Below are 115343 nucleotides of genomic sequence, written 5' to 3'. Positions count from 1 at the left end.
TTTCAAACTGCGCGAGGACGGATTGGGGCAGGCTGAAGGATTTGTGCACGGCAAGGCGCACTTCGGTCTGGGCGGATAAGTTTGCCGAAGCCAGCAAGAAGGCGAGGGCGGATAATTTCAGTTTCATTCTCTAACCTTTGTACGGGTAAAATACGAAACATCATAACAAAATCCGCACCAACACACGACATGAACCTTTCCCCCGTTTGGCTCTTTGACCTCGACAACACGCTGCACAACGCCGATGCCGGCATTTTTTACATCATCAACCGCGCCATGACCGACTACATGGCACAACGCCTCAAACTCTCTGAAGAAGCGGCATCCGACCTGCGTCAGGACTATTGGCACCGGTACGGCGCGACGCTTGCCGGCCTGCAAATCCACCATCCCGAAATCGACATCTGCGAATTTCTGCGCGAAAGCCATCCCATCGCGCAAATCTTGGCAAAATTGCAAGGCATGGAGGGAACCGAAAGCGTTTTAGGTCGTCTGAAAGGACGCAAAGCCGTTTTTTCCAACGGCCCTTCGTTTTACGTCCGCGCCATTATCGGGGCATTGGGTTTGGCAAACCGTTTTGACGCACTTCTCGGCACGGACGACTTCGGACTGCGCTACAAGCCCGACCCGCAAGCCTACCTGACCGTCTGCCGCCTGCTCGACGCTGCGCCCGAACAGTGCATCATGATCGACGACAGCGCGGACAACCTGCACCAAGCCAAAGAGCTGGGCATGAAAACCATATGGTTCGGCAGCAAAGCCCATCCCCTGCCCTTTACCGACGCCGTTGCAAAAGATATGCAGGCGCTCGCCGAATGCGCCGAAAAACTGTCGGTACTCGTCTGAAACCTTTACAATATCGGGTTTGAACAACGGCACAAATCCGCCCGACCACAAGGACAACCATCATGCGATACACCGCCCTCATCCTCGCCACCGCAGCCACCCTGACCGGCTGTACTTGGGAAACCTACCAAAACGAATCCGGCCACACCTCCCTGCGCCCCAAATACGAAAAAGGCACGCGCATCTATTACGAAGACGGCACCTACTCCCGCGATATGCGTTACAACCAATACCGCCCCGAACGCCGCACCCTCAAACCGCTGCACGGCGACCAAGAAAACGTACGCGGCACAACATGGAACAAACCCCAAGGCGCCGGACACGCCGCGCCCGAAACGCAAACTGAGGAATAATCCGCCCGCATAGGTCGTCTGAAACCGTCTTTTCCGTTTCAGACGACCTCAAACATAACCGCAATCGCATTCGTTCCCTATCTGCCGTCCTTCACAAGGAGAAAACCATGCGCCCCCTCGCCCTGATTTTCGTTACCGCCGCCATCCTGAGCGGCTGCACCACAGACCGCTACGACTTCGACAGCCGTCCCGCCGACACATCCGCGCGTACGCCCCTGAAGCCGACCACACTCGACCGCTTGGAACACGGCAGCCATGCCGACTCGTACCGCTGGAACCCCAAACCCAATAAACCATAATCCCCACGTCCGCACACCGAACCCAAATAAAAAGGTCGTCTGAAACCTCAAAACCCCGTTCAGACGACCCCCAAATACCCCCTTCATCAACATTGCATTCGAGAAAGCCCATCATGTCCGCCACACCCCTCAACATCGTCATCCTCGCCGCCGGCAAAGGCACGCGCATGTATTCCAAAATGCCCAAAGTGCTGCACCGAATCGGCGGCAAGCCCATGGTAGAGCGCGTTATCGACACCGCCGCCGCGCTTCATCCGCAAAACATCTGCGTCGTCATCGGACACGGCAAAGACCAAGTTTTGGACACCGTCAAACGCGACGTCGTCTGGGTCGAACAAACCGAACAGCTCGGCACCGGCCACGCCGTCAAAACCGCCCTGCCGCACCTTGCCGCCGAAGGCCGCACGCTGGTGCTGTACGGCGACGTCCCCCTGATTGACACCGCCACCCTCGAAACCCTGCTCGAAGCCGCCGGCAGCGAAGTCGGCCTGTTGACCGACGTTCCCGCCGACCCGACAGGCTTGGGCCGCATCATCCGCGACAGCCAAGGCAGCGTAACCGCCATCGTCGAAGAAAAAGACGCCGACGCCGCCCAAAAAGCCGTCCGCGAAATCAACACAGGCATCCTCGTCCTGCCCAACGCCAAACTCAAAAACTGGCTGGACAGCCTCTCCAGCAACAACGCCCAAGGCGAATACTACCTGACCGACCTCATCGCCAAAGCCGTTGCCGACGGCATCAAAGTCCATCCCGTCCAAGTGCGCGCCTCCCACCTCGCCGCCGGCGTGAACAACAAACTCCAGCTCGCCGAACTCGAACGCATCTTCCAAACCGAACAGGCGCAAGCCTTGCTCAAAGCAGGCGTAACCCTGCGCGACCCCGCCCGCTTTGATTTAAGGGGTCGTCTGAAACACGGACAAGACATCGTGATTGACGTCAACGTCGTCCTCGAAGGCGACATCGAAATCGGCGACAACGTCGAAATCGGCGCAAACTGCGTCATCAAAAACGCCAAAATCGGCGCAAACAGCAAAATCGCCCCCTTCTCCCACCTCGAAGACTGCGAAGTCGGACAAAACAACCAAATCGGCCCCTACGCCCGCCTGCGTCCGCAAGCCCGCCTTTCAGACGACGTACACGTCGGCAACTTCGTCGAAATCAAAAACGCCGCCATCGGCAAAGGCACCAAAGCCAACCACCTCACCTACATCGGCGACGCCGAAGTCGGCAGCAAAACCAACTTCGGCGCAGGCACAATCATCGCCAACTACGACGGCGTAAACAAATACAAAACCGTTATCGGCGACGAAGTCCGCATCGGCTCCAACTGCGTCTTAGTCGCCCCTGTCAAACTCGGCAACAAAGTTACAACCGGCGCAGGCAGCACGATTACCAAAAACGTCGAAGACAACAAACTCACCCTCGCCCGCGCCCGCCAAACCGTCATCGAAGGCTGGGTGCGTCCGGAAAAAGGCGATAAGAAATAAAGCGGTAAACCGCCCAGCGCAACTCGTTGCAGCAACAGCAACTTGTCCCTTCCCCCTTCCGGCGGGGGAAGGTTAGGATGGGGGTGGCTTTGTGACTTTAGGTCAAATAAATTCGTACAACCCGTAGAGCCACCCTCTCCCCGGCCCTCTCCCGCCGGACGGGAGAGGGGGCAGGTTGCAGATAAAAACGAGGTCGTCTGAAAACTTTGAGATTCGAGTTTTGGATAAACTCGTTCACGCTCGTTTTCAGACGACCCTTTACTCAATCAAAACAGACTTGTGATAACCCAAGTAGCGTGGGCTGCGCCCACGAAATCTTCTATTTAACAATCTAAATCAGCCAACAGCCGAATGGGCATCCATTTCGGCATTCGTTTCGCGGGCAAAGCCCATGCTACTCGTTGCTGCAACAGCAATCTGTCCCTTCCCCCGTCTAGCGGGGGAAGGTTAGGATGGGGGTGGCTTCTGAGGTTTAGGTAAAATCAAATTCGTGCAATCCGCAGAACCACCCTCTCCCCAGCCCTCTCCCGCCGGATGGGAGAGGGGGCAGGTTGCAAGTTAAAACAAGGTCGTCTGAAAACTTTGAGATTTGAGTTTGGGAGAAACAAACTCACTCCCCCCGTTTTCAGACGACCTTGTTTGCCATGTCCGCCTTGCCCGTATTCAAACCGTCCTAACGCTCGATGCCGCCACACAGCCGTTCGACGATTTCCGCCGCGCTGCCGGGGCGGCACAGTCCTGCGTTTTGTCCTGCCCAAAATGGGGAAAAGTCATAGCAGCCTTGTTTTTCGGCAGTGGCTTTCAAGGCGCCGGCGGCTGCGCCTGCCAAGGGGAACGGGAGCGCTGCGTCATTCATCGGACCGGCTTCGCGTATGAAACGGTTGTAAAGTCCGCGTGCCGCGCCGCCGCTGAACAAGTTGGTCACTACGGTATCTTCGGGACGGGCGGTTTGGATGGCGGCGCGGTGGGCGGGTTTGGTCAGGGCTTCGTCCGCGAGCAGGAAAGCGGTTCCGACCTGCACGGCGGATGCGCCCAATTCCAGCGCGGCGCGGATGGCGGCGGCATCGGAAACGCCGCCTGCGGCTATGACGGGCAGGCGCACGGCCTTGCGGACGGCGGGCAACAGGGCGAACAAGCCGCTTTGGCTGTCGGGATTGCGGTTTAAAAACCATCCCCGATGACCGCCCGCCTCCCACGCTTGGGCTATCACGACATCCGCGCCGTTTTGTTCCAGCCAGACGGCTTCTTCGACCGTCGTCGCGCTGCTCCACACTTCCGCGCCCGTCGCTTTGACGCGCTGCAAGTATTCGGGCGCGGGCAAGCCGAAGTGGAAGCTGACCACAGGCGGGCGGTAACGTTCCACACATGCCAACACATCGGCATCAAACGGCTGCCGCCCGCCGCCGCTGGGAATGTCGTTTTCCGTCAACCCGTAAGCCTCGAAATACGGACGCAGCACGGCAAACCAGGCATCGTATTGCGCGCGTTCGGCAGACGGCGTGCGGTGGGCGAAAAAGTTGAGGTTGTACGGACAGCCACCTCCCTCCTGCTTCATCCGTGCCAACGCTTTTTCCAAACCCGCCGCGTCGTACATCGCTCCCGCCAACGAACCCAAAGCGCCGGTTTTGCCGACAGCCAAAGGCAGCTCTGTGTCATGCGCAAACGCCATCGGTGCTTGAATCAGCGGATAGCGCAGTGAGGATAAAATGCGGCTCATGTCTGTTTCTCCTTGTTATTTGTTTCGTCTGTTTTGTCAGCCGGTTTGAATGTTTTTAAATGTTGAATAGCAGGCTAACGATGTGGCACAAACCCGATTTTGCCACAAAAAATAGTCGGATATTCTGCGGGGTCGTCTGAAAACAAACCGCCGCGTTTGGTTTTATAGTGGATTAAATTTAAACCAGTACGGCGTTGCCTCGCCTTGCCGTACTATTTGTAATGTCTGCGGCTTCGTCTCCTTGTCCTGATTTAAATTTAATCCACTATAATGTTTTGTTTGAATCGTGTGTTTGCGAAACTGAGCATGTTCGGAAAGCAAACCCCGTCCCATTCAATCCGATATAGAAAAAGGTCGTCTGAAAACCCTGTTTCGGGTTTTCAGACGACCTTTGCTTTGCCTTCAAACAGGCTTTACAACGGAATTACCATTGGTAACCGACACCTGCGGTCGCGCCGTAGTGGCCGCGTGAGTTGCTGGTAGCGGTACCTTTGATGACCCAGTTGCCGCCGTCGGAGATGCTGGAGAAGCCGACTGCGTAACCGCTTTCACCGCGGTATACGCCGCCTGCAACCGCCATCATGCTCTTACCCGGCAGGTAGGCTTGCGGCAGACCAGCCACCGCCATGGCTGCTGCGGTACCGGCTTTGGAGTCGCTTTCCACATTGTCGATACGTTGGTTGATTTGGTTGCCCATGTTCACCACGTAATTGCCAAGGTTGGTCACCCTTTGGTTAATCGCCTGATTAGCTTGATACAACTGGCTGCCGTTAACCGCATCGGTGCTGTCTGCGGCGACGGTGCCTGCGGCGACGCCGGTCACTTTCTTACCGCCTGCGTTGATACCGTCGGCAGTGATGCTCACATCGCCTGCTTTCAGACCGTCTTTACCCAACGCCACTTTGTCGCCGACGTTGACGCCGTTGTTGTTCACAACGGTATCGCCTGCTTTGACGCTGTCTACTTTCAGGTCTTTGTTGAGGCCGACCTGAATGCCGTTCGCGCCTGCGGTGGTGGTGATGTTGGCATCGCCTTTAACCGCCACGGTATCGCCCAGTTTGTTGGCAACGGTCGTACCGCTGTCGCCTGCGAAGCTGATGCCTTTGTTGTCTACCGCGTCTTTCGCCGCGACGCCTTTGGCGATGTCGGCTTTGACGGCTTTAGACAGGTCGACGGCGTAGTCGGTTACGTTGTTAGCATCTTTGTTGCCTTTGGTTACGACGATGTTGTCAGAACCTGCGGAGACGCTCGCGCCGTCTGCGTTCACGGTGTAAACGGTTTGACCGTTCGCACCTTGTTTGCTGCTCACGCTGGCGATGTTGGTACCGGCTTCGACTTCTGTCTTAGCAGCAGCGGTCAGACGGTTCAACTGTCCAACATTTACTGCATCAGTATCTTTCTTGCCTTCAGCAACGTTACTGATGGCTTTGTTGCCTGCATTGATACCGTCGGCAGTGATGTTGACATCGCCTGCTTTCAGACCGTCTTTGCCCAGAGCCACTTTATCGCCGACTTTAACGCCATCGTTGTTCACAACGGTATCGCCTGCGGTGAAGCTGTCGGCTTTGAGGTTAGGTGCGGTCGCCACTTTGTAAGTGATGCTACCGTCGGCATTTTGCTCAGGCGTGACAACGATGTTGTCGTTGCCGCTTTCCACTTTGGATGTGGCTTTCGCTGCAGCTGCTTTGAGCTGTGCAACGTTCACTGCGTCGGTGTCTTTCTTACCTTCGGCAACGTTACTGATGGCTTTGTTGCCTGCGTTGATGCCATCGGTAGTGATGTTGACATCGCCTGCTTTCAGACCGTCTTTGCCCAGCGCCACTTTGTCGCCGACTTTAACGCCGTCGTTGTTCACAACGGTATCGCCTGCGGTGAAGCTGTCGGCTTTGAGGTTGGGTGCGGTCGCCACTTTGTAAGTGGTGCTGCCGTCGGCATTTTGCTCAGGTGTAACGACGATGTTGTCGTTGCCGCTGTCCACTTTGGATGTGGCTTTCGCTGCGGCTGCTTTGAGCTGTGCAACGTTCACTGCGTCGGTGTCGGCTTCGCCTGCGGCGATGTCGGACACTTTGTTGCCGCCGTTGTTCAGACCGTCTTTGGTCAGGCTGACAGGTTTGCCTGCTTTGCCGTTGCCCACAGTCAGTCCGTTGTCGGTCAGGACGTTGCCGCCTACGGTCACTTTGTCGAAGGAGACGTCGTCTGAAGTCGCTACGGTGATGTTCTTACCGTTGCGGCTGACTTTGACGTTTTTACCTTCTTTGAAGGTTACGGTGTCGCCTGCGCCGATTTTTTCAGACGAGGTTTCGTCGTTGGCGTTCAGGTTCCAGCCTTTGTCGGCAGTTTCTTTGACTGCGGCAATGGCGTCATGGACGTTGTCTTTGCCTGTACCGCCGATGTCGGTGGTGGTCACGTTGCCTTTGTTGTTGGCCGCGTTACCGCCGAGGATTTTCGCCAGGTTGGCTTGGGCTGCGTTCAACTGCTCTTCGCTTGCGGCTTGGCCTTTAGTGGCAAAGTCCGCACCGCCCAGGGTGGTGTTGCTCAGACCGGAAATCAGACCGGCGGTACCGTCGATTACGAGCGGTTTGTTGCCGTTGCCTGCTTTGCCGACGGTAATCTTGTCGGCCAGCGAGAAGCCGATGCCGTTTTCGTCGGCGCGGGTCAGGATGTTGCCGTCGCCTTTGACGCTCAGGCTGTCACCCAGTTTCTTCGCACCGGTCGTGCCGTTGTCGGCGGCAAAGGTCAGACCTTTGTTGTCCACCGCGTCTTTCGCCGCTACGCCTTTGGCGATGTCGGCTTTGGCTTCGTCGGTCAGGTCGAGAGCATAATCGGTAACGCCGTCGGCGTCTTTCGCACCTTCGCTGACTTTAACCGCACCGCCCGCCACTTGGCTGAGGGTGGTCTTGTCGGCGTTAACCGTGTACTCGGTGTTGTTGCCGTCCACTTTTTCGCTGACGGTCACGTTCTTACCGGCAACGACGGTGGTGGTTTTTTCAGTGGCGGCGAGTTGTTCGTTCAGCTGCGCGACGTTGACGGCGTCGGTGTCTTTCACACCGGCGGCAACATTACTGATGGCTTTGTTGCCTGCGTTGATGCCGTCAGCAGTAATGTTCACATCGCCTGCTTTCAGACCGTCTTTGCCCAGTGCCACTTTGTCGCCGACTTTGACGCCGTCGTTGTTCACAACGGTATCGCCTGCGGTGAAGCTGTCGGCTTTCAGGTTAGGTGCAGTCGCCACTTTGTAAGTGGTGCTGCCGTCGGCATTTTGCTCGGGGGTGACGACGATGTTGTCGTTGCCGCTGTCCACTTTGGACGTGGCTTTCGCTGCGGCTGCTTTGAGCTGTGCAACGTTCACTGCGTCGGTGTCGGCTTCGCCTGCGGCGATGTCGGTGACTTTGTTGCCGCCGTTGTTCAGACCGTCTTTGGTCAGGCTGACGGGCTTGCCTGCCTTGCCGTTGCCCACAGTCAGTCCGTTGTCGGTCAGAACGCTGCCGCCTACGGTCACTTTGTCGAAGGAGACGTCGTCTGAAGTCGCTACGGTGATGTGTTTACCGTTGCGGCTGACTTTGACGTTTTTGCCTTCTTTGAAGGTTACGGTGTCGCCTGCGCCGATTTTTTCAGACGAGGTTTCGTCGTTGGCATTCAGGTTCCAGCCTTTGTCGGCAGTTTCTTTGACTGCGGCAATGGCGTCATGGACGTTGTCTTTGCCTGTACCGCCGATGTCGGTAGTGGTGACGTTGCCTTTGTCGTTGGCTGCGTTACCGCCGAGCAGGTTCGCCAGGTTGATTTGGGCTGCGTTCAACTGCTCTTCGCTTGCGGCTTGGCCTTTAGTGGCAAAGTCCGCACCGCCCAGAGTGGTGTTGCTCAGACCGGAAATCAGACCGGCGGTACCGTCGATTACGAGCGGTTTGTTGCCGTTGCCTGCTTTGCCGACGGTAATCTTGTCGGCCAGCGAGAAGCCGATGCCGTTTTCGTCGGCGCGGGTCAGGATGTTGCCGTCGCCTTTGACGCTCAGGCTGTCACCCAGTTTCTTCGCACCGGTCGTGCCGTTGTCGGCGGCAAAGGTCAGACCTTTGTTGTCCACCGCATCTTTCGCCGCTACGCCTTTGGCGATGTCGGCTTTGGTTTCATCGGTCAGGTCGAGGGCGTAATCGGTGACACCGTCGGCGTCTTTCGCACCTTCGCTGACTTTAACCGCACCGCCCGCCGCTTGGCTGAGGGTGGTCTTGTCGGCGTTGACGGTGTACTCGGTGTTGTTGCCGTCCACTTTTTCGCTGACGGTCACGTTCTTACCGGCAACGACGGTGGTGGTTTTTTCAGTGGCGGCGAGTTGTTCGTTCAGCTGGGCGACGTTGACGGCGTCAGTGTCTTTTACGCCTTTGGCTACGTTGGCAATCTTGTTGCCGCCGTTGTTCAGACCGGCATTGGTCAGAGACACTTGGCTTGGCGAACCGTCCGCACCGATCTTCAGACCTTCTCCGCTCAGTACGCTGTTGCCGGAGATGAAGCTGTCGGCAAGTACGGTAGTAGCAGAAACAGTGCCGAATTCGACATCGTCTTCAGTCTCAACCGTCAGCTCTTTACCGCTGCGTTTCACTCGGATGTTCTTACCTTGTTTCACGGTCACGGTGTCGCCTGCGGCGATTTTTTCAGACGAGGTTTCGTCGTTGGCTTTCAGGTTCCAGCCTTTCTCGGCAGTCTCTTTCACTGACTTGATTGCGTCGTGAACGTTGTCTTTGCCGGTATCGCCGATGTTAGTCATCTTAATAGTGCCGTCATTCGCAATGGCTGCATTGCCACCCAATAAGCCGACTGCGGTCGTACCGATGTTGTTCATGACGTTTTGAGTCGCATAAAGCTGGCTGCCGTTCACTGCGTCGGTGCTGCTGTCGCTGATGCGGCCTGCGGCGACGTTGGTAATCGTACGCTCTTTGCCTGCCGTGCCGATGCTGAGTGTGGACTCAGGGGCGTTGCCTGCAAAGTTGCCGAAAGTCAGACCACCAACGGTAGCAGAGGTCGTCTGAACGGCTGCTTCAGTCGCGGAATTGGCACCCAATGCGATGGAGTCTGCATGAGCGGCATTGGCGTTTTTACCGAAGGCAATGGCGTTGCTTTCAGAGGCTTTTGCCGCGTCGCCCAAGGCAAAGGAATCACCTGCGGTGGCTTTGGCGTTTTTGCCGAAGGCCACGGCACGGTTTTGCGTGGCTTGGGCGTTGTAGCCGATGGCGATGGTGTCTTCTTTTTGCGCGTCAGCTTCGTTACCCATTGCTACGGCATTATTGGCAACGGCTTTGCTGTTCCGTCCTGCTGCGACGGTACCGAAAGCAGTCGCGCGGGTATTGAAACCCAACGCGGTCGCACCTGCCGCCGTGGACTGGCTATATGGACCGAGTGCTGTGGCGGAGTCTTGGGTGGCATTTGCACCGTCACCAAGCGCTACGCTGGATTTACCCACTGCATTGGATGATTGACCGGCTGCTAAAGAGTTTTGACCGTAAGCATTGGATGATTGGCCGACGGCTGTGGCGTTGGTGCCGCTGGCCTTGGTGTTTGAGCCGATGGCGACGGAGCCTTCGCCTTTAGTCAAACCGTTGACAGCCATATCGGATGCAGTGTCTTCGTTGACAGTGGCGTTTTTACCGATGGCGATAGAGTTAGAAATTGCCGCCTGCGCGCCTGTACCGACCGCTACGGCAAATGCGCCCGCTGCCTGCGCGTCCGCGCCTGCCGCCAGAGCATCCAGTCCGGTTGCGCCATTATTGTTGTAGTTACCACGGTCATTTGAAGGCGTCTGAACACTGTAAAAATGGCTGGAGCCGCCGCCACCCAAGCCGCCGCCCAATTGGTTGATTTTGTTGTTCATCGCTTCCAAAGCGTCGTGAACATTGGCTTTGCCTGTGCCGCCCAAATCGTTCAGGGTTAGGTTGCCCTCACCGTCGATTGCAGTTTTACCGCCCAAGGCGTTTTTGACGTTGTTACCCAAGTTGAGCAGGTAAGAATTGTCTGTAGCCATAGCTTGACCGCTGGCAAGCAGCAGACTGGACATGATGGCGGTAAACGCGAAGCGCACGCCTGCGGAGGCAACAATACCGCCTATGCTTGATGAAGCTGTTTTCCCATGCGCTTTGGCAAATTCTGCCACCGCGTTCCACGCCTGTGTGGTTTCGTTCCATACGACACGATAGATTTTATTCATGCTTACTCTCTAACTTAAAATGTTAAACAAATAAATTTAATATGTTATCGGATTGTCGGAATGACTTGCTTTTCAAACATCCGATCCAACGACCAAAAATGAAAGCATCTTATTCGATGCCGATATTTCGACTACAGAAATTATTCAACAGATATGACGCATATTGTCACTTTCAAACAAATTTCAGAATTTATCTATGCCTCAGATAACAATCTCTCAAATCTGATTTCATGACCTTTTAGCTATTTATATATCCGATTATCTTTAATAACTTCTATTTTTTTAACCTTACTTTGCAATAAAAGCGAAACTTTATCTTTTTATTTGAAAGCAATTTATATGCCAAAACCCTTTTACCCGGATTCATCCGTACTAAAAAAATGATATTTTCAAGTATCCGACATCCAAAAATAAGCAAAGAGGCCGTCTGAAAATCTTTCAGACGCCCCCTGTAAATCTCATGTTGATTTAATATTAATGAATAATGTTTCAGATACATCCTCAGCAAGTTGGCGATGTTTGACGGCATTATTCTGTATAATGCAGCAATGTTTTTGAAACAAGGAATACAAATGCTTACCCCAGAACAAGTCAAATCGCTGATTGAAGGTGTTGCCGCTTGCGAACACGTCGAAGTCGAAGGCGACGGGCATCACTTTTTCGCCGTCATCGTCTCTTCCGAGTTTGAAGGCAAAGCCCGCCTCGCCCGCCACCGCCTGATCAAAGACGGTCTGAAGGCGCAACTGGCCAGCAACGAATTACACGCGCTGTCGATTTCCGTTGCCGCCACACCTGCGGAATGGGCGGCGAAGCAGCAATAAGCCGTACAGCAGACAAGAAAAAGGTCGTCTGAAACCGAAATTAGGTTTGAACTGCACCCCAAAAGTTGGACATCCCCTCCAACTCACAAGGTGCAGTTTTTTTATGAGCAAATATACATTACACTTCAAATACCAAGCCGTACTCCACTACCTGCATATACGCAGCCAACAGCGTACCGCAGACCACTACGGCATTTCCCGAACCCACCTGAGACGATGGATACGCGCCTATCAAGAAGGCGGTATCGGCGCACTCGAACATCCCCAATCCAAAACCATGCCCCAACATCGAAAAAACCCCTTCATCGCAGATAAACCCGACCAAGAAAAAACACAGGCAGAGCTTATTGAAGAGTTGTGCTATATGCGCGCAGAGGTCGCCTACCTAAAGGAGTTAAAAGCCCTCAGCCAAAAGCAGACCGAAAAGGACAAAGCCAAACCGTCCAAGCACTGAGGGTGCAACACCCGCTCAAATACCTGCTGCACATCGCAAACCTGCCCAAAAGCAGCTTTTACTACCACCACCAAGACCGACCCGACCCCGACGCAGCCGACAAAGCCCTCCTCGTCGAAACCTACCGGCGGCATAAAGGACGCTACGGACAAAGGCGCATTGCCGCCGCATTGGGTTGGAACCGCAAAAAAGCGGCGCGGTTGATGAGGCAGTTGGAACTGAAAGCCCTCATACGGGCGAAAAAAGCCTACCGCCATCCCGCTATGGGCGAGATATCGGAACACCTCCTCAAACGCCGGTTCAAAGCCCGAAAGCCCAACGAAAAATGGCTGACCGACGTTACCGAACTCAAAGGGAAGGACGGCAAACTGTACCTCTCGCCGATATTGGACCTGTTCAACCGGGAAATCGTCGCCTACGCCATGAGCCGCAATGCCAACAGCGAAATGGTGAAGGAAATGCTCGAAAAAGCCGCCCCCCGTCTGACTGCTAAAGGAACGATGCTTCATTCGGACCAAGGTGTGCTGTACCGTACGGCGGGGTATAGGGAATTGCTTGCGGAGCATTCCATGGTTCAAAGCATGTCGCGAAAGGCGAACTGTTGGGACAATGCGCCGATGGAAAGCTTCTTTGCGGTGTTGAAGACGGAGTGTTTCTATAACGCAGGTGAATTGACGGTAGATGAATTGATGAAGCAGATAGATGACTATATGGATTACTACAACCGGGAGCGTTGCAGTTTGAAATTGAAAAAGCTGAGTCCTGTCGCATACAGAACCCAGCTTGCACAGAGCGCCTGAATAGGCTTTTATGAGTGTCCAAGATTTGGGGGGCAGTTCAGTTTTCAGACGACCTTTTTGCTTTGCCCTATCCGTTACCAGCCGCTCGTAGCGTGGGTTCTACCCACGAATAAACAGAGATGATTGGATTCGGATGTTCGGACGGCAGGTCGTGGACAAAGCCCACGCTACGGGTTGGCTTATTCTGAATTTGTGTCCACTTGACGAATGGTCGTCTGAAAACTGGAATTCCCAATTTTTCAGACGACCTTTTGATTCTTTATCCCATCCTTCCAACCGTTTCCCATACTGAATTCAAAAATTCAGCCTCCCGTAGCGTGGGTTCTACCCACGGAATGAAAAGAGAGGATTAGATTCGGATGTTCGGATGGAAGGTCGTGGGCGAAGCCCACGCTACGGGTTAGCTTATTCTGAATTTGTGCCCATTTGACGGAAAGGTCGTCTGAAAACCGGAATACTTGGTTTTCAGACGACCTTTTTCAGGGAGAGTTTGACGCATAAAACCTATGCACCGTCAGGTTTCAGACGACCTGTGTTCACGCGCTGAGCAGGCTTTGGGCGAGGAAACCGCCTTTTTCTACACCGGGGAGGATGAAGAAATAGCCGCCGCCGAAGGGGCTGATGTATTCTTCCAGCGGTTCGCCGTTGAGCAGGTTTTGGACGAAGATGAAGCCGTCGGCGAGGTTGGCTTGGTAGCAGATGAAAATCAGGCCGACGTCGAGCTGGCCGTTGGCGGCGAGGCCGCGGGAGTAGTTGAAGGCGCGGCGGTAGAGCAGGTGTTTTTTCATGAACTCGGGGTCGCGCGGGTTGGCGAGCCTCATGTGGCTGTCTTTGGGGGTGGTTTTACCGTCGGGGTCTTTGGCGAAGTCGGCGGTGTCGCTCTCTTTTTTGCCGTCCATGGGGGCGCCGCTGTATTTGCGGCGGCCGAAGATTTCGGTTTGTTCCTGCAATGGGGTTCTGTCCCAGAATTCGACGAAGTGGCGGATGAGGCGGACGGCTTGGTAGCTGCCGTTTTTCGTCCAGGCGGGTTCGTCTTGGCTGTTGGCGGCGATACCTGTCCAGAGGACTTGGTCGGCAATTTTGGGGTCGGATACGTCGGGATTGCCGGAGCCGTCGCGGAAGCCTAAGAGGTTGCGGGCGGCGATGGCGCCGGGTTCGGCTTTGGGCAGCCAGCCGTCTATGCTCCAGCGGATGACGGCGGTTTGGGCGGTGTTTTTGATGATGTCGCGCAGGGCGGCTTGGCAGGTTTCGGGGGTGAAGGCGCAGATTTGGAGGCTGAGGTCGCCGTCGCACCATGATTTTTGGAGGCGGTCGTTGGGGAAGTCGCGCATTTCTTGGAGGTGGCGGGGTTTTTTGTCTTTGAGTCCGAAGCGGTCGTCAAAGAGGCTGCTGCCGACGCCGACGGTGATGGTGAGGCCGTCGGGGCGGAATGTTTTGCCGAGCAGGCCGCTGCCTGCGGGGGGGAGTTTTTCGTCGCCGTCTTGGTATTCGCCGCCTTGGGTGAGGAATTCGATGCGGGCGGTGAGGGTGCGGAAGAGGTTTTCGAGTTGTTTGGGGTCTTTGGCGGTTACGTCGAAGGCGCACATGATGCCGAAGAGTTGGTGCGGGGTGGTGATGCCGGCTTGGTGCGTGCCGTAGCAGGGGTAGGCTTGCGGGGAGTGTTCGTTGAGACGGGTCTCGGCGGCGGTTTCGCCTTGTTGTTTGCCGGCGAACCAGCCTGCCGCGCCGGCTGCGCCTGCGGCTAGGACGGTTTTGAACAGGGTGCGTTTGGTCGGTTGGGTGGGTTGTGAGTTGTCTTGGCTCATGGCGGAGTCCTTTGCGGGGATTCGGGCTGCGGTATGTACGCGGTTGTTTTGTTTAAGTTTGCTATTTTGAATTTTCAGACGACGTTTAAGGTCGTCTGAAAACTTTGAATCATCGATCAATCCAATAAACGGTAAGGGATGCGCGATTTCCGCGTGCGTGGCTGCGCCACACACCCTACCTGTTTTTCTACCGGAGGATTAGCGGACCTCCGAAATGCCTGCATTTGGGGCAAACCAAGCTTCGCAGGAAGCTGAATCTTGGAACAGCGATACAGCTAACCCGTTTAATTTTTGATACGGCTGTCAACAGGGGCAGGTTGGGTTGGCAAACCCGACCCAGCCTACGATTTCTGTATTCGGGTTTTTCGCGAGCAAAGCCCACGCTACGGCCTTTCCCTTTCCGTGGGAGAGGACATCAGCGATAAGTTTTCAGACGACCCCTTGTATTTCTTCAAAAGGTCGTCTGAAACGGGCGGGTCAAGTTTATTTGAGACCCAGTGTGCCGCGTAGTTGGCTCAGGTCTTCGGCAAGGGCGTTAATCGGTGCCTGAAGGGTTTTGCGGTCTTCGTCGCTGAGTTTGTCGTAGGTTTCAAAGCCGTCTTTGGTTTTGTATTTGGCGAGGATGTCGGTGACTTGTTTGAAGTTGGCGTCGACTTTCTCGAGCAGGGCTTTGTTTTTCTCGGCAATCATCGGACGGAAGAGTTCGACGATTTTTTGCGCGCCTTCGATGTTGGCTTGGAAGTCGCTCAAGTCGGTGTGGCTGTAACGGTCTTCTTCGCCGCTGATTTTGCTGCCGGCAACTTCTTCAATCAACACTGCCGCGCCGCCGACGACTTTGTTCGGCGGGAAGGAGAGGGCGTCGATTTCTTTTTGCAGGGCTTCAACGTCTTTCATGAGTTTGTCGGCAATGTCTTTCACGCCGGATACGTCTTTTTTGACCCACAGGGCGTGTTCGATGCGGTGGAAGCCGGTGAAGGCCGCATCTTCGGTTTTATCTTTGAAGTCGTCTTCACGCGCGTCGATGGCGGGGTCGAGTTCGTTGAAGAGTTCGGCAATCGGCTCGATGCGTTCGTAGTGGGTGCGGGCGTCGGCAAACTGGGATTTGGCTTTTTCGATGTCGCCCGCTTTGACGGCGTCGGTGAAGGCTTTGGTTTTGGCAACCAGCTCTTTGGCTTCGCCTTGGACGTAAACTTTATAGTCGGCAAGCGGTTTGGCAAGTTTTTCCAAATCGGCTTCGTTGCCGGTGTCTTTAAAGCCGCTGTCGGTTACCACCAGCTTGCCGCGCGGGTTGGTCAAGAGGCCGCAGGTCATTTCGTATTCGCCCGGCAGCAGGGTAACGGTCATTTTGTCGGAAAGTCCGGGGGCGATGTTTTCGCGCTCGTCGACCACCATCACGCCTTTGAGGATTTCCCATTCGAGCTTGCGGCCGCTGTTGTTTTTGATGTTGAACACGACTTGTCCGCTCGGTACGGTCAGTTCCATCGGTTCGCAGGCGGTGTCGTTCACGCCGATGTTGACGGTGCCGTCGGCATTCGCGCTTGATGCACCTGATGCGGCAGGCGCGGATTTTTCCGCTTCGGGCGGCTGACACGCGGTCAGACCCAAAGCCAACATCACGGATAAAGCAGTTATATTGAGTTTTTTCATTTCAAACCTCTTTGGTATGTTGATAAGAATGAGATAGGGAATTTTTAAGCGCCACTAATGGCTTTCAGACGACCTCTGCACCGCGGCGGGCCTGCTGCCGTGCAGAAACCAAATCATGACCGGAACCAAATACAGCAGCCACGCCAGCACCTCGCCCTGCGTCGGGTGGTCGGTATAGCCGAAGAAGCCGCCGAGCAGCACGCCCAGCGGGCTGTCTTCATGCAGGTATTTGGAAGAATCAAACACCACTTCTTGCAGGTGGTTCCACACGCCCGCCTCATGCAGCGCGCGCAGCGAACCGGCCACCAAACCGGCGGCCACCACAATCAAAAACGCACCCGTCCAGCGGAAAAACTTCGCCAGATTCAGACGCATACCGCCCTGATAAATCAGCGCGCCGATGACCACTGCGGCCAGCAGCCCCAATACCGCGCCGACGGGCATAGACCAAGTCGGACTCTGCTGAAACACCGCCAAGAGGAAAAACACACTCTCCAGCCCCTCGCGCGCCACAGCCAGAAAAGCCATGCCGACCAAAGCCCAGCCTTGGCCGTCGCCGCGGTTTAAGGCCATCTGAACCGAATCCTGAAGCTGCTGCTTCATCGAACGGGCAGCTTTTTTCATCCATAAAATCATATAAGTCAGCATCGCCACCGCCACCAAACCGATAACGCCGACCACAAATTCCTGCTCCTTCTGCGGAATCTCGCCCGTTGCCGAATGGATGCCGTATCCGACGCCCAAACACATCAACGCAGCCAAAGCCACGCCCAGCCACACCTTAGGCATCAGCCGCGAATGTCCCGACTGTTTCAAAAAACCGGCGACGATGCCCACAATCAGGGCGGCCTCGATGCCCTCGCGCAGCATAATCAAAAAAGCAATCAACATATATAAAACAAACCTTAAAACTAAATATCCAAAACTAAACCATTTATTCTTTTACCCAATCCGTTTTACCCGCCGCCTTATCTATCCTATTCAGCTGCAATAAACCTTCTCCAAGAAAATTCAGACGACCTTATGCCTAAATATTTATAAACCGATAATTAAACAAATGCAAATAATTTTTATTTTTAAGTAATAAACACCGTTACGAATGTTAACAAGGAAATGACGAAAGTATCGGACAAACGTACTTTTCCAGCCCGTCTCCCAACAGCCGATACGGCAGTCAAAATATATTCCCGCCCTTAAACAATATCCGCCACAACATACAAAGTCGTCTGAAAACCCGCCCCATCCGCTTTAAGACGACCTCACGCCTTGAGCCGAAGCAGGCGGAAAAACTGTGTTAGAATCCCAAGCTCTTGAATAAACGAACCAATATCCCGTCTGCAAACCACGTTCCCATCCACCCGATTTCAGACGACCTTTAAGACAGCATTATGAAAAAACACCTATACCGCATCACACTCCTCACCATCGCCGCAGCCGTCCTCTCCGCCTGCCCGAGCAAACGCATCAAAAACCTCCCCGAAGTCGACACCACCACCGTCAAAGGCCCCGACCGCCCCACCGGCACGCCCGACCCCGCCGGCACCACTGTCAGCGGCGGCGGCGCGACCTACACCGTCGTGTCCCACCAAGAACTGCCGCACTGGAACACCCAACACTTCGCCAAAAGCCTCCAATCCTTCCGCTTAGGCTGCGAGAAACTCAAAAACCGCGCAGGCTGGCAAGATGTCTGCGCCCAAGCCATGCAGACGCCCCTCCACCATTTCCAAGCCAAACATTTCTTCGAACGCTATTTCACCCCTTGGCAGGTCAGCAACAACGGCAACCCCGCAGGCACCATCACCGGCTACTACGAGCCCGTCCTGCTCGGCGATGACAAAGCCACAAGCAAAGCCCGCTTCCCCATCTACGGCATCCCCAACGACTTCGTTTCCATCCCACTTTCCGCCAATTTGAGAGGCAGCAAAGCCACCGTCCGCATCCGACAAACCGGTGCCAACAGCGGCGTCATCGACAACAGCGGCACACACACCGCCGACCTGTCCCAGTTCCCCATTACCGCCCGCAGCACCGCCCTCAAAGGCAGATTTGAAGGCAGCCGCTTCGTTCCTTATTACACCCGCAACCAAATCAACGGAGGCGCGCTCAACGGCAAAGCTCCCATCCTCGGTTACGCAGAAGACCCCGTCGAACTTTTCTTCATGCACATCCAAGGTTCAGGTCGTCTGAAAACCCCGTCCGGCAAATACATCCGCGTCGGATTTGCCGACAAAAACGAACACCCCTACATCTCCATCGGACGCTACATGGCGGACAAAGGCTACCTCCCCCTCGCACAAACCAGCATGCAGGGCATCAAAGCCTACATGAAGCAAAACCCCGGCCGCCTCGCCGAAGTCTTGGGACAAAACCCCAGCTACGTCTTCTTCCGCGAACTGACCGGCAGCAGCGAAGCCGGCCCGGTCGGCGCATTGGGCACACCGCTCTTGGGTGAATACGCAGGCGCCATCGACCGCCACTACATCACCTTAGGCGCGCCGCTGTTTGTCGCCACCGCCCATCCGACCACCAAAAAAGCCCTCAACCGCCTCATCATGGCGCAAGACACAGGCAGCGCCATCAAAGGCGCCGTCCGCGTGGACTACTTCTGGGGCTACGGCGACGAAGCAGGCGAAGTTGCCGGTAAAATGAAAACCACAGGCTACGTCTGGCAACTCCTGCCCAACGGCATGAAACCCGGCTATCAGCCTTAACATCGGCTAAAAAGTCAAAAGGTCGTCTGAAAACTGGTTTTCAGACGACCTTTTGCTTCTTAAACAAGCCGATATAGCGGATTAAATTAAGCCAGCCGTAGCGCGGGTTTTGCCCGCGAATCCGCCAATCTAATCCCGAACCGGACACTCTTCCAAACCGTTTTCCGTGAGCAAAGCCCACGCTACAACCTAAAAATCACAAAGGTTGTCTGAAAATGTGCCTTCAGACGACCTTTTGATTCCCAAACAAGCCGATATAGCAAATTAAATTAAGCCAACCGTAGCGTGGGCTTCGCCCGCGAATCTGCCGATCAAATCCCGAACCGGACAATCGTCCAAGCCGTTTTCCGCGGGCAAAGCCCACGCTACAATCTGCTACCTGTATCGGCGGCGTACCGTTATTCCCCAACCCGCCTACCAAGTCGAATAAGGATGCTTGCTCAAATACGCATTGGTAAATTTTCCTTCCGACGTAATCTCCGCGCCCAGCCAGTCCGGTTTTTCAAACGGTGCATCTTCCGCAGGCAGCTCGACCTCCGCCACCACCAAAGGTGCGTTGTCGCCGAAATACTCGTCGATTTCAAACACAAAGCCCTTAAATTCCACCCGATAGCGGTGTTTTTCCATCTTAAACGGACACATCGTCTCCATCATCTGCCGCGCGTGCGCCAAAGGAATTTCGTATTCAAACTCGCTGCGGCTGACATCCGAAATATAGCCTTTCAAAGTCAGCCAAGCCTTGTCGTCAATAATGCGCACGCGGATGGTGCGCTCTTTTTCCACGCTCAAATAGCCCTGCCGCAACACCTGCGGCGCAGAGGCTTCGCGCTTCCAGTCATCGTTTTTCAACAGGAAGCGGCGTTCGATTTCAATAGTCATCTGTTTGATTCCAATATAAAAGAAGGTCGTCTGAAAACAGGTTTTGCACACACCTTAAAACGGCTTGAACACCACCATATACAAAGCCACGACCATCATCAATACAGGCACTTCGTTAAACACCCTGTACCACTTGTGCGAATGCGTATTGCGTTTTTCCTCAAAGCCGCGAAGCAGCGCGCCGCAATAAAATTGATAAGCCAAAAGCAGCAGGCCCATCAACAGCTTCACATGCAGCCAGCCCTGCCCCCACCAGCCCGTCACAAACGGAATCACAATGCCGCACACCAGTGTCCCAAAGCCCAACGGCGACATAAACTTATACAGCCGCCGCGCCATCGCCGAGAGCCGCTCATATTCCACCGGCTGCTCCGCCGCTTCGACCTGCGCCAGATTCACAAAAATCCGCGGCAGGTAAAACAGTCCGGCGAACCACGAAATCACAAAAAACACATGCAAGAGCTTAAACCACAAATACATTTTCAGACGACCTCACGCTCGAAAACGCGTATTTTACCCGCCAAACCGCAGCGGCTGTTTTCTTTATGTCAACGACTGTCTGTTTTATGCCCGAAAAATGGTAAATCACATCATAATTCCAGACTGTTTATATGCAATAAGATTAGATTTTGTTAGAATGCATATGTAATTAAACTAATATACCCACTCCCCGCGGGAAAAACACAAAACGGAAAGAAAACATGATTAAGCAATTTGAAATCAGCACCAGCGTTCAAAAACAACTCGGCGACTACCTTGCCGCCAACCAGACCGACCTCAAAACCGCCATGGCGGACGAAACCCGCAACGGCGAAGTCGCCGCCATCATCCATGCCGGCCTGCCCATGATGGTGCGCAAAATCTATTCTCTGGAAAAAATGAAAAACTTCTTCTGGACGAAAAAAGAACTGATGGTCGAATTCGTCGCCATGCGCCTTGCCGCCGCCGAAAAGAAAAACGCCAAGAAAAAACGTTAAGCCGTTGCGGCATATTGAGAAAAAAGATTGAAGGTCGTCTGAAAGTTTTCAGACGACCTTTTACAATACAGCATAGCCGGCCCGTTTACATCGATACCGCTTATTTGTCGGCGCGCCATTTCCGCCCCACCTGCGCGAGGACAGAGAATGTATCAAAAATAAACGAACCGGTCATAACGCCTTCCCGCAGCAACCAACCTGTTTGCCGTTTTACCGAAATGGCGGGCAACAAAAAACCCTCGGAAAACCGAGGGTTTTTAAAATTGGTTGCGGGAGCAGGATTCGAACCTACGACCTTCGGGTTATGAGCCCGACGAGCTACCATGCTGCTCCATCCCGCGTCAGAAGATAGAACTATACTTTCATTCCGGGAAGGTGTCAAGGATTTTCTTGATTAAATTGTTTGTAACAAAAAATTCCTATAACTTCAAGTAATTACTTTTAAGCCGAAAAGCCTGCCTATGGGTACGGCTTTTGTCATTCGCGGTGGTAGGGATGGTTGTGGAGGATGGAGACGGCGCGGTAGAGCTGTTCGGTCAGCAGAACACGCACCATGCCGTGCGGTAGGGTGAGGCTGGAGAGGCGCATCATCATGCGGGCTTGTTGTTTGAGGCGGTCGGTCATGCCGTCGGCGCCGCCGATGACGAAGCAGACGTGTTCGCCGTTTTGCTGCCAGCTTTTGAGGTGTTCCGCCAGCTCGACGGAGGTCGGGGCTTTGCCGCGTTCGTCGAGGACGACGAGGAATGCGCCTTGGGGGATGGCTTCGAGGATGCGTTTTTCTTCCGCCGCCATGCCTTGTGCGGCGTTGACGCCTGCGCCGCGTTTTTCGGGTTTGATTTCTTTGAGGGTGTAGGCGACGTCGCGTCCGAAGCGTTTGGCGTATTCGCCGACGGCTTCGTCCACCCAGCGGGGCATTTTGGTGCCGACGGCGAGGACGGTGATGTTCATGGGTTTCCTTGGTCGGATGGGGTCGTCTGAAAGTTTTCAGACGACCTTTTGGTTTGAATGATGGTGAAACGGGATTTTTGAATCCGATATTTTGGTTGTTCGGTCAAGGGGTCGTCTGAAAACTTCGGTTTGGGCAAAGGGGGTTCAGGTGTGCGCAATAAAGCCGTCTGTATGCACAGACGGCTTGGGATGATGGTTTAGTCGGCGGCGTGCCAGGGTTTTTGCGCGCCGGCGTGGAAGCTGGGTTTTTCGCCGCCCCAGAGGGTGTCGATGTCGTAGAAATCGCGGACGGCGGGCAGCATGACGTGGACGACGAGGTCGCCTGCGTCAACGAGCGTCCATTCGCCGCTGTCGCCTTCGGTGCTGAGGATTTCGAAGCCGGCTTCTTTGAGGCTGACGGCGACGTTGTTGGCGAGGGCTTTGACTTGGCGGGTGCTGTCGCCGCTGGCGATGATCATGCGGGCGAACAGTGAGGTTTTTTCTTGGGTTTGGAGGACGGAGATGTCTTTGGCTTTGATGTCTTCGAGGGCTTCGACGGCGGTTTCGACCATTTTTTGCAGGTCTTGCAGTTCTTGTTCGTTCATTGTTTTCCTAATGGTGGGAATGAAATGGGGTTTGGACGGTATTATAACTTATCTGTATGAATTTACGCTATTTTCCGCTTTGGTACAGTTTGTGTTCGCGGATGTAGCGGGCGACTTGGGGCGGGAGGTCGTCTGAAAGTCTGCCGCTTTGGAGGGTTTGGCGGATTTGGGTGGAGGAGGTGTTGTGCAGGGGGGCGTTGAGGATGCGGACGCTGCCGTTTTGGAGGGCTTCGCCCAGCCAGGCGTGGAGTTCGCGCGGGGTTTGGTTGAGGTTGTCGCCTTGGCGCATGGCGACGGCGATGTGGGTTTGGCGCACGAGGGTCTGCCATTTTTTCCAAGTGTGCAGTTTCATGAGGCTGTCGCTGCCCATGAGCCACCAAAGTTGGGCGGCGGGGAATTGCTGGCGGAAGATTTGGACGGTGTCGAAGGTGTACGTTGCGCCGTCGCGGACGATGTCGCAGTCGCTGGCGGCGAAGCGGGGGTCGTCGGCGATAGCCAGTTCGGTCATGATGAGGCGGTCTTGGGCAGAGGCGCGGGACGGGTCTTTGTGGTAGGGGTCGCCTGCGGGCAGGAAGACGACGGTGTCGAGTCCGATTTCGTCGGCGAAGGCGCGGGCGATGTGGAGGTGTCCGTTGTGGATGGGGTCGAAGGTGCCGCCGAAAAGTCCGATGTTTTTCATGGGTGTCCTTGGGTGTGGGGTGTGCGCTCTGTTTGGGTTTCAGACGACCTGTCGGGTTTATGGGTTGTCGGGGTCGTCTGAAAGGCTTTTTGCCTCGGGGCTGCCGTCGACAACCAGGGTAAGCTTGCCGGTCGTCGGATGGATGACGAGTCCGTGGACGGCGATGTCGGCGGGCATAAGCGGGTGGTTGCGGATAACTTTGACGGTGTGGCGGACGCTGTCTTCTACATTGTCGAAACCGGTCAGCCAGTTGTCGAGGTCTATGCCGGCGTTGCGCAGGGTTTCGATGCGGTCGTCGGGAATGTCGCCTTCGTGTACTTTTTCAAGGAAACCGGCGGCGTTCAGCCCCTTCATGCCGCAATCGTAGTGGGCAATGACCATGATTTCTTTGACTTTGAGTTCGAACACGGCGACCAAAAGGCTGCGCATGACGGAACCCCAAGGATGGGTAACGACTGCGCCGGCGTTTTTGATGAGCTTGGCGTCGCCGTTTTTCAGTCCGAGCGCGTCGGGCAGCAGTTCGATGATGCGCGCGTCCATGCAGGACAGGATGGCCAGTTCGCGGCCGGGATATTTGTCGGTGAAATATTTTTCGTATTCGCCCGATTCGACAAAATTTTGATTATAGGCGAGAATTTCGCTCAATTCGCTCATGGTGTTGGACCTCCGACAGAATGGGACGATTATAGCGGTTTTCAGGCGGTTTGGCTTTGCATTGTGTACCGTCCGGCTATGGATAGAGTTGATTGCAAATTGAAACAAAGCAGATACAATCCGCTTTATGTTTATGATTGGACTGAGGAACGGCCATGTCTTCGCACCCTTGTTTTTCCGAAACGATCGACCGCCGCACCCACGACGCGCTCTACGATTGGGCGCGGGCAAGTTACGGCGCGTCGGACGACTGGAACACGCTCTATCTGAACGGACTGGCTTTGGGTCGTCTGAATCCGTTTTGGCGCGAACGGATCAAACAAGACTGGCAGGAAGGGCTTTCTGAAATTTCAGACGACCTCTGCCTGCAAACGGACAACTGGCTGGCGATGGGCGACAGTTTGCAGCACTTGGCGCACGAATGGAAAAGCCTCGGACTGCTGTACGGCTGGCGCGACGAAAAGTTTGACGTGTGCGGCGACGCAGGCAAGGTGCTTTTTGCGTTGGAACGCGCCGCCTTCCGCCCGTTCGGACTCATGAGCCAAGCCGTCCACCTCAACGGACTGGTGCAAACCGACGGCGGCTGGCATTTTTGGATAGGCCGCCGCAGCCCGCACAAAGCCATCGATCCCAACAAACTCGACAACCTCGTCGGTGGCGGCATTGCCAGCGGCGAAACCCCGTTTGAAGCCGTCTGCCGCGAAAGCGAAGAAGAAGCCGGACTGATGCCGCCCGCCCTCGACACCCTCCGACCCGCCGCCCGAATCCACAGCCTGCGTCCCGTCTCGCGCGGCATCCACAACGAAATCCTGCACATCTTCGACATCGTCCTGCCCGAAACCGTCCGCCCCGAAAACCAAGACGGCGAAGTCGCAGGGTTTGAATTGATGAACGTTTCGCAACTTGTCGAAACCATGTTGTCCCAAACCATGATGCACGATGCCCAGCTCGTTACCCTCGAAGCCCTCAAACGCTACGGCGCGCTCGACAGGCAGCATCCGCTAAGCCTTTGGCTGGACAGCCTTTGCCGCTAAACGAAACCAATAAACAAAACCCCGCCGTTTCCCTTTCACGATTCCCCAAAAGGTCGTCTGAAACCCATGCTCCGACTTACCGACATCTGCAAACGCTTCGACAGCAAAACCGTCGCCGACCGCATCAGCCTGACCGTCTCCGCAGGCGAAACCCTCGCCGTCCTCGGACGCTCCGGCTGCGGCAAATCCACCCTGCTCAAAATCATCGCCGGCATTGTCAAGCCCGACAGCGGCGAAGTTTGGCTGGATGGGCAGGACATCACCGCCGTCCCGCCCGAAAAGCGCAACGTCTCGCTGATGTTTCAAGACTACGCCCTGTTCCCGCACCTGACCGCCCAAGAAAACGTCGGCTTCGGACTCAAAATGCGCCACCTGCCCAAAGCCGAAATCGAAGCACAAACCATGCAGGCGCTGCGCGACATCGGTTTGGAAAACGAAGCCCGCCGCAAACCCGGCAGCCTCTCCGGAGGCGAACAGCAACGCCTCGCCCTCGCCCGCGCCCTGATTATCAAACCGTCCCTGCTCCTCTTGGACGAAGCCTTCTCCAGCCTCGACACCCACCTGCGCCACAACCTCTACCGCCTGACTGACGAGAGCATCCGCCGTCAAAACATCCCCGCCGTCCTCGTAACCCATTCCCCCGAAGAAGCCGCCGCGCTGGCAGACCATATCGCCCTCATGCACGAAGGGCGCATCCTCCAATACGGCACGCCCGCCGAACTCTTCCGCCGCCCCGCCGACGCCCAAGCCGCCCGCCTGCTCGGGCTGCCCAACACCGACGATGCGCGCCACATCCCGACACACGCCATCCGTCCCGACCCGCAAGGTACACCCTGCCGCATCCTGTCCCTCACCCCCTTGCCCGACAGCCTGCGCCTGACCTTCGCCCACCCCGAATACGGCGAACTGACTACCCTTCTGCCCGCCGGACAGCTACCCGCCGGCGATACCGTGCCGATACATATCGATAAAAGACAAATCGTCTGGTTTGAACCGTCGCGATGATGTTTTGTGTCCCGCCGTCGTTTGACCCGTCGGGCAAATCAAAAAAGGTCGTCTGAAACTTTTCAGACGACCTTTGCTTTGACTTCCGACAGCTTGGGGAGTTAAAACAGCCAGAGCTTATTTTTTAATCGCGGTACGCATATTGTCGGCGATGTGGGTAGCGCCGACGGTCAGACCGGACATACCGATCAGCGATGCAGCGGCGAGTTTGATCAATTCTTTCATTTTGAGTCTCTTTCTTGTGTTTGTGTTGCGGATATTATAGTGGATTAACTTTAAACCGGTACGGCGTTGCCTCGCCTTAGCTCAAAGAGAACGATTCTCTAAGGTGCTGAAGCACCAAGTGAATCGGTTCCGTACTATCTGTACTGTCTGCGGCTTCGTCGCCTTGTCCTGATTTTTGTTAATCCAATATATCGTCGGGTCGGCTGATTATTTGCCGGCTTCGGCGATGTTTTTGGCGGCGGTCATCGCGCTGGCGGTCAGACCGGACATGCCAATCAGGGAGGCGGCTGCCAATTTAATTAAGTTTTTCATGGTCATCTCTCTTTCTTTTGTTCCCGCCGCCGAACTGGGCGGTCTGCGGTTCGCGCTTGTGTCGGCATCTGATGCCGGAATCGGTTGAAAGCCGAAAGCTGCTCCGCCGCGGGCAGGAAGGTTGTTTGTGGGGGTTTGGGAAGCGTTTAAAATATTTCGTTTGTTTTCAAATTATTTTTTTGCAGCGGTTTCGATATTGCGGGCAACCATAGAGGCTGAAGCGGTAACACCGGCCATACCGATTAAAGAGGCTGCGGCCAAGGTCAATAAATTTTTCATTTCGGGTAATCCTTTTACATATTAATCAAATGTTATTTAACAACATCTGTATTCGTCGTCGGCGTGTCTGCCATATCGACAGGTGTCATGATACCGCCTTAATTGATAAATTATACAGTTTTTTTGTAAAGAAAATAGCGGTATTAATGCTTTAATGTAATTATTTTGATAAATTATTTTTATTTTTGAAAATGACACCGATGTCTTGAAGAATGACACCGATGTCTTAGTTACAAGCCGATTACAAATTGTTTATTTTAGAATAGATACTCTCGGATTTTTTGTTGCCAAATTACATCATTTTAGAAAATTTTTAAATTTTCCTTTTATTTTTCAATCAGATAAAAAACAACACTTTTCCGCTTGGATTTTGGATTTTTAGTCTAAGGCTATAATTGCCATTGCCATTTTTTAAATAACCCATCTATTTTTGGCAAAAACAGGTCGTCTGAAACCAAAATCCCTGCCCGACAAACCTGAATCCGCTGTTTTCTTGTGAAATTGCTCATCAAATCTCTAGTCCGGCGCTGCCGTTTACGCGCCCATCAAATTGATTCGCTACCACTGCTGCACCCTGCGTTCTGCGAACCGCTGTTCGGCATCGGTTTATCAGTCATTCCACCTCATCCTATAGTGGATTAAATTTAAATCAGGACAAGGCGACGAAGCCGCAGACAGTACAGATAGTACGGAACCGATTCACTTGGTGCTTCAGCACCTTAGAGAATCGTTCTCTTTGAGCTAAGGCGAGGCAACGCCGTACTGGTTTAAAGTTAATCCACTATACTCAAGCGCGCAGCAAGCTTGCCCTGCAAACATGCTATATTGCCGTTTTTGCTTTTTCCGTTTTCAGACGACCTATGAATGCCCCGCTCCTCCTGACCGCCGCGCTTTCCTTTTTGTCCGGCGCGCTCATCACTTGGCTGCTCGCCCGAAATAAGGCGCAGACGCAGCAGTTTGCCCTGATGCAATCGCTTGCCGAGTGCCGCCAGCATCTTGAATTTTCCGAACAAAATCAGGCGCAAACCGCATCCGAGCTTGCCGATGCGCGCTATCATGTCCAAGATTTGCAGGGCGAGTTGCAGGAATTGGGCAACCGCTTTGCCGCCGCCGAACGCCAAATCGGCTATCTTCAAGAGCGCGAACAGGAAGCAGGTCGTCTGAAACAAGATTACGCCGAGCTTCAGGAAAACGCGCACAACCTGCACGTCCGCAACGAACGCCTCCACATCCAGCTCGAACAGGAACGCCTTGCCGCCGACGAAAAGCTCAAGCTCCTTGCCGAAGCCCGCCAAAGCTTGGACGACCAGTTCCAAAACCTTGCCAACACCATTTTGGAAGAGAAAAGCCGCCGTTTCACCGAGCAAAACCGCGACCACCTCAGCCAACTGCTGACCCCGCTCAACGAACGCATCCACGGCTTCAGCGAGCTGGTTCAGCAAACCTATGAAAAAGAAGCGCGCGAACGGCTGACCCTCGAAAACGAACTCAAACGCCTGCAAACCCTCAACACCCAACTGCACAGCGACGCCAAAGCCCTCACCGACGCGCTCACCGGCACGCAAAACAAAACCCAAGGCAACTGGGGCGAGATGATTTTGGAAAGCGTTTTGGAACATTCCGGCCTGCAAAAAGGACGCGAATACACCGTCCAAGCCGCTGCCGTCCGCCAAGAAGAAGACGGCGCGCGCCGCCTCCAGCCCGACGTCCTCGTCAACCTACCCGAAGGCAAGCAAATCGTCATCGATTCCAAAGTCTCGCTGACCGCCTACGTCCGCTATACCCAAGCCGCCGACGCCGCAACCGCCGAGCGCGAACTCGCCGCCCACGTCGCCAGTATCCGCGCCCACATCCGCAGCCTGTCGCAAAAAGACTATACCGACCTCGAAGGCGTGCGCACGTTGGACTTCGTGTTTATGTTCATCCCCGTCGAACCCGCCTACCTGCTCGCCCTGCAACACGATGCCGCCCTGTTCCAAGAATGTTTCGACAAACGCATCATGCCGGTCGGCCCGAGTACGCTGCTCGCCACCCTGCGCACCGTCGCCCACATCTGGCGCAACGAACAACAAAACCAAAACGCCCTCGCCATCGCGGCAGAAGGCGGCAGGCTTTACGACAAATTCACCGGCTTCATCCAAACGCTCGAGGCCGTCGGCAAGAACATCGACCAAGCGCAAAGCCAGTTCCAACAAGCCTACAAACAGCTCTCGCAAGGACGCGGCAACCTCGTCAGCCGCGCCGAAAAACTGCGCGCGCTGGGCGTCAAAACCACCAAACGCCTGCAACGCGATTTGGTGGAAAACGCCCAAGAATCTGCTTTGCAGGATAAGGGTTTGCCGGAAGGGGAAGAAGATTGACGGTTTCTTCGTCGTCGGGTTTCAGACGACGTATCAAAGACAAAAAGGACGCATGATGCGTCCTTTTTATTTTTAACTGATTCGCTTTGCTTTTAAACGACACTGGCCGTCAACCGCCCCTCCCGCCCACGCCTGTGCGGGGCAGGAATGAGAGCCGATAATTAAGTAATTAAGCAGTATCAATGCAAGCAGGTTGGCGAAACGGAGAAAACAACGCTGCGGCAAACAGGTCGTCTGAAAAAGGTTCGGACAAGCTCTGCTTTATTTATTTCAGCAAAACCGGCTTCTTTCAGTTTCAGACGACCTCAAAAGCGGCTTACATCCGCCCGACTGCCACGAAGCCCGGACTGTGCGGTATAATCATGAACATTCTTATAGTGAAATCAATCAAAAACGGACACAAAGCATTTATCCCGCCCACTATCTGACCGTACATTCAAACAGGAATGACCCACGCCGTCCTTTCCGCAAAAGGAACAGCGGCAATTTGAATATCCTGTTTTCATGTGTCCGCCCGAATTTCAAACTCTACACAGGAAACCGCCATGTTAGTCTGCAACCCTTACGAAGTCGTGATTCACGGCACAACCAACAAAGGCAAGATTTTCCGTCCCAGCGACTGGGCAGAACGCCTGTGCGGCATATTGTCCTCATTCACCAAAGACAACCGGCTGTCCTACTCCAACTGGGTGCGCCCCATTCTGGTGGACAACGTCCGCTGCGTCGCCGTCGATAAGAAACTCGAAGAAGACAATCCGCAGATGTTCCGTTTCCTGATGGACTTTGCTGCCGACAACGACTTGCGCATCATCGACTGCAAAGAGCTTTTGAAAGAACAGGAAGCCAAAGCACAAGGCGAACCTGCCGAACGCGTCCCGCTGGCGCAAGCCATCGAAGAAAAACACGCCGCCGAAAAAGCGCTGGTCCAAGCCGCCGCTGCCGACTACGTTTTGCGCGAAATCCCGCCCGAAGACACATCCACCGCCTTCGCCGCCCTCAGCGTCCTGCGTTCTTCATTGACCGACATCAGCAAATTCACCGAACAAATCAACACCGTCCAACGCCCCGCCGGCTACCGCCTCTTGGGTATTTTCGAAGAAGGCAAACACAACGCCGTCGCTGTCTGCGGCTTCCGCGAATCCTGCAACCTCGCCAGCGGCCGCCATATCCACATCGACGACATCGTTACCCTGCCGCAAAGCCGCCGCAAAGGCTACGCCTCCCGCCTGTTGGCAGAAGTCCGCAAAATCGGCGCGGAAACAGGCGTGACTAAAATCCACCTCAACGTCCACGTCAATCACGACCGCGTCGATGCGCACCGTCTGTATTTCAAAAACGGCTTCGAAATCTGCGCATACCATTTCCGCTGCGATCCTAAATAACCCAAAAGGTCGTCTGAAAACCAAATACGGTTTCAGACGACCTCTTTCCCTCCCGAGAAAGGAACCCCATGAAAACCGTCCTCAGCCTCACCGCCCTCTTCTTCCTTGCCGCCTGTACTTCTGCAACGGGAACGGGCGGCAGCTCGCAAGTCTATGGCGAAATCAAAACCGGCATCGAAAGCAGCCATACCCGATAACAGCCATAATAGTGAACCCGCGATAACTCAAAGGTCGTCTGAAAACATCATTCGGATTTTCAGACGACCTTTGTTTTGGCAAAACCCAAATCAGATTGGCAAACACACTCTCGGCAAAACATCTGCCGAATTATCGTTCCCGCTTCTCCTTTGCGGTGTCTTCCCGCCGTTTTTTCCCGTAAAATAATGCCTTTAACTCACGATACTTGTTTTCAGACGACCCGTCCCCACCGTAGAGGTCGTCTGAAATCCACTCTCTCTCAATTAAACCCAATACAATGATTCAAAAAATATTCTCATGGTTCGAATCCCGAATCGACCCTTACCCCGAGGCCGCCCCGAAAACGCCTGAAAAAGGGCTGTGGCGTTTTATCTGGAGCAACATCGAAGGCTTGCGCAAATGGATTGCCGTTTTGGCGGTGTTTACCGCCGGCATCGGCATCATGGAAGCGCTGCTGTTTCAATTTATGGGCAAAGTCGTGGACTGGCTCAGCAAATACACGCCCGCCACCCTGTTTGCCGAAAAAGGCTGGGCGTTGACGGCGATGGCGGCGATGATGGTGTTTTTCGCCCTCTGGACCTTCCTCGCGTCCAACGTGCGCCTGCAAACCCTGCAAGGCGTGTTCCCCATGCGCCTGCGCTGGAATTTCCACCGCCTGATGCTGGGGCAGAGCCTCGGCTTCTATCAGGACGAATTTGCCGGCCGCGTGTCCGCCAAAGTCATGCAGACCGCGCTGGCGTTGCGCGACGTGGTGATGACGGTTGCCGACATGGTCGTTTATGTGCTGGTGTATTTCATCACCTCCGGCGTGATTTTGGTCGCGCTCGACGGCTGGCTGCTGCTGCCCTTTATCGGCTGGATGATTGGCTTCTCCCTGATTATGCGCTTCCTGATTCCCAAGCTCGGCAAAACCGCTTCGCGTCAGGCGGATGCGCGCTCGCTGATGACCGGCCGCATTACCGACGCCTATTCCAACATCACCACCGTCAAACTCTTCTCCCACGGCGCGCGCGAAGCGGCTTACGCCAAGCAGTCGATGGAAGAGTTTATGGTTACGGTACACGCCCAAATGCGTTTGGCGACGCTCCTGCACACTTGCAGCTTCATCGTCAACAGCTCGCTAACCGCCGGCACGACCGCGTTGGGTATCTGGCTTTGGTATCACGGACAAGTCGGTGTCGGCGCGGTTGCCACCGCCACCGCTATGGCGTTGCGCGTCAACGGCCTGTCGCAATACATCATGTGGGAATCCGCCCGATTGTTTGAAAACATCGGCACCGTCAACGACGGCATGGCAACCCTGTCCAAACCGCAAACCATCCTCGACAAGCCGAACGCCCTGCCGCTGAAAGTGTCGCAAGGCGAAATCAAGTTCGAACACGTCGATTTCTCCTACGAAGCCGGCAAACCGCTGCTCAACGGCTTCAACCTCACCATCCGCCCGGGTGAAAAAGTCGGGCTGATCGGACGCAGCGGCGCGGGCAAATCCACCATCGTCAACCTGCTCTTGCGTTTCTACGAACCGCAAAGCGGCACGATTTCGATTGACGGGCAAAACGTGGACAGCGTGACCCAGGAAAGCCTGCGCGCCCAAATCGGTTTGGTGACGCAAGACACCTCGCTGCTGCACCGTTCCGTGCGCGACAACATCGTTTACGGCCGCCCCGACGCCACCGACGCCGAAATGATTTCCGCCGCCGAACGCGCCGAAGCCGCCGACTTCATCCCCAACCTTTCCGACGCCAAAGGGCGGCGCGGCTATGACGCGCACGTCGGCGAACGCGGCGTGAAACTCTCCGGCGGCCAACGCCAGCGCATCGCCATCGCCCGCGTCATGCTCAAAGACGCGCCGATTCTGCTGCTCGACGAAGCCACCAGCGCGCTCGACTCCGAAGTCGAAGCCGCCATCCAAGAAAGCCTCGACAAAATGATGGACGGCAAAACCGTCATCGCCATCGCCCACCGCCTCTCCACCATCGCCGCGATGGACAGGCTCATCGTCTTGGACAAAGGCCGCATCATCGAAGAAGGCAGCCACACCGAGTTGCTCGAGAAACAAGGTCTGTACGCCAAACTCTGGGCGCACCAAAGCGGCGGTTTCTTGAGCGAACACGTTGATTGGGAACATAATTGAGTGTCTTGCAGTAAGACAAAAGGTCGTCTGAAAATCCGGTTTTGAGTTTCAGACGACCCCAGTTCAAAATCATCTCGACAGGGCGCAAGATTGCGCCTTTCTTTTTTGGGTATAAATTACGAGTCTGACCGAAGGATGGAAAGGTCGTCTGAAACCGAAAATCAGGTTTCAGACGACCCTTAATTTTCGGCGGCCAGACAATCAAACCGCCGTAACCTTCCTGTCAAAGGGTGTTTCATTCCGCGTACTTGCACTATACTGCCCTGAAGAATACCGTCCGAAAGGAAAAACAATGAAATACGCTCCTGCCTTCCTCGCCCTTATCCTGCCCCTGTCCGTACAGGCAGCGGTCAACATCCAACGCTGGACCACCCCGCAAGGCGTGCAGGTCCTCTTGGCCGAGCGGCATGAAAATCCGATTATCGACATGGCAGTCAGCTTCCGAGGCGCAGGCAACGCGTCCGATCCCGACGGCAAAAGCGAAACCGCCGCCTTCACCGCCGCCCTGTTGACCAGCGGCACAAAAGAAATGGACGAAGAAACCTTCAACGCCCAAACTAACGGATTGGCAGTTGAAATCGGCAGCGGTACGGACAACGAAACCACCACCGCCACCCTGCGCAGCCTGAGCCGTCCGGACACACTCAAAAAAGCCGTTTCCCTGTTCAACGGCGCACTGACCCGCCCGCGTTTCGACGAAGCTGTGTTCCGCCGCAACCAAACGCAAGCCGCCACCTTCCTGCAACAACAGGAAACCAAACCCGACTTCACCGCCGCCCGCACATTGGCGCGCCTCTCCTATCCCGACCACCCTTACGGCAAAGACGCATACACCACCGTACAAAGCATAAACAGCATCACGATTGACGACATCCGCGCGTTTTACCGCACCCGCTACGGCAAAAACAATGCCGTCGTCGCCATCGTCGGCGATATAGACCGCAAAGGCGCCGACCGCCTCGTGCAAGACGCATTGTCCGGACTGCCCGACCGTGCTGCCGCATCGGCCGACGTTCCGCCCGTCAAAAAACATCCTGCACAACGCCGCGACATCCCCTTCGCCGGCGAACAGGCACAAATCATGCTCGGAATGCCGCTGATTACCCGCAACGACCCCGATTACTACGTGCTTATTGCCGGCAACTACGTCCTCGGCGGCGGCGGATTCGACAGCCGCCTGATGGAAGTCCTGCGCAATCAGAGGGGCGACACCTACGGCGTGTACAGCAACCTTACTCCGGAACGTCAGGCAGGCATGTTCACCATCGCTTATTCTTCGCGCAAACCCGCCGCCCGCGCCTCGCTTGCCGCCGCACAGGAAGTCATCAGGCAGTTCATCGCCGAAGGTCCGACCGAAGAAGAAATGGCTCAGGCAAAAGCCAACATCACAGGCAGCTTCCCCCTACGTTTCGATTCCAACGCCAAACTGCTCGGCTACCTGAACCTCATCGGCGTCTATAACCTGCCCGACGACTACCTTGAAGCCTACCCCAAAGCCGTCGCCAAACTGACCGCCGACGACGTCAAAGCCGCCTGGCAAAAACGCGTCCGCCCCGAAGACTTGAATATCGTCGTGGTCGGTGCGCAGTAAAGTTCGGGCTGAATAAACGCAAACGTCGTCTGAAAACAGGTTTTAGGTTTCAGACGACGTTTTTTATACTCGAAACGGCTTTCTTCTTCCAAACGCTTGTTACAGCGGATTCAAACGACAAGTCCCCATGCCGGCATTTACCCGCGCAGTCGGGAGTCCGGAAGGTTGAAATAATGGTGATTTCTAAATATTCCCTCAAACGAAGGGGGCGGATTCCCGCTGAACTACCCCCAAATCTTGGATACCCGATAAAAGCCTATTCAGGCACTCTGTGCAAGCTGGGTTCTGTACGCGACAGGACTCAGCTTTTTCAATTTCAAACTGCAACGCTCCCGGTTGTAGTAATCCATATAGTCATCTATCTGCTTCATCAATTCATCTACCGTCAATTCACCTGCGTTATAGAAACACTCCGTCTTTAACACCGCAAAGAAGCTTTCCATCGGCGCATTGTCCCAACAGTTTGCCTTTCGCGACATGCTTTGAACCATGGAATGCTCCGCAAGCAATTCCCTATACCCCGACGTACGGTACAGCACGCCTTGGTCGGAATGCAGCATCGTTCCTTCGCCGGTCAGACTGGGTACGGCTTTTTCAAGCATTTCCTTCACCATTTCGCTGTCGACTCTACGGCTCATGGCGTAGGCGACGATTTCCCAGTTGAACAGGTCCAATATCGGCGATAGATACAGTTTGCCGTCCTTTCCTTTGAGTTCGGTAACGTCGGTCAGCCATTTTTCGTTGGGCTTTTTGGCTTTGAATAGGCGTTTTCGGCGATGAAGAGTTTTTTGCGGTGTCGGGTCATGGTTTTGGATTGGGGATGTTCGAGTGCGCCGATGCCGCCTTCTTGATAGGCGCGTATCCATCGTCGCAGGTGGGTTCGTGAGATGCCATAGTGGTCTGCGGTACGCTGTTGGCTGCGTATATGCAGGTAGTGGAGTACGGCTTGGTATTTGAAGTGTAATGTATATTTGGTCATAAAAAACTGCACCTTGGTGGTTGGAGGGGATGTGTCCAACTTTTGGGGTGCAGTTCAGTTTTTTCAGACGACCTTTTATCCACAAGCTGATTGGTGATCAATCGCCCATGACTTTACCTTCGCGGCGCGGGTCGGCACCGCCGAGCAAACCGTCTTTGCCGATCACAATGCCTTGTACGCCGGAATTCAAATCGCGGATTTGGACTTTGTAGCCCAGTTTTTCCAATGCTGCCGCTTTGTCCGCCGCAGCGGTTTTTTCCTCGATTTCATACTGGCTGCCGCGATTGAGCATATTCGGCAGGGAGATTGCCGCTTGAATGTCCATGCCCCAGTCGATATGCGCCACCAACGTTTTGGCGACGAAACCGATGATGCGGCTGCCGCCGGGCGAACCGACTGCCAAATAAGGCTTACCGCCTTTCATCACAATGGTCGGCGCCATCGAAGAACGCGGCCGTTTGCCGCCCTCCACGCTGTTTGCCACCGTTTTACCGTCCGCGCCGACAGGGTTGAAAGCGAAATCGGTCAATTCATTGTTGAGCAGATAGCCGTTTGCCATCAGTCCCGAGCCGAACGCGTTTTCAATCGAAGTCGTCATCGACACGACGTTGCCGTCTTTATCCACAACCACCAAATGGCTGGTGGACGGCAGCTCTACCGCCATGCCCTGCGCGTATGCCTTGCCGAACTTGCCTGCCTGAATGTTCTCCAACGCCTTGTCGGATTGGCGGATTTCTTCGGCACGCGGTTTCAGGTAAGCCTGCGAAATCAGGGAACGGGTCGGGACGTTGACAAACGCGGGATCGCCGACGTAATAATCGCGGTCGGCAAACGCAATCCGCGACGCATCGCCTATCCAGCGCCAACTGTGGATATTTTCCGCACCCAACGCCTTCATATCCTGATTTTGCAGGACGCCCAAAATTTCGCCCAAAGCAATCGCGCCCGAACTTGGCGCGCCCATGCCACAGACTTCGTATTCACGATACGGCGCGCAAACCGGTTCGCGCTCGATAACGCGGTAGTTTTTCAAATCCGCCATACTGATTTTGCCGGGGTTATCCACAGCGCCGGTAACGGCACGGACAATATTCTGCGCCTGCGCCCCCTGATAAAACGGCGCGCTGCCTTTTTCCGCCAACAGGCGTACGGAGCGGGCAAATTCAGGGTTTTTCAACACCGTTCCCGCTACCAAAGGCTTGCCGTCGGGCAGGAAATACGCGGCGGTTTGCGGATAACGTTTCAAAGGCTCCAGATTCTGCTCGATGGATTTCGCCATGCGTGGTGAAACGGTAAAGCCTTGTTCCGCCAAAGCAATCGGTTTGTCAAACAGACTTGCCCAAGGCAATTTGCCGTAATGCTTGTGGACATCTTCCAGCAGCTTCGGAATCCCTGGCACACCGACCGAACGGCCGCCGACCACTGCGTTCATAAAGCCCATCGGCTTGCCGTTTTCATCCAAGAAAAGCGCCGGCGTTGCCGCTTTCGGCGCCGTTTCTCGGGCATCAAACGTCGTCAGTTTTTTCGCCTTATTGTCCCAATACACCAAAAACGCGCCGCCGCCCAAACCGGAAGACTGCGGTTCGGTCAGACCCAAGGTTGTCTGCATGGCGATCATCGCATCTATCGCGCTGCCGCCGCGTTTCAAAACCTCATATCCCGCTTCGGTCGCCAACGGATTGGCAGACGCCGCCATATAATGTTTGGCGCGGATCAATTTCTGCTCAGTCAGCCCCGTCCCTTGTTCCGGCGCATGGTTATCCACAGCCGTCGGCAAAGGCGCGGCATCAGGTTTCTGCATCGGCTGGTGCGCGCACGCTGCCAAAACCAAAGCTGCCAACAGGTTTAAGCTAAAGGAAAATTTCATATCTGCTCCCTTTTAGTTGAGATATTTTTCAGACGACTTGCGGTTGAAAAACACAAAAGGTCGTCTGAAACATGAAAACCGATTGGACTGTTTATCTCTTCGGACAGTTCCGTTTGAGCCCAGTATAAAACCGGCAGGCTGTGTGTATAGCCGGAAAGTTATACACAAAACCAAACCAGATTTCAAAATTATCCACATCTGCAAACAAGGCAAACAGCAGTTTATCCGCATTCAAAATCTGCATTCAACTTATTGAACTGAAAAAGGAATAAAAGTTATACACAAACAAATGCGCGACTTAATATAATCATCCATTTATTATTTAAAATCTTATTTATAGTCTGTTTCCCAACGCGCAGCCAAAGCCCGCAACGTAAAGGCATCTTTTCAAAAAATTAGATAGTTAAGGATTGTTAAACCTCTGTAAATCAGATAGAGTTACGGCTGATAAATTAAATTAATAATGGAGCTTCCATCAATGAAAGGCGATATCGGCGTCATCGGCTTGGCCGTTATGGGTCAAAATTTGATTTTGAATATGAACGATCACGGTTTCAAAGTCGTGGCGTACAACCGGACCACTGCTAAAGTAGACGATTTTCTCAACGGCGCAGCCAAAGGCACCAACATTATCGGTGCCTATTCATTGCAAGATTTAGTGGATAAACTGGAAAAACCGCGAAAAATCATGATGATGGTACGCGCAGGTTCTGTCGTTGACGACTTTATCGAGCAACTTGTCCCGCTTTTGGACCAAGGCGACATTATTATTGACGGCGGCAACGCCAACTATCCCGATTCCACCCGCCGCACGCACGAGCTGGCGGCAAAAGGCATCCGCTTTATCGGCGCAGGCGTTTCCGGCGGCGAAGAAGGCGCGCGTCACGGCCCATCCATTATGCCCGGCGGCGACGAAGCCGCATGGCCTGCCGTCAAACCCATTTTCCAAGCGATTGCCGCCAAAACCCCGCAAGGCGAACCCTGCTGCGACTGGGTCGGCCGCGACGGCGCGGGCCATTTCGTCAAAATGGTGCACAACGGCATCGAATACGGCGATATGCAGTTGATTTGCGAAGCCTACCAATTCATGAAAGACGGCTTGGGTCTGAGCTACGACGAAATGCACCGCATTTTCAGCGAATGGAACCAAACCGAGCTGGATTCCTACCTGATTGAAATCACCGCCGCGATTTTGGGCTACAAAGACGAAAACGGCGAACCTTTGGTCGAAAAAATCCTCGATACCGCCGGACAAAAAGGCACAGGCAAATGGACCGGCATCAACGCCCTCGATTTGGGCATCCCGCTGACGCTGATTTCCGAAGCCGTGTTCGCCCGCTGCGTATCCGCGTTCAAAGATCAACGCGTTCAAACCGGCCGCTTGTTCGGTAAAACCGTTACCCCCGTTGACGGCGACAAAGCCGCGTGGGTCGAAGCCCTGCGCCAAGCCCTGTTGGCATCCAAAATCATTTCCTACGCACAAGGCTTCATGCTCATCCGCGAAGCCAGCGAAAACAACGATTGGGCATTGAACTACGGCAACACCGCCCTTCTGTGGCGCGAAGGCTGCATCATCCGCAGCGCGTTCTTGGGCAACATCCGCGACGCATACGAAGTCAATCCCGATTTGGTGTTCTTGGGTTCCGACCCCTATTTCAAAGGCGTATTGGAAAACTGCCTGCCCGCATGGCGCAAAGTTGTCGCCAAAGCCATCGAATGCGGCATCCCCATGCCCTGCATGGCTTCCGCGATTACCTTCCTCGACGGCTACACCACCGAACGCCTGCCTGCCAACCTGCTGCAAGCCCAACGCGACTACTTCGGCGCGCACACCTACGAGCGCACCGACAAACCGCGCGGCGAATTCTTCCACACCAACTGGACAGGAAAAGGCGGCGATACGGCATCGACCACTTACGATATTTGATTTGTCTGAATCAGCGAAAAGGTCGTCTGAAAACCAAAATTTTGGTTTCAGACGACCTTTGCCGTTTGAAAGCATTGGTTTTTGACGAAATCCACGGATTGCTCACAACTTATCCACAATTTTAACCTCATCCCAATTCAATCAAACCAAACCTAATTCATTGAAAACTATCAATATACAAAAGGTCGTCTGAAAATTTTCAGACGACCTTTTAAATTGTTCACAAAATTATCAACAGGGCTAAGGGCTATCGGCATCAAACCAGATTCTGCGGATTGCCTGCGACGAAGCGGTTGATGTTGTCCACAAGGATGTCAAACAGACGGTTGGCGGCCTCTTGGCTTGCCCATGCAATGTGTGGCGTGACAATGAGGTTGGGCAGTCGAGCTTTCAGCAGAGGGTTGCCGTCGCGCGGCGGCTCTTGTGTTAACACGTCAAAACCTGCCCCGCCGATTTGGCCGTATTTCAACGCCGCAACCAAAGCGGCTTCATCAACCAAGCCGCCGCGCCCGCAGTTGATGAGGATGGCGCCGGGCTTCATCTGTTGCAACTCGGCTTCGCCTATCATGTTTGCCGTTTCCGGCGTGAGCGGGCAATGCAGCGACAGCGCGTCGGCAGTGCGGACGGCTTCGTCAAAGGAAACGTAGCCGTCGCGGACGGTTTCGGCGTGTTTGTGTTCGACAAACACGACCTTCATTTTGAACGCCTGTGCATAAGTTGCCAGCGTCTGTCCGATGTTGCCGCGACCGAAAATCGCCAGTGTTTTACCGTTTAAATCGCGCATCGGTGCGCCGAGGTGGCAGAAAAACGGCGAGTTTTCCCACAAGCCTGCTGCAACGTCTCGCTGATAGGCGGGCAGGTTGCGCATCAGGGTAATCATCATCATAAACGCGTGTTCCGCCACGGATTCATTGCCGTAAGCGCGGATGTTGCACACGCTCACGCCCGCTTGCTTGGCGGCAGCAAGGTCAACATTGTTGACGCCCGTCGCGGCTAGCGCAATCAGTTTGAGCTGCGGGTTGGCGGCGATGTGTTCGGCGGAAATCACGACTTTGTTGGTAATGATGATGTCCGCGCCCCGTATGCGCTCGGCGGTCTGATGCGCCTCAGTCGAACCATAGCTGCTTAAAGTATGCGGAAAATCAAAGTCAAACGGACGGTCGGCAAGCGTGTCGCGGTCGAGAACGGCAATGCACAGTGGATTCATATTTCACCTATCAAAAATAAAATAATTATTTAAATAAACTAATTTTGAATAAAATATTCAAAAGATACGGCGTAGTTGAGAATGGTTATTATCCGAATCATACAGGCATCACCATATCAGGAAACCATCATGATTAAAACCATGATCTTTGCCATTTTACATTTCGCCACCGCGTTCGGCGTTGCCTATATTTTGACCGGCAGCATCGGCATCTCAAGCGCAGTCGCGCTGGTCGAGCCGCTTGCCAACACCGTCGTTTTCTATTTCCACGAACAGGCATAGCGACGCTACGAAAAAATAAAACCGTGAAACAAGAATGGGCGACGCCGCTGCACCATTGTGGATAAGTTTTGACCAGAGGTCGTCTGAAAACGGGCTAGGGCATATTGTTTCTTATTGGTAAATATTCTTTCAACAAAATAGATATTTATCAATCAAAAAGAAATCAATAAAATGCTTTCCATCGCTTGAACGCCTATGCAGTTCATCTTTTATATTCAACATCATAAGGAAAGTATCATGAAAAAAGCACTCTTCGCCTCCCTCATCGCCGTTGCCGCCGCCGCATCTCTCGCCGACAGCCGCATTCCTGAATGGAACCATGCCAACGACTCCGGTCCCATTCCGGGCTTAACCCAAGTCGAATATCACGATGCGCACGATATGCGTAAAGATGATGACCGCGTGAAATTCACCGCACCTGCCACAGGTGTGCGCGAAATCACCGACATCGGCTACAACGACACCTATGCCCGCTCGTTGCAAAACGGCTCAAATTGATTGCTAAGCAGTTGATGATACATTGAAAGGTCGTCTGAAAACGTATCCATCCGTTTTCAGACGACCTTTTGCTTTATCGGAAACGGCAGCTATGATACCCTTCAGCGCGGAATATCGAAGAGTCGATATTGTTAACTGATTGAAAACGCTATGAAAGGATAAAACATGAGCGGTTTGATTATTGAAGATTTGCAGGAAGGCCACGGCAAAGAGGCCGTGAAAGGCAAGGAAATTACCGTACATTACACCGGTTGGCTGGAAGACGGCACCAAATTCGACTCCAGCCTTGACCGCCGTCAGCCGCTGACGATTACGCTGGGCGTGGGTCAGGTCATTCAAGGCTGGGACGAAGGTTTCGGCGGCATGAAGGAAGGCGGCAAACGCAAGCTGACCATCCCCGCCGAAATGGGCTACGGCGCACGCGGCGCAGGCGGCGTGATTCCGCCAAACGCGACGTTGGTGTTTGAAGTGGAGTTGTTGAAAGTTTACGAATAATGCCTGACGGCGTTGGGATGGATTTTCTACATTGAACTGAGCAAAAGGTCGTCTGAAAACCGAATTTTGAGGTTTTCAGACGACCTTTCATTGTCCGATTCCGTCTAAAAACAGTAAAATATCCGTTTTAAAAGATTCTGGAGCCATCATGACCGTCAAAACCCGTTTCGCCCCCAGCCCCACCGGCTACTTACACATCGGCGGCGTGCGCACCGCCTTGTTTTCATGGGCGTTTGCCCGCCATCACAAAGGCGAGTTCCTATTGCGTATCGAAGACACCGACTTGGCGCGTTCCACCGCCGAATCCGTCAACATCATCCTCGACGGCATGAAATGGGTCGGTCTCGATTACGACAATGCCGACAACGTCGTGTACCAAACCCGCCGTTTCGACCGCTATAAAGAAGTCATCGCCGAACTCTTGGAAAAAGGCGCCGCCTACTACTGCTATTGCAGCAAAGAAGAGCTGGAAGCCATGCGTGAGAAAGCCGAAAAAGAAGGCACGGCGACTTATGACCGCCGCTGGCGCCCCGAAGCAGGCAAAACCCTGCCCGAAATCCCTGCCGACGTGCAACCCGTCGTCCGCTTCAAAACGCCTTTGGACGGCGTCACCAAGTGGACGGACTTGGTCAAAGGCGAAATCTCCATTCCCAACGAAGCACTCGACGACCTGATTATCGCCCGCGCCGACGGCACGCCGACCTATAACTTCTGCGTCGTCGTGGACGACTACGACATGGGCGTTACCCACGTTATCCGCGGCGACGACCATGTGAACAACACCCCGAAACAAATCAACATCTTAAAAGCCATCGGCGCGAACCTGCCCGAATACGGCCACCTGCCCATGATTCTCAACGAACAAGGCAAAAAAATCTCCAAACGCAGCGGTGATACCGTCGCCATCACTGATTTCGGCGCGATGGGCATCCTGCCTGAAGCCATGCTCAACTATCTGGCTCGTTTGGGCTGGGCGCACGGCGACGACGAGTTCTTCACGATGGAACAATTCATCGAATGGTTTGATTTGAAAGACGTTTCCCCGTCTCCAAGCCGCATGGACTTGAAAAAGCTCTACTGGATCAACGGCGAACACATCAAAATCACGCCCAACGAAAAACTCGCCGAACTCGTCAAACCCCGCCTCGCCCTGCGCGACATTTACGACACGGCAAAACCCGCGTTGGAAGACGTGTTGGCACTGGTCAAAGACCGCGCCCAAGACCTGAACACGCTCGCCGACGAGTGCCTCTACTTCTACGTCAAACAAACGCCCGCCGAAGCGGACGTGCAGAAACATTGGGACGACGAAGCCGCCACCCGTATGCTGCGCTTCGCCGAACGCCTCGAAGGGCTGGAAGACTGGAACGCCGAAGCCATCCACGACCTGTTCAAACCCTTCTGCGACGAAGAAGGCATCAAAATGGGCAAACTCGGCATGCCCCTGCGCCTCGCCGTCTGCGGCACAGCGAAAACCCCCAGCGTTGATGCCGTGTTGGCATTAATCGGCAAGGAAGAAGTGTTGAAACGGATTCGTTCTTAAAACGTTGAAAAGGTCGGCGGATTCGCATTTGAAGTGCAACTTTCCATAACAGAAAAAGGCCAGTATGCGGTAGCATACGGCCTTTCCTGCAAGAAAGATTGCCATGAGCTACACACAACTGACCCAAGACGAACGATACCATATCCAATACCTGTCCCGCTACTGCACCATCGCCGAAATCGCCAAACAGCTCAACCGCCACAAAAGCACCATCAGCAGAGAAATCAAGCGGCACTGCATCCAAGGACAGCAATACAGCGCCGAAAAAGCACAGAAGCAAAGCCGGCTGACCAAACAGCACCGGCGAAAACCCTATAAGCTCGATTCGCAGCTGATTCAACACATCGACACCCTTATCCGCCGCAAACTCAGTCCCGAACAAGTATGCGCCTACCTGCATAAACACCACGAGATCACACTCCATCACAGCACCGTTTACCGCTACCTCCGCCAAGACAAAAGCAACGGCGGCACTTTGTGGCAACATCTCAGAATATGCAGCAAACCCTACCGCAAACGCTACGGCAGCACATGGACCAGAGGCAAAGTGCCCGACCGCGTCGGCATAGAAAACCGACCTGCTATCGTCGACCGGAAAACCCGCATCGGCGATTGGGAGGCCGACACCATCGTCGGCAAAAATCAGAAAAGCGCGTTATTGACCTTGGTCGAACGCACTACCCGCTACACCATCATCTGCAAATTGAAGAACTTAAAAGCCGAAGACACTGCCCGGGCGGCCATTAGGGTATTAAAGGCATATAAAGCCAGAGTCCACACCATTACCATGGATAACGGCAAAGAGTTCTACCAACACACCAAAATAGCCAAAGCATTGAAGGCGGAAACCTATTTTTGCCGCCCTTACCATTCTTGGGAGAAAGGGCTGAATGAGAACACCAATGGACTCATCCGGCAATATTTCCCCAAACAAACCGATTTCCGAAACATCAGCAATCGGGAGATACGCAGGGTTCAAGATGAGTTGAACCACCGGCCGAGAAAAACACGTGGCTACGAAACGCCAAGTGTTTTATTCTTAAATCTGTTCCAACCACTGGTACCCTAGTGTTGCACTTGAAATCCGAATCCAAGGTCGTCTGAAAATTTTGAACTGCCCCCAAATCTTGGACACCCGATAAAAGCCTATTCAGGCGCTCTGTGCAAGCTGGGTTCTGTATGCGACAGGACTCAGCTTTTTCAATTTCAAACTGCAACGCTCCCGGTTGTAGTAATCCATATAGTCATCTATCTGCTTCATCAATTCATCTACTGTCAATTCACCTGCGTTATAGAAACACTCCGTCTTCAACACCGCAAAGAAGCTTTCCATCGGCGTATTGTCCCAACAGTTCGCCTTTCGCGACATACTTTGAACTTCAGTTTTTCAGACGACCTTATATATTTCGCTTCCGTTAAGGGAGCGTAAAATACATTTAGAACCCCTTGACAAATTCGATTAACCGACATTTGAGAGGGGTCTAAAATGTTTTTACAGCAACAAATTGAGTTTCAGCAGCAAGCGGCCGCGAAGCGTGCCGTGCTTCCTTGTCTAAATAGTAACAACTGCATTGACGAAAAAAATACCAATGTAATCAAGGAAAAGCAAAAACCCGCAAGTATAGAAAAATACCTGCCGAACACAGCAAAACCCGAATTCAACGAATTTTCCACCTCACACAAGAAATCCGCCGCCGCCCTTGAGATGAATGTACGCCAATTCATCGAAGTTTTCGGAATTGAAAAGGTCGGATTCCTTACCCTCACATTTGCCGACGAAGTACAAGACGTTAAAGAGGCAAGCCGCCGCTTTCACAGCCTGCGCACAAACTTTCTTAAAAAGCATTTCGAACACTATGTCTGTGTATACGAGCGCATGAAAAGCGGTCGTATTCACTTCCATCTTATCGTCAACACCCGCGAAGACATCCGCCGCGGTCTGAATTTCCAACAAATTCAAGCTCGTAACTACACAAGCGCAAATAAAAATCTACGTCAGCTTTGGCAAGTTCTCCGTGAAAACATGGAAAAGTACGGATTCGGACGATCCGAACTGCTGCCCGTTAAAACCAACAGCAAAGGTCTTGCCAGATATGTTGGCAAGTACATCGCCAAACACATTGATAGCCGTCTGCCTGAAGACAAAGGCTACCGTCTTATTCGTACCACCATAGACAAAAAACAGTTGTGGAAGATTGCGAACAGCAATTTTTCGTTTGTATCCGCAGGTTCGCGCCAGTGGCGCGAGAAGCTGCAAAAGTGGGTTATCTGCATTGAACCCCTTTTACAGGCGCATGCCGAGCTTTTTTACGAAAGAAAGCCCAAAAAGATTACAGAGGACAATTACAACGCCGTCCTATCAGCCCTTTTAAGCCCGAAATGGGCGTTTTATAACCGAGAAACCATCATCAATATGCCCTAAGTTGGCAGAAAGGAAACATCATGTCTCAAGAAAACGAACGCAAACAAGGTATTTTCGTCATCGCCGCATTTGACCGAATGTTCACACGCGAACGCAAAAACCAAGACGGCACATTCAGCAAAACCCACTATGTCGGTCTGATTATCCGTTCAGACACCGAAACCCGCCTTTGCGAAGTCCGCACCAAACATCCCGAAAAGTACGAGCAGTATAAACCGCAGCAAATCGTCTCCATGCAGGTATTTCCCCGTGCATTTAAAGACAACATCTACTATTCGGACGAAGCATAAACCAGTTTCAGGGGTTCGGCGGTGTCCCCTGAATTGACCCCGAAACACCGCCATAACCATTTTTTTAACTCCATAAAGGAAAACATCATGAGTATCAAAACCAAATTTCAAAAAGCAGCCGCATTTGTAACCGTTTCAGCATTGCCGGTAATGGCATTCGCAGAAGATAGCGGCATGGTTGAAGCCGCCAAAACGGAACTCGGTGGATTGAAAACAGGCATTATTGCCGTCGGCGCAGTTGCTGTTGCTTTGGCTGTTGCCGCCGTTTCCATCAGTGTTATCAAATCCGCAGTGAAACGTTCCGCATAAGGTGCAACATGGGTTATCAGGTCGGTCGAATATGTCATGAAACGGCAGAGCAGGCAAAAAACGAAGTGATGACCCAAGTCGTACCGACCATAGATAAAGACGGGGTGCTGCATCACCCCGTTTTTAACGGGCAGACTTGGACTTATAACGAACAGACCGTAAAACTTCAGTTTCCGCAGTGCGACAGCATGAAATATTACCGTCTCGGCGAACAAATCGGCATACAGATGATGTTTGTAATGATTTCACTTTTTGCCGTTGTCGTTATTGTGAAACTGGTTTTATGGCAGAGAGAAAGAAATGAAGAATGACACCCGAATCAGCGTTTTTACTGGGTATGGTAAAGCCCCTAACATTAGCCGTCTTTCTGTATGTCTTGGCTCGCTCTTGGTCGTAGGGCAGGCATGGGCAGACGCAGGACTGCCGCCGCCAGCACAACATCAGGGGGCGGGTTTCCCGTCTGAGCAAGCATTAAGACAAAAGGGCTACGACCCGAAAACGGGCGTATGGCGAGTGCAAAGCCAAAACAACGGCAGACCGACCGTAACCAAGTCGGGCGATACCATCAAGGGGTCACAACCGAAGACCGTAACCGTAACGGGCAATTATGGAGAAAAGGGAACGATTCGGACGACACAAACGCAGACTGTAAGCTCGTCAAAATTGCAGAATACTATAAATGGCGTTTGGGCAGGTGGTGCATTGGCAGCTTCGGTTGATAAACATAGTGGTTTGATGGGAGCAAGAATAAGGTCAGGAGATTATAAAGGTGCTGTCGAAAGTGGTGTTTTAATGGCTGGTACCTTTGGAAATAATTTGTTTGGAGGAATTGCAGAGTCCTTGGGGAATTTAGGACGTGGATTAGGTTTGATTGATAGCCCGTCTCCTCAAGATTTAAGACAAGCTGGAGAACGTTTTTATCAATGGCAAATGCAGAAGGAACAAAGCGGTCAATTAGGCGAAGCAGTCGCAGCCGCAGCCGCCCGAAAAGCAGCCGAAGGAGCAGCAGAAGCAGCCAAACAGCAAGAGCAATGGCAGAAAGCAAAAGAAAGTCAAAAAGAAAATGGTCTTTATCCCGTCAACGTTATTTTTAGGGAACAATCGCCAACGGGGAAAATATATTACTCAAACAAAATATATTATTCATATTTAAAAAATTTTTATAACAATAATAATGGTGTAAATCAAGGTGGTTCGGCAAAAATTTATTTAAGAGGTGTGCAAGGTGATTATGTTTATTATCAATTTAAAGATAAGAATTCTAGTACTGTTGGAGTAGAAGCATCATCGACTTTTAAACCTGACCCACAAAAAACAGTCGAAAATATGACGCTCAATCAAAAGGATATCAAAGACATATTAGAGCGTATGTTGAATAACCAACAGACTAACCATGCCGAACTGATGAATCAGTTGTCCAAAATTGGCGATTCCGTTGAAAAATCCACGATTTCGAATGAATTCACGCCGATGACCGCCGATTCAGCACCCTACACCCCGCAAGGCAGCAATACACCTCAACAAACAAGATTCACGATAAATAGAGACGGTTCGATTACGACAACCATTATTCCGCGTCCTGATCTGAAACCAAATTCAACCCTAGCACCGACACGCAGCGAAATAATACCGACACCGAATAAAGGACAGAACACACCGACAACACCCAATAGTCCGAATACACCTACAACGCCTGATAGTCCGAATGTACCGACGACACCGAACATTCCGAATACGCCGAACAATCCGACAGGGCAGCAAAATCAAAACCAAGAGAATCAGAAGCAGGACTTTTGTCAGCAAAACCCGAATGCTGCTCAATGTATGCCGGGTGGCGATGCGAGCTATGAAGACATCGTCTTGCCTGAAAACACAATAGATTTGGATTTCAAGCCTTTGGACGTATTCCAGTCTGACGGGACGTGTCCCGCTCCCCGTTCCGTCGATTTCGGTGCATTGGGACAGGTAGAGTTCAGTTATGACCCGTTGTGCGATTTGGCGCGCAAGCTTCGCCCTATCTTCATCGCAATATGCGTGCTGACCTGTGCCTATTTTGTCTATGAATCCGTAAAGGAATTGTGAAATGAACTGGGCTTCATTGATAACCGGCGTCCTCATGTCCGTAGCAGGGCGCATACTGACCGCCGTAGGTTTGAGTTTTATTTCAGTAACAGGACTGAATTCTTTGCAGAGTTATTTCATAAACGAAATAAGTCGAAGTATCGGCGGTTTCCCCGACGAAGCTTTGCAAATCCTGTATATAGCGGGATTTGGTGTCATTCTGAACTGGATATTTGGCGCATTCAGCTTCGTCATATCCCTAAAAGGCTTTAAAAAACTGTCTACCATCATTCAGTCGAAATAGGAAGAAAACATGTTATATCTGTTTACAGGCGTACCCGGTTCGGGCAAGACACTTCAAGTAGTTTCCATGCTCGCCAAACGCAAAGATTTTAAAAACCGTCCCCTGTTCATTGACGGCATACCTGATTTAAAAATACCCCACGAAGAAATACCCGAAGGCGAAAGCATTAAAACGTGGCCCAAATGGGCGCCCGACGGTGCAATCATCGTCGTTGACGAATGTCAGCGTATATTTCGCCCCCGTTCCAGTAGTTCCGCCGTTCCCGACTATGTCGCAGAACTGGAAACCCACAGACACAGAGGATTAGACTTCCTGCTTATTACACAGCATCCTCGCCTTATAGACGTACACCTCCGCTCCCTGATTGAACACCATACCCATTTCGGAAAGACCAACCTAGGACTTCGCCGCAAGCTCGAATGGACGACAGGGGGCGCAAAAGAACCCGAAAGCAGGGCGAACATCAAAGAAGCCCTTGTCAGCGTATATAAGCTCGATAAGAGCGTGTACGGACTGTACAAGTCAGCCGAAGAACACACCAAAATCAGAACCAAGCGCAGCAAGGTTCTGTACCTGATACCCGTCGCAATAGCCATGCTTGGCGGAGGTTTGTATTATTTCGCTTCCTTTTGGAAAAATTTGGAAAAACCCATAGAGACAGCGGGACAGACGGCACAGGCACATATTGCCGCGCCAGCGGCAAGCCCCGAAGCGCAGGCGGCAGCCGCTCCCGCGGCGGACGACGGCGCAGCGGGGCGCTACGCAGCCGCAAAGGTGCAAACGCCGTCCGAACCGCCAAAGCCCCATCTGACTGAAGAAGACTATAAGCCCCGTATCGAAGAACGTCCTGAAACCGCCCCGATATACGACGGCATGAACAAAGCCGTAAAAGTCATGCCGTGGCCTGCTGCCTGTATCAAAGCAGAGAACCGCTGCACCTGCTATACCGACCAAGGAACGAAGATTAAAGACATCGGCAAACAAACCTGCCTGAACTATGTAAAAGACGGCTTGCCGTTTAATCCGTACAAAGCTCAAACAGCCGAAAACGCCAAACCGACGCAGACAGCCTACACTCCTGACGCCCCGCAGGTCTTGACAATGGGCGGTCAGATCCCGCAGAATTTGATGTATGACGGATACAATGATAAAGCCCTTACCAATGTGGGCGGGAAAATAAATTAGGGAAACGATGAATGCATTAGAATTTGTTATTTCGTGTTTGGTTGTGTATGCAATAATTCATATTCATAGAAAGCATGGCACGGCTTATTTCAAAATGTTGATTAAAGAATTTGGCATTTTTATTTTTGGTCTTGCTATTATTTTTCTTGTATTATGTGCCGCAGGGGTTTTAATGTTCGCAGCTCAATCGCACACCTAACCACAAGTCAAGGGGAGGGCGTCCAGAAAGATTTGTAAAGACGGCTTTATTGTCTTTATAAATCTTTTTGGATACCCCTTGACGCTAACCCACCCAAAGACGCTGCCCGCAAGGGGTGGGGTGTGTTTTTTACCCCACCCTCTGCCACGTGGCGAACGTCGCCGAAGGCAAAAAGAGTCCAAAGCCCTGAACGGGTAACCAACCCTTTCAGGGGTTCGGATTCATGACCCGAACCGCAGTCCGCGACTTCCAAAGCACGACCAAAGCTACAGCTTGGAAAAAAGATAGAAGCGCGGGCTTTTTGTACATACTCAGTTTGAACACTATACAAGGCTGCGAGCCTGAATAAATAAGGCAAAACAATGTACTACCTAGGGATAGACGTATCAAAGAAAACCATAGATTGCTGTCTGATTTCAGACAGCATTTTTTATGAACGGAGGTTTGACAACACAGAGGACGGATTCGGACGGTTGGACGACTGGATACAGGAGTACACAGCCGAAGCAGTGCATTGCTGTTGCGAATCGACAGGAATCTACCACGAAGCCATAGCCGCCCACCTAAGGCAGAAACACACCGTAAGCATAGTCAATCCAAGCAAGATAAAAGGCTTCAGAGAAGCCGAACAGACACGAACCAAGACCGACAGGCAGGACGCTAGGCTGATAGCCGAATACTGTCGAAGAATGCAGCCGCAAGCATGGCAGCCGCCGACAGAAGAGCAAGAATACCTCCAAGCCATCACAGACTATATAGCTCGCCTTAAGCAGCAGAGAGCCGCAGAGCAGACCAAACACCAAACCGCCCCCGATACTATCCGCCATCACATACAGACCACAATAGACCATCTGAACAGGCTTATAGCAACCGTACAAAACGAACTCAAAGACTTCTACCGCCAAAATCCAATATACAACGAAAAGAAGAACCGCCTGAAAACCATAGACGGTATAGGCGAATCCGCCGCTTCTGCCCTGCTCGCCAAACTCATACGCTACGACTTTGCAAATCAAAACCAATTTGCCGCTTACCTCGGTTTAGACCCAAAAATCAAAGATTCGGGGACAAGCGTCAAAGGAAAGTCCCGAATATCAAAACAGGGGCAAAAGAACGCCCGTAAAGCCCTGTATATGCCCGCCCTCGTCGCTTACCGTATGAACGCCTTTCCAGCCTTTACAGCCCGCCTCAAAGCGAGGGGAAAGCCCCCGAAGCTGATAATAGTCGCCATAATGCGAAAACTGGCCGTCATTGCCTACCAACTGTATAAAACAGGTAAAGATTACGACCGTTCCCGATACCGAAATTAGACAGCGGCATGAAAAAACGCCCCGAAAAATCGGGGCGCAGACCTTGTGTATCTTTAAGATATGTAAATGTTGTTGACGGTGGAATACACTATCTTTTTTATTGCTGGAGAAAAGCTATGGATAAAATGTGTATAAAATTTGAGAAAAAATATAATCTTTTTATTTTTCATAAGGATAGATTAGATAGCCATGTGGATAATCATGTCTGAAATATTGGCGGGAGATGGTTTGTTTTATTGAAAGGTCGTCTGAAAACTTAAAATCAAGATTTCAGACGACCTTTATTGAATAAAAAGGTTGTGGATAAACAATCATCCACAACCTTTTTGTACACCGTCTTATCTCAAGCCGCGGGCAGCTCGTGGAAGGCGGACGGCAAATCTTCGTCGTCGGCGAATTCCACCCATTCGTAAGCGGTTTCATCCGCCAAAACTGCGCGCAATAAAGCGTTGTTGATGGCATGGCCGGATTTGTAGCCTTCGAATGCGCCGATAATCGGGTGTCCGACGATATACAAATCGCCGATGGCATCGAGGATTTTGTGGCGGACGAACTCGTCGGGATAACGCAAACCTTCCGGATTCAAAACGTCCATATCGTCAATCACGATGGCGTTGTTCAAATTGCCGCCCAGCCCGAGATTGTGGGCGCGCATCATTTCTACTTCGTGCATAAAGCCGAAGGTGCGCGCGCGCGCGATTTCGTCGATGTAGGACTTGCCCGCGAAATCGATTTCAAAAGTGGGCGAGCTGCGGTTGAAAACCGGATGGTCGAATTCGATGGTCAGCGTAACTTTAAAGCCGTTATACGGCGTAAAGCGTACCCATTTGCCCGCCTCCTTGACTTCGACAGGTTTGAGGATTTTCAAAAACCGCTTTTGCGCCTTTTGATCGACAACGCCCGCATCTTGCAAAAGATAAATAAACGGCAGGCTGGAGCCGTCCATAATCGGGATTTCGGGCGCGTTTAACTCAATCAGCGCATTGTCGATGCCGTAGGCGGACAGCGCGGACATGATGTGTTCGATCGTGCCGACGCGCACGCCTTTGTCGGTTACGATGGTGGACGACAGGCGCGTATCGTTGATGAGGTAGGGCGTAAGTTTGATGGTTTCGCCCATTTCGCCGTCCAAATCGGTACGGCGGAAGGAAATCCCGCTGTTTTCGGGCGCAGGGTGCAGGGTCAGCGCGACCCGTTCGCCCGAATGCAGCCCGACGCCGGTTACGCTGATGGATTTTGCCAAAGTTCGTTGCAGCATAAACCGCCTCCTTATTCAATAATTGGTTTGATATTTGGATAATACGATAAAAAGGAAAAAATAATCCATTATTTTTAATAGTATTTGCTAATGTAGGTGTTTCAGAACCATAGATTTTTCAGACGACCCTTTGTACCGGTAAGATTATCCACAATATACCGTGTAATCCGAGTGGAAAAATCCGATTTTATCCACAGAAAAATTCAAACGATTACAGATTATCCGACTTTGTTCTCATAAAAAACAAAACTTGAACGCAGCCTTTAAATGAATGCAACAATTTGATTATACAATCAGTAATAAGGTTATCCACAAAGCGGGGATACACTCATCACCATCATCATTTTTTTAAATAATTACATATTAATTTTAAAAACAACCAAAATTTATCCCTAAATATGGGGACAAACCGTACCAATCTGCATTTTCAGACGACCTATTTCACGGTTTTTTTATTTAAATCAAACATTTTAAAAGTAGCATCGTGTAATTCTAGGTAGTAGTTTTATTTCAGGCTACAATAGCCCTTATTGAAATTTATCCCTTTCCCTACTGACAGGAGTATCAAAATGAGCATCAAAGTAGCGATTAACGGTTTCGGCCGCATCGGCCGTCTGGCATTGCGTCAAATTGAAAAAGCCAAAGGCATCGAAGTCGTCGCCGTCAACGACCTGACCCCTGCCGAAATGCTGCTGCACCTTTTCAAATACGACAGCACCCAAGGCCGCTTCCAAGGTACTGCCGAATTGAAAGACGATGCCATCGTGGTGAACGGCAAAGAAATCAAAGTCTTCGCCAATCCGAATCCTGAAGAATTGCCTTGGGGCGAATTGGGCGTAGACGTCGTCCTCGAATGTACTGGCTTCTTTACCAGCAAAACCAAAGCCGAAGCCCACATTCGCGCCGGTGCGCGCAAAGTCGTTATTTCCGCCCCCGGCGGCAATGACGTGAAAACCGTCGTATATGGCGTGAACCAAGACATTTTGGACGGCAGCGAAACCGTCATCTCCGCCGCTTCCTGCACCACCAACTGCCTCGCCCCGATGGCGGCAGTCCTGCAAAAAGAGTTCGGCGTAGTTGAAGGCCTGATGACCACCATCCACGCCTACACCGGCGACCAAAACACCCTTGACGCGCCGCACCGCAAAGGCGATTTGCGCCGCGCCCGTGCCGCCGCGCTCAACATCGTGCCCAACAGCACCGGCGCCGCCAAAGCCATCGGTCTGGTTATCCCCGAATTGAACGGCAAACTCGACGGCTCCGCCCAACGCGTCCCCGTTGCCACCGGCTCGCTGACCGAATTGGTTTCCGTCCTCGAACGCCCCGTGACCAAAGAAGAAATCAACGCCGCGATGAAAGCTGCCGCCAATGAATCTTACGGCTACACCGAAGATCAAATCGTTTCTTCCGACGTTGTCGGCATCGAATACGGCTCGCTTTTTGACGCCACCCAAACCCGCGTGATGACCGTAGGCGACAAACAACTGGTGAAAACCGTCGCCTGGTACGACAACGAAATGTCCTACACCTGCCAACTCGTCCGCACTTTGGAATACTTCGCAGGTAAAATCTAAAAGATTTCGGATTGGGTAAACCAGTCTGTGGATAAGTAAGAGAAAAAGGTCGTCTGAAAATTTTTTCAGACGACCTTGTTTAATGAAATCAATCACTAAATTTAAACAACGCTTATCCCAATAACCGTCGCGCGGTTTCCCTCAATTTGAAACTTGACTTCATAATCCTCTATATTCATGACGTAAATCCGTTCGGGAATATTCTGATAGGCGGGGCGCGGGTCTTGGGCTATGCTTTGGCTGATCAGGTTTTGGGTGCTGGTAGATAAATTTTCCGCACCTATGTTTTCCAACCATACGACTTCAAGCTCTTCGGGTTTGCCGCTGACGAAGCCGGATGAGGCGTCGGGTTTGGATTCGACAAAGGGGATGTAGGGTTTGATGTCGATAATCGGTGTGCCGTCCAGCAGGTCTGCGCCGCTGCAATAGAGGCGGACGGGTTTACCGGTTTCGATGCGTTCGAGTTTTAAGAGCGATAGTCCGAGGTGATTGGGGCGGTGGGGGCTGCGTGTGGCGAATACGCCCATTTTTTGTTTGCCGCCGAGCCGTGGCGGACGCACCATTTGTGCCCAGCCTTCATCCAATACGCCGTGAAAGATAAAACTTATCCACACATAATCGAAGTGTTCCAGTCCGCGTACGCTGTCTGCGGTAAATTCGGGATTCAGCTCGATGCAGACCTCTGCGGCGGGAACCAATCCGGGCTGACGGGCGACGCCGAATTTCTGTTTGTAGGGCGAGCGGGCGGTGGCGATGGGGACGATGGTGTAAGTCATGAGGATTGTGGACAAGTTTTTTGGAAAAACGTTATCTTATCACAGCCGGTTTTACCGCTTTTGGGCAGTAATTTGTTATAATACAGGGCATTTTAATCGCTTTGAAATGATGAGATGATTGTTTCCATTGATGTTGATGCACAAAAAACTTTTACGCCTTTGTGTCCTAAAGAGCTGCCTGTGAACGAGGGGCATTTGATTGTCGAAGAGTTGAATGCCCAAGCCGCTTTGGCGGATTTGCGCGTGATGACGAAAGATGCGCATCATGCGGCAGCAAAATGGCTTGTGGATAACCCTGTTGATATGTTAAAGCCGACAGGTTTGCCCGATGCGGATTTGACTTGGGTGGCTCATGCGATGGTCGGTACGCGCGGCTATGAATTGTTGGACGGACTGCCTTCTGCCAAGGAATACGATTATTGCGTTTGGAAAGGCGTTGATCCTGAATTGCATCCTTACGGCGCGTGTTTTCACGATATCGAGGAAAAACTGAGCACAGGGCTGATTGAATGGCTGCGTTGTCAAAATACGGATACGGTCATTGTCGGCGGGTTGGCTACGGATTATTGTGTGAAAACAACGGTTTTGCAGTTGCTAAAAGGCGGCAATTGGCAGGTTATCGTCAATGAAGCGGCTTGTCGGGGCATTGCGCCGGATACCATCGAAACGGCATGGCAGGAAATGCGTTCTGCCGGTGCAATTATCTTAAAAAACGCTGAAGAAATTAAAAAATATATTAATAATCAATAAGTTAAAATTGTTTCACGTGAAACACACTTCTTAAATATGAAAATTTTGCTTGTCCGCTTGTCCAGTATGGGCGATTTAATTCACACTTTGCCCGCAATCGAAGATTTGGCGCGACAATGCCCTGATGTGGAACTCCATTGGTTGTGTGAAGCCGGATTTGCGGATATTGCGCGCCTGCATCCGTTCGTAAAAAAAATCCATGTGATGAAATGGCGGCAATGGCGCAAACATCTTTTTCAAGCAGAAACTTGGCAGGAAATAGGTCGTCTGAAACAGGCCTTGCGGCAGGAAGCATTTGATTTTGTATTGGACAGTCAAGGTCTGATTAAAAGCGCGTGTTTCGCCAAAATGGCAAAATCCCCTATTTATGGTTTAGATAAAAACAGCGCGCGTGAGGGGTTGGCTGCGTTGGCGTATGCGAAAACATACGCCGTACCGAAAGGGAAAAATGCCGTTTGGCGCAACCGTGAGCTGTTCGCTCAAGTATTTGGATATGCAATACCGGAAACGCAGGTATTCGGTTTGACCGTTCCTGAAGCAGGTCGTCTGAAAAGTTTAGAGCAGCCGTATTATGCGGCTTTGCATGCGACCAGCCGGGACAGTAAGTTATGGCCTGTGGAAAACTGGCGGGCGTTGCTGCAAAAACTGAATGAAGAACAACAATGCAATGTTTACCTGCCGTGGGGAAATGAAACTGAAAAAACGCGTGCCGGACAAATTGCAGACGGACTGCCATTTGCCATTGTGTGCGATAAAATGAATTTATTGCAGGCGGCGTATCTGCTGAAACACGCGGTCGGAATTATCGGTGTGGATACCGGTTTGCTGCATTTGGCAAATGCTTTGGAAAAACCTGTGGTCGGTATTTATACCGATACTGATCCGATTAAAACAGGCGTTCAAGTTTCGGCTGTTGCAAAAAATTTGGGCAATATCGGGCAGATTCCGACTGCGGATTTGGTTTATCAAACGTTGATGGATTGTGTGGCTGCTGATGAAGGCTCAAAGGTCGTCTGAAACTGATATAGCGGCATGACATTTTCCAGTTTGTTGAGTACAGGAATGTATATCCTTCAGCCTGAGTAAATGCTTTAAAAATGGTATAATCGGCAATCATTATCTGAAAGATTTCTGAATGAATTCGTTTTTAAGGAAAACGGATTTGATTTTATAGAGAAGAAGGTTTGGTTTTGCTGGATGGTGAAAGCAACGTTCTTTTTAGGAGAATTCAATGAAAGCACTGGTCGCAGTAAAGCGCGTAGTGGACTACAACGTCAAAGTTCGTGTAAAAGCCGATGGTTCGGATGTGGATATCGGCAATGTCAAAATGTCGATGAATCCGTTTGACGAAATCGCTGTGGAAGAAGCCGTCCGTTTGAAAGAAGCCGGAAAAGTAAGCGAAATCGTAGCGGTTTCTTTGGGCGAGAAAAAATGCGAAGAAACGTTGCGTACAGCTTTGGCGATGGGTGCCGACCGTGCAATTCATGTTGAAACCGATGCGAAATTGGAGCCGCTGGCAGTTGCCAAGTTGCTGAAAGCCGTTGCGGACAAAGAAAATCCGCAGATTTTCTTTTTGGGCAAACAAGCGATTGATGATGATGCCAACCAAGTGGCGCAAATGCTGGCTGCTTTGCTGAATGCGGCGCAAGGTACGTTTGCGTCCAAAGTACAAATTGAAGGCGACGAAGTGCAGATTGTGCGCGAAATCGATGGCGGCGAAGAAACCATCGCATTGAAACTGCCTGCTGTTATCAGTGCGGATTTGCGTTTGAACGAGCCGCGCTTTGTCAAACTTCCCAATATCATGGCGGCAAAGAAAAAACCTTTGGAAAAACTGGCTCCTGCCGATTTGGTTGCCGATATTTCACCTCGTCTGAAAACGGTGAAATTCGCAGAGCCTAAAGCGCGTCAGGCAGGCGTAAAAGTAGCAAGCGTTGCCGAATTGGTTGAAAAATTGAAAAACGAAGCCAAAGTGATTTGAGGAGACTGAAATGAGTGTATTGATTATTGCTGAACACGACAACAAACAGTTAAATCCTGCCACTTTGCATGCCGTTACCGCTGCTGCCAAACTGGGTAAAGTCGATTTATTGGTTGCCGGAAACGGCGCATCGGCCGTAGTGGAATCCGCGAAACAAGTAGCGGGTGTGGAAAAAGTTTTGGTTGCGGATGCTGCCCATTATGCCGAAGGTTTGGCTGAAGAACTGGCTCCGCTGGTTGTCAAATTGGCAGCGGATTACCGCTATGTTGCAGCAACGGCAACCACATTCGGTAAAAACCTTCTGCCCCGCGTAGCCGCATTATTAGATGTGCCGCAAATTTCTGATTTGACCGAGGTTGTGGATAACACGACTTTTGTGCGCCCGATTTATGCAGGGAATGCATTTGAAACCGTGCAAGCCGATTCAGAGAAATTGGTGCTGACCTTCCGTGCGACGGCTTTTGATGCAGCACCGGCGCAAGGTGGTCATGCTGAGGCGGTTAATGTTGAAGCGACCCCTGCTCAAAACCTGAGCCGTTTTGTGAATCGTCAGCTCTCCCATTCCGATCGTCCTGAGCTGACTCAGGCAAAAGTCATTGTCTCCGGTGGCCGTGCGTTGGGTAGTGCGGAAAAATTCAATGAAGTGCTGACACCGTTGGCAGATGTTTTAGGTGCGGCAATTGGTGCATCCCGTGCAGCAGTTGATGCCGAATATGCGCCAAATGACGTGCAAGTCGGACAAACCGGTAAAGTGGTTGCGCCTCAGCTCTATTTTGCGATCGGTATTTCAGGTGCGATTCAACATGTTGCCGGTATGCAGGACAGCAAAGTCATTGTCGCAATCAACAAAGATGCTGATGCGCCGATTTTCAATGTGGCCGATTACGGATTGGTTGGCGATTTATTTGAAATCGTCCCGCAATTAACAGAAGCATTGAAAAATTGATGTTTCACGTGAAACGTTCAGACGACCTTGTTGTTAATGAGGTCGTCTGAAAACATTTCAGCATGATTACGACTTATAAAACCATTACTTCCCCGACACAGGCTGAGTTTAAAGATAAAGGCAGCCGTTTTATTGCATTTGCCTATCCGATTCGGACGTTGGCTGATGTGAAAAAATATCTCGATCCGTTAAAGGAAGAACACCATAAGGCGCGGCATTGGTGCTATGCCTATCGTCTGGGTGTGGATGGTACGCAATTCCGTGCCAACGATGATGGAGAACCGTCAGGAAGTGCGGGTCGGCCGATTTTAGGGCAGATTGATTCGGTGGGCGTAACCGATGTTTTGGTCGTGGTCGTCCGCTATTTCGGCGGTACTTTATTGGGTGTTCCCGGCCTGATACATGCGTATAAAGAGGCAACGGCCCAAGCGTTAGCAGTTGCGGAAGTGGTTGAAAAGAATATTGAAAAAACCGTTTGGCTGAAATGTGAATATCCGTTTTTGAACGAAGCGATACGCATCGCTAAACAATATCAGGCAGATATATTGGAGCAGGATTTACAGTTGGATTGCCAATTGACGGTCAGTTTGTCGTTGGCAAATTATGAGGCCTGTGTTTCGGCTTGGAAGAATACTCGGCAGATTGAAGTAAATACGGAAAAGCCTTTTGAATGAAAAGGTCGCCTGAAATGCTTTGGATGGTATTTCAGACGACCTCTTCTCTCATAAATCTTCTTGTGTATATTTGTCTAAGGCATCGACGCTGGAGCGCAAATATAGCCAGGCCAATTGATGGAATTCGCCCAGCGCGTTCCATAATGCATCTTCACTCATAATGCTGTATTCGCCTTCCGTACTCAAATCCAGTTCTGCCCCGTCCTCAATGGCCTGATGGCACGCCTGATACTCGTGGGTATAAAAATTGTCTATATCGCGAATCAAAGCGACGGCATGTTTCCAACGCCGGATGTCTTCTTCCAATTGCGGTAGTAGATGACACCATTCGCGGTATTTGCTTTGGATTTCATCAATACGTTTTTGCATGGTTGCTTGTCCTTTTTTAATTTCGTGGATAAGTCAAATAGGTTGCAGAGTGGAATGAAGCAGTCTTTTGTTTGATTCCACTAAAATTTCTTCAAACGGGACAAAAGTCCCCTTGTGTCGAGTTTTCGTTAAAAGTACATATTTGTCAAGGAGATGGCATGAAACTGCTGGTTATCGGTAATGGCGGTCGCGAACACGCGCTGGCTTGGAAATTGGCGCAGTCGCCCAAAGTGGAAACAGTATTTGTTGCGCCCGGTAATGCCGGTACGGCGATTGAACCCAAGTTGCAAAACATCGCCTTGACTGCGCATCAGGATTTGATTGAATTCTGCCGTAAAGAAAATATTGCTTTTACCGTCGTCGGACCTGAAGCGCCCTTGGCGGCGGGTATTGTGGATGATTTCCGTGCCGCAGGGCTGAAAATATTTGGCCCGACACAATATGCGGCGCAGCTGGAAAGTTCTAAAGATTTTGCCAAAGCATTTATGGCAAAATACAACATTCCAACCGCGCAATATCAAACCTTTGAAAATGCCGATGCTGCACACGATTACGTCTATCAGAAAGGTGCGCCCATCGTCATCAAAGCCGATGGTTTGGCGGCAGGTAAAGGCGTGATTGTGGCGATGACTTTGGATGAAGCGCATGCTGCGATTGACGATATGCTGCTGGGCAACAAAATGGGTAATGCGGGCGCGCGTGTTGTAATTGAAGATTTCCTGCAGGGCGAAGAAGCGAGCTTTATCGTCATGGTTGATGGCAATCATGTATTGCCTATGGCGACCAGCCAAGACCACAAGCGTCTTTTAGACGGTGACAAAGGCCTGAATACGGGCGGTATGGGCGCGTACAGTCCCGCACCTGTGGTAACGCCTGTCGTGTACGAGCGCGCGATGAACGAGATTATTTTGCCGACCGTGGCGGGTATGAAAGCGGAAGGGCATGAGTTTACCGGTTTCCTGTATGCAGGTTTGATGATTGATCAAAGCGGTGCACCCTATACGATTGAGTTTAACTGCCGTTTTGGCGATCCCGAAACCCAGCCGATTATGAGTCGTCTGAACAGCGACTTGTCGGATTTGGTTGAAGCGGCAATAGACGGCAAACTCGATAGCGTAACCGCGGAATGGAACCCGCAAACTGCCGTAGGCGTGGTGCTGGCGGCGCAAAATTACCCCGAAACGCCTAAAAAAGGCGATGTTATTTCCGGTCTGGATGCTGCCAACCAAATCGGCAAAGTTTTCCATGCAGGCACAACGGCAAACGAGAAAGGCGACATATTGACCAATGGAGGCCGCGTATTGTGTGTCGTAGGATTGGGCGACGATGTAGCTCAAGCCAAAGCCAAGGCGTATAGCGCATTGGAAAAAATCAGCTTCGACGGCATGCAATACCGCAAAGACATTGCCGACAAAGCAATCAACCGTTAATCAAAGAAACAAGTCGTCTGAAAACATGATTGCGTTTCAGACGACCTTCCCTATCATGCTATTCCCCAGAATCCTTTCAGCTTCGACGCTTCGCAAGCTGCAATCCCATCTTAAAAAAGGCGGCTTGGTCGCCTATCCTACCGAGTCCTGCTACGGCATAGGCTGTATCCCGACCTTGCCTAAAGCGCTCAACCGACTGATTCATCTGAAAAAAAGACCGCAACATAAAGGCATGATTGTCATTGGCAACCAATTAGAGCAATTACAGCCCCTACTCCAGAGGTCGTCTGAAAACATTCAAACCATGCTCAGAAACGAATGGCCTGCGCCCAAAACCTTTCTGCTTCCTGCGGCTGCTGACGTTTTGCCCGCATTGCGCGGAAAAGGACGCAGCAAACTGGCGGTCAGGGTTCCTGCCCATGCAGGTGCGCTCCGCTTGTGTCAGGCTTTGAAAACGCCTTTGGTCTCAACTTCGTGCAACCGCGCAGGCAAACGCGCGTGTAAGACGGAGCGGGAAGTGAGAAGGCAGTTTGGAAGGAATGTATGGGTAGTCGGCGGTTTAATCGGCAAACAAAGGTCGCCGAGTCAGATTATTGATGGGGAAACAGGTGTCCGTTTGCGTTAGAAATCGGATGGGTGGGATGATTAGGAATTGTGGTTTGAACCGATAAACCGCTTATTTGAGAAAATGTGGATAATCCTGAATATAACTTTCCCAAAAAAACCAAAAAGGTCGTCTGAATCCCCATATTCATGGTTTTCAGACGACCTTTTGATTTGATTATCTTGTGGATAAGTATGTAGATAAGTTGAGTATTAGAGCTTGCTGCCGCATACGGCTTCGAATTGTTTTTCGGTAATCGTACCGTTCATCACGCTCATCGGGCGGATATTCGTCGCGGTGTAGCTGTGTTTGGAAATTTCTTTGCCGTGTTCGTCGAGGAGCTGTAAAGCGGTCAGGCGGTAGGTTTTGTTGGTGCAATGGATTTCCCAGTCGCCGATGGCGGTTTTGTAGGCAGGCGTGTTGACGAAGCGTTCTTCTTTCATCTTTGATACGGTTTTTCTATCGCGGAAAGTGACCAAAGTACCGTTTTTCTTGATGCTGTTTTTATCAATCGCCACCTTGATATTGCCGTCGGAAATCGTGCCGATGTTGTCCCAGTTGCCGCTGACGCCGCCGCTTGTGGTCGTAGTCGTTTGACAGGCACTCAGGAGCAGGGCTGCCGATAAAATCGAAATAAGGGAAAAGTGTTTGATGTTCATAAGTTTCGGTTGCTTAGGATAAATTATTAGACTGCCGTATTATGCGCGAAGACGGCGGGGCAGTAAATCGGCTTTGCAAAGTCTTAAAACCGCCAAAAAATGAAAAGGTCGTCTGAAAACAGATTTTCTAGTCGATTGACTTGGAACCGGTATGCCGCCGCTTTGCCGGAGATTAAAGAGAACGGTAACGCATTGGGTAAACCAGTTTCCCACATCCGTATTGTCGGCGGTTCCGCCATCTTGTCTCAATCACAAATCAATCCACGATACCCAACCAAGCATAATTCGTTTTCAGACGACCTCATGTGGATAACTCAAATATCCCCCATGCAGGCAGTGTCTAAAACCGCTAAAATAACGCTTTTCCCTCCCTACGGAACCATCATGCCCCAGCCTTCCGCCCAACAGATTTTGCACGAAGTATTCGGCTATCCCGAATTTCGCGGCAAGCAGGAGGCTGTCGTCAATACATTGGCAGGCGGCGGAAGCCTGTTGGTATTGATGCCGACGGGCGGGGGCAAGTCGTTGTGTTACCAAATTCCCGCACTGATGCGCGAAGGTGTCGCCATCGTCGTTTCGCCGCTGATCGCCCTGATGAACGACCAAGTGGCGAGCCTGCACGCCGCAGGCATAGAAGCGGCAGCGGTCAACAGCAGCACAACAGTGGAAGAAGCCCGCGAAGTGGCGGACAAACTCGCCCAAGGTCGTCTGAAACTGCTCTACGTTGCACCGGAGCGGCTCGTTACCGACCGTTTCCTGCGTTTTCTCGATCAGCAAACCATCAGCCTTTTCGCCATAGACGAAGCGCATTGCGTCAGCCAATGGGGGCACGATTTCCGCCCCGAATACCAGCAATTAGGGCTGCTTGCCGAACGCTATCCGCAAGTGCCGCGCATTGCCCTGACCGCGACTGCCGATGCCGCGACCCGCGCCGACATCAAACATTTCCTCCATCTCGAAGACGCGCCCGAATTCATCTCCAGCTTTGACCGCCCGAATATCTATTATCAGGTTATCGAAAAAAACAACGGCAAAAAGCAGCTTCTCGACTTCATCCGTAAAGAAATGGAAGGGCAAAGCGGCATCGTCTATTGCCTCAGCCGCAAAAAAGTCGAAGACATCGCCCAATTCCTCTGTGAAAACGGATTGGACGCGATTCCCTACCATGCCGGCTTGAGCATGGAAGTGCGCGAAGCAAACCAACGCCGTTTTACCCGCGAAGACAACATTATCGTCGTCGCCACCGTTGCCTTCGGTATGGGCATAGACAAACCGGACGTGCGCTTCGTTGCCCATCTCGATATGCCCCAAAGCGTCGAACATTTCTACCAAGAATCCGGCCGCGCCGGGCGGGACGGGTTGCCTGCCGTGAGTTGGCTGTGTTACGGGCTGAACGACTGGGTATTGCTGCGCGAACGTATCGCCGAAGGCAACAGCGACGAAGTGCAGAAACAAATCGAAATGCAAAAGCTCGATGCCATGCTTTCCGTCTGCGAAACTGCCGCCTGCCGCCGCGTCCTCCTGCTCAAACATTTCGGCGAAGAATCCGCTCCTTGCGGCCATTGCGACAACTGCCTGCATCCGCCTGTACGCTTCGACGGCACCGTCCTCGTACAAAAGCTCCTCAGTTGCGTATATCGCGCCGGACAACGCTTTGCCGCCGGCTATATCACCAACCTTCTGCGCGGTAAAAGCGACGACTGGATACAGCGCAACGGCCACGACAAACTCTCTACCTTCGGCATCGGCAGCGGGCAAACCGACAAAGAATGGCGCAGCGTCATCCGCCAGTGCATCAGCCTCGGCTACCTCACCGTCAACGTCGCCCAATATCAGGCATTGCAACTGACTGAAGCCGCAAAAAAAGTCCTCAAAGGCGAAACCGAAGTCATGTTGCGCCCGCTGCGCCGCGAAAAAGCTGCCACGCAAAAGCCCAAAGACAACTGGCTGCGTACCGAACGCGAAGAACGCCTATGGCAGGCATTGCGGCATTGGCGGCAGCAGCGCGCCCATGCCGAAGAAGTCCCTGCTTACGTCGTCTGCGGCGACAAAACCCTGCGCGACATCGTCGAAAAAATGCCGCAAACACTTGAAGATTTGCACCAAATCTACGGTTTGGGTGAGGCGAAAATCAACAAATTCGGCATCGACATCCTCAATGTCTGCGGGAACGCAGCCGAAAACCAAAGCGGACAAACGGGCAACGAAGAACCTCTATTCACCCCCCAAACCGAGCGCGAACAGCAATTACAGCAAAAGCTGGAAACTTGGCGTGCCGAGCAGGCAGCCGCCAAACAATGCGCCTTGGGCAAAGTCCTTTCCAACATCAGCCTGACCGACCTCGTCGTCTTCACGCCCGCCGAAGAAGCCGACCTGCTCGGCATCTACGGCATCGGCAGCGAAAGAATTGCCCAATACGGGCAGGCAATACTCGACATCTGCCGCCCCTACGCAGACGGGCTTTCCGAGCCGAAACAGGCAGAACGCCAGCTCGCCCGCCGCCTGTTCCAATGGTGTCTCGATACCGCCCGCTATGAAGGCGGAGAGATGCATGCCGTCGCCAAAAAACAGACTTTACGCGCCATCGCCAAAGCCCGGCCGCAAACTCTGACGGAGCTTTCCAAAATAGAGGGCGTGAGCGGGGAATGGTTGGAAAAATACGGCGAAGAAATCATAGAAATCTGCACGGCGGATTAACAATCAAAAAGGTCGTCTGAAAACCCTGTATAAAGGTTTTCAAACGACCTTCTGAATATTAATATCATTATAAAACAATAACAAACAAAATTTTTTCAATTCGCTTGTAAGCATTTTCAGACTGCCGCGTCTAATCGGGCATGAAATGATTTTATGAAACGGTTATCATGAAAATGAATACGACAGCCCCGTGGCAATCGGCTTTAGGTTTATTGGCTTTGCGCCTGTTTGCCGCTTACGAATTTTGGGAATCAGGTATGCAGAAATGGAGCGGCGAAAACTGGTTTGCCGAAATCAATGACCAATTCCCCTTTCCGTTCAATTTGCTGCCCGACAGCGTGAATTGGAACTTGGCGATGTGGGCGGAGCTGGTTTTTCCGGTTTTGCTGCTTTTAGGATTGGCAACCCGCCTGTCCGCCTTAGGGTTGATCATTGTAACGGCAGTGGCGTGGGCAGCAGTCCATGCCGGTGCGGGTTATAATGTCTGCGACAACGGCTATAAAATGGCTTTGATTTATATCGTGGTTTTAATCCCGATTCTGCTGCAAGGCGCGGGCTGTTTATCGCTGGATGCGCTGTTGAAAAAACGCTTCTGCCCGAAATGCCGCGTCGGAAATCAATGAAAAAGGTCGGGGAGCGGACTTTAAACGCGCCAACTCAAATTCTTAATCTGTTTAACTTGATACTTTAAAAAGGAAATCAATATGAAAAAAAATGTAGCCGCTGCCCTTGCTGGTGCTTTGTCTTTGTCTTTGGCTGCCGGCGTTGTTGCCGCTGACAAACCGGTAAGCAGCAAAGCAGGCGTTCAAAAATCTGCCCAAGGCTCTTGCGGTGCGGCTAAAGCTGCTGAAGGTTCATGTGGCGCTGCTCCTAAAGCAGGCGAAGGCAAATGTGGTGAGGGTAAATGCGGTTCAACCGTGAAAAAAGCCTCCGTTAAAAACGCCAAAGCAGCAAAAGCCAAAGCAGTTGAAGGCAAATGCGGCGAAGGTAAATGCGGTTCTAAATAATTTAGAACAAAAAGCCGCATTTTATTGATAAATGCGGCTTTTTATATGATTTTAACAGCAATTTCGTACCAAAACCGTCGGAACACCATCCAAAACGGAGCAACATCATGATTCAACACGCAGGCTTAGGCTACCGCCGCGACTTGGCGGAAGACTTCCTCTCGCTTTCAGACGACAGCCCGATACGCTTTATCGAAGCCGCACCCGAAAACTGGCTGAAAATGGGCGGCAGGGCGCGCAAACAGTTTGACCGCGTGGCGGAACGGCTGCCATTGGCGTTGCACGGATTATCCATGTCGCTGGGTGGACAAGCCCCGCTGGATACCGCCTTGATAGACGGAATCAAAGAAATGATGCGCCGCTACGATTGCACGTTTTTCTCCGACCATTTGAGCTACTGCCACGACGGCGGTCATCTCTACGACCTGTTGCCGCTGCCCTTCACCGAAGAAATGGTGCGGCATACCGCGCGGCGTATCCGCGAAGTGCAAGACCGGTTGGGCTGCCGCATCGCCGTGGAAAATACCTCCTACTACCTGCATTCCCCGCTTGCCGAAATGAACGAAGTCGAGTTCCTCAACGCCGTTGCACGCGAAGCCGACTGTGGCATTCATCTCGATGTGAACAATATCTACGTCAACGCCGTCAACCACGGCCTGTTGTCGCCCGAAGCCTTTTTGGAAAACGTTGACGCAGAGCGCGTGTGTTACATCCACATCGCCGGACACGACGTCGAAATGCCCGAGCTGTTGATTGATACCCACGGCGCCGCAGTTTTACCGACCGTTTGGGACTTGCTCGAACTCGCCTACACCAAGCTGCCGACCATCCCGCCCACCCTGTTGGAACGCGATTTCAATTTCCCGCCTTTTGCCGAACTCGAAGCCGAAGTCGCCAAAATCGCCGAATATCAAACGCGCGCCGGAAAGGAATACCGCCGTGCAGCCTGAAACCTCCGCCCAATATCAACAACGCTTTGCCCAAGCCATACGCGAGGGCGAAGCCGCCGCCGGCTTGCCGCAAGAGCGCCTGAACGTCTATATCCGCCTGATACGCAACAATATTCATAGCTTCATCGACCGCTGTTATACCGAAACGCTGCAATATCTCGACAGCGGAGAATGGGGTCGTCTGAAAGAAGGCTTCATCCGAGATGCGCGCGCCCAAACCCCCTATTTCCAAGAAATTGCCGGCGAATTCCTCCAATACTGCCAAAGCCTGCCGCTTTCAGACGACCTCTTGGCACTGATGGACTTCGAACATACCCAACTGCTCGCTGAAGTCGCCCAAACCGACAGCCAAGCCTCACTCGCCGATTCAGATGATTTGGAATACACCCTTTCTCCCGCTGCCTTTGTGCGCCGCTACCACTACGACGTTACCGACGAATTGCAGACGGTCGAAACCGCCGTTTTGGTGTGGCGCGATAAGGAAGACGACGTGATGTACCAAACCCTCGACAATTTCGACGCATTATTGCTGGAAACGCTGGCAGACACGCCCACCTCCCTGAACGGCCTGCAAACCATGCTGGCAGAGTTCATGTCGTCTGAAAGCGGCTGGCAGGACGCATTAAGGCAAAAATGGATGGATTGGCTGGAACAAGGTATTTTGGTTGCCACATAAGCCGATGGTAATCAAGATTCGCATTTTAAGAGCAATGTATTAGCAGGCTGCCGTATTTACTAGGACAGCTTCAAAAAGAAAAAGGTCGTCTGAAAACTTTTCAGACGACCTTCTTGTTTACTGTTTTACCATGCGGCGGTATCAATCGAGCAACGCGTCCACAAAAGCGCGCGCGTCAAACGGGCGCAAATCGTCTATGCCTTCGCCCACGCCGATATAGCGGACGGGGACGGGGCGGTCGGAGGCAAGCGCGGCAAGGATGCCGCCTTTTGCCGTACCGTCGAGTTTGGTCACAATTAGCCCCGTCAGCCCCAGCGCATCGTCAAAGGCTTTGACTTGGTTGACAGCGTTTTGCCCGATGTTGGCATCGAGGACGACGATGATTTCGTGCGGCGCGTCGGGCATCGCTTTTTGCAGCACGCGCTTCACTTTTTTGATTTCTTCCATCAAATGAAGCTGCGTGGGCAGACGGCCGGCGGTGTCGGCAAGCACGATGTCGATGCCGCGCGCTTTGGCGGCTTGGACGGCATCGAAGCAGACGGCGGCGGAATCGCCCGTGGTTTGCGAAATGACGGTAACGTTGTTGCGTTCGCCCCATGCCTGAAGCTGCTCGCGGGCGGCGGCGCGGAAGGTGTCGCCTGCGGCAAGCAGCACGGATTTGCCCTGAGCTTGGAAATATTTGGCGAGTTTGCCGATGGAAGTGGTTTTACCCGCGCCGTTGATGCCCGCCAACATGATGACGAACGGCTCTTTCGTGTCGGGCAAGACCAGCGGTTTTTCCAACGGCTTAATCAAGTCGTACAAAGCTTCTTTCAATGCGCCGCGCAACTCGTTGCCGTCTTTCAGCCCCTTGAGGCTGACGCGGTTGCGCACGTCTTTCATCAGGTATTCCGTCGCTTCCATGCCCATGTCGCTGGTAATCAGCACGGTTTCCAGCTCTTCGTACAAATCTTCGTCGATTTGCCCGCCGCCGAACACGCCCGCCAGCGATTTCGCCATTTTGTCGCGCGATTTGGTTAAACCCTGTTTCAAACGCGCCGCCCAGCCGAGTTTGGGTTCGGTTTCGGACGGTTCAGAGGTTTCAGACGACGTTGCGACGGCTGTATTTTCAAAGGCTGCTACGGAATGTTCTTCGGATGTTTCTGGCGCGGCTTCGGCTTGGATTTCTAAAGTTTCGACAGTTTCTGCGGTTTCAGACGACCCTTCGCTGACCGCTTCATGGACGTGTTCTACCGCTGCGGAAACATTTTCGGCAACGGTTTCGCTGACCGCTTCCACGCGTTCTTCCACTTTTTCGACCGTTTCAGACGACGTTTCGCCGACTGCCTCGCGGACGTGTTCGACCGTTTCGGAAACATGTTCAACCACAGTCTCGCAGATTTCTTCGGTGCGCTCTTTGGCACTTTCTACCGCCGTTTCGACTGCCTCCGTCAGCTCTTCCGTTTTTTCGCCGATATTTTCCTGAACCGTTTCAAGCGTTTGCGAAACGGTGGTTTCGGCGTGTTCTACGGCTTCGGCGGCGGTTTCCTGAATGCGGGTTTCTTCTTGAGCGGGCGTTTCCTGTTTTTTCTTGCGGCGGAAGAAGCTGAACATTGAATTTTCCTTTTAATTTTAGAAGCTTGAAATAGGGCGTATTGTAGCGTATTTTACGCGGCAAGGTCGTCTGAAAATCCAGGCTGTAAGGTTTTGGCATCTTCAACGTCTAATCATACAAACCATCCACACAGGAAACATAGAGATGAAACCCCGTACCTTCTTTTCCCTTTGCGCCAAGTTCGGCTGCCTGTTTGCGCTGGGCGCTTGTTCGCCCAAAATTGCCGATGCCGAAGCCGCGACCGTGCCGCACACCTTGTCCACTTTGAAAACCGCGGACAACCGCCCCGCCGATATTTATTTGAAAAAAGACAAACCGACCCTGATTAAATTCTGGGCGAGCTGGTGTCCTTTGTGTTTGTCCGAATTGGGACAAACCGAAAAATGGGCGCAGGATAAGCGGTTCAGCTCCGCCAACCTGATTACCGTCGCGTCTCCGGGCTTTCTGCACGAGAAAAAAGACGGCGACTTTCAAAAATGGTATGCCGGTTTGAACTATCCCAAGCTGCCCGTCGTGACCGACAACGGCGGCACCATCGCCCAAAGCCTGAATATCAGCGTTTACCCTTCTTGGGCATTGATCGGTAAAGACGGCGACGTACAGCGCATCGTCAAAGGCAGCATCAACGAAGCGCAGGCATTGGCGTTAATCCGCGACCCGAATGCCGATTTAGGTCGTCTGAAAAACGCGTTCTACAAACCCGACACACAGAAAAAGGATTCAAAAATCATGAACACGCGCACCATCTACCTTGCAGGCGGCTGCTTCTGGGGCTTGGAAGCCTATTTCCAACGCATAGACGGCGTGGTTGACGCAGTATCCGGCTACGCCAACGGCAAAACGAAAAATCCGAGCTACGAAGACGTGTCCTACCGCGATACGGGTCATGCCGAGACCGTCAAAGTCACCTACGATGCCGACAAACTCAGCCTTGACGACATCCTGCAATACTACTTCCGCGTTGTTGACCCGACCAGCCTCAACAAACAAGGCAACGACACCGGCACGCAATACCGCAGCGGCGTGTACTACACCGACCCCGCCGAAAAAGCCGTCATCGCCGCCGCCCTCAAACGCGAACAGCAAAAATACAAACAGCCCCTCGTCGTCGAAAACGAGCCGCTGAAAAACTTCTACGACGCCGAGGAATACCATCAGGACTACCTGATTAAAAACCCCAACGGCTACTGCCACATCGACATCCGCAAAGCCGACGAACCGCTGCCGGGCAAAACCAAAGCCGCTCCGCAAGGCAAAGGCTTCGACGCGGCAACGTATAAAAAACCCGGCGATGCCGAACTCAAACGCATCCTGACCGAAGAGCAATACCAAGTTACCCAAAAAAGCGCGACCGAATACGCCTTCAGCCACGAATACGACCACCTGTTCAAACCCGGCATTTATGTGGACGTCGTCAGCGGCGAACCCCTGTTCAGTTCCGCCGACAAATTCGATTCCGGCTGCGGCTGGCCGAGCTTCACCCGCCCGATTAACGCCGCCGCCGTTACCGAACACGACGATTTCAGCTACAACATGCGCCGTACCGAAGTGCGCAGCCATGCCGCCGATTCGCACTTGGGACACGTTTTCGCCGACGGCCCGCAAGACAAGGGCGGCCTGCGCTACTGCATCAACGGCGCAAGCCTGAAATTCATCCCGCTGGAACAAATGGACGCGGCAGGCTACGGCTCGTTGAAAGGCAAAGTGAAATAAAGGTGCGACAGCACGAAAGGTCGTCTGAAAACGGCGGGTCGGGTATGAATGCCCGGCCCGCAAATTTTAGTGAATCGAAATAAGAAACGTGCATACCATCATTTTCAGAAATGTTTCGCAGTTTCCGTCATTTCAAGCCTCTGGATTCCAGCCTGCGGAAAATGACAGCCGATGGGAAATGGCGTATTGAAAGTTGAATGAATCAGCTAAGGAAGAAAGGTCGTCTGAAAACGTTTTATAGTGGATTAACTTTAAACCAGTACGGCGTTGCCTCGCCTTGCCGTACTATCTGTACTGTCTGCGGCTTCGTCGCCTTGTCCTAATTTAAATTTAATCCACTATAACACCATTCGTTAGAGCGTGTTCATAGTCTTCGTAGCAGGACTCCCAAGAAAGCCAAAGCTACCATTTGCAGACTGGTACTCAACTTACGCTCGCAGTTTTTCCAAAGCCGCCTGTTCTTTTCCAACCAGGAAAAGCTGCGCTCTACTACCCATCGCTTCGGCAATACTGCAAAACGGTGCAATTCGTTTCGTTTGGCAATCTCTACCTCCGCACCAACCAACTCCTGTACCGACGAAGCAAATGCCTTACCCGTGTAACCACCGTCAGCAAGGATTTTTTGTATCGCACCAAGATTATCCCGCCCACGTTCCAATGCCACCAGGCAGCCTTTTCTATCCGTAACATCCGCCGTCGTTACCGCAAGGGCATGCGGCAAACCTTGCGTGTCAACCGCTATATGTCGCTTGATACCGCTAACCTTCTTGCCCGCATCGTAGCCTTTTTCCATGGCGGTATCCGTGTTCTTCACACTCTGCGCATCAATAATCAGGAAGAGACCTTTGCAAAATTCCTTTTCCCCCAACAGCCGAAATCTAACACGGGTTTTCGGCTGTTTTCGTTTCAAATCACTCCTAATTTTACCCAAATACCCCCTTAATCCTCCCCAGATACCTGATAATCAGGCATCCGGGCCGCCTTTTAGGCGGCAACAGGCACACTTAGCCTGTTAGCCGCTTTCAACAGGTTCAAACACATCGCCTTCAGATGGCTTTGCGCACTCACTTTGAGCAGACCAAAATAGGCGGCCCGGGCGTAGCGGAATTTACGGTGCAGCGTACCGAAGCTCTGTTCGACCACATAACGGGTCTTCGACAAATATCGGTTGCGTTTGGTTTGCGCTTCCGTCAGCGGACGGTTGCGGTGGGCTTTGCGCATAATGCCGTCTAACAACTGATGCTCTTTCAGATGTTGCCGGTTTTCCTTACTGTCGTAGCCTTTGTCGGCATAAACGGTCGTACCTTCGGCAATACCCTCCAACAAAGGGGAAAGATGGTTGCACTCATGGGTATTGGCGGGGGTGATGTGCAGTTTCTCGATATAGCCTTCCTCATCGGTACGGGTATGTTGTTTGTAACCGAGTTTGTAGAGGCCGTTTTTCTTTGTCCAACGGGCATCTTTGTCCTTACTCGGTGTGGTTTGGCCGCTGACTTGTCCTTCCTCGTCGACTTCTATGGCCTGACGCTGTTTGCTGCCGGCAGTCTGAATAATGGTGGCATCAATGACGGCGGCGGATGCCTTCTCTACTTTTAGGCCTTTTTCGGTCAGTTGGCAGTTAATCAGTTCCAGCAATTCGGACAGGGTGTCGTCTTGCGCCAGCCAGTTGCGGTAGCGGCATAAGGTGCTGTAATCGGGGATGCTCAGTTCGTCAAAACGGTAAAACAGGTTGAAGTCGATGCGGGTGATGAGGCTGTGTTCGAGTTCGGGATCGGAGAGGCTGTGCCATTGTCCGAGCAGGACGGCTTTGAACATGGACAACAGGGGATAGGCGGGACGGCCGCGGTGGTCTCTAAGGTAACGGGTTCTTTGACGGTTCAGGTATTGTTCGATCGGTTGCCAATCAATCACCTGATCCAACTTCAATAATGGGAAGCGGTCGATGTGTTTGGCGATCATGGCTTGTGCGGTTTGTTGGAAGAAGGTGCTCATGGGAAATCCCCTAAATGTCTTGATGGGAATTTAGGGGATTTTGGGGAATTTTGCAAAGGTCTCAGGAAAGTAGTTGCTTCATGGCGACCCTGCTTGCGGCGCTCCGCAACTACCTGATTTTTTTAATGCTTCCTCAAGAATGCTGATGCCACTCTCGCGTGGTTCGGTCCATCTCTGGAAGTAGGAATGCACGGTGCGCCATTTGGGGAAGTCGCCCGGCAAAGCGCGCCAGGAGCAGCCAGTGCGTTGCAGGTAGAGAATGGCACAAAAGACATCGTACAAGTCCACCTGGCGTGGCGCTGTGCGTTTACGGGCACTTTCCAGCAGGGGAAGGAGAGGCGCAAATTGCTCGCGACTGATATCGCTTGGGTAGGTTTTTCTGTTCATGCCGATAGTTTACAGCAGAGGCTGAGACAATGAACACGTTCTTAGACGTTTTCAGACGACCTTTCATTCGTTCCGCCAAACCGTTCAGCCTTTTGGATAAAACCGCACCACGTTTTCCCCCTCGGGCAGCGTCAGTTTCTTCACGGCATGACCGTACACGGTTTCGAGCGTGACGGTCAGACCGCCTTCGGTTTCGAAAATCTTATCCACAAACGCTTCAGCCGCTTGGGCGTCGCTGAATTTCAAGACGTGCCACAAGCCCAGGGTTTCCATGTCCTGCCAGAACGTCGCCGCCTTGCGGTAGCTCAATTCGAGCTTGGCGGTATCGGTAACGGGGTCGTAGAAACCGTTGTCGGCAAGTATGTCGCCGAGGTCGTGCATATCGATTAAGGTCGGCGTTTCACACGCTATCCCCGCGCTTTTCAGACGGCCTGTCAGTTCGGTCAGGCTGTCGCGGCCGAAATGGGTGAAGAATAATAAACCGTCTGTTTTCAAGGCATTTGCCCAGTTTTTGAGGACGGGCAGGATTTCGTCCGCGCGGGGCAGGCTGAGGTTCGCCCACAACATATCGGCAGAGGCTTCGGGCAGCGGGGCGGTCAGGGCTTGGCAGTGTTGCGGGACGGTTTTGCCGGTGAGCTTTTGCCAAAAACCGCTTTTGCGCGCGGCTGCGGCGGTTTGGAGGAAGTCGGCGCGCGGGTCGTATTCTTCGAATACCGCATTCGGATAACGCGCGGCAAGGAGGCTGCGGCTGATGTCCGCGTCCGCACCGACCAGCAGGATGCGCTTGGGCGCGTTGCGGACGATTTGCAGCCGCTCGTCGGTGTCTTGGGCGAGATGGCGGTGGATTTGCCAGCGTTTGTCTTGTGGGTTCATGTTTCAGACGACCTTTTTATTTATAATTTGATAGTATAAGTCTTCGTATAATAGGTAGAAATGTATTATTTTAATGTTGTTAAATTAATATGGATAAAATTTAATAGGTAATCCATTACTTTGAATATTATTACAACTATCCACTCTCCACTCATTAGTTACCGACAATTCTTGAGTCTCAATCTCCTCTGAATAACGATTTGTCAAATAATGGAATTTTTGGTTTGTCGAACCCACCCAATTTCTTGTTGTTTCTATTTGTGTATTATCAAATTCTCCGTCGATCAATAGGTCTGTAGAGTTTAATAGCCTTTTGCTGCCTGAAAATTTATTTTCTGACAGTTCGGTATATTCGTAACCGGAAAAAACCATTACGGATAGATTTAGATTATGTGCAGCCTCGGCAATATCGGCTAATCCTTCAGCTTGTAAAAAAGGCTCTCCACCAAGAAAGGTAAGACCCTCCAGTGGATATTTTTCTGTTGCGTTTTTAAGTAATTGGATGATTTCATTCGATCGCATAAGGTGGGCAGGTTTTATTTTCAGTAATTCACCATTGCAACAACCTTTGCACCGTTTCAGACATCCTTGAACCCAAATTACAAAACGCAGACCCGGTCCTTCGGCTTCGGTAGCTTCAACAATATGGGATATATTCAGCCAGTGCATCATTCCAACTCGAAATCAAAATATTTTCCTGCCTGCAAGACTTTTAATGTCCTGCCTTTTAATTTATTGGGCTGTTCTACTTGCTCAAAGAGAAATTCTGCCAGTGGGTCGAATAAATATTTTGTTAACACGTTTAATACGCCACGCCCTCCGTGTTGGTAATTTACTTGTTTGATTAATGCATCTAATGCTTTGTCCTCATTTTCAAATACCAGTTTTTCAAGCCCCCATTTTTCTTTCAGACGACCTGTCAACGGTTTAAGTTTTGCGCGGGCTATATCTTTTAATACATCGTTATCCTGAATGAAGTTAAACGGGATAATGTTTGCATCGCCTATACGTCCTAATAATTCTGGGCGGTTTAGTTCGTCTCTAAAATGAGATTGCACTGCTTGCTTAAATTGTTCTGCAATATTTTCTTTATTATTTTCGTCAGGCCGAATATTAGCCGCTCCGATATTGGAAGTGAAAACGATAAAGGTATCGGCAAAAGAAATGGTTTCGCCTTTGCCGTCGGTCAATCGGCCATCTTCTAATATTTGTAGAAATTTATCTAAAATCCGCGGATGGGCTTTTTCGATTTCATCAAACAAGAGCAGGGAAAATGGGCGGGTTTTCACTGCATTGGTCAATTGACCTCCTTCTTCAAAACCGACATATCCCGGTGGTGCGCCGACTAAGCGTTGATCGGCGTGTTCATGATTAAATTCGGACATATCGAAGCGGATGCAAGCATCCTCATCACCAAATAGAAATTGTGCCAATGATTTTGCCAATTCGGTTTTGCCTACACCTGTCGGTCCGACAAAAAACAGCGAGCCTTTAGGCATACGGGCTTTAACTGAATGTTGCAATCCTGAAAGCCCGGTATAGGCCCGTATCAAAATCTTGTTTACGGCTCCAATTGCCGATTCTTGTCCTTTGACTCGCCTTTGCAGCGTGATTTGGGCATCTTTCAATCTTTGATAATTCAGTTTTTCCCAAGGGGATTGACGTTTACCATAACGGTACAGCGATACTAAATTCTGTATATTGATAGGTGTCTGCTGTTGTCTAGATAAGCGGACAAGGTTATCTATATCGCGTAAAGTCAGAGTGTCGGTCAACGTAACAAAATCTGCCAACGATTGACTTCCCGCACTCAAATTATCACTAACCTTCCATTGTGTTTGTCTTGCCAAAATAGCGGCTTCGCGTTCGGAAAGATTAGGCAGGGGGATGGTTATTTCGGCAAATAAAGGATTGTTCAGATAAACGGATGGCGGTAAGGCGGTATTGCCCGAGCACAGAAAAACCAACAGGCTTTGCGGTTGGCCCATCGCTTCTGCGGTTGTTGTTTGTTCGGCATCCCGTAGGCCAGTAGCGATTTGTTGCAACCAAGCCCGTTCCGTTTCACTCAAGGCATTGATTTGCCCGAACAGATAATTTGACCAATCTACGATAAAGGCGGCTTTTTTCTGTGTTTTGGTCATGATTTGTTCAACGGTAGCAAAAAAATCCTGAGGCTGAATGGGAATGCATCCGGATATTGCTTTATTATCTTCACCGTCATCGTCAAAATCGTAAGCTTCACCGATTTCGGCCTGCATGCCGAGCCGGTTCAATCCTTCCCATTCCTGAGAGGAAACACCTGATATCCCATTCAAACGTGAGTAAAATACAACCTGTTCGAAACCTTGTGCTTTTAAACTTTCTTCAATAATTCTGTTTATCGGCATTAATTTGTTATAACGGTTGAAACCTAAGTCAATGATGTTTCCGCTGATGATTAAAGCCCGACGTATCATGGATTGACGTTCAAAGTTTTCTAGCCATGTATTGATGTATTCGTTCATTTTTTTACCTTAGTGTGATTTTGCCGTATGTGTTGGATTGATGGGTTTGGCATCGGCATGTTCGTCATCCGGATTTTCCCAAAGAACACGTTCATCAGATAAATTTACACCATAAATTTCGGATAGTTTCGGCAATACTTTTTGCATATCTTCTTTACAGCGCTGCCCTTTATAGTTATCAAATTCATAGCGAACCGCACCATCTAAACGTACACGGAATTTTGCCCGGTTTCCTTGCGGACGGCTTGCTTGGATGACAACCACGCTGTCTTCGCCGACACCTTGTTTGATGGGGTTTAAGACAGTAAAACCGGCTTGCTTCAGCGATTGATATACGGCTTTGACCATTTCCTTACGGACTGCTTCGTTTTCAATCACCATATCTTCGATTTGGTGGGCTTCTTGGATGATTTCTGTCAAATCCTTTTGATTTTCTTGCTCAATTTTTTGTTTTAACCGCTCGGATTCCGATTGTGGCAGATTGGCCGTTTCAATAAATTTTAAAAGATCGGACTTTTGTGTTTGTGCAACTTCGTCTTGTACGGTTTTAGCAAAATTTTTCCGAATTTCTTCGGCTTGTTGTTCTGCCGATTGTTTAATTTCGCAAATCGCCGATTTTATGTCAGCAATACTTAGATTTTCCTCCGTAATACGTTTTCGAAGTATTGCTAAAGGTTTGAATGCCAAATTTCGTGCCTGCTTATTTTCCCAATTACTTGTTTCCTGTATCCATACGTTTTCTATTTCAGCACGCAAACGTTCCGCCTCTTCACGCAACAGGCGTTGGTGTTCTTCCGCTACCCTTTTATTTTCCTGTGCTTCGTAACGTATGGCTTGTACAAGCTGACCAATAGCAAAACTGCGGTTACGTCCGTCATAAGCGTTCATATGCCGTACCCGTTGAATCTCAGTGCGTATGGTAGCGATGTTTTGCAAAGCAAATTCAGCCAGATCGCTGTTTTCCAAATCGTTTAGCTGCTGTTCGTAACGGCGCAGATAAATTTCCGTTGTTTGGTTGATTTCGGCTTCCCTTGCCTTGCGTGCGGCTTCGCGGATTTCCCGTTCGCGTTCCAATTGCCAACGGTTTTCGCTGATTTGACTCATTTTATTCGTCTCCTAAATCGTTTTCAGACGACGTTACGGTTCAGATGGTTTTAATACCGACCGCTGTAGCGTGATTTTTAAGGTTTTTATCTTCCGTATAAAGCACAATATCGTTCAACTTATATCGTGCAGCAACAGCCAGGATGGCTTGATCGTTTTGTCCGTTGCGGTTCTGACCGTCTGCTTCTGCACCCATTAATGCCAAAATTTCCGGTTCGGCGGATTCCGTATGCCGCGCCAGTTTCAATTCTTCAATCTTGCGTATGGCCTCGCGTATTTCAGCGGCTTCTCGTTCCAACCGTTCAACGTTTTTTTCTGCTTGGATTTTTTCTTTTTCCAATCTGGCTTTTTGATTTTGGACTTGTAGGATTTGCACATTCAATTCATTGCACTGTTTCTCCAATGCCAGCCTTTGAGGTGATTTTTCTACCGCCGGTTTGGTTTGTCCGCTGATTTGGTTTTGTTGTTTTTGCTTGTTTTTGTTTTTTTTAGACATTTGGCTATTCCTTATCATTTAATTGGCTCAACTGCATTCTGACCGCATCTAATTCTGTTTTCAGACGATCTAAACGGACATCGTAATCTGCAATTTGTGCATCAATGTCGCCTGAACCAATGGCTTCATATTGTTTGGATTTTTCGGTCAGTTTCTGTTTAGCCTCGTTCAAGTTCGATTTGATTTTCTCTTTTTGATGATCCAATTCACCCAAGACGGTTTTTGGTAAGATGACTGTGCGTTCCGCTTGGATTGCCACAAGTCTGTCGGGGTGATGGCGGATAAAGTTGGTATCCAATACGGCAAATTTCTGTGTTACGTCCATCGGTTCGAAATATTGGAATACTGCCGACTGCCATTGTTTTAGCTGCTCCGACAGTTTGGCAATGTCGTTTGAAGCGGAAATTGCAGGAAAAGTGCGGTTGATTTTTTCAACGTTTTCCTGCCATTGATCGATTTGTTCTAAACTGTTTTGCTTGATGTCTTTTAACTTCAATTCGTCGGGTTTCAGGCGACCTAATGCTTTATGTTGCGCCAGCAGGTCGGACAATTCGGGAATTTTACGTGCCGTCGATTTTTCATTACTGACCGCCCAACCAAAGGCTTGTCGTTGTGCTTCTGCTGAAAATCTTGCCAAGCTCAAATCTGTCTTGGGGAAAAGTTTAGCAAATTGTTCCAAATCGTCTTCATTATTAAGAGGCTCGATTTTTTCTTCCCAGTTCTCGGGGAGGAACGGCTTACTCCAAGTCTTTTTAATTAACTCGGCAAAGCCAACTGCTTGAGTTATCGTCATCTCAGGCAATTTTTTCAGAATATCGACTGCGGGGACAAAATTTGCCATAAATGCCAAAACCGCCATATTTGGCTGAGAAAGGGCGGGCAGGTCGGCAAGCCAATTTTCAGATTCTTGATATAAAATTTTTGCCGGTAACGGATACGGCTGATGATCGAAATAGCACTCAAGATAACCTGTTTCCTCCACAAAAAGCGTATTATCTGAAAAACGGAAAAATACGCGAGTCAGACCGTCTGAATCATCTAAGCGTGCAGGAATAAAAAGATGTTTGCCGTGTAATTCAGCTTCGGCAATGTTGGCGAAGACAATCAGCGGCGTTTTATCGTCAAGTTCATCATGATTTCCATTGAATTTAACTTCAACCGTATTGCCGATTTGGCGTGTGTCGGATTCCTGATCTGCCAAAACCAGCGACAGCAAACCGTTTTCAGGCAAATCCAAATCTACATCCCATTCGATTGCGTCTTCAGCATCAAAAATCATAGGTTCAAGCAGAACTTCTTTGATGACTTGTGGCTCGCGCGTATTTATCCATTGGGAGAACAGCTTGTCTTCGCTATCGATATTCAAATAGCGGTTGCCGTCCAGTGTGAGCTTGACAGGGACAGTTTGCGGTAAAGATGTATCTTCATCACACGTTACGCTGATGCCGTCATGCTCCAATTCGGTTTCGGCATCAAACCATTTTTGATTTGTAGACTCCAGCCCACTCAATTGCTGCAATAAAGCTTCATTAACAGGGAAAAGGGAACAATTCAGCTCAACAACATCTTCTACGTTGCTTGCGCTTTGTTTTGGTTTGCCGATATATTCATTCAATAATGGATTAAACCAAAATTCAGCATATTCCGTTCTACGCCGTCCCGGCATTTTTTTCTCATGGTAAAACTTTTTGCCATTGTCGGTCAGCCTTAAGTCTCTTAGAGACAACTTATCTAAATCATCTTTCTTATCAGGTAAGTCAATATGTTCAATTAAACCCGTATCATTAAGATTTTCCAACGTATAGCGGATAAAGGTAAAATCCAGTTTCAGTATATGGGCAATCTGCGCCAAGTTGTTATCTGCCAACTGTGGAAAATCATTATGGGCAAGACCCATCAACAACTCGGCAAATACGGTCGGCGTACCAATTTTACGGTAGCGATACTCTGTATCCGCGCGGTAAATCGGATAGGAAAAGGTCTTTTTTGCCAACAATTTATCCATTATCTACGCCCTTTTTGCTGAGGTTGTATGTTTGGCAGGATGGCGGAAAATTCTTTCGCATCGCAAATTCCGCCTGTTTCTGCCCAATGTTCTAAATATTTGAACATATTCTTATAAACCATTTTTTTATCGTATCCTGCTTTATCCATTCGAGGCAGTTTGACTTCCCGGTTTTCCAGCATATTTCTTGCACCGAATATCAATAAAAGATTTTGTGCGCGAGACATTGCCACATTGATAAATTCGAAACGGGCGATGTTTGCTCTGCCGGCTCGGAATTTTTGTGTTCTATCACCACCATTGTTTTTTACCAGGCTTAGTAAAATAATCGGTTTTTCTTTGCCTTGATAGCGGATAACCGTATTGATTTCTACATCAATGGCGGAAAACGATAATTTATCTTTATTGATTTTTCGGATTTCATCACGAATGACACGGCATTGAGGCTGGTAAAATGAAACGACACCTACTTTCATTTTGTTGTCCTTGCCATAACCCAATGTCTCAAGCTGACGGTTCATATCCACCAATGTTTTGGCAATCATTCTTGCCTCTAATACGTTGATATTGCTTTGTCCGTCATTAATCGAAAAACGCTTTCCTTTTTCATCATCTGTCGTATCAATCCACAGCACATGGTCTTTTTTGGACAATAGTCCTTTAAACTCAATCCCATGAGACCGTTCGGCATCCGGATTTCCGCAGGTCAATTGCCCTTCATAAAAGTAGTTGATCATCTTCATAATGTCAGGGTGCATGCGAAATTGAATATTTAAGCGTTCGCGTAAACTTTCTGGTGCCTTTTCAAACAATTCTTTAAACAGACTTGCCGTTACCATTTTTTCGAATTTATGCAAATTATCCTCGGTCAAGTCCGTATCGGAATCTTGCTTATTTTCCTGTGCTTCGTTTTGTTCGACCTCATCTTCAAATGTCAGTCCGTCGGCTTCATTGAATATTGGTGGCAATTGACGATGGTCACCCACCAAAATGGCTTTTTTGGCACGCATAAGAGGCAGCAACATTTCCAACGGTGTAGCCTTGGATACCTCGTCGATAATGACTACATCAAAACCGTCAAAATCATTATCGGTTAGTGTCCGCTCGTTTTCGTTGCAGGTAATGGCAACCAGATTGCAACTTTCCACAAACGGTTTTTCCAGCTCGCTCCAATCTTTTTCCGCTCTTTTTTCCGGCTCTTTCAGGATTTCCTGCCAACGGGAGAATAAAGGCATAAAATCTTGGTTTTCTGTTTGCAGGGTTTGCAGTTCACTTTCTAATGTGTTCAAACAGCTTTGCTGTGTGGCAAATTCTGCCAAAAAGTCTGCTTCGGCAGAAAATCCGCCATCGATAAGTATTTGTGCTGACTGTTGTTTTTTCAGACGACCTCGTTCGGTAATTTGACATTTAATCTCTTCTAGTGACTCAAGGTCAGCTTGCTTTTCCTGTATGGTTTTATCACTTGGCGGTTGCAAATCATAGCCTTGCAACTGATTGTTCAAATCCCAAACTGTGGCTTGTACCAATGTCTGATATTGCTGTTGGAATATGGTTAGATTTTGAACGCGCTGTATCAGCAACGGTTTGAGCATTGCTGGATTATTTTGTGCAAAACGTTCTGCATCGTTAAAAATTTGGTAAGGTTCGAGATTTAGACCGTCCGACGGTTTATCTTTCAGACGACGTAATTCTTTGCGCTTTTCTTTCCATTGAGCGGAAAGCTCATCGCTGTCATCATTTTCCATTTTGTCAGCGATTTCATCGATTTCCTGCTGTAACTGTTCTATTTTCAGTAGGGTTTTCGTATCTGCCCCCATTGTGCCATTGCCACCGTTCAATCGTGCTAAATCTGCTTCCATTTTCGGCAAAACTGCCTGAATACGCTGATAAAGTTGAATCAGTTTATAAAGAATGGCAGCTTGGTTTTCGCTTTCAGCAAGAAACCGCTCGTAAGAAAACGGTTGGCTGATATGCAGATGCTCAAGGTTGGTAAGATGTTCTACCAATGGATAAAGTGTTTCGGGTAAAACAAAATCGCTGTTGCGCAAGGCTTCACCGGAATTTTCCTCATTGAGTAAGCCGATAAGCTGTGCAATGTTTTCTATATCGCGGCTATGTCGTCTGAAAATATCCTGCTGTTCGTCAAACTCAATTTTGGCTTGGATAAGTGCCTGCTCTGCTTGTTTCAGACGACCTTGATTGGTACGGTATTCTGCACGAAGCTGTTGCAAATCATGTGCCACAAATTCAGCCTGTTGTAACCATTCGCGCAGTTTTTCAGTTTCAGCTGACAACTCATTAAACGGTTGCAGGTATTCTTTGGCATAATTGCTCAACGCTACATAATGTTTGCTCAATATACTTTCGCCGGTAAATTGTTTACCTTCTTCCGTAATGCGGTTGGCACTTTTTGCTAAACGGATAGCCCTTAATTCAGGATGGTTTTGATGGTTTTGCAGGCGCGACAAAGCATTATCCAATGCGTCGTGAGCTTGGCTTGCAAGCAAGACCGTTTCTCCGCGCTTGGCAAATTGTAGGCAGGCCTCGGCGATGACCGTGGTTTTGCCAGTTCCCGGTGGTCCCTGAATCAAACATATATCAGGTGCCGCCAGCATTTTTTGTACGGCAGATTTTTGTTTGTCATTCAGATTTTTCTTTTCCCACTCGGTAATTTCGGGAATCTCGTTCGGCCGGTTGGCATTTTCAATATCAAACAGATAACTTGAAAGATACGGCGCATAACAACCTTCATTTTGTTGCAGGTTTTTTACCGCTCGGCGATGACGCTCAATCAACGCTAAATCACCGACTAAAGAAATAGACAAGAAACCGTTTTTGGGAAGATTTCGGAACAAATGATCAATTTTATCTTGGCGGGTATGTTGATTACCGTTCTGCTTCTCTGAGTCGGTATTATCTTCAAATTGGGAAATTTTATTGTTCAACTCTTCGGAAATATCGACAAAAACATCGGCAAATACCGCTTTGCTGAAATCAAATTGATTTTTTTCACCTGCATTTTCTTGTTGAAACTCTTTACGATAATCCTCACAAGCCTTCACCTTGGCTTTATCTGAATGGTTGGATTGGATAATTTTGACACCGTCTTTCGCAAGTTGCCCTAATTGTGAGAAAGCACTCTCCACACGCGAGGCGTCTTTTTGAGGCAGTAAAAAACGGAAGGGTTGATCGGAAGTTTCTATTTTAAAAGCATGCAGGTTTTGACGGCTAAATGCGGCACGTGCTTTTTTCAATACCTGTTCATCTTCCGCAATGACTAAAAAGTGTACCTGTCCCGTTTCTTCATTGAACTGCCAATTCAGGTATCGTAACCCCTGAGTTTTGTGTTTGATTAACTTATTTTTAAAGGTCAAAAAGTCTAACCAACCCGACAAGCGTTCTTTAGTTTTAGCGGCATATGCCGGTAGGGATTTTGTAAAATCAGAGTAAAGCAAATTAGGTTGACTGCGAGGAGGATATGAATTTTCCTGTAACTGATAAAAATGAGTTTCAACTTGCTTTTCATAAGCAGTCGCATCCATTCCTCCATGTGTGAGAAATACTCGTTCAGGAATAAAAACAGGACTACCAGTTGCTGTCGGACAATATCCGATAACTGCTACCGCGATGTTATGAGGAATATGTTGATTGAAAACAGGATGGGAAGAAATTCGAATAGATAAAGAAATTTTTTTTTCCGAATTATCTTGCAAAGAAAGATTGGCAAAGTTAGCAATTATTGCTTCATCGGCTAAGAAGAAATCTTCGCAAAACTGTTTTGCAACAGTCTCATATTCTTTGCTTGAGTATTGAGGGAATTGCGCTTTGTAGGAACGAAAAGCACGGGAAATACTTTTCCCGAGCATTTCTTGTGTTACAGAATTTTTATGTTTTTGTTCGGTTTCGGGTAGGCGAAAATAAACAGTCTTTCCAGTCATGTTTAATAGTCCCTTTAAGATAAAATTTAAAGATAAAACTTATTAAATTGCAATGTAATTGCATTTTAATTATTTGTAATATAGTTATCAAAGATATTTTTCAGACGACCTTCTCAACAAAGCCGCGGTAACATTCGGCAAATTCGTCGGCGTGGCTTAAAAACGGGGCGTGTGCCGCTTTTTCCATCAATACCAATTCGCTATCCGCCAGATGGCGGTTGAGGTATTCGCCCATGCGCGGCGGGGTGATGGCGTCTTTTTGTCCAAACACTAAAAGCGACGGGGCTTGGATGCTTGAAAGCAGGGGGCGGGCATCGGCTTGGTTGACGGCGTCCAGCGCGGCTTGCAGGGCGGGCGGTGCGCCGTGACGGGAGAGGTCGGGCAGGATGTTGCCGATGATTTCGGCGGCGTTTGGTGTGTGCAGTAACTGTAATTGTAGAAACTGTTTGATATGTTTGGCATAATCCTGCCGAAACGCGCCGACCATCTTGCCCAAAGCGGGGTTGGACAGGCCTTCGGGGTAGTCCGCGTCGGCGGTCAGGCGGGCGAAACTTGCGGTCAGGCAGAGCGAGCGGACTTTGTCGGGATGGCGTGCGGCGAGATGGAGCGCGACCAAGCCGCCGAGCGACCAGCCGAGGATGTGGGCGGGCGCGTCGATCTCTTCGGCGAAGGCTTCGGCAATCGCGGCGATGTTGAAGTTTTCGGCAAAGGGCGCGTCGCCGTGTCCGGGCAGGTCGAGCGCGCGGATGTCCCAATCGGCACTCAGGCGCGGGATGAGGTCGTCGAAGACGTGGCGGTTCGCTGCCCAGCCGTGTATCAGATAAACTTTTTTGGCGGAGTGCGGCATGGCTGTTTTCTCTATGGATGTGTTTTCTTGGTGGCGCAATGCGGGATGGTGGCACAAAAGCCGTTGCGTATTATGCCACGCCTTGGTTTCAGCGTGCGAAACCCGGCCGTATGGCGGTTTTTGCGGCGGCTGCGCGGCGGACTTGGAAGAGTTTTTTACGGATGCGGCAAACAGTTGTCCCTTGTGTTTCCGCACTATACAGGGCGGGGCGGTGTGCGGCGGCTGTCAGAAGAAGCCGCCGGCATTTGAGCGGATGTGGGCTTCGCTGTATTATGAGCCGCCCGTCAGCAGTATGATACGCGCGTTGAAGCATTTGGCTGACCTCGGCATGAGCCGTCCGCTGGCGGAACTGATGCGCCGCCATGCGCCCGACTGGCTGGAAACGGAGCATTTCGATTTTGTGCTGCCCGTGCCGTTGAGCAAAGAAAGGCGGCTGCACCGCGGCTTCAACCAAAGCGAAGAATTGGCGGATATTTTGTCCGAACATTACGGCTGGACGCTGCTGCCGCGGCAGACGGTTTTCAGACGACATCGCGAGCCGCAAAGTACGCTGAAAAGCGCAGACAGGGTTCGCAATATAAAAAATGCTTTTGAAATCAATGGTCATATCTCGAAAAACTGTAATATTTTGTTAATCGACGATGTGTTCACCACCGGCTCGACGCTGGACGAATTAGCGCGGACGCTGAAAAAATCAGGCGCAGGCAAGATTTTTTGCTGGAGTTTGGCGCGTCCGCCAATGAAAAAATAGCTAAAGTTTTTGACACCTGCGGAACATTTCGGCATTATGCCCCTCTATAAGTGATTGATTTATATGTTTACCATAGTTTTGTACCAACCCGAAATCCCGCCCAATACGGGCAATATCATCCGATTGTGCGCCAACACCGGAGCCGATTTGCATCTGGTCAAGCCGCTCGGTTTTCCGCTGGATTCGGCAAAAATGAAGCGCGCAGGTTTGGATTATCACGAGTTTGCAAAACTGACGGTACACGAGAATTTCGAAGATTGTCTCAAAGCCCTGGAAGGCCGCCGCATTTTCGCGCTGACCACCAAAGGCAAAACCCGTCCCGACGAAGTTTCCTTTGTTGAGGGCGATGTCTTTTTGTTCGGCCCCGAGACACGCGGCCTGCCCGCCGAAATCCTCGACACCCTGCCCCAAGGGCAAAAGCTGCGCCTGCCCATGAAGCCCGGCAGCCGGAGCATGAATCTTTCCAACACCGTCGCCGTGATTCTGTTTGAAGCATGGCGGCAAAACGGTTACGCAGGCGGTGTATAACATCCGCTGGGGAATCTCCCTGAGCCGTTTGACAAAAACCAAGACCATACTGTCCGAAAACAGCTTGGTTTTTGTCAAACCGCCGATACGTCGTCTGAAACCGCCTGGGAGCCATCCCACTGCGTTATCAACTCAAGAACGGACTACGTTTTGACTTTATCTAAAACCACCCTTTTCTCCACCCTGACTGCCGTTGCAATCAGTATCCTTTCCATTCATTCCGCCTCTGCCGACTCCATCGTCCGTGCCGAGAAGCTGAGTCCCTCAGCCAACCGCAGCTACAAAGTTGCCGGCAAACGCTACACGCCGATGACTAAAGTATCCTCCTTCGTCCAAACCGGCAATGCCTCATGGTACGGCAACCAGTTCCACGGCCGTAAAACTTCCAGCGGCGAGCGTTACAACATGAACGCCCTGACCGCCGCCCACAAAACCCTCCCCATCCCCAGCTACGCCCGTGTGACCAACACCAAAAACGGTAAAAGCGTCATCGTCCGCGTCAACGACCGTGGTCCTTTCCACGGCAACCGCGTGATCGATGTTTCCAAAGCCGCCGCCCAGCAATTAGGTTTCATCAACCAAGGCACGGCACATGTCAAAGTCGAACAAATCGTACCGGGTCAAAGCACCCAAGTTTATGATGGCAAAGATATTTTCGTCGATTTGAAATCCTTCGGTACCGAGCGCGAAGCGCAAGCCTATATGAACCAGGCGGCAAGAAACCTTTCCGCCGGCATGATGAGCCCGAGAGTTTCCATGGAGAAACGCGACTACGAATACGTCGTCAAAATGGGTCCGTTCACCTCGCAAGAGCGTGCCGCCGAAGCCGAAGCCAAAGCACGCGGTCTGATTCAGGCAGCTTCGCTGTCCCTCTAAGCCGCATCCGTGTTTTCAGACGACCTGTTGCAAGACAGGTCGTTTTGTATTGAAGCATCAGCACAAAGCCGTCGTATCCTTGCCTCCTTTCCCTTATATAGTGGATTAAAATTGCAATGATACGGCGTTGCCAACGCCCTTATGTACTACCCGTACACGGCGGGCGTTGACGCCTTGTCTCATTTTTATTTTAATCCACTATAATCCCCCGCTTCTCAACCAAAGGAATCCCCACCATGTCCCTCCCACCTTGCCCGCAATGCCAATTCGAATACACCTACGAAGACGGCAGCCAATACATCTGTCCCGAATGCGCGTTTGAATGGACGGAAAACGACGGCGAAGCCGCCGAAGAAACCCTGAGCGTCAAAGATGCCAACGGTGCCGTGTTGCAAGACGGCGACACTGTCGTCCTGATTAAAGACCTCAAAGTCAAAGGCAGCTCCATGGTCATCAAGCAAGGCACCAAGGTAAAAGGCATACGCCTGCAAGAAGGCGACCACAATATCGGTTGCAAAATCGACGGCAGCGCGATGAATTTGAAATCAGAGTTTGTCAAAAAAGCATGATGTTGGTATAATAATTGTTGGTGGGTCGCTAGGCCGACCTGAAAACCGTTTGTAAAGCTACTTGTCTCCGTAAGGGTTGCTTTCAAACGGTTTTCGCCTTTTTTAAAGCTGTTTTCCCATAAAAAAACGCACCTTATTGCAAGGTGCGTTTTGATTTGTACGGTTTAGAATTTGGCACCGGATTGGTTGGCCATATAATCGACCGCCGCTTTGACTTCGTCGTCGCTCAGGCTGGTATTGCCGCCTTTTGCCGGCATGGTGTTGAAGCCTTCGAGTGCATGTTTGTGCAAGGTTTCTTTGCCTTGTTTGATACGCGGAGCCCAATCGTCATTTTTACCGACAACAGGAGCGCCCGGGATGGTACCGCCGTGGCACATTTTACAGCTGGCTTCGAAAACGGCCTTGCCGTCCACTTTGGCGGAAGAGGCATCTGCCGGTTTTTCTTCCGGTTTGGCTTCAGCAGGAGCAGCGTCTTTTACTTCCGAAGCAGCTTTGGCGGCAGTATCTTCTACTTTGCTTGCTGCTTCTTGAACAGCAGGGGCAACGGTATCAACGGCAGAAGCGGCAGCATCTTTAACATCGGAAGCAACAGCAGTAGCCGCTTCCTTAGTTTCCTGTTTGGCTTCTTGGGAACAAGCCGACAAAGCGGCCATCATCATCGCAGCAATTAGTAGTTTGTTCATGTTCTATCTTTCTTAAATTTTTTAGTTAAGGTACTGTTTTATAAAACAGCTGAAAAAATTCTAACACACATCATTTTCATGTTCCCACTGATGTAGTGGTTTGTAGTAAAAATATTGGCATAAGTCATATTTTGTTTTGAAAAAAGGCAGAAAATGTTGACACCTATACAACCATTCCTATATAGCCTCCGGCTTATTGGGCGGTTTGAATCTTGTTTGCCATGCCTTTAAATCCGCCCAAATCCTGCTCAATTGCAAAATCCTGGCTTTAAAAGCCGGCTTTTTATGGGCGCGCCATTTCATCCTAACTCATGCTCAAACCAATCAATCCCTATTTTCTTTCATGCAAAAAGGTCGTCTGAAACTCTACATCAGGTTTCAGACGACCTTTTTATAGTGGATTAACTTTAAACCAGTACGGCGTTGCCTCGCCTTGTCGTACTATCTGTACTGTCTGCGGCTTCGTCGCCTTGTCCTGATTTAAATTTAATCCACTATACCTTATCCGCCAGCTTCAAAACATCTTTTTCATGGCTTTCTGAATAAGGTCGAGTTGTTTTTTATATTCGCGGCAATGGGGGCATATCAGCAGGTGGCTGCCCAGAAAAACGCGTTCGGGAACGGTCAGGCGGGTTTCGTCCTGTTTTTTGGAGAGCAGGTAGGCGGTTTTGCGGCATTTGTTCATCGTGTTTTCCTAACGGGCTTAACCGGCATGTCCTGCATTGCCGAACCATTTGATTTGCAGGCATTGGCGCAGGGTTTCGCGGGCGCGATGCATGATGGTGTGGTAGTTGGACATGCTGATACCGCATTGCTCGCGGATTTCGTCGGATGAGAAGCCGAGGATTTCTTTCATGGTAAACACGCGGGCGGTGTTTTCGGGCATTTGGTAGAGGCAGGTTTGCAAGATTTCACGAAACTCTTTGTTGTCCAACGTTTTTTCGGGCGAGGCCCAAGTTTGCGGATGGCCGTCCGCCGTCCAATGCCCGTCTGATGCAAATCGTTCTTCAAAGGCTTCGTCCAACATTTCTTCCGCAGGCGTGGCGAATACTTCGCGCTGCCGTCCAATCTGGCGCAGGCAGTCGGTAATTTTGTTTTTTAGAATGGCAAACAACCAGCTGCCCACTTGTGCATCTCCTTTGAAACCTTCGGCAGCGCGGTAGGCGGAAAGCATGGTTTCCTGCACAAGGTCTTCCGCCAAATCGGGGCGGTCGGGCAATTGGATGCGGGCAAAACGCAGGAGCAGCTTGCGGGATTCGGCAAGCTCGGCGTCAGTCAATTCGGGGAAGGGCATAATGTATTATTATCGAATGAATAGGTACGGATTTTACGCCGATATAGGGAAGGCGTGTGATGAAACAGACGGACGCACAGACTCTGCCTTTCAGACGACCTTATACATTTCTTAACTGTCCAGCGTAAAAAGACGTACAAAAACCAAGCTGCCGCAATCGAATCATTTATAATTTCATGAAAATAAAAACAAGGATTTCACACCATGGCAAAAAAATTCCCCATCTTCCCCAAAGCGCCGGAGCGCATCTGCTGGGGTTGCGACAAATATTGCAAAGAAGACGATTTGCAGTGCGGCAACGGCTGCGAGCGCATCCAGCACCCCATCGAATTGGACGGGCGCGAGTGGTATAAAAAAGGCGACTGGAGCAATTTGTTGAGCGAAGAGCAGCAAATCGAACTGGGCTTGAAAGAAGCGCCCAAACCCGCCAAGCCGCATATCAAACTGCCGTTGCGGAACAAAACGGCTTAATCCCGCCAAGCTTAAGGGGTCGTCTGAAAACCGAAGGGGCGCAATCATGCGCCCTTATTTTTATTTCAACGATACACCAAGAAATTGACCCCACCCGCGCCAAACTGCCGCTGCCTATCTCTCTAGCAAACATACTTAATTTTTTTAAATATGGTATGTCATCAAATTCCGTCATTCCCACCCGCCTGCGCGAGGAGAGGCTACGGCGGGAATCCATCGTAAAACTTGAGAAACCTTGATTTGAAAAACAGTTGCTGAATTTCAAAAATGGATTCCCGCCTGTGCGGGAATGACGGCAACAGAAACGACAACGGTTCAAATCCCCTGTCCCAATGTGGCTTCCCTTACCAAAGGTCGTCTGAAAACGCCAAAATATGCTTTTCAGACGACCCCTCCCATCTCTTCCGAACCAGTCCGCGAAAAATGCTAAAATAACCAATTCATAAGCAAATCCACCTTTTCAGACGACCTCGATGCTCACCGATTTAGAAAAAAACGCCATCCGCGACCATTACCAAAATATCGGCAAAAACCTGCCCGGTTTCCGTCCGCGCGCTTCGCAGCGGGAAATGATTGCGGCGGTTGCCAACGCTTTTTCGCGGACGTTGACGCGCGAAGAAGGCGGCGAGCCGCCCAAGCGCGAGGGCGAGAGCATTGCCGTAATCGAAGGGCCGACCGGCGTGGGCAAATCGCTTGCCTACCTGCTAGCGGGCGGCATTATGGCGCAGACGCGCGGCAAGCGGCTGATTGTGAGCAGCGCGACGGTTGCCTTGCAGGAGCAGTTGGTTGACCGCGACCTGCCGTTTCTGGTTGAAAAAAGCGGTTTGGAGCTGACCTTCGCGCTTGCCAAAGGGCGCGGCCGCTATCTCTGCCCCTACAAACTCTACCAACTCACGCAAAGCAACGCTCAGCAAAACCTGCTCGGCTTCGAAGCCCCCGCCGTCTTGTGGGACAGCAAACCCAAGCCCGAAGAATTGAAGCTGCTGCGCGACATCGCCGACGAATTTTCCGCCCGTCGGTTCAACGGCGACCGCGACACTTGGCCGGAAAAAATCGACGACACCATCTGGATGAAGGTGAACAACGACAACTACGGCTGCCTCAAAGCCGCCTGTCCGAACCGCCCGGAATGCCCGTTTTACCTTGCCCGCGACACGCTGGAAACCGTCGATGTCGTCGTAACCAACCACGATTTGCTGATGGTCGACATCAGCATGGGCGGCGGCGTGATTTTGCCCGACCCTGAAAACAGCTTCTACTGCATCGACGAAGCGCACCATCTGCCCAAAAAAGCACTCAGCCAGTTTGCCGCCGAGCATTCGTGGAACCAAGCAGTGTGGGCGTTGGAAAAACTGCCGCAGGTTACCGGCAAAATCGCCGCACTCACCGACAAAGGAGAGTTGGCGAACCTTGCCGACGAAGCCGCCGCCGCGCTGCTCGAAAGCCTGCACGAATGGCAGTTCCACCTCGCCGAAGAGCCGTCTTTGAGCTTGGGGTCGTCTGAAAACGACAGACGGACAAACAGCGAACCGACTTGGCTGTGGGAAGACGGCAAAATCCCCGAAGGCCTCGAAACCACCGTTTCCAACACCGCCATCGCCGCCCGCAGCCTCTACAAACACATCAACAGCCTCAACGACGCCCTGTCCGCCGCCCGCCGCGACAAAGACCAAAACAGCGCGCAAATCGACCGCCTGAGTACCGAATTCGGCGTATTCCGCGCCCGCATCGAACAAATCACCGCCACATGGGATTTACTCTCCACCGTCCCCCTCGAGGGCGAAGAACCGCTGGCAAAATGGATAACCCGCCGCGCCGACGACAAAAACGACTACATTTTCAACGCCAGCCCCATCAGCAGCGCGTCCCACCTCGCCAACAGCCTGTGGCGGCGCGCGGCAGGCGCAGTGTTGACCTCCGCCACCCTGCAATCCTTGGGCAGCTTCAACCTCATCCTGCGTCAAACCGGACTGCAATGGCTGCCCGAAACCACCACCCTCGCCCTAGAAAGCCCGTTTGATTTCGACGCGCAAGGCGAACTCTACATCCCGCCCGTGCACGCCAGTCCCAAAGACCCCGCCGCGCATACCGCCGCCATCGTCGAATGGCTGCCCAAGCTCATTTCGCCCACCGAAGCCATCGGCACGCTCGTCCTGTTTTCCTCGCGCAAACAAATGCAGGATGTCGCCCTGCGCCTGCCCGACGACTACCTGCCGCTCTTGCTCGTACAAGGCGAATTGCCCAAAGCCGTCCTCCTGCAAAAACACCACCAAGCCATAGAAGAAGGCAAAGCCAGCATCATCTTCGGACTCGACAGCTTCGCCGAAGGACTCGACCTGCCCGGCACCGCCTGCGTGCAAGTCATCATCGCCAAACTCCCCTTCGCCATGCCCGACAACCCTATCGAAAAAACCCAAAACCGCTGGATAGAACAGCGCGGCGGCAACCCCTTCATCGAAATCACCGTCCCCGAAGCCGGCATCAAACTCATCCAAGCCGTCGGCCGCCTCATCCGCACCGAACAAGACTACGGCCGCGTGACCATCCTCGACAACCGCGTCAAAACGCAGCGATACGGCCAACAATTATTAGCCAGCCTGCCGCCGTTTAAAAGGATAAGTTGAAACCCATAAAAAGGTCGTCTGAAACCTGATTTTCAGTTTCAGACGACCTTTTTCAAACCCGTATCCGTCAATAAAGTTCTAACGGCACATCCAGCAATGCCTGCGCGTTTTCAATCTGCGCGGCGCAGGCGTAAACCTGCGGCAGGACGTGGGCGCAATAGACGCGGGCGTTGTGTTGCTGCGCGGCGTAAAAACCGCTGCCGAAGCCGTCAGCGTCTTCCGCTTGGGCGGCTTCGGCGGCAAGGTAGGCGCGGGCGAGTCCGATGGCGCCGAGCGTCAGCCCCATTTGTTGCAGGTAGGCGTTGGACGCGGCGGTGGCGAGGGCGGGACGGTCGGCGTATCCAACCATGCGGGCGATGCTTTGTTCTGCCGTTTCAATGGCTTGCGCCAGTTGCTGCGCGGCGGCGGGTTCGACTGCGGCGAGTTTGTCCGCCAGCCCTTTGCCTTCGGCGAGCAGCTTCAAGGGCAGCGCGCCATTTTTGCCGGTGGTTTTGCGTCCTGCCAAATCGGCGGCCTGTATGCCGTTGGTGCCTTCGTAAATCGGCGTAATCCGCACGTCGCGCAGGTATTGCGCCACGCCGCTTTCTTCGACGTAGCCCGCGCCGCCGTAAATCTGGACGGCGAGGTTGGTCAGTACGACGCCGTTGTCGGTCGGCCAGGCTTTGACGATGGGAATCAGGAAATCCAGTTCGCGCTCCGCTTCTTTGCGCAATACGTTGTCGGGGCAGGCGGCGGCAAAATCGGTCAGGGCGGCGGCGCGCAGATAGAGGGCGCGTTGGGCGGCGAGCGTTGCCTTTTGTATCAACAACATACGGCGCACGTCGGGATGGCGGATAATCGCTACGTCGTCTGAACCGTCCGCCTCGTCGCGTCCCTGCACGCGTTCTTTGGCATAGGCGAGCGCGTTTTGATAGGCGCGTTCGGCGACGGCGTGGCCTTCGATGCCGACGTTCAGCCGCGCGGTTTTCATCATGGTAAACATATACGCCAAACCCTTGCCCGCCCTGCCGACCAGATAGCCTTCGGCGTTGTCGAACTCCATCGTACAGGTCGGACTGGCGTGTATGCCGAGCTTGTGTTCGATGCCGATGGCGCGCACGCCGTTGCATCCGCCCAAGCTGCCGTCCGCGTTCACCAAATATTTCGGCACGATAAACATCGACACGCCCTGCACGCCCGGCGCGGCATCGGGCAGGCGCGCGAGCACCAGATGGACGATGTTTTCCGTCATTTCCTGATCGCCCCAAGTGATGAAGATTTTCTGACCGCTGAGGGCATACGCACCGTTTTCTTTCGGCACGGCGCGGGTGGCGATATGGTTCAAATCCGAACCCGCCTGCGGTTCGCTCAAATTCATCGTTCCCGCCCACTCGCCGCTGCACATTTTCGGCAGGTAGGTCTGTTTCTGCTCCTCGCTGCCGTGTTTAAACAGCGCGTCCACCGCCCCCAGCGTCAGCATCGGCATCAACGACAGGGCGAGGTTGGCGGCGCACCACATCTCTTCACACGCCGCCGACACGACCGCCGGCAGCCCCTGTCCGCCAAACTCCGCCGGCGCGCGCAAACCCGCCCAGCCCGCTTCGCAGAAATCATAGTAGGCACGCGCCAAATCGGGATGGATGGTGATCAGGTCGTCTGAAAAACCCGCGCCGTGCAGATCGCCGGTGCGGTTGGTGTCCGCCCATTGTTCCGACGCAAACCGCGCCGCCTCGTCCAGCACCGCATCCACCGTTTCCGCATCCAAACCTTCCGCATGGGGCAGTTGCAGGATTTCGTCCAACCTGCCGTGCACGCGGATGCCGAAACGCAATTCGTTTACAGGGGCCGTGTAGCTCATGGAATCTCTCCGAAGTGAATGATTTGAAATGGATTTGGGATAAATTGGTATAGTTATACTAATCCTAAACCACAGGTTTGCAAAGCGCAGGTTTTCAGACGACCTCGGGCAAAATAAAAGGCTATCCTTTTATTTTTAAATAAATTATTTCAAATCAGGGAGCATGGGCGGAGCGCAGCAGGTTTGAGCGCGGTCAAAGTAGGCGGAAGTCGTCTGAAAAGGCGGTTTCTATGAAATGAGAAGGGGAGGGCAAGTTTTTCAGACGACCTTTTGTCCGTCTTTATCAACAAGAATCTGCTAAAATCGTCCGTTTCCCACTTCAACCTGACAGCAGCAATACATGAATATCTTTTACGAAGAGTCCGGCCAGTTCAAAGTCGCCGCCATCGTCCAAAAAAACGACGCCACTTACCAAGTCGATACCCAACACGGCAAGCGCACCAAAGTGAAGGCGAATAATGTCTTTGCCGAGTTCGACGGCGATATGGCGGCGTTTTTGGAGAACGCGCAGGCGCAGGCGGCGGACATCGACACCGATTTATTGTGGGAAGTATGCGGCGAAGAAGAATTTTCCGCCGAGGCGATCGCCGAAGAATATTACGGTCATGCGCCGACCAAAACCGAGCTGGCGGCAACCTTGATTGCGCTTTACGCTGCGCCGATGTATTTCTACAAAAAAGCCAAAGGCGTGTTCAAAGCAGCGCCAGAAGAGACCTTAAAACAAGCGCTTGCCGCCATCGAACGCAAAAAACAGCAAGACGCGCAAATCGACGCTTGGGCGGAAGCCTTGAAACGCGGCGAGATGCCGCCTGAAATCGCGGCGGATTTGAAAACCATCCTGCACGCTCCCGACAAGCAGTCGCTGACCTACAAAGCCTTTACCAAAGCCGCCGACGCGCTGAAAACCTCCGCCTATGAATTGGCGAAAAAGACAGGCGGCATTACGTCCATTCCCCAATATCTGCAAGACGGGTTTGAAATCAAATACTTCCCCAAAGGAACAGGTTTCCCCGACCTCCCCCTTCCTGAAATGCCCGACCTGCCCAAGGCCGACGTTACCGCCTTTTCCATCGACGACGAATCAACCACCGAAGTGGACGACGCCTTGAGCCTGACCGACTTGGGCAACGGCACGAAACGCGTCGGCATCCACATCGCCGCGCCGTCGCTTGCCGTTAAACCGGGCGACAAAATGGAAAAAAACATCATGGAACGCTTGAGCACGGTCTATTTTCCTGGCGGCAAAATCACCATGCTGCCCGAAAACTGGATTGCCGCGTTCAGCCTCGATGCGGGCGCGTACCGTCCTGCCGTCAGCATTTATTTCGATGTGGACAGCGAATTCAACGTCGGCGAGCCGACCTGCAAAATCGAAGCCGTCAACATCGCCGAAAACCTGCGCATCCAAGCCATCGAGCCGCATTTCAACGCCGAAACCGGCTTGGACGAAGCCGGTGAAATGATGTTCGCCCATCATCAAGACCTGATTTGGTTGCACCAATTTGCCGTCGCCCTGCAAAAAGCACGCGGCAAATACGAACCCGACCGCGCGCCGCAATACGATTACAGCATCGAATTGGATGAGGAAGGCAACGTATCCGTCGTCCGCCGCGAACGCGGTTCGCCCATCGATACGCTGGTCAGCGAGATGATGATACTCGCCAACAGCACTTGGGCGCAGATGCTCCATGATAACGACCTGCCCGGCCTCTTCCGCGTGCAACCCGCCGGAAAAGTGCGCATGAGCACCAAATCCGAGCCGCACATCGGCATGGGCGTACAGCATTACGGCTGGTTCACCTCACCGCTGCGCCGCGCCGCCGACTACATCAACCAAAAACAACTCCTCAGCCTGATAGACGACACTGCCGAGACGCTGTACCAAAACAGCGATGCCGAGCTTTTCGCCGCGCTGCGCGACTTCGATACTGCCTATACAGCCTACGCCGACTTCCAACGCCAAATGGAAGCCTACTGGAGCCTCGTGTACCTGCAACAGCAAGGCACGAACGAGCTGACGGCTACCATCCTCAAGGAAGACCTCGTCCGCATTGAGGGGCTGCCGCTGGTAACGCGCGCGACCGGTATTCTGTTTGACGCGCTGCCCAAATCGCAAGTCCTGCTCAAAATCACCGAGCTTGATCCAGAAAAGCAGTTTATCGCGCTGAACTATGTGAAAGCCGTCGCTCCTGCGGTTGCGTAAGTTTGCCGTTATGAAAAAAGGTCGTCTGAAAACCTGTTTTACAAGTTTTCAGACGACGTTTTTTTATTTCATAAAGACAATTCCGATTGCCTACCCTACCTCAACAACTCATCCGTTATCCGTTGCAAAAATTCGATGCGTTCGGGCTTGGCTTCGCCTGCTTCGGCGGCGGCTTTGACGGCGCAGCCGGGTTCGGCGCGGTGGGTGCAGTTGTGGAAGCGGCATTGCCCGACGAGGTGGTTTAGGTCGGGGAAGTATTGCAGCAGATCGGCGGCTTGGAGGTGGTGCAGGCCGAATTCTTGCAAACCTGGGGAGTCGATTAATTGGGTTGCTTCGTTTAAATCGTAAAGCTGGGCGTGGGTGGTGGTGTGTTTGCCGGAGTCGAGCGCGGTGGAAATGTCGCCGGTGCGGGCGGTTTGGTTGCCCAAGAGGGCGTTGGTCAGAGTGGATTTGCCCATACCGCTTTGTCCGAGCAGGATGTTGGTATGCCCTTGCAGGACGGGGCGCAGGATGTCGGCGTTTTCCAGCGCGCGGGTTTCGATGACGGGGTAACCGAGCGTTTCGTAGAATTTGAGTTTTTCGCGCCAGAGGGCGGTTTCGGGCAGGTCGGCCTTGTTCAGGATGATGACGGCTTGGATGCCCGCGGCTTCGGCGGCTAGGAGGGCGCGTTGCAGCAGGGCTTCACTGGGAGAGGGAACGGCGGCGGTAACGATAAGGAGCTGGCTGACGTTGGCGGCGATGAGCTTGGTTTTCCAAGCGTCTTGGCGGTAGAGCAGGCTTTCGCGCGGCAGGTAGTCTTCGATGACGGCTTGTTCGGCGTTGACGGTTTGGATATGCACGCGGTCGCCGCAGGCGAAGTCCACCCGCTTTTTGCGCGTGCTGGCTTCGTAGGTTTTGCCGTCGGGCGTGCGCACGATGTAGCGGCGGCCGTAGCTGGTAATGATTTGAGCGGTATCGGTCATGAACGGTTGGGTTGGGTCGGGTGGATTGGATAAAGGGAATATTCGCAGCGGCGTGGCTGCCTTGCGGCGAAAAGGTATTGTACCGAAATAGGCAGGGGTCGTCTGAAACGATTCTATAGTGGCTTAACTTTAAACCAGTACGGCGTTGCCTCGCCTTGTCCTGATTTAAATTTAATCCACTATATCTCGGGTTAACTGGAAACCGATACGGCGTTGCCGCCTTGTCTTGATTTCAGCTCAACCCGCGAGGTTCGGAATGTTTTCAGACGACCTCTCAGCCCATCACAATCCGAGCGACCACGCGTTGACGCCTTCGGAAAAATCTTCCAAGCGGTTTTCGTAGTGCGCGAAGATTTCTTCGATGATTTCGTCTTCACCGTCAATCAGTCGGATTAAATCCATATCAGCTTCCGAAATCAGCCCGCGCCCGAGCAGCTCTTTGCGTATCCAGTCCAACAAGCCCGACCAAAAATCCTTGCCCACCAAGATAATCGGGCGGTCGGGCGTTTTGCCTGTCTGCACCAGCGTCAGGCTTTCAAACAATTCGTCCAGCGTGCCGAAGCCGCCGGGCATGACGACATACGCGACCGCGTGTTTCACAAACATCACTTTGCGCGGGAAGAAATGCTGGAACTTGATGGACAAATCCTGATACGGATTGGCTTTTTGCTCGTGCGGCAACACGATATTCAGCCCGACCGCAGGGCTTGCGCCCGCAAACGCGCCCTTGTTCGCCGCTTCCATAATCCCCGGCCCGCCGCCCGAAATGACGGAAAAACCGGCATCCGAGAGCTTGCGCGCCAGACGCAGCGTAAATTCATAATCGGGATGGTTTTCCGGCGTGCGCGCGCTGCCGTAAATGCTGACCGCAGGCTGAATCGCCCGCAGCTCCTCGCCCGCCTCGACAAATTCCGAAATAATCTTCAAAACATGATACGACTCCCGCGCCTGAATCTCGCGGCGCGCCTCATCGGTCAGCATAGGCTTGGGCAGTTTTTTGAGCAGGCTCACGGTTTTTCCTTCATCTTGTTGAACCCCCACATTGTAACCGACAGAACCCGAGGTCGTCTGAAAACGCAAACATGAACGGCAGCAAGTGTTCCTTATTTGAACCGAATCATGCGTTCCAGCCCAAGATTGCCGTCTCAGCCGCGACCGCTTGCGTTACAATTCCCCATTTCCGCCCACATCAGACCATGCTCGACATCCTCTACCGCGACAGCCGCACCATCGCCGTCAACAAACCCGCCGGAATGCTCGTCCACCGAAGCTGGCTCGACCGCCACGAAACACAGTTCGTCATGCAAACCCTGCGCGACCAAATCGGACAACACGTCTATCCCGCCCACCGCCTCGACCGCCCCACATCCGGCGTCCTCCTGTTTGCCCTCGACCCCGAAGCCGCCCGCCTGCTGACGCAGCAGTTCGAACAAAAAACCACATGCAAAACCTATTGGGCAATCGTGCGCGGATATTTGCCCGACGACGGACTCATCGACTACCCCCTCAAATATCAGCCCGACAAAATCGCCGAATCCCAAACCGAAGCCACCCTCCAAGAAGCCCAAACCCGATACCGCTGCCTTGCGCGCACCGAATTGCCCTTCCAATCCGCCGCCCGCTACCCGACCTCGCGCTACTCATGGGCAGAACTCATCCCGCACACAGGCCGCAAACACCAACTGCGCCGCCACATGAAACACATCTTCCACCCCATCGTCGGCGACACCAACTACGGCGACCTGCGCCAAAACCACGCCACCGCCGCCCATCTCGGCACCACCCGCCTCATGCTCCACGCCCGCAGCCTCTCATTCCAAAGCATCGAAAACGGCGAAACCCTGACCGTCTGCGCCGATACCGACGAGAGCTGGCGGATTTGGCTGGATGCGTTTAAAGCGTAAGCGAAAAGTCGTGCCAACAGGCGGGCTGGTGATGCTGCAAAGCCGAACGCGGTTTTCAGACGACCTTTATTCATCAAAACACGCTTTGAGATAACCGAACCCCGTAGCGTGGGCTTTGCCCACGGGATTTTCCGTCCGTCAGTTTGAATCGGGTGTGTGTACTTGTATTTATTTTGTGGGTATAGCTGAATTACTTTATTTTCGGTATGCAACTTACCGGTCGTCGTCATTCCCGCGCAGGCGGGAATTCATTTTTGAAATTCAGAAACTGTTTTTCAAATCAAGGCTTCTCAGATTTTACGATGGATTCCCGCCTGCGCGGGAATGACGGCTGGTGGTGGGTTCCGTATCAAAAACTAAGCCCGTAGCGTGGGTTTTACCCACGAATGAATAGAAATGATTGGATTCTGATGTCTGGGTTGAAAGTCGTGTGCAAAGCCCGCGCTACTCTTATTTGACAAAAAGGTCGTCTGAAAACCATCAGTTTTGGTTTTCAGACGACCTTTTGTTTCAACTCAATCTCAAATCATCAAGGCTGCATCAAATCCGTTTCGCCAATTCTTCCGCTTTGCCGATGTAGAGCGCGGGGGTCAGGGCGAGCAGTTGGGATTTGGCTTCGGCGGGGATTTCCAGCGATTCGATGAAGACTTTCAGCACTTCGGGCGTGATGCCGCCTTTGCCGCGCGTCAGGTCTTTCAGTTTTTCGTAAGGATTGGCGACGCCGTGGCGGCGCATCACGGTTTGAATCGGTTCGGCGAGCAGCTCCCAAGTGGCATCCAAATCGGCAGCCAGCGCGGCGGGGTTGGGTTCGAGCTTGTTCAGGCCGCGCAGGTGGGCGGCGAAACCCAAAACGGCATAGCCTACGCCTACACCCATGTTGCGCAGGACGGTGCTGTCGGTCAGGTCGCGCTGCCAGCGGGAGACGGGCAGTTTTTCGGATAAGAAGCCCAATACGGCGTTTGCCATGCCGAGGTTGCCTTCGGAGTTTTCAAAGTCGATGGGGTTGACTTTGTGCGGCATGGTGGAAGAGCCGACTTCGCCCGCTTTGACTTTTTGTTTGAAGTAACCCAATGAAATATAACCCCAAACGTCGCGGTTGAAGTCGATCAGGATGGTGTTGATGCGGCTGAGGGTTTGGAAGAATTCAGCCATGTAGTCGTGCGGCTCGATTTGGATTGTGTAGGGGTTGAAGGTCAGGCCGAGGCCGATTTCGACGAAGTTGCGGCAGTGGGTTTCCCAATCGACGTCGGGATAGGCGACCATGTGGGCGTTGTAGTTGCCGACCGCGCCGTTGATTTTGCCGAGGAATTCTTGCGCCTGAAGGTTTTTGAACTGGCGTTGCAGGCGGTACACGATGTTGGCGGTTTCTTTGCCTAAGGTGGTCGGCGTGGCGGGCTGACCGTGGGTGCGGCTCATCATGGGGACAGCGGCAAGGTCGTGCGCCATGCCGGTGAGTTTTTCGATGATTTCGGCAAGTTTGGGCAGGATGACGGTTTCGCGCGCCTCTTGCAGCATTAGGGCGTGGGACAGGTTGTTGATGTCTTCGCTGGTGCAGGCGAAGTGGATAAACTCACTGGCGGCGGCGACTTCGGGTACGCCCGCGAAGCGTTCTTTAAGCCAGTATTCGATGGCTTTGACATCATGATTGGTGGTCGCTTCGATGGCTTTGACGGCGGCTGCGTCTTCCAATGAAAAGTTTTCGATAACTTTGTCGATTTCGGCAAGCGTGAAATTGCTGAAGGCGGGAATTTCGGTGATTTTCGGTTCGGCGGCGAGGGCTTTGAGCCAGCTCAATTCGACTTTGACGCGCGCCCTCATCAGGCCGTATTCGGAGAAAATCGGACGCAATGCTTCAACGGATTGGGCGTAGCGGCCGTCTAGGGGGGAAAGTGCAGCGATAGGGTTGATCATGTCGGAGTCCTGTCGGTAGGTCGGTCAAACGGTTAAATCAAACAGTCAAATTGTTTGCAATTATACATGATTTAACGATATACATTCGGGTCGTCTGAAACTACAACCTGCCCTTCAAAGCGTTTTTGACAAACGCCGCCGACTCGCGCAATACCGTGAAACCATAGCCGCCGTAAGGCTCGGAACAAAACGGCGCGGCATACACCTGAATATCGTGTCCCTGCCACTGCCTGTCCGCCATCATCCGCGCCCGCGCCAAATGAAAACCGGCGCTGACAATGATGACGCGCGGGCTGTTTTCGATAAATTTTCGGCTGAACACGATGTTTTCAAACGTATTGCCCGCTTCCCGTTCCTGAATAATGTCTGCCTTCGATACACCCATTTTCTCCGCAATCATCTGCATATTGCCCGCAGAGGACTGCAAATCACGGCTGACTCCGCCCGTCATCACCAGCTTTTTCACCTTGCCGGCACGATACAGCTCGACAGCCGCTTCAACGCGCGCCACCAAACAAGGATTCAGACGACCTTTTTCATAAGCACGGGTCGAAAGCACAACCGCAGCATCCGCCGGACGCACCGTATCCGCATCCAACCGCGACACCTGAAAATCGCGCCACATGATCCACAGCGGCAAAAGCGCGGCGGTAAAGAATAAAACCAATATAAAAACGAGGGTTTTTTTGAGCATCCGAATCCTAAAATGATGAAAGTAGTTGGAACGCGGCTGTACGGGCAGGTTCCGATTATTCCTTAATTTTACGAAATTCATACATCAAAAGGTCGTCTGAAAACAGGATTTTCAGACGACCTTTTATTTAGGTTTAGGTTATCTTTCTGTCGTAGCGGAAAGCTTGTGTGGCGTAAGAGGGTAGGGATGCATGTTGGAAACCTATATCTGATTCAAAAGTCCGACCTGCCTAAGAGCGTGTTCATAGTCTTCGTAGCAGGACTCCCAAGAAAGCCAAAGCTACCATTTGCAGACTGGTACTCAACTTACGCTCGCAGTTTTTCCAAAGCCGCCTGTTCTTTTCCAACCAGGAAAAGCTGCGCTCTACTACCCATCGCTTCGGCAATACTGCAAAACGGTGCAATTCGTTTCGTTTGGCAATCTCTACTTCTGCACCAATCAACTCCTGTACTGACGAAGCAAATGCCTTACCCGTGTAACCACCGTCAGCAAGGATTTTTTGTATCGCACCAAGATTATCCCGCCCACGTTCCAATGCCACCAGGCAGCCTTTTCTATCCGTAACATCCGCCGTCGTTACCGCAAGGGCATGCGGCAAACCTTGCGTGTCAACCGCTATATGTCGCTTGATACCGCTAACCTTCTTGCCCGCATCGTAGCCTTTTTCCATGGCGGTATCCGTGTTCTTCACACTCTGCGCATCAATAATCAGGAAAGTAGTTGCTTCATGGCGCCCCTGCTTGCGGCGCTCCGCAACTACCTGATTTTTTTAATGCTTCCTCAAGGATGCTGATGCCACTCTCGCGTGGTTCGGTCCATCTCTGGAAGTAGGAATGCACGGTGCGCCATTTGGGGAAGTCGCCCGGCAAAGCGCGCCAGGAGCAGCCAGTGCGTTGCAGGTAGAGAATGGCACAAAAGACATCGTACAAGTCCACCTGGCGTGGCGCTGTGCGTTTACGGGCACTTTCCAGCAGGGGAAGGAGAGGCGCAAATTGCTCGCGACTGATATCGCTTGGGTAGGTTTTTCTGTTCATGCCGATAGTTTACAGCAGAGGCTGAGACAATGAACACGTTCTAAATTGCACAGTATATCGGTTTAAAATAGAAATCGCTCATGGCGTCATTCCCGCGCAGGCGGGAATCCAGAAGTTTGGCATTACGGCAACCTCCAAACATTTCTGAAAACTGAATGTCTGGATTCCCGCCTGCGCGGGAATGACGGTATGGGTATATGAATTCGATTTAATAGTATAGAAAAAAGGTCGTCTGAAATTTCAGACGACCTTTTGACTTTTTGAGAAATAACCAAATCTTTATTCTTTGCGGCGGCTGCCTAAGTCGGCGGCGGCGGTAAAGAGTACGTCGGTGGAGGAGTTGAGGGCGGTTTCGGCGGAGTCTTGGATTACGCCGATAATCATGCCGACGCCGACGACGCGCATGGCGAAATCGTTGTCGATGCCCAAGAGGCTGCAGGCGACGGGGATCAGCAGCAGCGAGCCGCCGGCAACGCCGGATGCGCCGCATGCGCCGACGGTGGCGACGAGGCTCAGGAGCAGGGCGGTTGGGTAATCGACGACGATGCCTTTGGTGTAGGCGGCTGCCATGGCTAAGACGGTGATGGTAATCGCTGCACCTGCCATGTTGATGGTTGCGCCCAGCGGGATGGAGACGGAGTAGGTGTCTTCATGCAAGCCGAGTTTTTTCGCCAATGCCATGTTGACGGGGATGTTGGCGGCGGAGGAGCGGGTGAAGAAGGCGTAGAGTCCGCTTTCGCGCAGGCAGGTGAAGACCAGTCCGTAGGGGTTTTTGCGGGTTTGCGACCAGACGATGAGCGGGTTCACGACGAGGGCGATAAACGCCATGCTGCCGAGCAGGACGGCCAGCAGGCGTCCGTAGCTGAGGAAGGCGGAAAAGCCGGTTTCGGCAACGGTTTGGGAGACCAGTCCGAAAATACCCAAGGGGGCGAAACGGATAACCCATTGCACGACGGTGGTAACGGCGTCGGAGAGGTCGGCGACGACTTGGCGGGTGGTGTCGGAGCCGTGGTGGCGCAATGCGGAGCCTAAAACCAACGCCCATGCGAGAATGCCGATGTAGTTGGCTTGCGCGATGGCGTTAATCGGGTTGGACACGAGCTTCATCAAAAGCTCTTTGAGGACTTGGATGATGCCGGAGGGCGGGGCGAGGGTGGAGGTAGCTACGTCTTTAAACACCAGCGCGGTCGGGAATGCCATACTGGCGGCAACGGCGACGGCGGCTGCGGCAAATGTGCCGACGAGATACAGAATAATGATGGGTTTGATTTTGGCTTCGCCGCCTTTGCGGTATTGCACCAGCGCGGCGGTTACTAAGACAAACACCAATACGGGGGCGACGGCTTTCAATGCGCCGACGAACAATTCGCCGAGCAGCCCTGCGCCCAAACCTGCTTTCGGGGAAATGGAGCCGACCAAGACGCCCAACATCAAACCGATGATGATTTGCGGGACAAGTCCGATACGGTTGACTGCGTTCAGCAGTGGATTACCACTTGCCATGATACGTCCTCTTACTTTATGTGTTAAGAAACGTTGCATTTTAAAAGAAAATATCAATTATTGCGCAGGTTTACATATCAAATCGATTGTTGTGGCGAAAAATGCTTGATTTTTTAGAGAATTGGGCAGTTTGTGCTGTATTTTTCGGATTGGAGGGAGTTAATGTGTTTTGCTTCTGTCGCGCAGGGGCAGGCGCATCCGCCTTTTCAGACGACTCCTCCGTCTCGGGCAGGTTTTAAACCCGATTGAAAATAATGGTAGAATTTAGAACCCTTCTGCCGTTGAAACATTTTTTTGCCATGACCAGACTGACTTCGCCCATTTTGATTGTTTCACTCGCCCTTGCCTACGGACACGCAGCCGCAGCCGATCTGCCGCGTGCCGAAGACTACGAACCGATTCCCGGTTTCAAGCAGGGCGGGCAATCCGAGCAGGCTGACAAAGTAGGCAAACTGACGCCCAAGTTTCCCGTCAAAATCGAAACCAAAAACAGCGAAGTCAAATCCATGCTCGAAGAATACCTGCCGCTGATTACCCAGCAGCAGGACGAAGAGTTGGACAAAGAGCAGGTCGGCTTCCTCGCCGAAGAAGCGCCCGACAACGTCAAAACCATGCTCAAAACCAAAGGCTATTTCAACGGCAGCGTCAACGTCCAAGACAACGGTTCGAGCTATACCGTCGCCGTCAATCCCGGCCCGCGCACCAAAATCGACAACGTCAGCGTCGCCATCCTCGGTGACATCCTTTCAGACGACAACCTTGCCGAGTATTACCAAAAAGCCATGCTCAACTGGCAGCAGCCCGTTGGCGAATACTTTGACCAAGACGGCTGGAGCGGCAGCAAAACCTCCGTCCTCAGCGCAGTAACCCGTAAAAAATACCCGCTTGCCAAACTCAGCAACACCCAAGCCACCGTCAATCCCAACAACAACACCGCCGATCTGAACGTGATCGTCGAAAGCAACCGTCCCATTTATTTCGGCGACTTTGAAATCACCGGTACCCGCCGCTATCCCGACAACGTCGTCGCCGGTCTGGCACGCTTCAAACCCGGCGCGCCTTACGACCTCGACCTCTTGCTCGACTTCCAACAAGCGCTCGAACAAAACGGACATTACTCCGGCGCATCCGTCCAAGCCGACTTCGACCGACTCCAAGGCGACCGCGTGCCCGTCAAAGTCAACGTCACCGAAGTCAAACGCCACAAACTCGAAACCGGTATCCGCTACGATTCCGAATACGGCCTCGGCGGACGCATCGGTTACGACTACTACAACCTCTTCAACAAAGGCTACATCGGCTCCGTCGTTTGGGACATGGACAAATACGAAACCACCCTCGCCGCCGGTATCAGCCAGCCGCGCAACAGCGAAGGCAAATACTGGACGACCAACACGTCCTACAACCGCTCGACCACCCAAAACCTTGAAAAACGCGCCCTGACCAGCGGTATTTGGCGCGTGCGCGACCGCAACGGCATCGAATCGCGCCTCGGTATCGAATTCATCACCGAAGACCGCAAAGTGCCCGATACCAATTACGACCTCGGCCGCAGCCACGCCACCATGCTGACCGCCTCGTGGAAACGCCAAAACATCGAAACCGAGCTGCGTCCCGAAAACGGCTACTACCTCGACGGCAAAATCGGCGCAACACTGGGCAACTTCCTGTCCTCCACCGCCATGGCGCGCGCCACCGCCCGCGCAGGCTATTTCTACACACCCGAAAACAAAAAACTCGGTACCTTCATTGTACGCGGACAAGCAGGCTACGTTTACGCCCGCGAAGGCGAAGACGTACCTTCCAGCCTCATGTTCCGTACCGGCGGCGCATCCTCTATCCGCGGTTACGAACTTGACAGCATCGGCTTGGAAGGTCCGAAAAATTCCGTCCTTCCCGATAGGGCGTTACTGGTCGGCAGCCTCGAATACCAATTCCCGATTACCAAAAGCGTATCCGGCGCCGTCTTCCACGATGTCGGCGATGTTACCAGCAATTTCAAAAACATGACTGTGCAACACGGCACAGGACTCGGCGTACGCTGGTTCAGCCCTGTCGCCCCGTTCTCCTTCGACGTCGCCTACGGACACCAAGACAAGAAAATCCGTTGGCACATCAGCTTGGGCACAAGGTTTTAAGGTCGTCTGAAAATGTGGACAGGCTTGGTGCATAACCAATTAATATCCAAATTTCCAACCATTCTTGAACCATAAATAAAAATTATGAATTTCGATCTCGAAAACTTTTCCTCATTCTCAGGTTGGGGACGTCTCGTTGAAACCGGTATGGCATTCGGCACCAATTTAATTGCTGCGTTGGCGATTTTCCTGATTGGTAAATGGATGGCCTCCCGCCTCGTTATTTTGATGAAAGCTGCGCTGACCCGCGCAAAAGTGGACAGAACGCTCGTCAGCTTCCTCGGCAATGTGGCTAACGTCGGCCTGTTAATCCTGATTATTATTGCCGCGCTGGGCAAGCTGGGCATCCCGACCACGTCGGTTACCGCCTTAATCGGCGGCGCGGGTTTGGCGGTTGCGTTGTCGCTGAAAGACCAACTGTCGAACTTTGCCGCCGGTGCGCTGATTATTCTGTTCCGTCCGTTTAAAGTCGGCGACTACATCAAAGTCAACGGCTTCGAAGGCTTTGTTAGCGAAATTAAAATGGTGCAGACCGCGCTGAGTACGCCGGATAACGAAGAAGTCATCCTGCCCAACAGCGTCGTTATGAGCAACAGCATCGTCAACCGTTCCTCCATGCCGCTGTGCCGCGTGCAGGTGGTGGTCGGTGTCGATTACGCCTGTGATTTGAAAGCCGCCAAAGCCGCCGTCTTGAAAGCCGCCACCGAGCATCCCTTGTGTGTGCAGACCCAAGGCAAAGAAGCAGTAACATTTATTACCAACCTGGGCGACAGCGCCATTGAAGTTACACTTTGGGCGTGGACGAACGAAGCCGATTTGGGCGCGTTCCGCTTCGGATTGAACGAGCAGGTGGTGGAAAACCTGCGTGCCGCCAATATCAATATTCCTTTCCCGCAGCGCGATGTGCATATCATCCAACAACAGGGGTAAGGGTAAATTTCGGATTGGCGAATCCGACCTGCTGAAACCGCGGGCATACGGTGTTTGAAACCCAAAGCCCATCCGAGGTCGTCTGAAAACCTGTCTTATGGTTTTCAGACGACCTTTATTGTTCCCGCCGACAGGCATACAATCAAAAGTGCAGTACCTTTCATTGATTCAATACAAGGAGACAGTTATGCGCGGCATAAAATCAGTTGCATTGTTGTGTACTTTGGCATTGGGTGCGCCGGCGTTTTCGGCGGGTTTGACCAAAACGCTGCCGGGCGATTTGACGACGGCTCAGGCACAGGCGGTGGTACAGGCTTCGATGAAAAAGGCGCGTGAAATCAAGGTGCCGATGAATATTGCAGTCATGGACGCAGGCGGTAATTTGAAGGCGTTTGCGCGTATGGACGATGCGTTTATCGGCAGTATCGATATTGCGCAGAAAAAGGCGAAAACGGCACGCTATTTCAATATGTCCACCCGCGATTTGGGCAAGGCTTCGCAGCCGGGCGGTGAGCTTTACGGCATTGAGGTGACCAACGACGGTTTGGTGATTTTTCCCGGCGGTGTGCTGCTGGTGGATAAAAACGGCGTTATCGTCGGCAGTGTCGGCGTGAGCGGCGGCTCGGTCGATGAAGACGAAAGCGTCGCGAAAGCAGGTGCGGCGGTATTGTCGGGCAGGTAAGCCGCAGCTTGAGGCAACCCGCCGCGTTTCTTTTCATTGATTTGCGTTGGGTTGCTGAAATACGCAGAGGTCGTCTGAAAATGCGGGTCTAAACTCCCGCTGTCTTTTCAGACGACCTTTTTGCATTTGTTGACATTTTTACCGCTTCGGGCATGACGTTCGGGCATATGGGGTCGTCTGAAACCTGAAATGCTGTCTTTCCCAAGCACAATTCGCTGCAATGGGATATGATTATCCTTTTTCAGACGACCTGTCCTGATATGGGGTCGTCTGAAAAGCCGATTCCGTCGGGTGCGGCGGAGTCCTGAGAAGCCGTTAAGCCATACAAGAAAGCCAAGATGTCCGAAACAGCAGTCCAAGAAACCCAAGAAACGCCAAACAGTGTGCCTACGTCGTCTGAAACACAACCCACCCCGCCCAAGCGCAAGAGGTGCTGGTTGCGGGTTCTGTTGCTGACGTTGGTTGTGCTGGTGTGCGCGCTGGCGGGCTTTATCGGCTGGCTGGTGGGGACGGAATCGGGTTTGCGTTTCGGTTTGTACAAGATTCCGTCCTGGTTCGGCGTGAAGATTGCGTCGGAAACGCTGGAAGGTACGCTGGTTAAGGGTTTTCACGGCGATAAGTGGATGATTGAAACGGATGGGGCGGATGTGAAAATCAGCGCGTTCCGTTTTGATTGGAAGCCGTCCGAACTGTTTCAGCGCAGCCTGCACATTACTGAAATTGTGGCGGGCGATATTGCGGTCGTGCCGAAGCCGACGCCGCCGAAAGAGAAAAAGCCGTCCAAAGGGCTGCCTGAGAGCATTGATTTGCCTGTGTTGGTGTTTATCGACCGTTTGGAAACGGGCAGACTCAGCGTGGGCAAAAATTTTGACAAGCAGACGGTCTATCTCGACCATTTGAATGCGGCATACCATTACGACCAGAAAGAACACCGCTTGGATTTGAAAGCCCTCGATACGCCGTGGAGTAATTCGACGGGTTCGGCGGTGGTCGGGCTGGAGAAGCCGTTTGCGCTCAATACGACGATTCAGACGAAGGGCGAGCTGGAAGGCGAGACGATAGAGGGTAAGGCGCGTCTGTGGGGCAGCTTGCAGGACGTGCAGACTGAAATTCTGCTGGACGGCGACAATGTGCATTTGTCGGCGAAATCTACGGTGCATCCGTTTGCCGCTTCGCTGGACAAGATGATCGGCGAGGTGCTGATTAAGGGTTTCAATATAAACCCGACTGCTTTCCTGCCATCGCTGCCTAAGGCAAACCTGACGTTTGACGCGACTGTCGTGCCTTCGTTTACGCACGGTATCGCGCTGGACGGCTCGCTCGACTTGGAAAACAAGGCGGCGGGTTTTGCCGATGAAAAAGCCATTCCGGTGCGCAATATTTTGGCGGACTTCACGATTAACGACAACGGCGTGGTAACCGTCCAAGAATCTGAAATCGGGCTGTTGGAGGAAGGTTCGTTCAATGTCGCCGGTACGGTCGATACGGTGAAAAACGCGCTGGCGCTCAAGATTAATGTGAACAACCTCGTTTCAGACGACCTCGTCCGCACCAATGTTGCCGGTCAGTGGAACGGATTTATCGGCGTCAAAGGCGAAACCGCCTCGCCCGCTATCGACTGGAATCTTGAAAGCGGCAGCGCGCAACTCTCTGGCCTGCTGTCCTTCGTTACCGACAGACAACATGGGCAGCGCACCCTCAAACTCGACCGCGTCCGCGTCGCACCGCAAAACGGCGGCGAACTGACGGCACAAGGTTCGCTCGAACTCTTCAAAGACCGCCTGCTCAAGCTCGACGTTTCCAGCAAGGCGTTCAATCCTTCCCGCCTCGACTCAAAACTGCCCGCCGGCAGCGTCAACGGTACCATCAATCTTTCAGGCGAACTGGCGAAAGAAAAATTCGCCGGCAAAATGCAGTTTGCGCCGAGTACGTTAAACAACGTCCCCCTCAGCGGCAAAGCCGACGTCGTTTACGAATCCGGACACCTCCCGCGCGCGCTGACCGACCTGCGTTTGGGCAACAATATCGTCAAAACCAACGGCAGCTTCGGCAAAAAAGGCGACCGCCTCAATATCGACATCACCGCTCCCGACCTTTCCCGTTTCGGTTTCGGACTGGGCGGGCTGCTCAACACGCGCGGCTACATTTCAGGCGACCTCAAAGGCGGGCTGAAAACCTACGAAGCCGACCTCTCCGGCGAAGCGCGCGCCTTGCGTGTCGGCGAAGCCGTCAACATCCGCATGCTTGATTTCAAACTCAAAGGCACGCCCGACATCAACCGTCCGCTTGCCGCCGACATCAAAGGCAGCCACATCGCCCTTTCCGGCGGCGCGACCGTCGTCGATGCGGTCAACCTGTCCCTCAATGGCACGGGTGCGCAACACCGCATACACGGCAGCAGCAGCATGGCGTTGGACGGCAAACCTTACAAACTCGAAGTCAACGCGGCGGGCGGTCTGAACAAAGACTTCAATCAGTGGAAAGGCAGCGTGGACACGCTCGACATCGGCGGCGCGTTCAACCTCAAACTGCAAAACCGCATGAACCTCGAAGCAGGCGCGGAGCGCGTTTCCATGAGCGCGGCGCGCTGGAGCGTGATGGGCGGCAGCCTCAACCTGCAAAACTTCGTTTGGTACAAAAAAACCGGCATCACCAGCAAAGGCAGTGCGCAAAGCCTGCACATCACCGAGTTGCAAAACTTCGTCAAAATCCCCGTCGAACACAACTTGGTACTCGGCGGCGATTGGGATTTGGCGTACAGCCAAAATGCCCGCGGCTACCTCAACATCAACCGCCAAAGCGGCGACATCATCCTGCCGAACAAAGACCCGAAAAAACAAATGCCCTTGGGTTTGAGCGCGCTCGCCCTGCGCACCCGTTTCCAAAACGGCCGCATCGACAGCACGCTTGAAGGCAATACCCGCTTCGGCAGCGTCAACGCCGATTTGGGCATCAGCCAGCAGTTCGGCAACAAAATCGCCAACGCGCCGGTCAGCGGCAAAATCAACCTCAACGTCCCCGACTTGGGCGCAATCAAAACCTTCCTGCCCGCTACCGCGCAAGGCATTACAGGTCGTCTGAACGCCGCCGCCGCCATAGGCGGGCGCGTCGGTTCGCCCACCATCGCCGCCACCCTGAACGGCACCAGCAACTACGGTACAGCCGAAGGTACGGTCAACATCGGACAGGGCACCAGCATGGACACTGCGCCTTTGAGCGGCAAACTCAACCTCAACGTCGCCGACCTCGAAGTCTTCCGCAACTTCCTGCCCGTCGGACAAACCGTCAAAGGTCGTCTGAATGCCGCCGTCAGCCTTGGCGGACGCGTCAGCGATCCCCAGCTTTCCGGTACGCTCAACGGTGAAAACCTCTACTACCGCAACCAAACCCAAGGCCTCATCCTCGACAACGGCGTTTTACGTTCCCATTTGCAGGGACAACGCTGGATTATCGACAGCCTCAAGTTCCACAAAGGCGGTACGCTCGAGCTGAAAGGCTCCGTCAACCTTGCCAACGCCGATCCAGATGTTGACGTAGATGTCGTCTTCGACAAATACGACACCCTCTCCCGTCCGAACCGCCGCCTGCGCCTCTCCGGCAGCGCGAAAGTGCAATACAACCAGGCCAGGGGCTTCATCCTCAACGGTACGTTGGGCAGTGATTACGGTATGTTCGGTTCGCAAAAATCCTCCATGCCCTCGTTGGACGACGATGTCGTCGTGTTGGGCGAAGAGAAAAAACAAACCGCCGCCGTGACGCCCATCAGTCTCAACCTGACGCTCAACCTCAACGACAACATCCGTTTCGTCGGTTACGGCGCAGACATCACCATAGGCGGCAAGCTGACCATCACTTCCCGCCCGGGCGAAGCCATCCAAGGCGTCGGTACGGTTAAAGTCGTTAAAGGCCGTTACAAAGCCTACGGTCAAGACCTCGACATCACCAAAGGTACGGTTTCTTTCGTCGGCCCGCTCAACAACCCCAACCTGAACATCCGCGCCGAACGCCGCCTTTCCCCCGTCGGGGCGGGCGTCGAAGTCCTCGGCAGCCTCTCCAATCCGCGCGTGACCCTCGTTGCCAAAGAGGCGATGAGCGAAAAAGACAAGCTCTCCTGGCTCATCCTCAACCGCGCCAGCAGCGGCAGCGACGGCGACAATGCCGCACTTTCCGCAGCGGCAGGCGCGCTCCTTGCCGGACAAGTCAACGACAGGCTCGGACTGGTGGACGATTTGGGCATCACCAGCCAACGCAGCCGCAACGCCCAAACCGGCGAACTCAACCCCGCCGAACAAGTGCTGACCGTCGGCAAACAGATTACCAACAACCTCTACGCAGGTTACGAATACGGTATTTCCAGTGCCGAGCAGTCCGTCAAGCTCGTGTACCAGCTCACCCGCGCCATCCAAGCCGTCGCCCGCGTCGGCAGCCGTTCATACGGCGGCGAGTTGAAATACACCATCCGTTTCGACAGGCTCTTCCGTTCGGATTACGAAAACGACCGAAAAATCGAAGAAGCGGAAAAACAAAAAGCCGCGCAAACGCAATAACGCCGACGGAAAGGAAAAGGTCGTCTGAAAACCACACTTGAGGGTTTTCAGACGACCTTCTTTATATTTTTAAGTCTGCCTGCTTATTATCAAGCCAAATCAAGCTGCTTTTCCAAATTTTCCACCAACTGGTCATCCAGTTTCAAGGCTTGCGACAGTCGGCTTAAGAACACGATTTCTTTACGGGATAAATCGGCACACACCAATCTTGCCGCCAGATAGGTTTCCGCGGCCAAAGCTTCATCGTTGCCGACGGCTGCTGCGATTTCCTCGACTGTTGCCGGTCTTTCATATTCGGCGGCAAGCCAGGCGGCGGTTTCTGTATCTGTACCGCTTTCACGGGCAATAACCTGTTTTTCCGTTTCATCAATCGACCCGTCCGATGCGGCGGCTGCAATCATGGTGCGCAGGATGACGCGGCTGTGTGTTTCGGCAAGTTGGCCGACAGGTTCGAACGCTTGTTGCGGCAATTCGGGTTGGTTGCGGTTTTGCTGCCAGCTTTGATAGCCTTTGTAGGCAATATAACCCAAAGCTGCGACCGAACCGGCTTTGACCAGTTTTTTGGTGTTTTTCTTTTTCATCAGCATAGAAGCCAGTCCCGCCACTAATGCACCGCCGCCGAAAGAATTAAGCGGGCTGTCGGCGACGGATTTGCTATTTTTTTGAACCGTTCCCAAAATTTGGTTGAGCAGGTTGTTGAAATTCATTGTGATTGTCCTTTTTGAGGGTGGGTTTTTAAATCATATGGGTATTCAGACTTAAAACAAGGCATGGGGGTGTTAAAGGATGCAAATGCTTATGAAGTATAGGGGAAGTCGTCTGAAAATCAAATCGGGCAGGGTTTCTGGATTGTTAAGCATTACCTGCAAAAAGGATGGCGAACTGTCGGCAAGAGGTAAATAAAACAGTAAGGAACAAAACACAAATAAGAATCGTTATCATAAACTTATTGAATTTATTAAGATTTTTTTGCAGGTTGACCGACATTTACCTTTTAATGGATTTTGAAATTCGATAAAATAGCAGGATATTAAGATTTGTCTGTCAACCAGTTAGGCATAAACCCATGTTGGCCAGTTACTTTCCCGTCCTCGTATTCATCCTTGTCGGTCTTGCGGCCGGCGTGCTGTTTATCCTGCTCGGCACGATTTTAGGTCCGAAACACCACTATGCTGAAAAAGACGCGGCTTACGAATGTGGTTTCGAAGCCTTTGAAAACGCTAGGATGAAGTTTGACGTGCGTTATTATCTCGTCGCCATCCTGTTCATCCTCTTCGATTTGGAGGTTGCGTTTATGCTGCCGTGGGCGGTGGTGTTCAAAGATTTGGGCGCATACGGCTTCTGGTCTATGCTGGTGTTTATCGTCGTTCTGACGGTAGGCTTTGTTTACGAATGGAAAAAAGGTGCGCTGGAATGGGAATAGAAGGCGTTTTGAAAAAAGGTTTCATCACCACCAGCGCGGATACGGTGCTGAACTATATGCGTACCGGTTCGCTGTGGCCGGTTACTTTCGGTTTGGCCTGCTGCGCCGTGGAAATGATGCACGCGGGTATGGCGCGTTACGACCTTGACCGTTTCGGCATTATTTTCCGTCCGTCTCCCCGTCAGGCCGACCTGATGATTGTGGCGGGTACGCTGACCAATAAAATGGCGCCCGCCCTGCGCCGCGTGTACGACCAGCTCGCCGAGCCGCGTTGGGTATTGTCCATGGGTTCGTGTGCCAACGGCGGCGGCTATTATCATTATTCTTATTCCGTCGTGCGCGGTGCCGACCGTGTCGTACCGGTAGACGTTTATGTGCCGGGTTGCCCGCCGACTGCGGAAGCCCTGATTTACGGTCTGATGCAGCTCCAACAAAAAATCAAGCGCACTTCCACCATCGCGCGGGACGAGTAAGGGGAGGACGATATGGCAAGCATTCAAAACTTATACGATACCGTCAGCCGCGTTTTGGGCAATCAGGCAAGCAAAGTCATTTCCGCTTTGGGCGAGATTACCGTTGAGTGTCTGCCCGAGCACTATGTTTCAGTGATGACTACGTTGCGCGACCGTGAAGAACTGCATTTCGAGCTTTTGGTTGATTTATGCGGCGTCGATTACAGCACTTACAAAAACGAAGCATGGCAGGGCAAACGTTTCGCCGTTGTCA

109 protein-coding genes, 1 tRNA gene and 10 pseudogenes (2 of these 120 only partly in view) are annotated in these 115343 nt (G+C 52.1%); 68 read left to right on the top strand and 52 right to left on the bottom strand.

The window, feature by feature from the left end; translation table 11 throughout:
* Positions 1–127, bottom strand: partial view of a thiamine ABC transporter substrate-binding protein gene (locus NM96_11620; protein AVR79883.1) — the 5' end (the start) only. Its footprint begins 875 nt before the window's first position; the window shows 127 of its 1002 coding nt (coding positions 1–127); its start codon is at positions 125–127; the stop codon falls past the left edge of the window.
* 62 nt (positions 128–189) lie between these two features.
* Between NM96_11620 and NM96_11615 the strand changes: the two genes are divergently transcribed.
* From NM96_11615 to NM96_11590, 6 genes and pseudogenes are all read left to right on the top strand, one after another.
* On the top strand, positions 190–846 hold the full coding sequence (locus NM96_11615) for a pyrimidine 5'-nucleotidase (protein ID AVR79882.1): 657 nt from the start codon (positions 190–192) through the stop codon (positions 844–846).
* A 62-nt stretch (positions 847–908) separates the two neighbouring features.
* Entirely contained in the window at positions 909–1199 is a 291-nt protein-coding gene (locus NM96_11610; GenBank protein AVR79881.1) for a spore cortex protein, read from the top strand.
* 107 nt (positions 1200–1306) lie between these two features.
* Entirely contained in the window at positions 1307–1498 is a 192-nt protein-coding gene (locus NM96_11605) for a hypothetical protein (protein ID AVR79880.1), read from the top strand.
* Between the two features lie 113 nt (positions 1499–1611).
* Positions 1612–2985 (top strand): UDP-N-acetylglucosamine diphosphorylase/glucosamine-1-phosphate N-acetyltransferase, encoded by a 1374-nt coding sequence (gene glmU, locus NM96_11600; GenBank protein AVR79879.1) that lies wholly within the window; start codon positions 1612–1614, stop codon positions 2983–2985.
* An 18-nt stretch (positions 2986–3003) separates the two neighbouring features.
* Positions 3004–3069: pseudogene (locus NM96_11595) on the top strand (superoxide dismutase).
* A gap of 267 nt (positions 3070–3336) precedes the next feature.
* A complete protein-coding gene (locus tag NM96_11590; GenBank protein ID AVR79878.1) occupies positions 3337–3465 on the top strand; it encodes a superoxide dismutase in 129 nt (42 codons plus the stop codon).
* 193 nt (positions 3466–3658) lie between these two features.
* Here NM96_11590 and NM96_11585 read toward each other — a convergent pair whose 3' ends face one another.
* Together NM96_11585 and NM96_11580 are read right to left on the bottom strand one after the other, a co-directional pair.
* The gene (locus NM96_11585) at positions 3659–4702 is read right to left on the bottom strand and encodes a nitronate monooxygenase (GenBank protein AVR79877.1); all 1044 of its coding nucleotides are present in this window, start codon (positions 4700–4702) and stop codon (positions 3659–3661) included.
* Between the two features lie 424 nt (positions 4703–5126).
* Entirely contained in the window at positions 5127–10892 is a 5766-nt protein-coding gene (locus NM96_11580) for a hypothetical protein (GenBank protein ID AVR79876.1), read from the bottom strand.
* A 153-nt stretch (positions 10893–11045) separates the two neighbouring features.
* On the opposite strand from NM96_11580, the pseudogene NM96_11575 reads away from it, so the two are divergent.
* The 4 genes and pseudogenes from NM96_11575 to NM96_11560 all read left to right on the top strand — a co-directional run bounded on the left by NM96_11575 (position 11046) and on the right by NM96_11560 (position 12967).
* Positions 11046–11192, top strand: a pseudogene (locus tag NM96_11575) (transporter).
* 272 nt (positions 11193–11464) lie between these two features.
* On the top strand, positions 11465–11713 hold the full coding sequence (locus NM96_11570; protein ID AVR80338.1) for a BolA family transcriptional regulator: 249 nt from the start codon (positions 11465–11467) through the stop codon (positions 11711–11713).
* Positions 11685–12167: a transposase gene (locus NM96_11565; GenBank protein AVR80337.1), complete on the top strand. Its 483-nt coding sequence runs from the start codon at positions 11685–11687 to the stop codon at positions 12165–12167. Before NM96_11570 ends, NM96_11565 begins: the two co-directional genes overlap by 29 nt.
* A 2-nt stretch (positions 12168–12169) precedes the next feature.
* Entirely contained in the window at positions 12170–12967 is a 798-nt protein-coding gene (locus NM96_11560) for a hypothetical protein (GenBank protein AVR79875.1), read from the top strand.
* Positions 12968–13503: 536 nt separating this feature from the next.
* Here the strand turns inward: NM96_11560 and NM96_11555 are convergent.
* The 3 genes from NM96_11555 to NM96_11545 all read right to left on the bottom strand — a co-directional run bounded on the left by NM96_11555 (position 13504) and on the right by NM96_11545 (position 17310).
* Positions 13504–14772: a deferrochelatase/peroxidase EfeB gene (locus NM96_11555; protein ID AVR79874.1), complete on the bottom strand. Its 1269-nt coding sequence runs from the start codon at positions 14770–14772 to the stop codon at positions 13504–13506.
* A gap of 483 nt (positions 14773–15255) precedes the next feature.
* The gene (locus NM96_11550; GenBank protein ID AVR79873.1) at positions 15256–16419 is read right to left on the bottom strand and encodes an iron uptake system protein EfeO; all 1164 of its coding nucleotides are present in this window, start codon (positions 16417–16419) and stop codon (positions 15256–15258) included.
* Between the two features lie 54 nt (positions 16420–16473).
* Complete coding sequence (locus tag NM96_11545) at positions 16474–17310, bottom strand: iron transporter (protein AVR79872.1); 837 nt, start codon at positions 17308–17310, stop codon at positions 16474–16476.
* A gap of 497 nt (positions 17311–17807) precedes the next feature.
* On the opposite strand from NM96_11545, the gene NM96_11540 reads away from it, so the two are divergent.
* Positions 17808–19130: a murein transglycosylase gene (locus tag NM96_11540; GenBank protein ID AVR79871.1), complete on the top strand. Its 1323-nt coding sequence runs from the start codon at positions 17808–17810 to the stop codon at positions 19128–19130.
* A 14-nt stretch (positions 19131–19144) separates the two neighbouring features.
* On the opposite strand, the pseudogene NM96_11535 reads toward NM96_11540, so the two are convergent.
* The 4 genes and pseudogenes from NM96_11535 to NM96_11520 form a co-directional block, all read right to left on the bottom strand.
* Positions 19145–19278: pseudogene (locus tag NM96_11535) on the bottom strand (16S rRNA processing protein RimM).
* A gap of 3 nt (positions 19279–19281) precedes the next feature.
* Positions 19282–19461 (bottom strand): annotated as a pseudogene (locus tag NM96_11530) (16S rRNA processing protein RimM).
* Between the two features lie 83 nt (positions 19462–19544).
* The gene (locus NM96_11525; protein AVR79870.1) at positions 19545–20009 is read right to left on the bottom strand and encodes a CYTH domain-containing protein; all 465 of its coding nucleotides are present in this window, start codon (positions 20007–20009) and stop codon (positions 19545–19547) included.
* Positions 20010–20063: 54 nt separating this feature from the next.
* The gene (locus NM96_11520) at positions 20064–20489 is read right to left on the bottom strand and encodes a hypothetical protein (protein AVR79869.1); all 426 of its coding nucleotides are present in this window, start codon (positions 20487–20489) and stop codon (positions 20064–20066) included.
* Between the two features lie 221 nt (positions 20490–20710).
* Between NM96_11520 and NM96_11515 the strand changes: the two genes are divergently transcribed.
* Positions 20711–20986: a hypothetical protein gene (locus tag NM96_11515; GenBank protein AVR79868.1), complete on the top strand. Its 276-nt coding sequence runs from the start codon at positions 20711–20713 to the stop codon at positions 20984–20986.
* Positions 20987–21250: 264 nt separating this feature from the next.
* Here the strand turns inward: NM96_11515 and NM96_11510 are convergent.
* From NM96_11510 to NM96_11490, 5 genes are all read right to left on the bottom strand, one after another.
* Positions 21251–21327 (bottom strand) — tRNA-Met (locus NM96_11510).
* A gap of 136 nt (positions 21328–21463) precedes the next feature.
* Positions 21464–21934 carry a 23S rRNA (pseudouridine(1915)-N(3))-methyltransferase RlmH gene (locus NM96_11505; protein AVR79867.1) on the bottom strand — a complete coding sequence of 157 codons (471 nt, stop codon included), beginning with the start codon at positions 21932–21934 and terminating at the stop codon, positions 21464–21466.
* Between the two features lie 197 nt (positions 21935–22131).
* Positions 22132–22518: a ribosome silencing factor gene (gene rsfS / locus NM96_11500; GenBank protein AVR79866.1), complete on the bottom strand. Its 387-nt coding sequence runs from the start codon at positions 22516–22518 to the stop codon at positions 22132–22134.
* A gap of 67 nt (positions 22519–22585) precedes the next feature.
* Complete coding sequence (locus NM96_11495) at positions 22586–23197, bottom strand: nicotinate-nucleotide adenylyltransferase (GenBank protein ID AVR79865.1); 612 nt, start codon at positions 23195–23197, stop codon at positions 22586–22588.
* A 57-nt stretch (positions 23198–23254) separates the two neighbouring features.
* Complete coding sequence (locus NM96_11490; protein ID AVR79864.1) at positions 23255–23851, bottom strand: carbonic anhydrase; 597 nt, start codon at positions 23849–23851, stop codon at positions 23255–23257.
* 155 nt (positions 23852–24006) lie between these two features.
* Here NM96_11490 and NM96_11485 point away from each other — a divergent pair, with 155 nt between their 5' ends.
* A complete protein-coding gene (locus NM96_11485; GenBank protein ID AVR79863.1) occupies positions 24007–24885 on the top strand; it encodes an NUDIX domain-containing protein in 879 nt (292 codons plus the stop codon).
* Positions 24886–24951: 66 nt separating this feature from the next.
* On the top strand, positions 24952–25890 hold the full coding sequence (locus tag NM96_11480; protein ID AVR79862.1) for an ABC transporter ATP-binding protein: 939 nt from the start codon (positions 24952–24954) through the stop codon (positions 25888–25890).
* An 852-nt stretch (positions 25891–26742) separates the two neighbouring features.
* Here the strand turns inward: NM96_11480 and NM96_11475 are convergent.
* Positions 26743–26904, bottom strand: coding sequence for a DNA helicase UvrA (locus NM96_11475; protein AVR80336.1), 162 nt, complete (start codon positions 26902–26904; stop codon positions 26743–26745).
* Between the two features lie 662 nt (positions 26905–27566).
* Here NM96_11475 and NM96_11470 point away from each other — a divergent pair.
* From NM96_11470 to NM96_11460, 3 genes are all read left to right on the top strand, one after another.
* Positions 27567–29066, top strand: a complete 1500-nt coding sequence (locus NM96_11470; GenBank protein ID AVR79861.1) for a DNA recombination protein RmuC — start codon at positions 27567–27569, stop codon at positions 29064–29066.
* Between the two features lie 182 nt (positions 29067–29248).
* Complete coding sequence (locus NM96_11465; protein AVR79860.1) at positions 29249–29494, top strand: hypothetical protein; 246 nt, start codon at positions 29249–29251, stop codon at positions 29492–29494.
* 117 nt (positions 29495–29611) lie between these two features.
* Positions 29612–30448: a GNAT family N-acetyltransferase gene (locus NM96_11460; protein ID AVR79859.1), complete on the top strand. Its 837-nt coding sequence runs from the start codon at positions 29612–29614 to the stop codon at positions 30446–30448.
* 327 nt (positions 30449–30775) lie between these two features.
* On the opposite strand, the gene NM96_11455 is transcribed toward NM96_11460, so the two are convergent.
* On the bottom strand, positions 30776–30919 hold the full coding sequence (locus tag NM96_11455) for a ribonuclease H (protein AVR79858.1): 144 nt from the start codon (positions 30917–30919) through the stop codon (positions 30776–30778).
* A gap of 4 nt (positions 30920–30923) precedes the next feature.
* On the opposite strand from NM96_11455, the gene NM96_11450 reads away from it, so the two are divergent.
* Positions 30924–32780: a multidrug ABC transporter ATP-binding protein gene (locus NM96_11450; GenBank protein ID AVR79857.1), complete on the top strand. Its 1857-nt coding sequence runs from the start codon at positions 30924–30926 to the stop codon at positions 32778–32780.
* A gap of 292 nt (positions 32781–33072) precedes the next feature.
* Positions 33073–34371 (top strand): insulinase family protein, encoded by a 1299-nt coding sequence (locus NM96_11445; GenBank protein AVR79856.1) that lies wholly within the window; start codon positions 33073–33075, stop codon positions 34369–34371.
* 260 nt (positions 34372–34631) lie between these two features.
* Here the strand turns inward: NM96_11445 and NM96_11440 are convergent, their stop codons facing one another.
* From NM96_11440 to ggt, 3 genes are all read right to left on the bottom strand, one after another.
* Positions 34632–35237, bottom strand: coding sequence for a hypothetical protein (locus NM96_11440; GenBank protein AVR80335.1), 606 nt, complete (start codon positions 35235–35237; stop codon positions 34632–34634).
* The gene (locus NM96_11435) at positions 35099–35350 is read right to left on the bottom strand and encodes a helix-turn-helix domain-containing protein (protein ID AVR79855.1); all 252 of its coding nucleotides are present in this window, start codon (positions 35348–35350) and stop codon (positions 35099–35101) included. Before NM96_11435 ends, NM96_11440 begins: the two co-directional genes overlap by 139 nt.
* 97 nt (positions 35351–35447) lie before the next feature.
* Positions 35448–37217, bottom strand: a complete 1770-nt coding sequence (ggt, locus tag NM96_11430; protein ID AVR79854.1) for a gamma-glutamyltransferase — start codon at positions 37215–37217, stop codon at positions 35448–35450.
* Between the two features lie 478 nt (positions 37218–37695).
* Here ggt and NM96_11425 point away from each other — a divergent pair, with 478 nt between their 5' ends.
* Entirely contained in the window at positions 37696–39144 is a 1449-nt protein-coding gene (locus NM96_11425; protein ID AVR79853.1) for a phosphogluconate dehydrogenase (NADP(+)-dependent, decarboxylating), read from the top strand.
* Between the two features lie 256 nt (positions 39145–39400).
* Here the strand turns inward: NM96_11425 and NM96_11420 are convergent, their stop codons facing one another.
* Positions 39401–40351, bottom strand: a complete 951-nt coding sequence (locus NM96_11420) for a hydroxyacid dehydrogenase (GenBank protein AVR79852.1) — start codon at positions 40349–40351, stop codon at positions 39401–39403.
* A gap of 129 nt (positions 40352–40480) precedes the next feature.
* Between NM96_11420 and NM96_11415 the strand changes: the two are divergent.
* The 6 genes and pseudogenes from NM96_11415 (at position 40481) to NM96_11390 (ending at position 44238) form a co-directional block, all read left to right on the top strand.
* A pseudogene (locus NM96_11415) lies at positions 40481–40698 on the top strand (hypothetical protein).
* A gap of 172 nt (positions 40699–40870) precedes the next feature.
* A complete protein-coding gene (locus tag NM96_11410) occupies positions 40871–41131 on the top strand; it encodes a hypothetical protein (protein ID AVR79851.1) in 261 nt (86 codons plus the stop codon).
* A 22-nt stretch (positions 41132–41153) separates the two neighbouring features.
* Entirely contained in the window at positions 41154–41270 is a 117-nt protein-coding gene (locus tag NM96_11405; GenBank protein AVR79850.1) for an aerotaxis receptor Aer, read from the top strand.
* A gap of 26 nt (positions 41271–41296) precedes the next feature.
* Positions 41297–41626, top strand: coding sequence for an FKBP-type peptidyl-prolyl cis-trans isomerase (locus NM96_11400; protein AVR79849.1), 330 nt, complete (start codon positions 41297–41299; stop codon positions 41624–41626).
* A gap of 148 nt (positions 41627–41774) precedes the next feature.
* Positions 41775–43169 carry a glutamate--tRNA ligase gene (locus NM96_11395; protein AVR79848.1) on the top strand — a complete coding sequence of 465 codons (1395 nt, stop codon included), beginning with the start codon at positions 41775–41777 and terminating at the stop codon, positions 43167–43169.
* Positions 43170–43272: 103 nt separating this feature from the next.
* On the top strand, positions 43273–44238 hold the full coding sequence (locus tag NM96_11390; GenBank protein AVR79847.1) for an IS30 family transposase: 966 nt from the start codon (positions 43273–43275) through the stop codon (positions 44236–44238).
* 81 nt (positions 44239–44319) lie between these two features.
* On the opposite strand, the gene NM96_11385 is transcribed toward NM96_11390, so the two are convergent.
* On the bottom strand, positions 44320–44538 hold the full coding sequence (locus NM96_11385; GenBank protein AVR79846.1) for a hypothetical protein: 219 nt from the start codon (positions 44536–44538) through the stop codon (positions 44320–44322).
* A gap of 117 nt (positions 44539–44655) precedes the next feature.
* On the opposite strand from NM96_11385, the gene NM96_11380 reads away from it, so the two are divergent.
* From NM96_11380 to NM96_11345, 8 genes are all read left to right on the top strand, one after another.
* Positions 44656–45591, top strand: a complete 936-nt coding sequence (locus tag NM96_11380) for a phasyl DNA replicon protein arp (protein AVR79845.1) — start codon at positions 44656–44658, stop codon at positions 45589–45591.
* Positions 45592–45611: 20 nt separating this feature from the next.
* A complete protein-coding gene (locus NM96_11375; protein ID AVR79844.1) occupies positions 45612–45881 on the top strand; it encodes a hypothetical protein in 270 nt (89 codons plus the stop codon).
* Between the two features lie 87 nt (positions 45882–45968).
* Entirely contained in the window at positions 45969–46190 is a 222-nt protein-coding gene (locus NM96_11370; GenBank protein ID AVR79843.1) for a hypothetical protein, read from the top strand.
* An 8-nt stretch (positions 46191–46198) separates the two neighbouring features.
* Positions 46199–46501 carry a hypothetical protein gene (locus tag NM96_11365; protein ID AVR79842.1) on the top strand — a complete coding sequence of 101 codons (303 nt, stop codon included), beginning with the start codon at positions 46199–46201 and terminating at the stop codon, positions 46499–46501.
* Positions 46491–48272, top strand: a complete 1782-nt coding sequence (locus NM96_11360) for a hypothetical protein (GenBank protein ID AVR79841.1) — start codon at positions 46491–46493, stop codon at positions 48270–48272. Before NM96_11365 ends, NM96_11360 begins: the two co-directional genes overlap by 11 nt.
* A gap of 1 nt (position 48273) precedes the next feature.
* Positions 48274–48555 carry a hypothetical protein gene (locus tag NM96_11355; protein AVR79840.1) on the top strand — a complete coding sequence of 94 codons (282 nt, stop codon included), beginning with the start codon at positions 48274–48276 and terminating at the stop codon, positions 48553–48555.
* Between the two features lie 9 nt (positions 48556–48564).
* On the top strand, positions 48565–49740 hold the full coding sequence (locus NM96_11350) for a zonular occludens toxin family protein (GenBank protein ID AVR79839.1): 1176 nt from the start codon (positions 48565–48567) through the stop codon (positions 49738–49740).
* Positions 49741–49747: 7 nt separating this feature from the next.
* Positions 49748–49939 carry a hypothetical protein gene (locus tag NM96_11345; protein AVR79838.1) on the top strand — a complete coding sequence of 64 codons (192 nt, stop codon included), beginning with the start codon at positions 49748–49750 and terminating at the stop codon, positions 49937–49939.
* Here the strand turns inward: NM96_11345 and NM96_11340 are convergent.
* Complete coding sequence (locus NM96_11340; protein AVR79837.1) at positions 49936–50121, bottom strand: hypothetical protein; 186 nt, start codon at positions 50119–50121, stop codon at positions 49936–49938. The genes NM96_11345 and NM96_11340 overlap by 4 nt on opposite strands.
* A 180-nt stretch (positions 50122–50301) precedes the next feature.
* Here NM96_11340 and NM96_11335 point away from each other — a divergent pair, with 180 nt between their 5' ends.
* On the top strand, positions 50302–51249 hold the full coding sequence (locus tag NM96_11335) for an IS110 family transposase (protein ID AVR79836.1): 948 nt from the start codon (positions 50302–50304) through the stop codon (positions 51247–51249).
* Between the two features lie 8 nt (positions 51250–51257).
* Positions 51258–51458, top strand: a complete 201-nt coding sequence (locus tag NM96_11330) for a hypothetical protein (GenBank protein AVR79835.1) — start codon at positions 51258–51260, stop codon at positions 51456–51458.
* A 134-nt stretch (positions 51459–51592) separates the two neighbouring features.
* On the opposite strand, the gene NM96_11325 is transcribed toward NM96_11330, so the two are convergent.
* Positions 51593–52507: a UDP-3-O-[3-hydroxymyristoyl] N-acetylglucosamine deacetylase gene (locus NM96_11325; protein AVR79834.1), complete on the bottom strand. Its 915-nt coding sequence runs from the start codon at positions 52505–52507 to the stop codon at positions 51593–51595.
* Positions 52508–53076: 569 nt separating this feature from the next.
* Between NM96_11325 and gap the strand changes: the two genes are divergently transcribed.
* Positions 53077–54081 (top strand): type I glyceraldehyde-3-phosphate dehydrogenase, encoded by a 1005-nt coding sequence (gene gap, locus NM96_11320; protein ID AVR79833.1) that lies wholly within the window; start codon positions 53077–53079, stop codon positions 54079–54081.
* A gap of 101 nt (positions 54082–54182) precedes the next feature.
* Here gap and tsaA read toward each other — a convergent pair whose 3' ends face one another.
* Positions 54183–54857: a tRNA (N6-threonylcarbamoyladenosine(37)-N6)-methyltransferase TrmO gene (tsaA, locus tag NM96_11315; GenBank protein ID AVR79832.1), complete on the bottom strand. Its 675-nt coding sequence runs from the start codon at positions 54855–54857 to the stop codon at positions 54183–54185.
* 114 nt (positions 54858–54971) lie between these two features.
* On the opposite strand from tsaA, the gene NM96_11310 reads away from it, so the two are divergent.
* The 5 genes from NM96_11310 to NM96_11290 all read left to right on the top strand — a co-directional run bounded on the left by NM96_11310 (position 54972) and on the right by NM96_11290 (position 59208).
* The gene (locus NM96_11310) at positions 54972–55607 is read left to right on the top strand and encodes a nicotinamidase (protein ID AVR79831.1); all 636 of its coding nucleotides are present in this window, start codon (positions 54972–54974) and stop codon (positions 55605–55607) included.
* A gap of 36 nt (positions 55608–55643) precedes the next feature.
* Complete coding sequence (gene waaC, locus NM96_11305) at positions 55644–56624, top strand: lipopolysaccharide heptosyltransferase I (GenBank protein ID AVR79830.1); 981 nt, start codon at positions 55644–55646, stop codon at positions 56622–56624.
* Between the two features lie 214 nt (positions 56625–56838).
* Positions 56839–57588, top strand: coding sequence for an electron transfer flavoprotein subunit beta/FixA family protein (locus tag NM96_11300; GenBank protein ID AVR79829.1), 750 nt, complete (start codon positions 56839–56841; stop codon positions 57586–57588).
* A gap of 10 nt (positions 57589–57598) precedes the next feature.
* Positions 57599–58534: an electron transfer flavoprotein subunit alpha gene (locus NM96_11295; GenBank protein ID AVR79828.1), complete on the top strand. Its 936-nt coding sequence runs from the start codon at positions 57599–57601 to the stop codon at positions 58532–58534.
* Between the two features lie 62 nt (positions 58535–58596).
* Positions 58597–59208, top strand: a complete 612-nt coding sequence (locus tag NM96_11290) for a YigZ family protein (GenBank protein ID AVR79827.1) — start codon at positions 58597–58599, stop codon at positions 59206–59208.
* Positions 59209–59256: 48 nt separating this feature from the next.
* On the opposite strand, the gene NM96_11285 is transcribed toward NM96_11290, so the two are convergent.
* Complete coding sequence (locus tag NM96_11285; GenBank protein ID AVR79826.1) at positions 59257–59577, bottom strand: DUF4298 domain-containing protein; 321 nt, start codon at positions 59575–59577, stop codon at positions 59257–59259.
* A gap of 158 nt (positions 59578–59735) precedes the next feature.
* On the opposite strand from NM96_11285, the gene NM96_11280 reads away from it, so the two are divergent.
* Both NM96_11280 and NM96_11275 read left to right on the top strand, forming a co-directional pair.
* On the top strand, positions 59736–61007 hold the full coding sequence (locus NM96_11280) for a phosphoribosylamine--glycine ligase (protein AVR79825.1): 1272 nt from the start codon (positions 59736–59738) through the stop codon (positions 61005–61007).
* A 55-nt stretch (positions 61008–61062) separates the two neighbouring features.
* On the top strand, positions 61063–61632 hold the full coding sequence (locus tag NM96_11275) for a tRNA threonylcarbamoyladenosine biosynthesis protein RimN (GenBank protein ID AVR80334.1): 570 nt from the start codon (positions 61063–61065) through the stop codon (positions 61630–61632).
* Between the two features lie 191 nt (positions 61633–61823).
* Here the strand turns inward: NM96_11275 and NM96_11270 are convergent, their stop codons facing one another.
* Positions 61824–62270 (bottom strand): hypothetical protein, encoded by a 447-nt coding sequence (locus NM96_11270; protein AVR79824.1) that lies wholly within the window; start codon positions 62268–62270, stop codon positions 61824–61826.
* 384 nt (positions 62271–62654) lie between these two features.
* On the opposite strand from NM96_11270, the gene recQ reads away from it, so the two are divergent.
* From recQ to NM96_11245, 5 genes are all read left to right on the top strand, one after another.
* Positions 62655–64967 carry a DNA helicase RecQ gene (recQ, locus tag NM96_11265; protein ID AVR79823.1) on the top strand — a complete coding sequence of 771 codons (2313 nt, stop codon included), beginning with the start codon at positions 62655–62657 and terminating at the stop codon, positions 64965–64967.
* Positions 64968–65134: 167 nt separating this feature from the next.
* On the top strand, positions 65135–65590 hold the full coding sequence (locus NM96_11260) for a DoxX family protein (protein AVR79822.1): 456 nt from the start codon (positions 65135–65137) through the stop codon (positions 65588–65590).
* Between the two features lie 81 nt (positions 65591–65671).
* The gene (locus tag NM96_11255; GenBank protein ID AVR79821.1) at positions 65672–65974 is read left to right on the top strand and encodes a hypothetical protein; all 303 of its coding nucleotides are present in this window, start codon (positions 65672–65674) and stop codon (positions 65972–65974) included.
* A gap of 107 nt (positions 65975–66081) precedes the next feature.
* Positions 66082–66924 (top strand): hypothetical protein, encoded by an 843-nt coding sequence (locus tag NM96_11250; GenBank protein ID AVR79820.1) that lies wholly within the window; start codon positions 66082–66084, stop codon positions 66922–66924.
* The gene (locus NM96_11245) at positions 66914–67600 is read left to right on the top strand and encodes a DUF2063 domain-containing protein (GenBank protein ID AVR79819.1); all 687 of its coding nucleotides are present in this window, start codon (positions 66914–66916) and stop codon (positions 67598–67600) included. The genes NM96_11250 and NM96_11245 overlap by 11 nt, the downstream gene beginning before the upstream one ends.
* Positions 67601–67741: 141 nt before the next feature.
* Here NM96_11245 and NM96_11240 read toward each other — a convergent pair whose 3' ends face one another.
* Both NM96_11240 and NM96_11235 read right to left on the bottom strand, forming a co-directional pair.
* Positions 67742–69193 (bottom strand): signal recognition particle-docking protein FtsY, encoded by a 1452-nt coding sequence (locus NM96_11240; GenBank protein AVR79818.1) that lies wholly within the window; start codon positions 69191–69193, stop codon positions 67742–67744.
* Positions 69108–69293 (bottom strand): annotated as a pseudogene (locus NM96_11235) (hypothetical protein). The gene NM96_11240 and the pseudogene NM96_11235 overlap by 86 nt, the downstream one beginning before the upstream one ends.
* A gap of 45 nt (positions 69294–69338) precedes the next feature.
* Between NM96_11235 and NM96_11230 the strand changes: the two are divergent.
* On the top strand, positions 69339–70907 hold the full coding sequence (locus tag NM96_11230) for a trifunctional thioredoxin/methionine sulfoxide reductase A/B protein (GenBank protein ID AVR79817.1): 1569 nt from the start codon (positions 69339–69341) through the stop codon (positions 70905–70907).
* A gap of 364 nt (positions 70908–71271) precedes the next feature.
* Here NM96_11230 and NM96_11225 read toward each other — a convergent pair.
* Positions 71272–71745 (bottom strand): annotated as a pseudogene (locus tag NM96_11225) (IS5/IS1182 family transposase).
* Between NM96_11225 and NM96_11220 the strand changes: the two are divergent.
* Positions 71699–71923: a hypothetical protein gene (locus NM96_11220; protein ID AVR79816.1), complete on the top strand. Its 225-nt coding sequence runs from the start codon at positions 71699–71701 to the stop codon at positions 71921–71923. The pseudogene NM96_11225 and the gene NM96_11220 overlap by 47 nt on opposite strands.
* Here NM96_11220 and NM96_11215 read toward each other — a convergent pair.
* The gene (locus NM96_11215; protein ID AVR79815.1) at positions 71892–72899 is read right to left on the bottom strand and encodes an IS5/IS1182 family transposase; all 1008 of its coding nucleotides are present in this window, start codon (positions 72897–72899) and stop codon (positions 71892–71894) included. The two genes, NM96_11220 and NM96_11215, sit on opposite strands and share 32 nt — an antisense overlap.
* Here NM96_11215 and NM96_11210 point away from each other — a divergent pair.
* Positions 72852–73016 carry an NAD(P)H-flavin oxidoreductase gene (locus NM96_11210; GenBank protein AVR79814.1) on the top strand — a complete coding sequence of 55 codons (165 nt, stop codon included), beginning with the start codon at positions 72852–72854 and terminating at the stop codon, positions 73014–73016. The genes NM96_11215 and NM96_11210 overlap by 48 nt on opposite strands.
* Here the strand turns inward: NM96_11210 and NM96_11205 are convergent.
* The 9 genes and pseudogenes from NM96_11205 to bioH all read right to left on the bottom strand — a co-directional run bounded on the left by NM96_11205 (position 73011) and on the right by bioH (position 85053).
* Positions 73011–73286 (bottom strand): annotated as a pseudogene (locus NM96_11205) (IS5/IS1182 family transposase). The gene NM96_11210 and the pseudogene NM96_11205 sit on opposite strands and share 6 nt — an antisense overlap.
* A gap of 84 nt (positions 73287–73370) precedes the next feature.
* A complete protein-coding gene (locus tag NM96_11200) occupies positions 73371–74159 on the bottom strand; it encodes a methyltransferase (protein ID AVR79813.1) in 789 nt (262 codons plus the stop codon).
* Between the two features lie 84 nt (positions 74160–74243).
* Positions 74244–74828: a radical SAM protein gene (locus NM96_11195; protein ID AVR80333.1), complete on the bottom strand. Its 585-nt coding sequence runs from the start codon at positions 74826–74828 to the stop codon at positions 74244–74246.
* Entirely contained in the window at positions 74828–76663 is a 1836-nt protein-coding gene (locus tag NM96_11190) for an ATPase (protein AVR79812.1), read from the bottom strand. Before NM96_11190 ends, NM96_11195 begins: the two co-directional genes overlap by 1 nt.
* Before the next feature lie 9 nt (positions 76664–76672).
* Positions 76673–77767: a hypothetical protein gene (locus NM96_11185; protein ID AVR79811.1), complete on the bottom strand. Its 1095-nt coding sequence runs from the start codon at positions 77765–77767 to the stop codon at positions 76673–76675.
* Between the two features lie 40 nt (positions 77768–77807).
* Positions 77808–78263 (bottom strand): hypothetical protein, encoded by a 456-nt coding sequence (locus NM96_11180; protein AVR79810.1) that lies wholly within the window; start codon positions 78261–78263, stop codon positions 77808–77810.
* Positions 78264–78267: 4 nt separating this feature from the next.
* Entirely contained in the window at positions 78268–80268 is a 2001-nt protein-coding gene (locus tag NM96_11175) for a hypothetical protein (protein AVR79809.1), read from the bottom strand.
* Positions 80268–84206: a hypothetical protein gene (locus NM96_11170; GenBank protein ID AVR79808.1), complete on the bottom strand. Its 3939-nt coding sequence runs from the start codon at positions 84204–84206 to the stop codon at positions 80268–80270. The genes NM96_11175 and NM96_11170 overlap by 1 nt, the downstream gene beginning before the upstream one ends.
* A gap of 100 nt (positions 84207–84306) precedes the next feature.
* Complete coding sequence (gene bioH, locus NM96_11165; protein AVR79807.1) at positions 84307–85053, bottom strand: pimeloyl-[acyl-carrier protein] methyl ester esterase; 747 nt, start codon at positions 85051–85053, stop codon at positions 84307–84309.
* On the opposite strand from bioH, the gene NM96_11160 reads away from it, so the two are divergent.
* The 4 genes from NM96_11160 (at position 85052) to NM96_11145 (ending at position 87777) form a co-directional block, all read left to right on the top strand.
* Complete coding sequence (locus NM96_11160) at positions 85052–85804, top strand: ComF family protein (protein ID AVR79806.1); 753 nt, start codon at positions 85052–85054, stop codon at positions 85802–85804. The two genes, bioH and NM96_11160, sit on opposite strands and share 2 nt — an antisense overlap.
* 63 nt (positions 85805–85867) lie before the next feature.
* Positions 85868–86332: a tRNA (uridine(34)/cytosine(34)/5-carboxymethylaminomethyluridine(34)-2'-O)-methyltransferase TrmL gene (gene trmL, locus NM96_11155; GenBank protein AVR80332.1), complete on the top strand. Its 465-nt coding sequence runs from the start codon at positions 85868–85870 to the stop codon at positions 86330–86332.
* Positions 86333–86482: 150 nt separating this feature from the next.
* Positions 86483–87208: a septal ring lytic transglycosylase RlpA family lipoprotein gene (locus NM96_11150; GenBank protein ID AVR79805.1), complete on the top strand. Its 726-nt coding sequence runs from the start codon at positions 86483–86485 to the stop codon at positions 87206–87208.
* Between the two features lie 236 nt (positions 87209–87444).
* Positions 87445–87777, top strand: a complete 333-nt coding sequence (locus tag NM96_11145; GenBank protein ID AVR79804.1) for an alkylphosphonate utilization protein — start codon at positions 87445–87447, stop codon at positions 87775–87777.
* Positions 87778–87941: 164 nt separating this feature from the next.
* Here the strand turns inward: NM96_11145 and NM96_11140 are convergent, their stop codons facing one another.
* Positions 87942–88460 (bottom strand): cytochrome c5 family protein, encoded by a 519-nt coding sequence (locus NM96_11140; protein ID AVR79803.1) that lies wholly within the window; start codon positions 88458–88460, stop codon positions 87942–87944.
* 196 nt (positions 88461–88656) lie between these two features.
* Here NM96_11140 and NM96_11135 point away from each other — a divergent pair.
* Positions 88657–88865 (top strand): annotated as a pseudogene (locus tag NM96_11135) (hypothetical protein).
* Here NM96_11135 and NM96_11130 read toward each other — a convergent pair.
* Both NM96_11130 and NM96_11125 read right to left on the bottom strand, forming a co-directional pair.
* Positions 88852–88971, bottom strand: a pseudogene (locus NM96_11130) (transposase). The pseudogenes NM96_11135 and NM96_11130 sit on opposite strands and share 14 nt — an antisense overlap.
* 192 nt (positions 88972–89163) lie before the next feature.
* The gene (locus NM96_11125; protein ID AVR79802.1) at positions 89164–89754 is read right to left on the bottom strand and encodes an RNA polymerase subunit sigma; all 591 of its coding nucleotides are present in this window, start codon (positions 89752–89754) and stop codon (positions 89164–89166) included.
* Positions 89755–89958: 204 nt separating this feature from the next.
* Between NM96_11125 and NM96_11120 the strand changes: the two genes are divergently transcribed.
* The gene (locus NM96_11120) at positions 89959–90225 is read left to right on the top strand and encodes a DUF3079 domain-containing protein (protein AVR79801.1); all 267 of its coding nucleotides are present in this window, start codon (positions 89959–89961) and stop codon (positions 90223–90225) included.
* Between the two features lie 200 nt (positions 90226–90425).
* On the opposite strand, the gene NM96_11115 is transcribed toward NM96_11120, so the two are convergent.
* Positions 90426–90536: a pilS cassette gene (locus tag NM96_11115; protein AVR79800.1), complete on the bottom strand. Its 111-nt coding sequence runs from the start codon at positions 90534–90536 to the stop codon at positions 90426–90428.
* Between the two features lie 162 nt (positions 90537–90698).
* Here NM96_11115 and NM96_11110 point away from each other — a divergent pair, with 162 nt between their 5' ends.
* Positions 90699–92849 carry an ATP-dependent DNA helicase DinG gene (locus tag NM96_11110; protein AVR79799.1) on the top strand — a complete coding sequence of 717 codons (2151 nt, stop codon included), beginning with the start codon at positions 90699–90701 and terminating at the stop codon, positions 92847–92849.
* Between the two features lie 67 nt (positions 92850–92916).
* Here the strand turns inward: NM96_11110 and NM96_11105 are convergent, their stop codons facing one another.
* On the bottom strand, positions 92917–94686 hold the full coding sequence (locus NM96_11105; GenBank protein AVR79798.1) for an acyl-CoA dehydrogenase: 1770 nt from the start codon (positions 94684–94686) through the stop codon (positions 92917–92919).
* A gap of 340 nt (positions 94687–95026) precedes the next feature.
* Between NM96_11105 and NM96_11100 the strand changes: the two genes are divergently transcribed.
* Positions 95027–96889: a ribonuclease II gene (locus NM96_11100; protein ID AVR79797.1), complete on the top strand. Its 1863-nt coding sequence runs from the start codon at positions 95027–95029 to the stop codon at positions 96887–96889.
* Positions 96890–96984: 95 nt separating this feature from the next.
* On the opposite strand, the gene rsgA is transcribed toward NM96_11100, so the two are convergent.
* Both rsgA and NM96_11090 read right to left on the bottom strand, forming a co-directional pair.
* A complete protein-coding gene (gene rsgA / locus NM96_11095; GenBank protein ID AVR79796.1) occupies positions 96985–97851 on the bottom strand; it encodes a ribosome small subunit-dependent GTPase A in 867 nt (288 codons plus the stop codon).
* Positions 97852–98133: 282 nt separating this feature from the next.
* The gene (locus tag NM96_11090) at positions 98134–98862 is read right to left on the bottom strand and encodes a TIGR00730 family Rossman fold protein (protein ID AVR80331.1); all 729 of its coding nucleotides are present in this window, start codon (positions 98860–98862) and stop codon (positions 98134–98136) included.
* A gap of 185 nt (positions 98863–99047) precedes the next feature.
* Between NM96_11090 and NM96_11085 the strand changes: the two genes are divergently transcribed.
* A complete protein-coding gene (locus tag NM96_11085; protein AVR80330.1) occupies positions 99048–99755 on the top strand; it encodes a tRNA pseudouridine(65) synthase TruC in 708 nt (235 codons plus the stop codon).
* Between the two features lie 540 nt (positions 99756–100295).
* Here NM96_11085 and NM96_11080 read toward each other — a convergent pair.
* The 4 genes from NM96_11080 to NM96_11065 form a co-directional block, all read right to left on the bottom strand.
* A complete protein-coding gene (locus NM96_11080; GenBank protein ID AVR79795.1) occupies positions 100296–101666 on the bottom strand; it encodes an adenylosuccinate lyase in 1371 nt (456 codons plus the stop codon).
* Between the two features lie 100 nt (positions 101667–101766).
* A complete protein-coding gene (locus NM96_11075; GenBank protein ID AVR79794.1) occupies positions 101767–102360 on the bottom strand; it encodes a YdcF family protein in 594 nt (197 codons plus the stop codon).
* Positions 102361–102601: 241 nt separating this feature from the next.
* Positions 102602–103394 (bottom strand): IS5 family transposase gene (locus tag NM96_11070; GenBank protein ID AVR79793.1). Its coding sequence is split into 2 segments (ribosomal slippage): positions 102602–103130 and positions 103129–103394, totalling 795 coding nucleotides; the frame shifts between segments, so codons are not numbered across the junction.
* A gap of 279 nt (positions 103395–103673) precedes the next feature.
* Positions 103674–104897: a serine/threonine transporter SstT gene (locus NM96_11065; protein AVR79792.1), complete on the bottom strand. Its 1224-nt coding sequence runs from the start codon at positions 104895–104897 to the stop codon at positions 103674–103676.
* A gap of 299 nt (positions 104898–105196) precedes the next feature.
* Here NM96_11065 and NM96_11060 point away from each other — a divergent pair, with 299 nt between their 5' ends.
* The 4 genes from NM96_11060 to NM96_11045 all read left to right on the top strand — a co-directional run bounded on the left by NM96_11060 (position 105197) and on the right by NM96_11045 (position 113194).
* A complete protein-coding gene (locus tag NM96_11060) occupies positions 105197–107035 on the top strand; it encodes a hypothetical protein (GenBank protein AVR80329.1) in 1839 nt (612 codons plus the stop codon).
* Between the two features lie 84 nt (positions 107036–107119).
* Positions 107120–107965, top strand: coding sequence for a mechanosensitive ion channel family protein (locus tag NM96_11055; protein ID AVR79791.1), 846 nt, complete (start codon positions 107120–107122; stop codon positions 107963–107965).
* Between the two features lie 187 nt (positions 107966–108152).
* A complete protein-coding gene (locus NM96_11050) occupies positions 108153–108647 on the top strand; it encodes a heme-binding protein (protein AVR79790.1) in 495 nt (164 codons plus the stop codon).
* 338 nt (positions 108648–108985) lie between these two features.
* Positions 108986–113194 (top strand): translocation/assembly module TamB, encoded by a 4209-nt coding sequence (locus NM96_11045; GenBank protein AVR79789.1) that lies wholly within the window; start codon positions 108986–108988, stop codon positions 113192–113194.
* An 89-nt stretch (positions 113195–113283) separates the two neighbouring features.
* Here NM96_11045 and NM96_11040 read toward each other — a convergent pair whose 3' ends face one another.
* Positions 113284–113901, bottom strand: a complete 618-nt coding sequence (locus NM96_11040; protein ID AVR79788.1) for a DUF533 domain-containing protein — start codon at positions 113899–113901, stop codon at positions 113284–113286.
* Between the two features lie 359 nt (positions 113902–114260).
* Here NM96_11040 and NM96_11035 point away from each other — a divergent pair, with 359 nt between their 5' ends.
* The 3 genes in view from NM96_11035 to NM96_11025 are tightly spaced (at most 12 nt apart) and all read left to right on the top strand, a layout consistent with a single transcriptional unit that may run on beyond the window.
* Positions 114261–114617, top strand: coding sequence for an NADH-quinone oxidoreductase subunit A (locus tag NM96_11035; GenBank protein ID AVR79787.1), 357 nt, complete (start codon positions 114261–114263; stop codon positions 114615–114617).
* Complete coding sequence (locus NM96_11030) at positions 114608–115090, top strand: NADH-quinone oxidoreductase subunit B (protein AVR79786.1); 483 nt, start codon at positions 114608–114610, stop codon at positions 115088–115090. The genes NM96_11035 and NM96_11030 overlap by 10 nt, the downstream gene beginning before the upstream one ends.
* Before the next feature lie 12 nt (positions 115091–115102).
* On the top strand, positions 115103–115343 hold the beginning of the coding sequence (locus NM96_11025) for an NADH-quinone oxidoreductase subunit C (protein AVR79785.1). It continues 353 nt past the right edge of the window; only the first 241 of its 594 coding nucleotides appear in the window; its start codon is at positions 115103–115105; the stop codon falls past the right edge of the window.

This window comes from Neisseria mucosa (assembly GCA_003028315.1).
Taxonomy (GTDB): Bacteria; Pseudomonadota; Gammaproteobacteria; order Burkholderiales; family Neisseriaceae; genus Neisseria; species Neisseria mucosa.
The sequence above is the reverse complement of the archived record's forward strand: the minus strand, read 5'-3'. Positions and strand labels throughout refer to the sequence as shown.

What these genes read in the sequence shown, in the direction of transcription:
- NM96_11615 (AVR79882.1), top strand. Translation starts at nt 190, where the DNA reads ATGAACCTTTCCCCCGTTTGGCTCTTTGACCTCGACAACACGCTGCAC.
- NM96_11610 (AVR79881.1), top strand. Translation starts at nt 909, where the DNA reads ATGCGATACACCGCCCTCATCCTCGCCACCGCAGCCACCCTGACCGGC.
- NM96_11605 (AVR79880.1), top strand. Translation starts at nt 1,307, where the DNA reads ATGCGCCCCCTCGCCCTGATTTTCGTTACCGCCGCCATCCTGAGCGGC.
- glmU (AVR79879.1), top strand. Translation starts at nt 1,612, where the DNA reads ATGTCCGCCACACCCCTCAACATCGTCATCCTCGCCGCCGGCAAAGGC.
- NM96_11590 (AVR79878.1), top strand. Translation starts at nt 3,337, where the DNA reads ATGGGCATCCATTTCGGCATTCGTTTCGCGGGCAAAGCCCATGCTACT.
- NM96_11585 (AVR79877.1), bottom strand. Translation starts at nt 4,702, where the DNA reads ATGAGCCGCATTTTATCCTCACTGCGCTATCCGCTGATTCAAGCACCG.
- NM96_11580 (AVR79876.1), bottom strand. Translation starts at nt 10,892, where the DNA reads ATGAATAAAATCTATCGTGTCGTATGGAACGAAACCACACAGGCGTGG.
- NM96_11570 (AVR80338.1), top strand. Translation starts at nt 11,465, where the DNA reads ATGCTTACCCCAGAACAAGTCAAATCGCTGATTGAAGGTGTTGCCGCT.
- NM96_11555 (AVR79874.1), bottom strand. Translation starts at nt 14,772, where the DNA reads ATGAGCCAAGACAACTCACAACCCACCCAACCGACCAAACGCACCCTG.
- NM96_11550 (AVR79873.1), bottom strand. Translation starts at nt 16,419, where the DNA reads ATGAAAAAACTCAATATAACTGCTTTATCCGTGATGTTGGCTTTGGGT.
- NM96_11545 (AVR79872.1), bottom strand. Translation starts at nt 17,310, where the DNA reads ATGTTGATTGCTTTTTTGATTATGCTGCGCGAGGGCATCGAGGCCGCC.
- NM96_11540 (AVR79871.1), top strand. Translation starts at nt 17,808, where the DNA reads ATGAAAAAACACCTATACCGCATCACACTCCTCACCATCGCCGCAGCC.
- NM96_11525 (AVR79870.1), bottom strand. Translation starts at nt 20,009, where the DNA reads ATGACTATTGAAATCGAACGCCGCTTCCTGTTGAAAAACGATGACTGG.
- NM96_11520 (AVR79869.1), bottom strand. Translation starts at nt 20,489, where the DNA reads ATGTATTTGTGGTTTAAGCTCTTGCATGTGTTTTTTGTGATTTCGTGG.
- NM96_11515 (AVR79868.1), top strand. Translation starts at nt 20,711, where the DNA reads ATGATTAAGCAATTTGAAATCAGCACCAGCGTTCAAAAACAACTCGGC.
- NM96_11505 (AVR79867.1), bottom strand. Translation starts at nt 21,934, where the DNA reads ATGAACATCACCGTCCTCGCCGTCGGCACCAAAATGCCCCGCTGGGTG.
- rsfS (AVR79866.1), bottom strand. Translation starts at nt 22,518, where the DNA reads ATGAACGAACAAGAACTGCAAGACCTGCAAAAAATGGTCGAAACCGCC.
- NM96_11495 (AVR79865.1), bottom strand. Translation starts at nt 23,197, where the DNA reads ATGAAAAACATCGGACTTTTCGGCGGCACCTTCGACCCCATCCACAAC.
- NM96_11490 (AVR79864.1), bottom strand. Translation starts at nt 23,851, where the DNA reads ATGAGCGAATTGAGCGAAATTCTCGCCTATAATCAAAATTTTGTCGAA.
- NM96_11485 (AVR79863.1), top strand. Translation starts at nt 24,007, where the DNA reads ATGTCTTCGCACCCTTGTTTTTCCGAAACGATCGACCGCCGCACCCAC.
- NM96_11480 (AVR79862.1), top strand. Translation starts at nt 24,952, where the DNA reads ATGCTCCGACTTACCGACATCTGCAAACGCTTCGACAGCAAAACCGTC.
- NM96_11470 (AVR79861.1), top strand. Translation starts at nt 27,567, where the DNA reads ATGAATGCCCCGCTCCTCCTGACCGCCGCGCTTTCCTTTTTGTCCGGC.
- NM96_11465 (AVR79860.1), top strand. Translation starts at nt 29,249, where the DNA reads ATGCAAGCAGGTTGGCGAAACGGAGAAAACAACGCTGCGGCAAACAGG.
- NM96_11460 (AVR79859.1), top strand. Translation starts at nt 29,612, where the DNA reads ATGTTAGTCTGCAACCCTTACGAAGTCGTGATTCACGGCACAACCAAC.
- NM96_11450 (AVR79857.1), top strand. Translation starts at nt 30,924, where the DNA reads ATGATTCAAAAAATATTCTCATGGTTCGAATCCCGAATCGACCCTTAC.
- NM96_11445 (AVR79856.1), top strand. Translation starts at nt 33,073, where the DNA reads ATGAAATACGCTCCTGCCTTCCTCGCCCTTATCCTGCCCCTGTCCGTA.
- NM96_11440 (AVR80335.1), bottom strand. Translation starts at nt 35,237, where the DNA reads ATGGATACGCGCCTATCAAGAAGGCGGCATCGGCGCACTCGAACATCC.
- NM96_11435 (AVR79855.1), bottom strand. Translation starts at nt 35,350, where the DNA reads ATGACCAAATATACATTACACTTCAAATACCAAGCCGTACTCCACTAC.
- ggt (AVR79854.1), bottom strand. Translation starts at nt 37,217, where the DNA reads ATGAAATTTTCCTTTAGCTTAAACCTGTTGGCAGCTTTGGTTTTGGCA.
- NM96_11425 (AVR79853.1), top strand. Translation starts at nt 37,696, where the DNA reads ATGAAAGGCGATATCGGCGTCATCGGCTTGGCCGTTATGGGTCAAAAT.
- NM96_11420 (AVR79852.1), bottom strand. Translation starts at nt 40,351, where the DNA reads ATGAATCCACTGTGCATTGCCGTTCTCGACCGCGACACGCTTGCCGAC.
- NM96_11410 (AVR79851.1), top strand. Translation starts at nt 40,871, where the DNA reads ATGAAAAAAGCACTCTTCGCCTCCCTCATCGCCGTTGCCGCCGCCGCA.
- NM96_11400 (AVR79849.1), top strand. Translation starts at nt 41,297, where the DNA reads ATGAGCGGTTTGATTATTGAAGATTTGCAGGAAGGCCACGGCAAAGAG.
- NM96_11395 (AVR79848.1), top strand. Translation starts at nt 41,775, where the DNA reads ATGACCGTCAAAACCCGTTTCGCCCCCAGCCCCACCGGCTACTTACAC.
- NM96_11390 (AVR79847.1), top strand. Translation starts at nt 43,273, where the DNA reads ATGAGCTACACACAACTGACCCAAGACGAACGATACCATATCCAATAC.
- NM96_11385 (AVR79846.1), bottom strand. Translation starts at nt 44,538, where the DNA reads ATGTCGCGAAAGGCGAACTGTTGGGACAATACGCCGATGGAAAGCTTC.
- NM96_11380 (AVR79845.1), top strand. Translation starts at nt 44,656, where the DNA reads ATGTTTTTACAGCAACAAATTGAGTTTCAGCAGCAAGCGGCCGCGAAG.
- NM96_11375 (AVR79844.1), top strand. Translation starts at nt 45,612, where the DNA reads ATGTCTCAAGAAAACGAACGCAAACAAGGTATTTTCGTCATCGCCGCA.
- NM96_11370 (AVR79843.1), top strand. Translation starts at nt 45,969, where the DNA reads ATGAGTATCAAAACCAAATTTCAAAAAGCAGCCGCATTTGTAACCGTT.
- NM96_11365 (AVR79842.1), top strand. Translation starts at nt 46,199, where the DNA reads ATGGGTTATCAGGTCGGTCGAATATGTCATGAAACGGCAGAGCAGGCA.
- NM96_11360 (AVR79841.1), top strand. Translation starts at nt 46,491, where the DNA reads ATGAAGAATGACACCCGAATCAGCGTTTTTACTGGGTATGGTAAAGCC.
- NM96_11355 (AVR79840.1), top strand. Translation starts at nt 48,274, where the DNA reads ATGAACTGGGCTTCATTGATAACCGGCGTCCTCATGTCCGTAGCAGGG.
- NM96_11350 (AVR79839.1), top strand. Translation starts at nt 48,565, where the DNA reads ATGTTATATCTGTTTACAGGCGTACCCGGTTCGGGCAAGACACTTCAA.
- NM96_11345 (AVR79838.1), top strand. Translation starts at nt 49,748, where the DNA reads ATGAATGCATTAGAATTTGTTATTTCGTGTTTGGTTGTGTATGCAATA.
- NM96_11335 (AVR79836.1), top strand. Translation starts at nt 50,302, where the DNA reads ATGTACTACCTAGGGATAGACGTATCAAAGAAAACCATAGATTGCTGT.
- NM96_11330 (AVR79835.1), top strand. Translation starts at nt 51,258, where the DNA reads ATGAAAAAACGCCCCGAAAAATCGGGGCGCAGACCTTGTGTATCTTTA.
- NM96_11325 (AVR79834.1), bottom strand. Translation starts at nt 52,507, where the DNA reads ATGCTGCAACGAACTTTGGCAAAATCCATCAGCGTAACCGGCGTCGGG.
- gap (AVR79833.1), top strand. Translation starts at nt 53,077, where the DNA reads ATGAGCATCAAAGTAGCGATTAACGGTTTCGGCCGCATCGGCCGTCTG.
- tsaA (AVR79832.1), bottom strand. Translation starts at nt 54,857, where the DNA reads ATGACTTACACCATCGTCCCCATCGCCACCGCCCGCTCGCCCTACAAA.
- NM96_11310 (AVR79831.1), top strand. Translation starts at nt 54,972, where the DNA reads ATGATTGTTTCCATTGATGTTGATGCACAAAAAACTTTTACGCCTTTG.
- waaC (AVR79830.1), top strand. Translation starts at nt 55,644, where the DNA reads ATGAAAATTTTGCTTGTCCGCTTGTCCAGTATGGGCGATTTAATTCAC.
- NM96_11300 (AVR79829.1), top strand. Translation starts at nt 56,839, where the DNA reads ATGAAAGCACTGGTCGCAGTAAAGCGCGTAGTGGACTACAACGTCAAA.
- NM96_11295 (AVR79828.1), top strand. Translation starts at nt 57,599, where the DNA reads ATGAGTGTATTGATTATTGCTGAACACGACAACAAACAGTTAAATCCT.
- NM96_11290 (AVR79827.1), top strand. Translation starts at nt 58,597, where the DNA reads ATGATTACGACTTATAAAACCATTACTTCCCCGACACAGGCTGAGTTT.
- NM96_11285 (AVR79826.1), bottom strand. Translation starts at nt 59,577, where the DNA reads ATGCAAAAACGTATTGATGAAATCCAAAGCAAATACCGCGAATGGTGT.
- NM96_11280 (AVR79825.1), top strand. Translation starts at nt 59,736, where the DNA reads ATGAAACTGCTGGTTATCGGTAATGGCGGTCGCGAACACGCGCTGGCT.
- NM96_11275 (AVR80334.1), top strand. Translation starts at nt 61,063, where the DNA reads ATGCTATTCCCCAGAATCCTTTCAGCTTCGACGCTTCGCAAGCTGCAA.
- NM96_11270 (AVR79824.1), bottom strand. Translation starts at nt 62,270, where the DNA reads ATGAACATCAAACACTTTTCCCTTATTTCGATTTTATCGGCAGCCCTG.
- recQ (AVR79823.1), top strand. Translation starts at nt 62,655, where the DNA reads ATGCCCCAGCCTTCCGCCCAACAGATTTTGCACGAAGTATTCGGCTAT.
- NM96_11260 (AVR79822.1), top strand. Translation starts at nt 65,135, where the DNA reads ATGAAAATGAATACGACAGCCCCGTGGCAATCGGCTTTAGGTTTATTG.
- NM96_11255 (AVR79821.1), top strand. Translation starts at nt 65,672, where the DNA reads ATGAAAAAAAATGTAGCCGCTGCCCTTGCTGGTGCTTTGTCTTTGTCT.
- NM96_11250 (AVR79820.1), top strand. Translation starts at nt 66,082, where the DNA reads ATGATTCAACACGCAGGCTTAGGCTACCGCCGCGACTTGGCGGAAGAC.
- NM96_11240 (AVR79818.1), bottom strand. Translation starts at nt 69,193, where the DNA reads ATGTTCAGCTTCTTCCGCCGCAAGAAAAAACAGGAAACGCCCGCTCAA.
- NM96_11230 (AVR79817.1), top strand. Translation starts at nt 69,339, where the DNA reads ATGAAACCCCGTACCTTCTTTTCCCTTTGCGCCAAGTTCGGCTGCCTG.
- NM96_11220 (AVR79816.1), top strand. Translation starts at nt 71,699, where the DNA reads ATGGCGGTATCCGTGTTCTTCACACTCTGCGCATCAATAATCAGGAAG.
- NM96_11215 (AVR79815.1), bottom strand. Translation starts at nt 72,899, where the DNA reads ATGAGCACCTTCTTCCAACAAACCGCACAAGCCATGATCGCCAAACAC.
- NM96_11200 (AVR79813.1), bottom strand. Translation starts at nt 74,159, where the DNA reads ATGAACCCACAAGACAAACGCTGGCAAATCCACCGCCATCTCGCCCAA.
- NM96_11195 (AVR80333.1), bottom strand. Translation starts at nt 74,828, where the DNA reads ATGCACTGGCTGAATATATCCCATATTGTTGAAGCTACCGAAGCCGAA.
- NM96_11190 (AVR79812.1), bottom strand. Translation starts at nt 76,663, where the DNA reads ATGAACGAATACATCAATACATGGCTAGAAAACTTTGAACGTCAATCC.
- NM96_11185 (AVR79811.1), bottom strand. Translation starts at nt 77,767, where the DNA reads ATGAGTCAAATCAGCGAAAACCGTTGGCAATTGGAACGCGAACGGGAA.
- NM96_11180 (AVR79810.1), bottom strand. Translation starts at nt 78,263, where the DNA reads ATGTCTAAAAAAAACAAAAACAAGCAAAAACAACAAAACCAAATCAGC.
- NM96_11175 (AVR79809.1), bottom strand. Translation starts at nt 80,268, where the DNA reads ATGGATAAATTGTTGGCAAAAAAGACCTTTTCCTATCCGATTTACCGC.
- NM96_11170 (AVR79808.1), bottom strand. Translation starts at nt 84,206, where the DNA reads ATGACTGGAAAGACTGTTTATTTTCGCCTACCCGAAACCGAACAAAAA.
- NM96_11160 (AVR79806.1), top strand. Translation starts at nt 85,052, where the DNA reads ATGGCTGTTTTCTCTATGGATGTGTTTTCTTGGTGGCGCAATGCGGGA.
- bioH (AVR79807.1), bottom strand. Translation starts at nt 85,053, where the DNA reads ATGCCGCACTCCGCCAAAAAAGTTTATCTGATACACGGCTGGGCAGCG.
- trmL (AVR80332.1), top strand. Translation starts at nt 85,868, where the DNA reads ATGTTTACCATAGTTTTGTACCAACCCGAAATCCCGCCCAATACGGGC.
- NM96_11145 (AVR79804.1), top strand. Translation starts at nt 87,445, where the DNA reads ATGTCCCTCCCACCTTGCCCGCAATGCCAATTCGAATACACCTACGAA.
- NM96_11140 (AVR79803.1), bottom strand. Translation starts at nt 88,460, where the DNA reads ATGAACAAACTACTAATTGCTGCGATGATGATGGCCGCTTTGTCGGCT.
- NM96_11125 (AVR79802.1), bottom strand. Translation starts at nt 89,754, where the DNA reads ATGCCCTTCCCCGAATTGACTGACGCCGAGCTTGCCGAATCCCGCAAG.
- NM96_11120 (AVR79801.1), top strand. Translation starts at nt 89,959, where the DNA reads ATGGCAAAAAAATTCCCCATCTTCCCCAAAGCGCCGGAGCGCATCTGC.
- NM96_11110 (AVR79799.1), top strand. Translation starts at nt 90,699, where the DNA reads ATGCTCACCGATTTAGAAAAAAACGCCATCCGCGACCATTACCAAAAT.
- NM96_11105 (AVR79798.1), bottom strand. Translation starts at nt 94,686, where the DNA reads ATGAGCTACACGGCCCCTGTAAACGAATTGCGTTTCGGCATCCGCGTG.
- NM96_11100 (AVR79797.1), top strand. Translation starts at nt 95,027, where the DNA reads ATGAATATCTTTTACGAAGAGTCCGGCCAGTTCAAAGTCGCCGCCATC.
- rsgA (AVR79796.1), bottom strand. Translation starts at nt 97,851, where the DNA reads ATGACCGATACCGCTCAAATCATTACCAGCTACGGCCGCCGCTACATC.
- NM96_11085 (AVR80330.1), top strand. Translation starts at nt 99,048, where the DNA reads ATGCTCGACATCCTCTACCGCGACAGCCGCACCATCGCCGTCAACAAA.
- NM96_11080 (AVR79795.1), bottom strand. Translation starts at nt 101,666, where the DNA reads ATGATCAACCCTATCGCTGCACTTTCCCCCCTAGACGGCCGCTACGCC.
- NM96_11075 (AVR79794.1), bottom strand. Translation starts at nt 102,360, where the DNA reads ATGCTCAAAAAAACCCTCGTTTTTATATTGGTTTTATTCTTTACCGCC.
- NM96_11065 (AVR79792.1), bottom strand. Translation starts at nt 104,897, where the DNA reads ATGGCAAGTGGTAATCCACTGCTGAACGCAGTCAACCGTATCGGACTT.
- NM96_11060 (AVR80329.1), top strand. Translation starts at nt 105,197, where the DNA reads ATGACCAGACTGACTTCGCCCATTTTGATTGTTTCACTCGCCCTTGCC.
- NM96_11055 (AVR79791.1), top strand. Translation starts at nt 107,120, where the DNA reads ATGAATTTCGATCTCGAAAACTTTTCCTCATTCTCAGGTTGGGGACGT.
- NM96_11050 (AVR79790.1), top strand. Translation starts at nt 108,153, where the DNA reads ATGCGCGGCATAAAATCAGTTGCATTGTTGTGTACTTTGGCATTGGGT.
- NM96_11045 (AVR79789.1), top strand. Translation starts at nt 108,986, where the DNA reads ATGTCCGAAACAGCAGTCCAAGAAACCCAAGAAACGCCAAACAGTGTG.
- NM96_11040 (AVR79788.1), bottom strand. Translation starts at nt 113,901, where the DNA reads ATGAATTTCAACAACCTGCTCAACCAAATTTTGGGAACGGTTCAAAAA.
- NM96_11035 (AVR79787.1), top strand. Translation starts at nt 114,261, where the DNA reads ATGTTGGCCAGTTACTTTCCCGTCCTCGTATTCATCCTTGTCGGTCTT.
- NM96_11030 (AVR79786.1), top strand. Translation starts at nt 114,608, where the DNA reads ATGGGAATAGAAGGCGTTTTGAAAAAAGGTTTCATCACCACCAGCGCG.